The organism is Streptomyces sp. R33 (assembly GCF_041200175.1).
GTDB classification, from domain to species: Bacteria; Actinomycetota; Actinomycetes; order Streptomycetales; family Streptomycetaceae; genus Streptomyces; species Streptomyces katrae_B.
In genome coordinates this window covers 2,998,663-3,114,005 of record NZ_CP165727.1, presented here as the reverse complement: position 1 = coordinate 3,114,005, position 115,343 = coordinate 2,998,663, and the positions used below count along the sequence as shown (strand labels likewise).

Annotated in this window: 101 protein-coding genes and 2 riboswitches (1 of these 103 running past the window's edge); of the genes, 65 read left to right on the top strand and 36 right to left on the bottom strand. The window is 71.8% G+C overall.

All coding sequences use genetic code 11. The features are described from left to right. From AB5J51_RS13990 to AB5J51_RS13980, 3 genes are all read left to right on the top strand, one after another. A protein-coding gene (locus tag AB5J51_RS13990) for a LamG-like jellyroll fold domain-containing protein (RefSeq protein WP_369777809.1) crosses the window boundary here: on the top strand, positions 1-2,331 show its 3' portion. It extends 447 nt beyond the left edge of the window; 2,331 of the gene's 2,778 nt are visible here — the last part of the coding sequence; its start codon lies beyond the left edge, outside the window; it ends in the stop codon at positions 2,329-2,331. An 87-nt stretch (positions 2,332-2,418) separates the two neighbouring features. Beyond that, positions 2,419-3,096, top strand: coding sequence for a hypothetical protein (locus tag AB5J51_RS13985; protein WP_030295173.1), 678 nt, complete (start codon positions 2,419-2,421; stop codon positions 3,094-3,096). A 119-nt stretch (positions 3,097-3,215) separates the two neighbouring features. After that, positions 3,216-3,428, top strand: coding sequence for a DUF6458 family protein (locus tag AB5J51_RS13980; protein WP_053784747.1), 213 nt, complete (start codon positions 3,216-3,218; stop codon positions 3,426-3,428). A 12-nt stretch (positions 3,429-3,440) separates the two neighbouring features. Here AB5J51_RS13980 and AB5J51_RS13975 read toward each other — a convergent pair whose 3' ends face one another. Both AB5J51_RS13975 and AB5J51_RS13970 read right to left on the bottom strand, forming a co-directional pair. Next, entirely contained in the window at positions 3,441-4,556 is a 1,116-nt protein-coding gene (locus AB5J51_RS13975; RefSeq protein ID WP_369777808.1) for a glycosyltransferase, read from the bottom strand. Continuing rightward, positions 4,553-5,092 carry a WcaF family extracellular polysaccharide biosynthesis acetyltransferase gene (locus tag AB5J51_RS13970; RefSeq protein ID WP_030295168.1) on the bottom strand — a complete coding sequence of 180 codons (540 nt, stop codon included), beginning with the start codon at positions 5,090-5,092 and terminating at the stop codon, positions 4,553-4,555. Before AB5J51_RS13970 ends, AB5J51_RS13975 begins: the two co-directional genes overlap by 4 nt. 125 nt (positions 5,093-5,217) lie before the next feature. On the opposite strand from AB5J51_RS13970, the gene AB5J51_RS13965 reads away from it, so the two are divergent. Beyond that, on the top strand, positions 5,218-6,729 hold the full coding sequence (locus tag AB5J51_RS13965) for a hypothetical protein (RefSeq protein WP_234381845.1): 1,512 nt from the start codon (positions 5,218-5,220) through the stop codon (positions 6,727-6,729). A gap of 53 nt (positions 6,730-6,782) precedes the next feature. Here the strand turns inward: AB5J51_RS13965 and AB5J51_RS13960 are convergent, their stop codons facing one another. From AB5J51_RS13960 to AB5J51_RS13950, 3 genes are read right to left on the bottom strand one after another with little or no spacing between them, the layout of a single operon-like run. After that, complete coding sequence (locus tag AB5J51_RS13960; RefSeq protein ID WP_053784749.1) at positions 6,783-7,997, bottom strand: hypothetical protein; 1,215 nt, start codon at positions 7,995-7,997, stop codon at positions 6,783-6,785. Beyond that, positions 7,994-9,787: a lipopolysaccharide biosynthesis protein gene (locus AB5J51_RS13955; RefSeq protein ID WP_369777807.1), complete on the bottom strand. Its 1,794-nt coding sequence runs from the start codon at positions 9,785-9,787 to the stop codon at positions 7,994-7,996. Before AB5J51_RS13955 ends, AB5J51_RS13960 begins: the two co-directional genes overlap by 4 nt. Continuing rightward, on the bottom strand, positions 9,784-10,989 hold the full coding sequence (locus AB5J51_RS13950) for a glycosyltransferase family 4 protein (RefSeq protein ID WP_030295159.1): 1,206 nt from the start codon (positions 10,987-10,989) through the stop codon (positions 9,784-9,786). The genes AB5J51_RS13955 and AB5J51_RS13950 overlap by 4 nt, the downstream gene beginning before the upstream one ends. A gap of 171 nt (positions 10,990-11,160) precedes the next feature. On the opposite strand from AB5J51_RS13950, the gene AB5J51_RS13945 reads away from it, so the two are divergent. Beyond that, positions 11,161-11,631, top strand: a complete 471-nt coding sequence (locus AB5J51_RS13945; RefSeq protein WP_053784751.1) for an adenylyltransferase/cytidyltransferase family protein — start codon at positions 11,161-11,163, stop codon at positions 11,629-11,631. Between the two features lie 50 nt (positions 11,632-11,681). On the opposite strand, the gene AB5J51_RS13940 is transcribed toward AB5J51_RS13945, so the two are convergent. Both AB5J51_RS13940 and AB5J51_RS13935 read right to left on the bottom strand, forming a co-directional pair. Next, a complete protein-coding gene (locus AB5J51_RS13940; RefSeq protein ID WP_053784752.1) occupies positions 11,682-12,404 on the bottom strand; it encodes a CDP-alcohol phosphatidyltransferase family protein in 723 nt (240 codons plus the stop codon). Positions 12,405-12,465: 61 nt separating this feature from the next. Further along, positions 12,466-13,665 carry an MFS transporter gene (locus AB5J51_RS13935; protein ID WP_369777806.1) on the bottom strand — a complete coding sequence of 400 codons (1,200 nt, stop codon included), beginning with the start codon at positions 13,663-13,665 and terminating at the stop codon, positions 12,466-12,468. A 73-nt stretch (positions 13,666-13,738) separates the two neighbouring features. On the opposite strand from AB5J51_RS13935, the gene AB5J51_RS13930 reads away from it, so the two are divergent. After that, a complete protein-coding gene (locus AB5J51_RS13930) occupies positions 13,739-14,251 on the top strand; it encodes a MarR family winged helix-turn-helix transcriptional regulator (RefSeq protein WP_053784754.1) in 513 nt (170 codons plus the stop codon). A 40-nt stretch (positions 14,252-14,291) separates the two neighbouring features. On the opposite strand, the gene glgX is transcribed toward AB5J51_RS13930, so the two are convergent. Further along, a complete protein-coding gene (glgX, locus tag AB5J51_RS13925) occupies positions 14,292-16,589 on the bottom strand; it encodes a glycogen debranching protein GlgX (RefSeq protein ID WP_136226162.1) in 2,298 nt (765 codons plus the stop codon). A gap of 183 nt (positions 16,590-16,772) precedes the next feature. On the opposite strand from glgX, the gene AB5J51_RS13920 reads away from it, so the two are divergent. The 7 genes from AB5J51_RS13920 (at position 16,773) to AB5J51_RS13890 (ending at position 23,759) form a co-directional block, all read left to right on the top strand. Continuing rightward, a complete protein-coding gene (locus AB5J51_RS13920; RefSeq protein ID WP_369780256.1) occupies positions 16,773-17,993 on the top strand; it encodes an Ig-like domain-containing protein in 1,221 nt (406 codons plus the stop codon). Between the two features lie 141 nt (positions 17,994-18,134). Further along, positions 18,135-19,379, top strand: a complete 1,245-nt coding sequence (locus AB5J51_RS13915) for an Ig-like domain-containing protein (RefSeq protein WP_369777805.1) — start codon at positions 18,135-18,137, stop codon at positions 19,377-19,379. 86 nt (positions 19,380-19,465) lie between these two features. Beyond that, on the top strand, positions 19,466-20,233 hold the full coding sequence (locus AB5J51_RS13910; protein ID WP_030295145.1) for an enoyl-CoA hydratase/isomerase family protein: 768 nt from the start codon (positions 19,466-19,468) through the stop codon (positions 20,231-20,233). Between the two features lie 228 nt (positions 20,234-20,461). After that, positions 20,462-20,965 carry an anti-sigma regulatory factor gene (locus AB5J51_RS13905; RefSeq protein WP_053784756.1) on the top strand — a complete coding sequence of 168 codons (504 nt, stop codon included), beginning with the start codon at positions 20,462-20,464 and terminating at the stop codon, positions 20,963-20,965. Positions 20,966-21,347: 382 nt separating this feature from the next. Further along, positions 21,348-22,139 (top strand): polysaccharide deacetylase family protein, encoded by a 792-nt coding sequence (locus AB5J51_RS13900; RefSeq protein WP_369777804.1) that lies wholly within the window; start codon positions 21,348-21,350, stop codon positions 22,137-22,139. Continuing rightward, positions 22,136-23,326 carry a YncE family protein gene (locus tag AB5J51_RS13895; RefSeq protein WP_369777803.1) on the top strand — a complete coding sequence of 397 codons (1,191 nt, stop codon included), beginning with the start codon at positions 22,136-22,138 and terminating at the stop codon, positions 23,324-23,326. Before AB5J51_RS13900 ends, AB5J51_RS13895 begins: the two co-directional genes overlap by 4 nt. Before the next feature lie 220 nt (positions 23,327-23,546). Continuing rightward, positions 23,547-23,759 carry an EF-hand domain-containing protein gene (locus tag AB5J51_RS13890; RefSeq protein WP_053784759.1) on the top strand — a complete coding sequence of 71 codons (213 nt, stop codon included), beginning with the start codon at positions 23,547-23,549 and terminating at the stop codon, positions 23,757-23,759. A 73-nt stretch (positions 23,760-23,832) separates the two neighbouring features. Here AB5J51_RS13890 and AB5J51_RS13885 read toward each other — a convergent pair whose 3' ends face one another. Genes AB5J51_RS13885 through AB5J51_RS13865 form a run of 5 tightly spaced genes read right to left on the bottom strand, consistent with a single transcriptional unit; the run spans position 23,833 to position 27,062 of the window. Beyond that, positions 23,833-24,393 carry a PadR family transcriptional regulator gene (locus tag AB5J51_RS13885; protein ID WP_053784760.1) on the bottom strand — a complete coding sequence of 187 codons (561 nt, stop codon included), beginning with the start codon at positions 24,391-24,393 and terminating at the stop codon, positions 23,833-23,835. 31 nt (positions 24,394-24,424) lie between these two features. Beyond that, on the bottom strand, positions 24,425-25,246 hold the full coding sequence (locus tag AB5J51_RS13880) for an ATP-binding cassette domain-containing protein (RefSeq protein WP_369777802.1): 822 nt from the start codon (positions 25,244-25,246) through the stop codon (positions 24,425-24,427). Then, a complete protein-coding gene (cbiQ, locus tag AB5J51_RS13875) occupies positions 25,243-25,992 on the bottom strand; it encodes a cobalt ECF transporter T component CbiQ (protein WP_053784762.1) in 750 nt (249 codons plus the stop codon). The genes AB5J51_RS13880 and cbiQ overlap by 4 nt, the downstream gene beginning before the upstream one ends. A 3-nt stretch (positions 25,993-25,995) precedes the next feature. Further along, positions 25,996-26,364 carry an energy-coupling factor ABC transporter substrate-binding protein gene (locus AB5J51_RS13870; RefSeq protein WP_136226165.1) on the bottom strand — a complete coding sequence of 123 codons (369 nt, stop codon included), beginning with the start codon at positions 26,362-26,364 and terminating at the stop codon, positions 25,996-25,998. 5 nt (positions 26,365-26,369) lie between these two features. Then, on the bottom strand, positions 26,370-27,062 hold the full coding sequence (locus tag AB5J51_RS13865) for an energy-coupling factor ABC transporter permease (RefSeq protein ID WP_053784763.1): 693 nt from the start codon (positions 27,060-27,062) through the stop codon (positions 26,370-26,372). 28 nt (positions 27,063-27,090) lie between these two features. Then, positions 27,091-27,286: riboswitch (cobalamin riboswitch) on the bottom strand. 120 nt (positions 27,287-27,406) lie between these two features. On the opposite strand from AB5J51_RS13865, the gene AB5J51_RS13860 reads away from it, so the two are divergent. Next, a complete protein-coding gene (locus AB5J51_RS13860) occupies positions 27,407-28,120 on the top strand; it encodes a flavodoxin family protein (protein WP_030295126.1) in 714 nt (237 codons plus the stop codon). A 134-nt stretch (positions 28,121-28,254) separates the two neighbouring features. On the opposite strand, the gene AB5J51_RS13855 is transcribed toward AB5J51_RS13860, so the two are convergent. From AB5J51_RS13855 to gcvT, 7 genes are all read right to left on the bottom strand, one after another. Then, positions 28,255-28,755, bottom strand: a complete 501-nt coding sequence (locus AB5J51_RS13855) for a hypothetical protein (protein WP_369777801.1) — start codon at positions 28,753-28,755, stop codon at positions 28,255-28,257. Between the two features lie 116 nt (positions 28,756-28,871). Then, complete coding sequence (locus AB5J51_RS13850) at positions 28,872-29,462, bottom strand: SsgA family sporulation/cell division regulator (protein ID WP_369777800.1); 591 nt, start codon at positions 29,460-29,462, stop codon at positions 28,872-28,874. 7 nt (positions 29,463-29,469) lie between these two features. Beyond that, on the bottom strand, positions 29,470-29,595 hold the full coding sequence (locus tag AB5J51_RS13845; protein WP_369777799.1) for a hypothetical protein: 126 nt from the start codon (positions 29,593-29,595) through the stop codon (positions 29,470-29,472). 150 nt (positions 29,596-29,745) lie between these two features. After that, a complete protein-coding gene (locus tag AB5J51_RS13840; protein ID WP_053784766.1) occupies positions 29,746-31,128 on the bottom strand; it encodes an L-serine ammonia-lyase in 1,383 nt (460 codons plus the stop codon). 218 nt (positions 31,129-31,346) lie between these two features. Next, a complete protein-coding gene (glyA, locus tag AB5J51_RS13835) occupies positions 31,347-32,603 on the bottom strand; it encodes a serine hydroxymethyltransferase (protein WP_030295120.1) in 1,257 nt (418 codons plus the stop codon). A 15-nt stretch (positions 32,604-32,618) separates the two neighbouring features. After that, positions 32,619-32,999, bottom strand: a complete 381-nt coding sequence (gene gcvH, locus AB5J51_RS13830; protein ID WP_053784767.1) for a glycine cleavage system protein GcvH — start codon at positions 32,997-32,999, stop codon at positions 32,619-32,621. 123 nt (positions 33,000-33,122) lie between these two features. Beyond that, the gene (gcvT, locus tag AB5J51_RS13825; RefSeq protein WP_133896821.1) at positions 33,123-34,238 is read right to left on the bottom strand and encodes a glycine cleavage system aminomethyltransferase GcvT; all 1,116 of its coding nucleotides are present in this window, start codon (positions 34,236-34,238) and stop codon (positions 33,123-33,125) included. A 184-nt stretch (positions 34,239-34,422) separates the two neighbouring features. Next, a riboswitch (glycine riboswitch) is annotated at positions 34,423-34,526 on the bottom strand. A gap of 194 nt (positions 34,527-34,720) precedes the next feature. Here gcvT and AB5J51_RS13820 point away from each other — a divergent pair. The 11 genes from AB5J51_RS13820 to AB5J51_RS13770 all read left to right on the top strand — a co-directional run bounded on the left by AB5J51_RS13820 (position 34,721) and on the right by AB5J51_RS13770 (position 46,763). Then, positions 34,721-35,392, top strand: coding sequence for an AAA family ATPase (locus AB5J51_RS13820; RefSeq protein ID WP_053784769.1), 672 nt, complete (start codon positions 34,721-34,723; stop codon positions 35,390-35,392). A 73-nt stretch (positions 35,393-35,465) separates the two neighbouring features. Continuing rightward, positions 35,466-36,200: an enhanced serine sensitivity protein SseB gene (locus tag AB5J51_RS13815; RefSeq protein ID WP_053784770.1), complete on the top strand. Its 735-nt coding sequence runs from the start codon at positions 35,466-35,468 to the stop codon at positions 36,198-36,200. Positions 36,201-36,261: 61 nt separating this feature from the next. Continuing rightward, complete coding sequence (locus AB5J51_RS13810; RefSeq protein WP_369777798.1) at positions 36,262-37,002, top strand: enhanced serine sensitivity protein SseB C-terminal domain-containing protein; 741 nt, start codon at positions 36,262-36,264, stop codon at positions 37,000-37,002. 506 nt (positions 37,003-37,508) lie between these two features. Further along, a complete protein-coding gene (locus AB5J51_RS13805) occupies positions 37,509-38,501 on the top strand; it encodes an ABC transporter permease (RefSeq protein WP_053784772.1) in 993 nt (330 codons plus the stop codon). 41 nt (positions 38,502-38,542) lie between these two features. Beyond that, positions 38,543-40,309, top strand: a complete 1,767-nt coding sequence (locus tag AB5J51_RS13800; protein WP_030295107.1) for an ABC transporter substrate-binding protein — start codon at positions 38,543-38,545, stop codon at positions 40,307-40,309. Between the two features lie 141 nt (positions 40,310-40,450). After that, on the top strand, positions 40,451-41,452 hold the full coding sequence (locus tag AB5J51_RS13795; protein ID WP_206310772.1) for an ABC transporter permease: 1,002 nt from the start codon (positions 40,451-40,453) through the stop codon (positions 41,450-41,452). A 113-nt stretch (positions 41,453-41,565) separates the two neighbouring features. Continuing rightward, positions 41,566-42,567 (top strand): ABC transporter ATP-binding protein, encoded by a 1,002-nt coding sequence (locus AB5J51_RS13790; protein WP_234381856.1) that lies wholly within the window; start codon positions 41,566-41,568, stop codon positions 42,565-42,567. Positions 42,568-42,572: 5 nt separating this feature from the next. Further along, complete coding sequence (locus tag AB5J51_RS13785) at positions 42,573-43,643, top strand: ABC transporter ATP-binding protein (RefSeq protein WP_053784813.1); 1,071 nt, start codon at positions 42,573-42,575, stop codon at positions 43,641-43,643. Positions 43,644-43,813: 170 nt separating this feature from the next. Continuing rightward, entirely contained in the window at positions 43,814-44,470 is a 657-nt protein-coding gene (locus tag AB5J51_RS13780; protein ID WP_053784774.1) for a trimeric intracellular cation channel family protein, read from the top strand. A gap of 59 nt (positions 44,471-44,529) precedes the next feature. Next, the gene (locus AB5J51_RS13775; RefSeq protein ID WP_030295099.1) at positions 44,530-45,381 is read left to right on the top strand and encodes a thioesterase family protein; all 852 of its coding nucleotides are present in this window, start codon (positions 44,530-44,532) and stop codon (positions 45,379-45,381) included. 218 nt (positions 45,382-45,599) lie between these two features. After that, positions 45,600-46,763 (top strand): cysteine desulfurase family protein, encoded by a 1,164-nt coding sequence (locus tag AB5J51_RS13770; protein WP_136226170.1) that lies wholly within the window; start codon positions 45,600-45,602, stop codon positions 46,761-46,763. Positions 46,764-46,774: 11 nt separating this feature from the next. Here the strand turns inward: AB5J51_RS13770 and AB5J51_RS13765 are convergent, their stop codons facing one another. Next, on the bottom strand, positions 46,775-47,455 hold the full coding sequence (locus AB5J51_RS13765) for an N-acetylmuramoyl-L-alanine amidase (RefSeq protein WP_133896816.1): 681 nt from the start codon (positions 47,453-47,455) through the stop codon (positions 46,775-46,777). A 69-nt stretch (positions 47,456-47,524) separates the two neighbouring features. On the opposite strand from AB5J51_RS13765, the gene mnmA reads away from it, so the two are divergent. Next, positions 47,525-48,661, top strand: a complete 1,137-nt coding sequence (gene mnmA, locus AB5J51_RS13760; RefSeq protein ID WP_133896815.1) for a tRNA 2-thiouridine(34) synthase MnmA — start codon at positions 47,525-47,527, stop codon at positions 48,659-48,661. A 42-nt stretch (positions 48,662-48,703) separates the two neighbouring features. Here the strand turns inward: mnmA and AB5J51_RS13755 are convergent, their stop codons facing one another. Then, the gene (locus AB5J51_RS13755; protein WP_053789059.1) at positions 48,704-49,627 is read right to left on the bottom strand and encodes an NADP-dependent oxidoreductase; all 924 of its coding nucleotides are present in this window, start codon (positions 49,625-49,627) and stop codon (positions 48,704-48,706) included. Between the two features lie 132 nt (positions 49,628-49,759). Here AB5J51_RS13755 and AB5J51_RS13750 point away from each other — a divergent pair, with 132 nt between their 5' ends. The 10 genes from AB5J51_RS13750 (at position 49,760) to gatB (ending at position 61,580) form a co-directional block, all read left to right on the top strand. Then, positions 49,760-50,749 (top strand): GlxA family transcriptional regulator, encoded by a 990-nt coding sequence (locus tag AB5J51_RS13750; protein ID WP_053789058.1) that lies wholly within the window; start codon positions 49,760-49,762, stop codon positions 50,747-50,749. Positions 50,750-50,842: 93 nt separating this feature from the next. Beyond that, complete coding sequence (locus AB5J51_RS13745) at positions 50,843-51,187, top strand: DUF1330 domain-containing protein (protein ID WP_369777797.1); 345 nt, start codon at positions 50,843-50,845, stop codon at positions 51,185-51,187. A 191-nt stretch (positions 51,188-51,378) separates the two neighbouring features. Next, positions 51,379-52,068 carry an SDR family oxidoreductase gene (locus AB5J51_RS13740; RefSeq protein ID WP_053789056.1) on the top strand — a complete coding sequence of 230 codons (690 nt, stop codon included), beginning with the start codon at positions 51,379-51,381 and terminating at the stop codon, positions 52,066-52,068. Continuing rightward, positions 52,065-53,048: a methionine synthase gene (locus AB5J51_RS13735; RefSeq protein ID WP_136226171.1), complete on the top strand. Its 984-nt coding sequence runs from the start codon at positions 52,065-52,067 to the stop codon at positions 53,046-53,048. Before AB5J51_RS13740 ends, AB5J51_RS13735 begins: the two co-directional genes overlap by 4 nt. A 31-nt stretch (positions 53,049-53,079) precedes the next feature. After that, positions 53,080-55,293, top strand: coding sequence for an NAD-dependent DNA ligase LigA (gene ligA / locus AB5J51_RS13730; RefSeq protein WP_369777796.1), 2,214 nt, complete (start codon positions 53,080-53,082; stop codon positions 55,291-55,293). A 398-nt stretch (positions 55,294-55,691) separates the two neighbouring features. Next, positions 55,692-57,890 (top strand): putative bifunctional diguanylate cyclase/phosphodiesterase, encoded by a 2,199-nt coding sequence (locus AB5J51_RS13725; RefSeq protein ID WP_369777795.1) that lies wholly within the window; start codon positions 55,692-55,694, stop codon positions 57,888-57,890. Positions 57,891-58,015: 125 nt separating this feature from the next. Beyond that, complete coding sequence (gene gatC / locus AB5J51_RS13720) at positions 58,016-58,312, top strand: Asp-tRNA(Asn)/Glu-tRNA(Gln) amidotransferase subunit GatC (RefSeq protein ID WP_010984178.1); 297 nt, start codon at positions 58,016-58,018, stop codon at positions 58,310-58,312. 5 nt (positions 58,313-58,317) lie between these two features. Continuing rightward, positions 58,318-59,814: an Asp-tRNA(Asn)/Glu-tRNA(Gln) amidotransferase subunit GatA gene (gene gatA, locus AB5J51_RS13715; RefSeq protein WP_030295078.1), complete on the top strand. Its 1,497-nt coding sequence runs from the start codon at positions 58,318-58,320 to the stop codon at positions 59,812-59,814. After that, on the top strand, positions 59,811-60,056 hold the full coding sequence (locus AB5J51_RS13710) for a hypothetical protein (protein WP_053789052.1): 246 nt from the start codon (positions 59,811-59,813) through the stop codon (positions 60,054-60,056). The genes gatA and AB5J51_RS13710 overlap by 4 nt, the downstream gene beginning before the upstream one ends. Before the next feature lie 15 nt (positions 60,057-60,071). Next, complete coding sequence (gene gatB / locus AB5J51_RS13705; RefSeq protein ID WP_053789051.1) at positions 60,072-61,580, top strand: Asp-tRNA(Asn)/Glu-tRNA(Gln) amidotransferase subunit GatB; 1,509 nt, start codon at positions 60,072-60,074, stop codon at positions 61,578-61,580. Between the two features lie 74 nt (positions 61,581-61,654). On the opposite strand, the gene AB5J51_RS13700 is transcribed toward gatB, so the two are convergent. The 3 genes from AB5J51_RS13700 to AB5J51_RS13690 all read right to left on the bottom strand — a co-directional run bounded on the left by AB5J51_RS13700 (position 61,655) and on the right by AB5J51_RS13690 (position 66,172). Further along, positions 61,655-63,481, bottom strand: coding sequence for a protein kinase (locus AB5J51_RS13700; protein ID WP_369777794.1), 1,827 nt, complete (start codon positions 63,479-63,481; stop codon positions 61,655-61,657). Between the two features lie 73 nt (positions 63,482-63,554). Continuing rightward, on the bottom strand, positions 63,555-64,145 hold the full coding sequence (locus AB5J51_RS13695; RefSeq protein ID WP_053789049.1) for a GNAT family N-acetyltransferase: 591 nt from the start codon (positions 64,143-64,145) through the stop codon (positions 63,555-63,557). Continuing rightward, a complete protein-coding gene (locus tag AB5J51_RS13690) occupies positions 64,142-66,172 on the bottom strand; it encodes a penicillin acylase family protein (RefSeq protein ID WP_369780255.1) in 2,031 nt (676 codons plus the stop codon). The genes AB5J51_RS13695 and AB5J51_RS13690 overlap by 4 nt, the downstream gene beginning before the upstream one ends. Before the next feature lie 195 nt (positions 66,173-66,367). Between AB5J51_RS13690 and AB5J51_RS13685 the strand changes: the two genes are divergently transcribed. After that, the gene (locus AB5J51_RS13685) at positions 66,368-67,102 is read left to right on the top strand and encodes a siderophore-interacting protein (RefSeq protein ID WP_133896808.1); all 735 of its coding nucleotides are present in this window, start codon (positions 66,368-66,370) and stop codon (positions 67,100-67,102) included. 26 nt (positions 67,103-67,128) lie between these two features. On the opposite strand, the gene AB5J51_RS13680 is transcribed toward AB5J51_RS13685, so the two are convergent. After that, positions 67,129-67,629: a DinB family protein gene (locus AB5J51_RS13680; protein ID WP_053789047.1), complete on the bottom strand. Its 501-nt coding sequence runs from the start codon at positions 67,627-67,629 to the stop codon at positions 67,129-67,131. A gap of 104 nt (positions 67,630-67,733) precedes the next feature. Beyond that, positions 67,734-68,531 carry a GNAT family N-acetyltransferase gene (locus AB5J51_RS13675; RefSeq protein WP_369780254.1) on the bottom strand — a complete coding sequence of 266 codons (798 nt, stop codon included), beginning with the start codon at positions 68,529-68,531 and terminating at the stop codon, positions 67,734-67,736. Between the two features lie 61 nt (positions 68,532-68,592). On the opposite strand from AB5J51_RS13675, the gene AB5J51_RS13670 reads away from it, so the two are divergent. From AB5J51_RS13670 to AB5J51_RS13645, 6 genes are all read left to right on the top strand, one after another. Then, positions 68,593-68,982: a signal peptidase I gene (locus AB5J51_RS13670; protein WP_030295063.1), complete on the top strand. Its 390-nt coding sequence runs from the start codon at positions 68,593-68,595 to the stop codon at positions 68,980-68,982. A gap of 231 nt (positions 68,983-69,213) precedes the next feature. Beyond that, on the top strand, positions 69,214-71,463 hold the full coding sequence (locus AB5J51_RS13665) for an MMPL family transporter (protein ID WP_369777793.1): 2,250 nt from the start codon (positions 69,214-69,216) through the stop codon (positions 71,461-71,463). A gap of 39 nt (positions 71,464-71,502) precedes the next feature. Beyond that, positions 71,503-72,057 (top strand): GNAT family N-acetyltransferase, encoded by a 555-nt coding sequence (locus AB5J51_RS13660; protein ID WP_053789044.1) that lies wholly within the window; start codon positions 71,503-71,505, stop codon positions 72,055-72,057. Positions 72,058-72,160: 103 nt separating this feature from the next. Continuing rightward, a complete protein-coding gene (locus AB5J51_RS13655; protein WP_369777792.1) occupies positions 72,161-72,754 on the top strand; it encodes a hypothetical protein in 594 nt (197 codons plus the stop codon). A 190-nt stretch (positions 72,755-72,944) separates the two neighbouring features. Further along, the gene (locus AB5J51_RS13650) at positions 72,945-73,112 is read left to right on the top strand and encodes a hypothetical protein (RefSeq protein ID WP_168724336.1); all 168 of its coding nucleotides are present in this window, start codon (positions 72,945-72,947) and stop codon (positions 73,110-73,112) included. An 80-nt stretch (positions 73,113-73,192) separates the two neighbouring features. Next, the gene (locus AB5J51_RS13645) at positions 73,193-76,246 is read left to right on the top strand and encodes a helix-turn-helix transcriptional regulator (RefSeq protein WP_136226178.1); all 3,054 of its coding nucleotides are present in this window, start codon (positions 73,193-73,195) and stop codon (positions 76,244-76,246) included. Here the strand turns inward: AB5J51_RS13645 and AB5J51_RS13640 are convergent. The 3 genes from AB5J51_RS13640 to AB5J51_RS13630 form a co-directional block, all read right to left on the bottom strand. Continuing rightward, positions 76,212-76,397, bottom strand: a complete 186-nt coding sequence (locus AB5J51_RS13640) for a DUF6191 domain-containing protein (protein WP_053789041.1) — start codon at positions 76,395-76,397, stop codon at positions 76,212-76,214. The genes AB5J51_RS13645 and AB5J51_RS13640 overlap by 35 nt on opposite strands. Positions 76,398-76,428: 31 nt before the next feature. Further along, entirely contained in the window at positions 76,429-77,655 is a 1,227-nt protein-coding gene (locus AB5J51_RS13635) for a sorbosone dehydrogenase family protein (protein ID WP_369777791.1), read from the bottom strand. Between the two features lie 207 nt (positions 77,656-77,862). After that, entirely contained in the window at positions 77,863-78,870 is a 1,008-nt protein-coding gene (locus tag AB5J51_RS13630) for an aldo/keto reductase (RefSeq protein ID WP_133896802.1), read from the bottom strand. A 79-nt stretch (positions 78,871-78,949) separates the two neighbouring features. Between AB5J51_RS13630 and AB5J51_RS13625 the strand changes: the two genes are divergently transcribed. The 6 genes from AB5J51_RS13625 (at position 78,950) to serA (ending at position 88,729) form a co-directional block, all read left to right on the top strand. Next, entirely contained in the window at positions 78,950-79,897 is a 948-nt protein-coding gene (locus AB5J51_RS13625) for a 2-hydroxyacid dehydrogenase (RefSeq protein WP_369777790.1), read from the top strand. A 348-nt stretch (positions 79,898-80,245) separates the two neighbouring features. Continuing rightward, on the top strand, positions 80,246-83,104 hold the full coding sequence (locus AB5J51_RS13620; RefSeq protein WP_369780253.1) for a putative bifunctional diguanylate cyclase/phosphodiesterase: 2,859 nt from the start codon (positions 80,246-80,248) through the stop codon (positions 83,102-83,104). 204 nt (positions 83,105-83,308) lie between these two features. Then, positions 83,309-85,195 carry an acetolactate synthase large subunit gene (locus AB5J51_RS13615; protein ID WP_199828130.1) on the top strand — a complete coding sequence of 629 codons (1,887 nt, stop codon included), beginning with the start codon at positions 83,309-83,311 and terminating at the stop codon, positions 85,193-85,195. A gap of 32 nt (positions 85,196-85,227) precedes the next feature. Beyond that, positions 85,228-85,752 carry an acetolactate synthase small subunit gene (ilvN, locus tag AB5J51_RS13610; RefSeq protein ID WP_053789039.1) on the top strand — a complete coding sequence of 175 codons (525 nt, stop codon included), beginning with the start codon at positions 85,228-85,230 and terminating at the stop codon, positions 85,750-85,752. 108 nt (positions 85,753-85,860) lie between these two features. After that, complete coding sequence (gene ilvC / locus AB5J51_RS13605; protein WP_030295036.1) at positions 85,861-86,862, top strand: ketol-acid reductoisomerase; 1,002 nt, start codon at positions 85,861-85,863, stop codon at positions 86,860-86,862. Between the two features lie 277 nt (positions 86,863-87,139). Then, complete coding sequence (gene serA / locus AB5J51_RS13600) at positions 87,140-88,729, top strand: phosphoglycerate dehydrogenase (RefSeq protein ID WP_053789038.1); 1,590 nt, start codon at positions 87,140-87,142, stop codon at positions 88,727-88,729. Positions 88,730-88,846: 117 nt separating this feature from the next. On the opposite strand, the gene AB5J51_RS13595 is transcribed toward serA, so the two are convergent. Then, positions 88,847-90,391, bottom strand: coding sequence for an MFS transporter (locus tag AB5J51_RS13595; protein WP_136226181.1), 1,545 nt, complete (start codon positions 90,389-90,391; stop codon positions 88,847-88,849). Between the two features lie 89 nt (positions 90,392-90,480). On the opposite strand from AB5J51_RS13595, the gene AB5J51_RS13590 reads away from it, so the two are divergent. Beyond that, positions 90,481-91,074 (top strand): TetR/AcrR family transcriptional regulator, encoded by a 594-nt coding sequence (locus AB5J51_RS13590; protein ID WP_053789036.1) that lies wholly within the window; start codon positions 90,481-90,483, stop codon positions 91,072-91,074. Between the two features lie 68 nt (positions 91,075-91,142). Here AB5J51_RS13590 and AB5J51_RS13585 read toward each other — a convergent pair whose 3' ends face one another. Further along, the gene (locus AB5J51_RS13585; RefSeq protein ID WP_053789035.1) at positions 91,143-92,273 is read right to left on the bottom strand and encodes a helix-turn-helix domain-containing protein; all 1,131 of its coding nucleotides are present in this window, start codon (positions 92,271-92,273) and stop codon (positions 91,143-91,145) included. 199 nt (positions 92,274-92,472) lie between these two features. On the opposite strand from AB5J51_RS13585, the gene AB5J51_RS13580 reads away from it, so the two are divergent. The 3 genes from AB5J51_RS13580 to AB5J51_RS13570 all read left to right on the top strand — a co-directional run bounded on the left by AB5J51_RS13580 (position 92,473) and on the right by AB5J51_RS13570 (position 95,734). Further along, positions 92,473-93,399 (top strand): proline dehydrogenase family protein, encoded by a 927-nt coding sequence (locus tag AB5J51_RS13580; protein ID WP_030295023.1) that lies wholly within the window; start codon positions 92,473-92,475, stop codon positions 93,397-93,399. A gap of 31 nt (positions 93,400-93,430) precedes the next feature. Then, on the top strand, positions 93,431-95,062 hold the full coding sequence (pruA, locus tag AB5J51_RS13575; RefSeq protein WP_053789034.1) for an L-glutamate gamma-semialdehyde dehydrogenase: 1,632 nt from the start codon (positions 93,431-93,433) through the stop codon (positions 95,060-95,062). Between the two features lie 126 nt (positions 95,063-95,188). Next, a complete protein-coding gene (locus tag AB5J51_RS13570; protein WP_369777789.1) occupies positions 95,189-95,734 on the top strand; it encodes a GNAT family N-acetyltransferase in 546 nt (181 codons plus the stop codon). A gap of 36 nt (positions 95,735-95,770) precedes the next feature. Here the strand turns inward: AB5J51_RS13570 and AB5J51_RS13565 are convergent, their stop codons facing one another. After that, entirely contained in the window at positions 95,771-97,798 is a 2,028-nt protein-coding gene (locus AB5J51_RS13565) for a phosphocholine-specific phospholipase C (protein WP_369777788.1), read from the bottom strand. A gap of 119 nt (positions 97,799-97,917) precedes the next feature. Next, positions 97,918-98,934 carry an NADP-dependent oxidoreductase gene (locus AB5J51_RS13560; protein ID WP_369777787.1) on the bottom strand — a complete coding sequence of 339 codons (1,017 nt, stop codon included), beginning with the start codon at positions 98,932-98,934 and terminating at the stop codon, positions 97,918-97,920. A 101-nt stretch (positions 98,935-99,035) separates the two neighbouring features. On the opposite strand from AB5J51_RS13560, the gene AB5J51_RS13555 reads away from it, so the two are divergent. The 5 genes from AB5J51_RS13555 (at position 99,036) to AB5J51_RS13535 (ending at position 103,595) form a co-directional block, all read left to right on the top strand. Then, positions 99,036-99,920, top strand: coding sequence for a LysR family transcriptional regulator (locus AB5J51_RS13555; protein ID WP_369777786.1), 885 nt, complete (start codon positions 99,036-99,038; stop codon positions 99,918-99,920). Between the two features lie 260 nt (positions 99,921-100,180). After that, complete coding sequence (locus AB5J51_RS13550) at positions 100,181-100,309, top strand: hypothetical protein (RefSeq protein WP_266625109.1); 129 nt, start codon at positions 100,181-100,183, stop codon at positions 100,307-100,309. An 84-nt stretch (positions 100,310-100,393) separates the two neighbouring features. Continuing rightward, positions 100,394-101,434: a 3-isopropylmalate dehydrogenase gene (locus tag AB5J51_RS13545; RefSeq protein WP_133896794.1), complete on the top strand. Its 1,041-nt coding sequence runs from the start codon at positions 100,394-100,396 to the stop codon at positions 101,432-101,434. 232 nt (positions 101,435-101,666) lie between these two features. Next, entirely contained in the window at positions 101,667-102,767 is a 1,101-nt protein-coding gene (locus AB5J51_RS13540; RefSeq protein WP_136227422.1) for a branched-chain amino acid aminotransferase, read from the top strand. A gap of 393 nt (positions 102,768-103,160) precedes the next feature. Beyond that, complete coding sequence (locus AB5J51_RS13535; RefSeq protein WP_053790985.1) at positions 103,161-103,595, top strand: hypothetical protein; 435 nt, start codon at positions 103,161-103,163, stop codon at positions 103,593-103,595. A 79-nt stretch (positions 103,596-103,674) separates the two neighbouring features. Here the strand turns inward: AB5J51_RS13535 and AB5J51_RS13530 are convergent, their stop codons facing one another. Further along, complete coding sequence (locus tag AB5J51_RS13530; RefSeq protein WP_136227423.1) at positions 103,675-105,117, bottom strand: cytosine permease; 1,443 nt, start codon at positions 105,115-105,117, stop codon at positions 103,675-103,677. A 156-nt stretch (positions 105,118-105,273) separates the two neighbouring features. Here AB5J51_RS13530 and ureA point away from each other — a divergent pair, with 156 nt between their 5' ends. The 6 genes from ureA (at position 105,274) to AB5J51_RS13500 (ending at position 112,840) form a co-directional block, all read left to right on the top strand. Further along, entirely contained in the window at positions 105,274-105,999 is a 726-nt protein-coding gene (ureA, locus tag AB5J51_RS13525) for an urease subunit gamma (RefSeq protein WP_369777785.1), read from the top strand. After that, positions 105,996-107,729: an urease subunit alpha gene (locus AB5J51_RS13520; protein WP_369777784.1), complete on the top strand. Its 1,734-nt coding sequence runs from the start codon at positions 105,996-105,998 to the stop codon at positions 107,727-107,729. The genes ureA and AB5J51_RS13520 overlap by 4 nt, the downstream gene beginning before the upstream one ends. 54 nt (positions 107,730-107,783) lie before the next feature. Then, positions 107,784-108,830, top strand: coding sequence for an agmatine/peptidylarginine deiminase (locus AB5J51_RS13515; protein ID WP_053790988.1), 1,047 nt, complete (start codon positions 107,784-107,786; stop codon positions 108,828-108,830). A gap of 29 nt (positions 108,831-108,859) precedes the next feature. Continuing rightward, positions 108,860-109,468: a TetR/AcrR family transcriptional regulator gene (locus tag AB5J51_RS13510; protein WP_053790989.1), complete on the top strand. Its 609-nt coding sequence runs from the start codon at positions 108,860-108,862 to the stop codon at positions 109,466-109,468. 295 nt (positions 109,469-109,763) lie between these two features. Continuing rightward, a complete protein-coding gene (gene cimA / locus AB5J51_RS13505; protein ID WP_133896790.1) occupies positions 109,764-111,386 on the top strand; it encodes a citramalate synthase in 1,623 nt (540 codons plus the stop codon). Positions 111,387-111,493: 107 nt separating this feature from the next. Next, positions 111,494-112,840, top strand: a complete 1,347-nt coding sequence (locus AB5J51_RS13500; protein WP_369777783.1) for a hypothetical protein — start codon at positions 111,494-111,496, stop codon at positions 112,838-112,840. Between the two features lie 34 nt (positions 112,841-112,874). Here the strand turns inward: AB5J51_RS13500 and AB5J51_RS13495 are convergent, their stop codons facing one another. After that, complete coding sequence (locus AB5J51_RS13495) at positions 112,875-113,486, bottom strand: YceI family protein (protein ID WP_053790992.1); 612 nt, start codon at positions 113,484-113,486, stop codon at positions 112,875-112,877. Positions 113,487-113,744: 258 nt separating this feature from the next. On the opposite strand from AB5J51_RS13495, the gene AB5J51_RS13490 reads away from it, so the two are divergent. Continuing rightward, on the top strand, positions 113,745-115,328 hold the full coding sequence (locus AB5J51_RS13490) for an acyl-CoA carboxylase subunit beta (protein WP_053790993.1): 1,584 nt from the start codon (positions 113,745-113,747) through the stop codon (positions 115,326-115,328). Positions 115,329-115,343: the final 15 nt, after the last annotated feature.

The window sequence follows — 115,343 nt, the reverse complement described above, 5'->3', positions numbered from 1 at the left end:
AGCTGCACCCCCAAGGCCTCCTTCCACCCGGGCTTCCCCGCCACCGTGCGCGACCTCGCCGTCACGGACGACACCCTGTACGCGGCCGGCGACTTCGGCACCGTCGAGGGCCAGACCCGCGAGCGGTTCGCCGCGGTCGATGCCGGCTCCGGTGCGCTCAAGCCCTTCGTCGCCAACGCCGACGAGCCCGGCCGCGCGATCGAGATCACCCCGGACGGCAAGAACGCGCTCCTGGGCGGCGACTTCTTCTCGGTCAACGGCTCCAACACGCACGCCCTGGCCGTCGTGAACGCCACCACGGGCGCGGTCGCCAAGACGTACAGCAACATCCCGTCGAACTCCGTGGTCAAGGACATCGCCACCGACTCGACCGGCTTCTACACCGGCAACGAGGGTTCCGGCGGCGGCGTCTTCGACGGCCGCATCGGCCTCAGGCTGAGCGACTTCAGCGAGAAGTGGCGCGACCGCTGCCTCGGCGCGACCCAGGCCGTGCTCCCGTACGACGGAGTGCTCTACAGCTCCTCGCACGCGCACGACTGCTCGCTCGAGGGACAGTTCCCCGACGGCAAGCGCAACTTCTTCAACGCGCAGCTGACCAACTACGAAGGCGCGTCCCCGGCGCCCGTGGACGGTTTCGTGCGCAGCCCGCGCAAGCTCGGCTGGCACCCCACCGCCAACGACGGCCTCGGCGAGGGCATCGGCCCGCGCGCCATGACGATCGCCGAGAAGGGCGACGTCAAGTACATGTGGGCCGGCGGTGAGTTCACCGCCATCAACGGCAAGCCGCAGCAGGCGCTCACCCGTTTCGCCTCCACCGGCGACGTCGGCGCCCCGACGACCCCGGTCGCGAGCGCCGGCAGCGTCAAGCCCGGTGAGGTCCAGGTCCGCTGGCGCACCAGCTACGACGCGGACGACAGCAAGCTGACCTACCGCATCTATCGCAACGGCTCCGCCAGCCCGATCGCCACGGTCGCCGCCGAGTCCCTGGAGTGGGAGCGTCCCCAGGCCTCCTGGAACGACACCACGGTCAAGGCCGGCCAGTCGTACACCTACCGCGTGACGGCCACCGACGCGGCGGGCAACACCAGCGCCCTGTCGGCCACGGCCTCGGTCACGGTCCCGAGCTCGGTGCAGGCGTACCCGAACCAGGTCCGCGCCGACGGCGCCAACCTGTACTGGCGCTACGACGACACCATCAGCCCGTACGTCGCCGACTCCTCGGAGAGCGGCAACACCAGCGGCATCCAGCTCAACGCCCCGGCCCTGCGCCAGACGCCCGGCGCGATCAGCGGCGCCAGCACGGCGATGGGCTTCAACGGCACCAGCCAGCAGGTGTACAGCGACCACCGCCAGACCGTGGGCAGTGCCTTCTCGGTCGAGACCTGGTTCAAGACGAACACCACGCGCGGCGGCAAGCTGATCGGCTTCGGCAACAACACCGCGCGCAACAGCGGCACGTACGACAAGCAGATCTACATGACCAACACCGGTCGTCTGGTCTTCGGCGTCTACAACGGCTCGACGCGCACCGTCTCCACCGGTCTGTTCGACACGTACAACGACAACAAGTGGCACCACGTCGTCGGCACCCTGGGTGCGGGCGGCATGGAGCTGATCGTCGACGGCCAGAGCAAGGGCACGCTGAACGTCACCAGCGCCATCTCGTACGAGGGCTACTGGCACGTCGGCGGCGACAACCTCGGCAGCTGGCCGACCAAGCCGACGAGCAACTTCTTCGCCGGCCAGATCGACGAGACGGCCGTGTACCCGAAGGCGCTCACCGCGGCCCAGGCCAAGAACCACTACGACCTGGCCAAGGCGCCCTCCGACACGGTCTCCAAGGTCTCCGCGACCGAGGACACCTACATCAACCAGGGCGCCCCGAGCGCGGCCAACGGCGCGAGCACCTCGCTGGCCGTCCGCGGCACCTCGGCGTACGAGACGTACCTGCGCTTCAACCTGCCGGCCGCGCCGGCCGGGCAGGTCCTGAAGTCCGCCGCGCTCCAGATCAAGACGTCGACCCAGGCGAGCGCCGGTACGGCCGACAAGGTGTCCGTGGTCCCGGTCACCGGCGCCTGGAGCGGTGCGAGCACGACGTTCAACAACAAGCCGACCCTGGGCACCACCCCGCTCGGCGCGTTCGCGAGCGTGCCGGACGGCTCGGCGATCCAGAGCACCCCGCTGGACACCGCCGCGCTCTCCCCGGTGCTGGGCAGCAGCTACAGCCTGGCCCTGACGAGCACGGGCACCGACCCGCTGTGGATCTGGTCCATGGAGTCGACGGCAGCGGACGCCGCTCCGCAGCTCGTCCTCACCTTCGGCCCGAAGTAACCGTCTGACGGATGCGGGGCCCGGCGCGAAACTCGGCCGGGCCCCGCACCCCTATCCCAACCGGCACGTAATACAGGAGCCCTAGAGATGTACCGACGCTCCGCCGCGGCTGCTGTTCTGCTGGCCGCAGCTCTGACCCTGACCGCCTGCAGCTCGGGCGGCGACGGCAAGGCCGACGCCGCGGCGGCGAAGCCGAAGCCGCCGGCCTCGTCGGCGGCCCCGGACCCGGCGGACGCCACGGCTGCGCCGGCCTCGCCCGACGCGAAGCCGACGGGCCCGGTCCTGCCGGACGCGAAGCTCACCCCGAAGACGGGCAGCTTCAAGCCCAACGAGAAGCAGTACCTGAGCGGGCGGGTCCCGGAGAAGATGGACCCGGCGGCGGTGCTGCAGACCGGCCAGGAGTCCTGCCAGCGGGTGGAGCGCACCGCCAAGCGCGACAAGGACGCGGCGACCGGGTCCATCATCGCGGGTGAGATCCCGGGCGCGAAGGACGCGATCACGTACCTGTGCCCGGAGCAGAAGCCGATCCTGGACGCGGCGTCCAAGGGCTTCGCCGACGGCACCCGCGAGTCGCCCGCGGCGGGCACGTACCGGGCGCTGACCCAGAGCACGACGTGCACCTGGGAGGCCAAGGGCAAGGACGGCGCCGTCCTGGCCTCGGGCCCGGAAACCACCCCGAAGGCCGGCGACAAGATCACGGCCACGATCCCGTCGGGCACGGCGACGTTCACGTCGACGGGCTGCTACGCCTGGATCCCGGCGTAGCCTCCCGGCACGTACGAGAACGCCGCTCCCGCCCGGACTCCGGGCCGGGGGCGGCGTTTTCGTATGCGCTTCCCGGGTAACCGCGGGGTCTGACGACCACGACTGTGGAGGCGAATCACATGGGAGGCATCGGCGGCTGCATCGCGCTGATCGTGGTGGGGGCCATCCTCACCTTCGCGACGGACTGGAAGATGGAGAGCGTCAACCTGGACGTCGTCGGCCTGATCATGATGGCGGCCGGCGCCATCGGACTCGCCGTCTACGCGAGCGTCTTCAAACGCCGCCGCACGGCGGCCCTCCCGGTGGTGGACGAAACCCACCGCGAGGTGTAGCGCGCCGGCGCGTCAGCGCTGGGCCGCCTCGTAGACCGGGATCAGGGTGTCCAGGACCGCGTCCATCGAGAAGGACTCCGTGGCCAGTTCGCGGGCCGCGGCCGAGGCCTTGGCGTTCTCGGCGGGGTCCAGGAGGGCGAGGACCGCCTCCGCGACGCCGGCGGGGCCCGGGGTGACCGCGTGGCCGGCGCTCGCGGTCGCGATGTCGCGGGCCAGCCCGTTGGAGTGGGTGACCACCGTCGGCACGCCCACCGACAGCGCCTCCAGCACCGACATCGGGAACGGCTCGTCCACCGAGGGGAGGACATAGACGTGCGCCCGGCGCAGCTCCGTCAGGACCTCGGCAGTGGACAGGGCCCCCGGGACCGTGAAGCGGGACGTCAGGCCCAGCTCCCCTATGCGCGCCTTCACCGCCGGCAGTTCGCCCTCGTCCGGGCCGGCCACCACGAACTCCGCGTCCGGGTGCGCCGCCAGGATCGCCGGGGCCGCGTCCACGAAGTCCACCGGGCGCTTACGGGCCTGCAGGCGCGCCGAGTACAGGATGCGCGGGGGACCGGCGAGCGCCGGGCGCTCCTTCTGTGCCGTGGTGCCGTTCACGAGCCGGACCGCCCCCGGCAGCGGGGCGCCCACCACCGCGTCGAGGCCCTCCCGTTCGTGCGGGGTCAGGTACAGCACCGCGTCCGCGCCGCGCAGCAGCCGGCGCACGGCCACCGCGTCCAGCACCTTGGCCAGCAGCTTCTCGCTCGGGTCCACCATCCCGTGGGTCTGCAGCACCAGGGGCTTGCCGGCCCGCAGCGCCGCCAGGGCCACCGGCAGCGTGACCAGGTCCCGCGCCAGGTGGACGTGGACCACGTCCGCGTCCCGGACCAGCCGGCCCGCCGAGGCCAGCAGGGCCGGCGAGGTCATCCCGCTGAAGCCCAGGGGCAGGATGCGCCGGGCCGGGAACAGCTTCGCCGGCACCCCCTCCACGGAGGTGGGCCACGGATCCGGGAAGCCCTCGCCGAGCGCCAGCAGGCCGGCCTCGTGGCCGCGCGCACGCAGCCCCCCGGCCAGGTTCAGCGCGACCCGGACCGGCCCGCCGAAGGCGTGCGAGGGGGAGTGGAGCGTGACGGCGTGCAGGACTCTCACTTGGGCTCCTCGACCGGGCGGCGCTGCCCGTCCATCGTCTGCAGGGTCAGTGCAGGAAGGTTTCTGTGGACCACCGAACCGGCGCCCGCCACCGCGCAGCGGCCCATCGTGACCCCGGCCAGCACGGTCGCCCGTACGGCCACCCACGCACCGTCCTCGACCACGATCGGCGCGTTGCGGTAGCGGAAGTCGGCGGCCCGGTGGTCGTGCGAACCGGTGCACAGCATGGCTTCCTGCGAGATGCACACGTTCGCCCCGATGGTCACCGGCTCCAGGTTCAGCAGCCAGGCGCCCTCGCCGATCCACGTGTGGTCCCCGACGGTGAGCTTCCACGGCCACAGCACCCGCACCCGGTGCCGGATCAGCACGCCCTCGCCGATCTGCGCGCCGAACGCCCGCAGCAGCGCCACCCGCAGCCGGGCCGGACAGAACCACGCCATGAACAGCGTGTTCATCACCGCGAACCAGAGCGCCTGCGTCAGCAGCCCGCGCCCCTTGTCGTACCCGGCCAGCGTGAAGGCAGGAAGATCACGCAACTGTCGCCCCTCATCGTGCTCTCCCCCGGACTGCGTCCGGGGGTCCCCCCACAGGCGCGCCTCCCCGGGCGCCGCCCGCTCAGACTAGACTGCGCGCGGACCAGGCACATGGGGTGGGGGCAGCAGTGGCAACGGACATACGCAAGCCCCCCGTGACCCCGCCGGTTCCCGAGCTCGAGGACGAGCACAAGTGGGGCCGCGTCACCACCCCGCGCACCCTGCTCTCGCGCGCCCTGTCCGTCCCGCTCATCCTCGGCTTCACCGTCTTCCTGCCGCTCGTCGTGGCCGTCCAGCGCGGCGACGGCCAGCGCGACGCGGCCTTCTGGCTCCAGCTCCTGCTCACGATGTACGCGGGCGCCCGGCTCTCCGCGATGGTCCTGACCAGCCGCCGCAAGCTGCTCCAGGGTTCCTTCTGGCTGTTCGTCTACATGGCGATGGGCGTCGCCCCGCTCGCGCAGGCCGTCCTCGGCCGGGTCCCGACCCCCGTGGTCGGCCCCCGCTCCGACCTCACCATCGCCATCGGCCTGGTCCTGCTCGGCTGCACGGCGTTCGACGTCGGCGTCCTGCTCGCCCGGCACCGGCCGGCCGGCCGCGCCGGCGGCTCCCAGAAGGAGCCGCGCCCGGTCATGGCCCACCGGCGCCGCCTCCAACTGCTCACCGCCATCGCTTTCCTGTGCAGCGCGGCCTTCATCATGAAGCTCGGCGGCCCTGCGGTCTTCTTCTCCAGCCGGCAGGAAATCATCGCGGGCATCGAGGAGGCCGGCGTCTCCAACGGCGACGGCCAGGCCGGCCAGGCCCTGCTGCGCGGCTTCGGCACCGTCCCGGCGCTGCTCGCCCTGCTGCTGTACACGCGCTGGCTGATCACCTCGACGTACGCCCGCCGCAAGGTCTCGATCATCGTCACCTGGGGGGCGCTCGCCCTGCTGAACCTGGTGGTCAACAACCCCATCTCGAACCCGCGGTACTGGTTCCTCACGGTCATGTTCGCGCTGCTCTTCACCGTTTTCCCGGTGAGCGCCGCGATGTACCGGGTCGCGCTGTCGATGGCGGTCGTGATCGCCCTGCTCGTGTTCCCGTTCGCGGACCGCTTCCGGTACGACGAGAAGAACTACAAGCCGGTCGAGACGACGTCGTTCCTGGAGCCGATGGCGCTGAAGGACTACGACCAGATCGGCATGTTCGCGAACACCATCACCTTCTCGAACTCCGGGCCCGGGCACTCCTACGGGCGCCAGCTCGCGGGGTCGGTCTTCTTCGCGGTGCCGCGCTCGGTGTGGCCGGGCAAGCCCCGGGACACGGGCGTGATGGTCGGCCAGTGGATGGGGACGGTCAACACGAACCTGTCGTCGCCGATCTGGGCCGAGCTGTGGCTCGACTTCGGGTCGCTCGGGATGGGGGCCGGGCTGCTGGGTCTGGGCTACGCCTCGGCGCGCGTGGACCGCCGCTACGCGAAGCGCGCCACGCGCAGGTCCCCGCCGGGGAGCCTGATCTCGGTGGTGGTCCCGCTGGTGGCGGGCTACTCGTTCATCCTGCTGCGGGGGCCGCTGCTGCAGGCGTCCGGGCGCGTGGCGATAGCCGGCCTCTGCCTGGCGCTGGTCGCGACGTACCGCCAGGACCGGTCCACCACCCTCCGCTGACCCCCCCTGCCCGCGCAGCGGCGCGGCCGGGGGCCGGGGCGCGGCCCCCGGGGTCAGGCGGCGGTCGTGACCGGGACCGGGGCCGGGATGCGGGAGACGCGGAGCCAGGCCGCCGCGGCCTTGAGGGCCGAGCCCGCCGCCAGGCCCCACGCGGCGCCGGTCACGCCCCCCAGCGCGTATCCGCCCAGCAGCAGCGCCACCGAGAGGGCCGAGAAGACCACCTGCAGGGACAGCGTGGCCTTGGGGGCCAGCACCCGCAGGGTCAGCAGGGCGCACGTGCCCAGCCCCATCACCGCGTACTGGGCACCCGTCGCCGGGAGCAGAGCGGAAGCCGACCCCCACGTGTCGCCCAGCAGCTGTCGGCCCACCCCCGCCGGAAGCGCGTACAGGACCGCCCCCCACCCGGCACCGAGCACCGCCAGCACACCGCCCATCAGCAGCGTCAGCCGGACCACGCCCCGCTTGCCCGAAGCCCGCCCCACCACCGGCGGCCCGAACGCGTTCGCCGAGTTGAACAGCACGTTCAGCGGACCGAAAAGCGTGGTCGCACCCCGCAGCGCGCCCACCGCCAGCGGCGTGGCGAACAGCCCGAGGCCGAGCACCGCCAGCTGGCTCGAGCCGTTGCCCACCGCGAACTCGACGACGAACCGCTGCCCCAGGTGCCCGCGCCGCAGGTACGGCCGCAGGTCCGCGGCAGCGCCGCGCACGTACGGGCGCAGCAGCCACAGGCCCAGCGCCAGCGCCGGAAGCGCCGAGACGCCCCACACCAGCACCAGCCGTCCCGGCGAGGCCCCTTCGGGCTGCAGCAGCAGCGCGGCGACGACGCACGCGAGCCGCAGCGCGTCCGCGGCCAGCGCCCGCTCGGGTGTGCGCAGCGCGGAGAAGCAGTACCGCAGCCCGTCCTGGACGAGCACCAGCGGCAGTACGAGGCCCAGCGCGAGGAAGGCCCGGCCGCCGGCCCCGGGCAGGGCGAGGCCGACGACGACCAGCGCCGCGCCCACCGCCGCCGAGGCGGCCGCGGTGAACGCGAGGCCCGAGCGGCACACCGCGCCCAGCCGGTCCTCGTCCTTCTCCAGCACCACCGTCTGGCCGACGTACGCCATGTTCAGCCCGAGGAGCACGCTGAACGTCACGTACACCATCGAGAAGTCGGCGAAGCCGGACGCCGAAGACAGCCGGGCGGCCAGCACCAGTACCAGGATGTTGGTGGCGCTGGATGCGGCCTGGTCCAGGACCGAGGAGACGGCGGCGAGGCCGCGCCGGCTCATCTGCGGCCCATGCGCACCGTGCGCAGGGCCACCGTGTCCGTGCCGTCGCCCGGGATGTGCTGCTCCGGCTCGGCCTGCCGGTTCGCCTGGTGCGGCTGGTTCGGCTGCCGCGTGAGCGGCTGCGGCTGCGGCTGCGGCGCGGACGGCCGGGCCGCAGCGGCCGGGGCGCCCGCAGCCTTCGACTTGCCGCCGCGGCCCCCGCGGCTGCGCTTCTCGCCGGGCAGCGGGGCGTGCAGCACCGCGCCGAGCACCGTGCCGCCGGCGCCGCTGATCAGCTCGCGGATCCGGGACAGGTCGCTGCGGTGGACGGCGCGCGGGTCGCAGACGACCAGGACCCCGTCGACGCGGTCGACGAGCGCGAGGGCGTCGGCGTACGAGAGCACGGGCGGCGCGAGCACGACGACGGTGGAGTTGGGGGAGTCGGCCTCGGAGATCAGCCGGGTGGCGCGCGGGGAGGTCAGCGCACGGGCCACGTTGCGGACCGGCTCGCCCGGGATCAGGTCGAAGGCGCCGGACTCCCCGGCGTCGACGACGAGCTGGCGTCCGTCGGGCCAGTCGGAGTCGCCGTGCGCGGCGGCCTGCCCGCCGGCGGCCGGGCTGCCCGGCGTCTGGCTCCAGCGCGGCCGGCCGCCCGCACCGGTCGGCAGCTGGCTGGCCAGCACCGGGGTGCGCAGGTCGGCCTCGATGAGGAGGACGTCCTTGCCGGTCTCCGCGAAGGAGGCGGCCAGGTTCACGGCCGCCGCGGCGGCTGTCTCGCTGCTGCCGCGCGGGGCGACGACGAGCAGCCGGCGCCGGTCGGCGAAGCGGGAGTCGTAGGCGAGCCGGAAGGCCACCGAGCGGAACTCCTCGGCGAGCCGGGGGTCTTCCTCGCCGGCCGCGAGCAGCGGTCCGCCGATGGTCTTGGCCCGCGGCAGGTAGCCGAGCACGGGCGCGCGCAGGGCCCGCGCCACGTCGCCCTCGGAGCGCGGCGCCGGGTCGAAGACGAGCCGCACCCACGCGGCGAGCAGACCGAGCGCGAGGCCCACGGCCGCGCCGAGCGCGAGCGACATCGGGATGCCCGGGCCGTCGGTGTCGGACGGCGGGGTCGCGGCGCTGGTGACCCGGCCCGGGGTCATGTCCAGGGCCTGGAGCTTCGCGATGTTGCTGTTGAGCGTGTTGACCTTGCTCTGGAGGTCCGTCTTCGAGGAGTACGCGGCGTCGCGCCCCGGACCGGCCGGCATGGCGTTGATCTGCTTGACGAGCTCGTCGAGGTTCTTGGCGACCGGATCGCGCTGCTCCTGGTACCCCTTGACCATCTTGTCGCGGGTGACGTCGAGGGACTCCTGCCGCTTGAGCAGGTAGGCCTCGGTCATCGCGTTGGCGCGGGTCGCGGCCTGCTTGGGGGAGGACGCGGTGTACGTGAAGCGCAGCACCATCGTCTGCGGCGGGTTGGTCACCTGGAGGCCGCTGCGCAGGCCGGCGAAGTCCTTCGAGGACACGCCGAGCTTCTTGGCGGCCTCGTTGGCTATGGAGGAGCTGAGCGCGACCTGCCGCTCCGAGCCGATGTTGATCGCCTTGTCGGGCGCGAGGCTCGGGTTGAAGGGGTCGTCGGTGGGTGCGCGCAGCACGATGTCCGCGGTCGCGACGTAGGTGTCGGCCGTGGAGATGCCGAGGTAGACGCCGCCCAGCAGGCCGATGCCGACACCCGCCCCGAGGAGGCGGCGGTAGCGCAGGAGCTGCTTGAACTGGTCCCTGAGGAGATCCGGTTCGTCCTCCGCCGGGACCGCTGCAGGGCGGTTCGTCTCGATCACGGCTGCGGACCCCCAAGTGCTTCGTCTATCAGTGCGTCGATGCGGGCCAGGCCCGCGTCACGGCTCAGGTGGGCCGCCACGTGGCGCGGCCCGGCCGCCCCGAGTGCATCCGCGCCCTCGGGGTCCTCGGCGAGGGCCCGTACGGCCTTCAGCAGGGCGTGGGGGTCCTCCGGTGGTACGAGCACCCCTGCGCCCGAGCGTTCCACTTCCTGGGCGGTACCGCCTTCCGCCGCGACGGAGGCGACGACGGGCCGGCCGGCCTGGAAGTAGGAGGTCAGTTTGGACGGCACGCTCATGTCGAGCACGGCCGCGTGCTGCGTCACGGCGAGCACATCCGCCGCCGCGAGGATATCCGGGAACTCTCCGTCGGCGGCAGGGGGGATGATGTCCAGATTCGGTACGTCGGCCGCGAGGTCGGCGAGGGCCGAGCGCTGGCTGCCGTCGCCCATGAGGACGAAACGGACCCCCGGATCGAGGCGGGCGGCGCCGACGAGCACCTCGAGGCCCTGCTTGAGGCCCATGTTCCCGGAGTGCAGGACGACCGGCTGGCCGGGTGCCCAGCCCAGGTGGCGGCGGGTCTGGCCGCGCGGCCTGGTGGGCTGCGGGACGTGGGACCAGTTGGGGACGAGGCGGATCTTCTTCGGGTCCACGCCCATGCCGACGACCCGGTCCACGAAGGTCTCGTGGATGACGCCGACCAGGGTGGCCCGCTTCAGGGCGTACGCCTCCGCGCGCCCCGCGATCGCGGCCGCCTTGTCGCCGCCGCTGATCCCGCTCTGCGCGGCGGCCGCGCCCATCAGGTCCTGGACGACGGGGATGTACGGGACCTTCCAGCGCGCGGCGAGCCGGGCGGCGACGACGCCGCCGGCCAGGCTTGGCATCTGGGCCATGACCGCGTCCGGGCGCGGCATGCGGGGCGGGGCCACGGTGCCGTGCAGCAGAATCGATCCTTCGAACAGGGCCCGCTTGACGGCGGTCTGGCGGGGCGGCACGGTGTGTGCACGCCGGTGCACAGTGACCCCCGCGCGCCGTTCCGTGCGCCGGAGCGCCCCCTTGTACTCCGGCTCCAACGACCATGACGGATAGTGCGGCATGCCGGCGAGGACGTGGGTGTCATGGCCGAGATCCGCCCAGTGCTCCGCGATCTGGGTGGCGTACGGCCCAATCCCCGCGTGCTCGGGAGCGTAATTGGTGGAAACCAGCAGTAGGCGCCGGTGACCGGATCTCGACACTGAACGTCCCTTCTCCCCTGGATGATGCGCTCGTCACCCTATTCGTTCACCGACAGGCTGTGGAACGTGCACGCTATTGTCTGCTAATCCGCCACACCGGGGGGTGTGGCCGCTGGGGGGTAACACATGACGGAGCACGACATGTCCGAACTTGGCGCACCCGCGCACAGACCGTACCGAGTCGGGTATGCCCCGGGTGCTTACGATCTGTTCCACATCGGACATCTCAACATCCTTCGCCACGCCCGGAGTCAGTGCGACTACCTGGTGGCCGGGGTGGTCTCCGACGAGATGGCGGAACTGGCCAAGGGCAGGCGCCCGATGATCCCGCTCGTCGAGCGGCTCGAAATCGTCCGCAGCGTGAAGTACGTGGACGCGGCGTTCGTCGAAACGGTCCCGGACAAGGTGGAGACCTGGAGACAGGTCCGCTTCGACGTGATCTTCAAGGGCGACGACTGGAGGGGCACCCCCAAGGGCGACAAGCTGGAGAAGGACTTCGCCGCCGTCGGCGTCGACGTCGTCTACTTCCCCTACACGGTGCACACCTCCAGCACCCAGCTGCGCCGGGCGCTGGACGCACTGTCAGAACCGCTCAGCGCCGAGCGCCGCTGAGCGGGTACGGAGCCCGAAGGCCGGGGGAGCGGCTGCGGGTACGGAAACGCTCAGCGCGGAACGGCGCTGAGCTCCCGGAACCACTTCGCGAGGAACGCCAGCAGGAACAGCGCGGCGACCGCGCCGAGCCCCGCGTACGCCCAGCGGAACAGCCCCCCGCCCCCGAGCACCAGGAACACCAGGCAGAACACCCCGTAGTCCACGGGCAGCAGCGCCACCGCACGCACCGTCGACGGTGCGGCGGCCGGGCTCCCGGGCGCCGGCTTGGGCTTGAGCTTCTCGGTCAGCAGCCCGCCGAAGAAGGTGACGACCGAGGCGAACTGGAAGCCCAGCGGCACCAGCAGCCAGCCGTCCCCGCCCGTCCCGTACGCCTCGGGGAAGCGGTGGAACGCGATCAGCACGCAGGTGTGCAGGGCGGTCAGCTTGGCGCAGTCCACGACGTGGTCGAGCCATTCGCCCGCCGCGCTGCCGCCCCCGCGCAGCCGGGCCAGCTGCCCGTCGGCGGAGTCGAACGCGAAGCCGACGGCGAGCGCGGCCCATACGGCGACGCCCAGCCCCCAGGAGGGCGCGACGAGCGCGACGGCGGCCACGGCGGCGAAGCTGAAGGCGGCGCTGACCAGCGTCACCTGGTTCGGGGTCAGCCCGAGCGCGTACGACACGGCGGCCAGGTAGCGCCCCGCGGGCCGGTTGACGAACCGCGAATAGAGCGACACCCCCTTCGCCGACTTCTGCGCCCCGCGCAGCTCCCGCAGCGCGGTCCCCACCTTCGCCATGCGTACCCCTGATTTCCTGCGGCGGCACACGTGTACGGGTGCACGTGTGTACGAGGGCACATCATCGCAGGGCGAGTGAGGGTTCCCGCTCCGGTTCCCTGCGCACGTCCGGGAGCAGCAGTACGGACAGGTTCGCGGCGGCGCTCAGGGCGGCCGCCACCAGCAGCGGCGCCGCGGTCCCGGTGACCCCCGCCAGCGGCGCCGCGACCGCAAGTCCCAGCGGCCGGGCGGCGAAGGAGATCAGGGTGTCGAAGGAGCCGACCCGGCCCAGCGTCTCCAGCGGGATCCGGCGCTGCATCTCCGTCTCCCACAGGGGACTCAGCACGCCCAGGCCGAACATCGCCACGAAGAAGGCCGTGGCCGTCACCGCCACGGGCAGCCGCAGCGCGAGGGCCGTGAGCGGCAGGGCCTGCGCCGAGGCCCCGACGGCCACCCCGTACAGCGGCCGCCGCACGGGCAGCCGGCCGGCGGCCCAGACCCCGACGAGCATGCCGGCCGTGCCCACCTGGGCGATGACCACCCAGGTCGCCGCCCCGCCCAGGCTCTCCACGGCGATCAGCGGCCCCAGGGTGAGCAGCAGACCGGCCGCGAGGTGCCAGACCCCGTGGGCGAGCACGTTGGCCAGGAACCAGGGGTGGCGCCGGGTCTCGGACCACCCGGCCCGCAGTTCGGCGGTGAACCCGGCGCGGGTGCGCACGAGCGGCGCCGAAGCCGTCCGCAGCCCGCCGAGCGTGAGCGCGGAGGCGGCGAACAGTGCGCCGGTCAGCAGGGAGGACCAGCCGGCCCCGAGGGCCAGCATCATCGTGCCCGCGGCGGCGGGGCCCGCCATCTGCGCGAGCCCGGTCGCCACTCCGAGCCGGGAGTTGACCCGCAGCCGGCTCCCGGCGGGGACGGCTGAGGCGACGAGCGTGCGGGCCGAGGGGTTCCCGAAGGCGACGCCGGCGCCGGTGACCGCCGCCAGGGCCGCGAGCTCCGGGATCCGCACCGGACCGGCCAGCAGCAGCGCCCCGGTCGCGCCCTGCGCGGCGGCGCGCACCAGGTCGGCGGCCAGGACGACCCGCCGGGCGGGGAAGCGGTCGGCGGCCACCCCCGCGACGGGCAGCAGGAGCAGCATCGGGAGCAGTTCGCTCGCGAGCACGAGGCCGAGGTCTGCGGCCGAACCGGTGCGCACGACGGCCAGGGTGAGGGTGGTGGGGATGAGGGCGCTGGCGAAGGCCGCGAAGGTGCGCCCGGCGAGAAGCCGCCAGATCGACGAGGTCATGACAGCAGACAATATTTCGCCAGCGAATCATTCGTCAACGAACTATCGAGCCCGAGGTGCGATACTTCCGACCATGGACACGGAGTACGCCGAGGATTCGGTCGACCGGCACATCGCCCGCTGGAGCGGCAAGGTCCCCTTCGACGTGCCCACCGAGGCGGTCATCACGCGGATCCAGCTCCTGGCCAAGCACGTGAAGTACGGCAAGGAACGGGCCCTCGCCGAGACCGGACTGCAGGAGTTCGAGTTCGAGACCATGCACCGGCTCGCCTCCCGCGGCACGCCCTGGCGGGCCCCCTCCGCCGAACTCGCCGCCGAACTGCTGCTCTCCCCGGCCGGCATGACCGGCCGCCTCGACACACTCGAGAAGTCCGGGCTGGTCCGCCGGGTACGCGCCTTGGGGGACCGGCGCCGGGTCGACGTGGAGCTGACCGACGACGGCCACCGGCGCTGGACCGAGGCCATGCGCTGGCGCGGCATCGCCGAGGCCGAGATGGTCGACCCCCTCGACGACGGGGAGCGGGCCGCACTCTCCGCCCTCCTCAAGCGGATGCTGCGGCACGTCGAGGAGAAGCAGGAGAAATAGCGGCCGTTACGCCCGTCCCCTCGGCCCGCCCCGCGCCCCTTCAGTCCACCACCCGCAGCAGCAGTACCGACCGGGCCGGCACCGTCAGCGTCTCCCCGCCCCGGAACCGGGTGCCGGGAGGCGCCGCCTGGTCCTCCCGCGCGGTGTCCAGCACCAGTTCGTACCCCGCCGCCCAGGGCGCGCCCGGCAGCACCCACGCCACCGGCCGGTCCCCGGCGTGCAGCAGCGCCAGGAAGCTGTCGTCGGTCACCTGCCGCCCCTGCTCGTCGCGCCCCGGGATGTCCCGCCCCGACAGGTACATCCCGAGCGCGGCGGCCGGCGCGTACCAGTCCCGCTCGGTCATCTCCGCGCCCGCCGGCGTGAACCAGGCCAGGTCCCGCAGCCCGTCCGCGCCCTGCGGCCGCCCCGAGAAGAACGCCCGCCGGCGCAGCACCGGATGCTCCTGGCGCAGCGCCACCAGCCGCGCGGCCAGCGCGCACAGCTCCCGCCAGGCCGGGTCCTCCAGCAGCGACCAGTCCACCCATCCCGTCTCGTTGTCCTGGCAGTACGCGTTGTTGTTGCCGCCCTGCGTCCGCCCGAACTCGTCCCCGGCCACCAGCATCGGTACCCCGGTGGACAGCAGCAGCGTGGTCAGCAGGTTGCGCAGCTGCCGCCGCCGCAGCACCCCGATCCGGGCGTCGTCCGTCTCCCCTTCGGCCCCGCAGTTCCACGAGCGGTTGTCGTTGGTCCCGTCGCGGCCCGCCTCCCCGTTGGCCTCGTTGTGCTTGCGCTCGTACGACACCAGGTCGCGCAGGGTGAACCCGTCGTGGGCCGTCACGAAGTTCACCGAGGCGTACGGCCGCCGCCCGCCCCACGCGTACAGGTCGCTCGAGCCCGACAGCCGGTACCCGAGATCCCGTACGTCCGGCAGCGCACCCCGCCAGAAGTCCCGTACGGCATCCCGGTACCGGTCGTTCCACTCCGTCCACAGCGGCGGGAACGCCCCCACCTGGTAGCCGCCCGAGCCCACGTCCCACGGCTCGGCGATCAGCTTGACCCGCCGCAGCACCGGGTCCTGGGCGATGACCGCGAGGAACGGCGAGAGCATGTCCACGTCGTGCATCGAGCGGGCCAGCGCCGCCGCCAGGTCGAAGCGGAAGCCGTCCACCCCCATCTCCGTGACCCAGTAGCGCAAGGAGTCCGTGATGAGGCGCAGCACGTGCGGCCGCCCGGCGTGCAGGGTGTTCCCGCAGCCCGTGTAGTCGGCGTACCGACGCTGGTCGGACTGGAGCCGGTAGTAGCCCCGGTTGTCGATGCCGCGCAGCGAGAGCGTCGGGCCCAGCTCGCCCGCCTCCGCCGTGTGGTTGTAGACCACGTCGAGGATGACCTCGATCCCGGCCGCGTGCAGGGCCTTCACCATCCGCTTGAACTCGCCGACCTGCTGCCCGGCCGTACCGGACGAGGAGTAGCCGGCGTGCGGAGCGAAGTACCCGATCGAGTTGTAGCCCCAGTAGTTGCGCAGGCCCCGGCGCAGCAGGTGGTCCTCGTGCGCGAACTGGTGCACCGGCAGCAGTTCGACCGCCGTCACCCCGAGCCTGGTCAGGTGTTCGACCGCCGCCGGATGGGCGAGGCCCGCGTAGGTGCCGCGCAGCTCCTCGGGAACACCCGGATGGCCCATCGTGAACCCGCGCACGTGGAGCTCGTAGATCACGGAATCGGCCCAAGGGGTCTTCGGCCGGACGTCGTCCGCCCAGTCGTCGTCATCGTGGACCACGACCCCCTTGGGGACGTACGGCGCCGAGTCGCGGTCGTCGCGCACGGTGTCCGCGATGTACTGCTGCGGCCAGTCGCGGACGTGCCCGTACACCTCCGGCGGCAGCGTGAAGTCCCCGTCGACGGCCCGCGCGTACGGGTCCAGCAGCAGCTTCGCCGGATTGAACCGGGCCCCCGTCCACGGGTCCCAGCGGCCGTGCACCCGGAACCCGTAGCGCTGCCCGGGGCGCACGCCGGGCAGGAAGCCGTGCCAGATCTCGTGCGTCAGCTCGGTCAGCGCACAGCGGGTCTCGGCGCCCTCCGCGTCGAAGAGGCACAGCTCCACCGCCTCCGCGCCCTGGGCCCACAGCGCGAAGTTCGTGCCGGCCGTCCCGTCGGGGCCGGTGCGAAAACGAGCCCCGAGCGGGTGCGATGACCCCGGCCACACCGGGGGCCCCGGCCGTGTGACGGCCCGTAAGGCCGGCTCGCGGCCCAGGACCACCTGTCCGCTCTTGTGCCCGTTGACGTGCGGGGCGGGCGACTCCACTGAGGTCACTGACTCCATGACGGCGGCATCCACCGCCTCTTGCTCGGCTGCGCTCGACACTGCCCGCCTCCACGGCTCCTGGGTACCGGCGGGGGTAGGGGAGAGTGCGGCCCCGGCGTCCCGGCCTGGGCCCGCCCCCGTCTGGTCCTTCCCACTGTTCTGCCCGGAGAGATCTGCGCGGAACGTGGCCCGCGCTCACGTTTCCCCCGGAGGGGGCCGGTCGTTGGAGGGATCGTGACACTTCTGACGAGGCGGGCAGGGGCGGGCTTGGCCGCCGTGGCGGCATGGGCGGCCCTGCTGGGCGGTCTGGCCGGATGCACCGACAGCGGCGGTTCCCCGGTCGAGATCCAGCTCCCCGGCAAACCCCGGTCGCCCGACGAGGCCATCCGGATCACCCCCGAGGACAACGCCAAGGGGGTCCCGGCCGAAGGCCCGCTGACGGTCAGAGTGCCCGAGGGCCGCCTCGAGCGGGTCGTGGTCACCAAGGTCGAGGACGCCCAGGAGGAGCGCGTCCCCGGCTCCATCGCCCCCGACGGCCTCAGCTGGAGCCCCGACCCGGCGGGCGGCAAACTCGCCCTCGCCGCCAAGTACACCGTGGACGCGGTCGCCCTCGACGGGCACGACCGCCGCCAGGCCCGGCACACCACCTTCACCACCTACGTCCCCGAGGAACGGTTCATCGGCTACTTCAAGCCCGAGAACCGCTCCACCGTCGGCACCGGCATGATCGTCTCCTTCAACTTCAACCGGTCGATCGAGAACCGCGCCGACGTCGAACGGGCCATCAGCGTCACCTCCAAGCCCCCGGTGGAGGTCGTCGGCCACTGGTTCGGCCACGAGCGCCTCGACTTCCGGCCCAGGGAGTACTGGAAGCCCGGCACCGAGGTCACCGTCACGATGAACCTGCGGGACGTGCAGGGCGCGCCCGGCTCGTACGGCATCCAGGACAAGGCCATCACCTTCACCGTCGGCCGCTCCCAGGTCTCCACCGTGGACGCCGAGGCGCACACGATGGAGGTCCGCCGCGACGGGAAGCTGATCTCCACCCTCCCGATCAGCGCCGGAGCGCCCAAGAACACCACCTACAACGGGAAGATGGTGGTGCTGGAGATGTTCGACGTGACCCGGATGAACGGCCAGACCGTCGGCTTCGGCGGCGAGTACGACATCCCCGACGTCCCGCACGCCATGCGGCTCACCACCTCCGGGACCTTCCTGCACGGGAACTACTGGGCCAGCCCCGACACCTTCGGCTCCACCAACACCAGCCACGGCTGCGTGGGGCTGCGCGACGACAGGGGCGGGGGTTCGGACACCCCGGCCGGCTGGTTCTTCGACCGGACCCTGGTCGGGGACGTGGTGCAGGTCGTCAACTCGCAGGACAAGACGGTGGCCCCGAACAACGGGCTGGGCGGCTGGAACATGGACTGGGCGCACTGGGTCGCGGGCTCCGCCCTCGGCTGAGGCACCCGGAACCGGAGGCTCCGCGCGACACGCCGGTCCTTCCCCGTTCTTGGGACGGAACGGTGACAAGACCGTTTCTCTTCGTGATCCCCCCATGTGATTTCCTGTCGGCAAGCGCGCGACTGTCCGCGCGCGGGGGACATGGGGAGAACAAGAGTGAACGTGCAGCCGATACGCGGCCGCGCCCGCCGCACCGGCCTGCCGGCCCTCCTGCTCGGAGCGGCACTGCTGCTCACGAGCGCGTGCAGCGGAGGCGGCAACACCGGCGGCGGAGGCGGCGACAACGGTGGGGGCGGCGGGGGCGGCAAGACCGGTACCGAGGCGTCCAAGGCCGTCGTCAGCGTCAAGCCGGACGACGGTGCCAAGGAGGTCGCCACCAGCGGCATCCTGAAGATAACCAGCACCGGCGGCAAGCTGACCACTGTGACCGTCGCCGACAGCAAGGGCAACGCCGTCGACGGCAAGCTCGCCGCGGACGGCGCGAGCTGGGAGCCCGCCCGCAACCTGGCCGCCGCCACCGAGTACAAGGTGCACGCCGTGGCCAAGGACGAGGCCGGCCGGGAGTCCGCCAAGGACACCACGTTCACCACCCTGACCCCCACCAACACGTTCGTCGGCCACTACACGCCCGAGGACGGCGAGACCGTCGGCGTGGGCATGCCGGTGTCGTTCAACTTCACCCGCGGCATCACCAATCCCGAGGCCGTCGAGAAGGCCATCACGGTGACTGCCGAGCCGTCCGTGCCGGTCGAGGGCCACTGGTTCGGCAACGACCGCCTCGACTTCCGCCCCGAGAAGTACTGGGCCGCGGGCACCAAGGTCACCGTGAAGATCGCCCTGGACGGAGTCGAAGGCCGTCCCGGCGTCTACGGCAAGCAGACCCGTACGGTCACCTTCACCATCGGCCGCTCGCAGGTCTCCACGGTCGACGCGAGCGAGCACACGATGCAGGTCGTCCGCGACGGCCAGGTGCTCAAGAACGTCCCGATCACCGCGGGCGCCCCGTCGACGACCACCTACAACGGGCAGATGGTCATCAGCGAGAAGTACAAGGTGACCCGGATGAACGGCGCGACCGTCGGCTTCGGCGGCGAGTACGACATCTCGGACGTCCCGCACGCCATGCGCCTGTCGCAGTCGGGCACCTTCGTCCACGGCAACTACTGGGCCTCCTCGGGCACGTTCGGCTCCGAGAACGTCAGCCACGGCTGCGTGGGCCTCAAGGACGTCCGCGGTGCGGGAGACGGCAACCAGCCCGCCGCGTGGTTCTTCAACGAGTCGCTGATCGGTGACGTCGTCATCGTGAAGAACTCCAAGGACAAGCAGATCGCCCCGGACAACGGCCTCAACGGCTGGAACATGGACTGGGCGGAGTGGATCAAGTAGTCCCCTCCCGTAGGTAGTCGAGTGGCCCGGTGCTGTGACCCACAGCACCGGGCCACTTCCCGTTAACCGCCGCTAACCTTTCGCGTATGACCCTCTCTCTCGAAGTCTCCGAAGGCGTCGGCACCCTCCGCCTGGACCGGCCGCCCATGAACGCCCTGGACATCGCCACCCAGGACCGGCTGCGCGAGCTCGCCGTGGAGGCCACCGACCGGGCCGACGTCCGTGCGGTGATCATCTACGGCGGCGAGAAGGTGTTCGCGGCCGGCGCGGACATCAAGGAGATGCAGACGATGGACCACGCGGCGATGGTCGCCCGGTCCCGCGCGCTCCAGGACGCCTTCACGGCCGTGGCGCGCATCCCCAAGCCCGTCGTCGCCGCCGTCACCGGCTACGCCCTGGGCGGCGGCTGCGAGCTCGCACTGTGCGCCGACTACCGGATCGCCGCCGACAACGCGAAGCTCGGCCAGCCCGAGATCCTGCTCGGCCTGATCCCCGGTGCCGGCGGCACCCAGCGGCTGTCCCGGCTGATCGGCCCGTCCAGGGCCAAGGACCTGATCTTCACCGGCCGCATGGTCAAGGCCGACGAGGCGCTCACGCTCGGGCTCGTGGACCGGGTCGTACCCGCCGCGGAGGTGTACGAGCAGGCGCACGCCTGGGCCGCCAAGCTCGCCCAGGGTCCGGCGATCGCGCTGCGCGCCGCCAAGGAGTGCGTGGACGCGGGTCTGGAGGCGGACATCGACACCGGCCTGACCATCGAACGCAACTGGTTCGCGGGCCTGTTCGCCACCGAGGACCGGGAGCGCGGCATGCGCAGCTTCGTCGAGGAGGGCCCCGGCAAGGCGAAGTTCCTCTAGTCCTCCCTGGGAGTGGATTAGCCAGGCCTTAAAGAAACCTTAAGGAGCTGTGGAGATCCACTCGGGGTGATCGTCCGGGAGCGGTGTGTCACCGCAGATCAGGGTGGTTCCGCGGGCTTCCGGTTGCCCAACGCATATGACGGGACGCCCCCTTGGAAGCGACCATTCCGGGGGGTGTTTTCCTGCGGAACGGCCCGGACGGGCGTATCGGCCGTCCATGATGGGTTCATGGCGGGCCTGGAGGGTGTGGAACAGCCGCGGCAGCGCAGCAGCGCTTCCGCCGTACGGCTGACGGCGGCTCTTGAGGACGAACAGGGTCTCAAGGCACTGGAGTTGTACGGGAATCCGGCCGAGGCGGAAGTGACGCTCCCGTCCATGCCCGAGTCGGCGAGCACGGCCCGCCGGCTCACCCAGTACGTGGTGATCCGCTTCTGGGGCTTCTCCCCGCAGGTGTCCGAGCACACCGTCCTGCTGGTCTCGGAGCTCGTCGGCAACGCGGTCCGCCACACCGGCGCCCGCTCCTTCGGCTTACGGATGCTGCGGCGGCGCGGCTGGATCCGGGTCGAGGTGCGCGACCCCTCGCGCGGGCTGCCCTGTCTGATGCCGGTCCACGAGATGGACACGACGGGCCGGGGGCTCTTCCTCGTCGACAAGCTCTCCGACCGCTGGGGCGCCGACCTGCTGCCCCGCGGCAAGTTCACCTGGTTCGAGATGCGGGTGGCCGACCGCTGACTCCCCGGAACGCCTGAAGCCCCCGGTCGCCGTGATGGGGCGTCGTGGGGGCTTCATGGGTGCGCCGAGGATCGAAGGGGGTGTGATCCTCGGCGTGGTGACTTCGCTCGGGTCAATGGGGAAGCCGTGATTCCGACTATGGCAGACGGGCGACCAAACGCCAAAAGCCCCAACTTGGACATAAGTGTGCAAATACTAAGAGTTTCCAGCTAAATCCTAGGTGAGGTGGGCCACTCGCCTCGCAATCAATGAATAACTATCCGCCGCTGTGTGTGATTCGTTGATCGCATACCGGACACTCCCTCGTGCGGGTGCACTGCAGGGAAGGTCCCGAATTGGGTCAATCGTTATCTTCAGGGTCATTCCCCACTTAAATGGGCGGGTGCTCTGCTACCCGGACCGCCGATCCGCCCTCCGCGCCGGCGCGGCGGTCGCCGCCGGCGCCCTCACCGCCGCCTGCGGCCCCGGCGGCGCGGCCCCCTCCGCGCCCCCGGCCAAGGCCGCCCCGGCCACCGGGCCGGCCGCACGCCCCGGCCGGGCGGTCGCCTCCGCCCCGCGCCGGTTCCCCGGACAGCCGGACGAGATCGGGCACGGTCCGCGCGACCGCCCCCGGGTCGCCCTCACCTTCCACGGCAACGGGGACCCCGCCATCGCCCGGGCCGTCCTGGCCGAAGCCGAAAGAGCGGGCGCGCGGGTCACCGTACTGGCGATCGGCAGCTGGCTCGACGCCCACCCGGACATGGCCCGCCGGGTCCTGGACGGCGGCCATGAGCTCGGCAACCACACCCAGCGCCACCTCGCGATCAACGACCTGCCCGAGGCGGAGGCCCATGCCGAGATCACCGGCTGCGCCCAGCGGCTCAAGCGGCTCACCGGCTCCATCGGCACCTGGTTCCGGCCCTCCCAGACCCAGTACGCCACCCCCCTCGTCACGAAGCTGGCCCGGCGGGCGGGCTATCCGCACGTCCTGTCGTACGACGTGGACTCCCTCGACTTCACCTCGCCCGGCGCCGCGGCCGTCATCCGCACCGTCACCGGGACGATCCGCAGCGGATCGGTGGTGAGCCTGCACTTCGGCTACGCGGACACGGTCGACGCGATGCCGCCCCTGCTCGAAGAACTCGCGCGCCGCAAGCTGCGCGCGGTGACCACCACGGAGCTGCTGACCTCATGACGACCACCCGCCTTCCCCGGAGGGCCACCGTGCTGCTGGCCGGTCTGGTCCTCGCCGCCCTGGCCGGCTGCGGATCGGCCGACAAGGAGCCCGCCGAGGCGCTCGGCTCCGCAGCCCCGGCACGGCAGCCCGTCAAGGCCGTCCCGGCCGTCCCGCCGGGCCTGGCCGGGATGCCGCCGCTCCTCGACCCGCACGACGTGTACGCGGCCGACCGGCCGAACAATCTCGCCCCGGCGGTGAGGGACTTCCCGTCCCGCGTCTACGTGCCGAACACCACCTCCAACACGGTGTCCGTCATCGACCCGAAGACGTACAAGGTCGTCGACACCATCCCGGTCGGCGTCCAGCCCCAGCACGTGGTGCCGTCCTGGGACATGAAGACCCTGTGGGTCAACAACAACCGGGGCCACACGCTCACGCCGATCAACCCGGCCACGGGCAAGGCCGGCGAACCCGTCGAGGTGCACGACCCGTACAACCTGTACTTCACGCCGAACGGCAAGTACGCGGTCGTGATGGCCTCCATGGACCGCGAGCTGGTCTTCCGCGACCCGCACACGATGAACCGCGTCAAGACCGTCCCGGTGACCTGCTTCGGCGTCAATCACGCGGACTTCTCCGCCGACGGCCGCTACTTCATCGTGAGCTGCGAGTTCTCCGGCGAGCTGCTCAAGGTCGACACCGAGAAGATGGAGGTCATCGCCCAGCAGAAGCTCCCCTTCGAGGGCGCGATGCCGCAGGACGTGAAGGTCTCCCCGGACGGGAAGACCTTCTACGTCGCCGACATGATGGCGCACGGCATGTGGGTGCTCAGCGGCGACAAGTTCGAGATCCCCAAGCTGCTGCCCACCGGGAAGGGAACCCACGGCCTGTACGTCAGCCGCGACTCCAAGGAGATGTACATCTCCAACCGCGGCGAGGGCAGCATCTCCGTCTTCGACTTCAAGCAGAACAAGCTCACGAAGAAGTGGGAGCTCCCCGACGGCGGCAGCCCCGACATGGGCGGCGTCTCCGCCGACGGCAAGGTGCTGTGGCTTTCGGGCCGCTACAACTCCGAGGTTTACGCGATCGACACGGCGACCGGCGAGCAGCTCGCCAAGATCCGGGTCGGCGGCGGCCCGCACGGCCTGGCCGTCTACCCGCAGCCGGGCCGCTACTCGCTCGGCCACACGGGGATCTTCCGCTAGGGAGCGGGGAGCGGGGAGCGGGGAGCGGAGAGCGGGGAGCGCGGGACGCGGTGGCGCGGCGGCGCCCCGGGAGCCCGCACGGCTCCCGGGACACCCTCCTGCCCTTCGCCCGCGGACGGCGCAGGCGGCGTACGCCCGGTTCCGGGACCTGCGGGAGGGGCGGTGCCCGGCTGCCGCTACCCTTGGCCGGTCAACAAGCACCGAGAAGGGGTGGATCCCAGTGGCTGACATCGAGAGCGCGCGGGCGACGTTCGGCAAGTTCGACGCGGACGGTGACGGCTTCGTCACGGCCGACGAGTACAGCGCGGCCATGAAGGCGATGGGCGACGCGTACGTGACCGGCGCCGTCGCGGACGCCGTGGTCGCGGCCAAGGACAGCAACGGCGACGGCCTGCTGAGCTTCGACGAGTTCTGGGCCTCCCTGAACAAGTAAGCCCTGCGAGCCCCCGCCACGCCCTCCTGCCGGGCGGGCGGGGGCATTGCGCTGCCCGGCGGGCTTCCCGGGGTCAGGAGTGGGGTCCGCCGGGCGGCGGCGCCATGTCCTCGACCTCGCCCAGGGCCTCCTCCAGCCAGCGCAGCCAGAACGTCTCCAGGCCGATGCCGCCGTGCAGCACCAGCCGGCGCAGCCGGTCCTCGTCGGAGTCCCGCTCCGGCGGGAAGTCCTTCTCCTCGATCGCCTCGTAGACCGCCAACTGCCGCCGGTGCAGATCGAGATGGCGCCGCAGCTCCCCGGCCAGCCCGTGCGGCCCCACCACGGCGGCCGCCCGGATCCGCAGCAGCAGCGGATCCCGGATGGCCTTCGGGTCCTGGCTCTCGCCGACCCACCGCGCGAGCTCCGCGCTCCCGCCGGCCAACACCTCGTACTGCTTCTTCTGCCCCCGTACGGGCACCTCGCTGGGCAGCGCCCGGATCAGCCCGGCCTCCTCCAGCCGGCCGAGCTCGCGGTAGATCTGCTGGTGCGTCGCGGACCAGAAGTACCCGATCGACCTGTCGAACCGCCGGGTCAGCTCCAGCCCCGACGAGGGCTTCTCCAACAGGGCGGTCAGGATGGCGTGCGGCAGGGACATGCGGCCATCCTAGGGAGGGGAGGGACGGACGCTACTGCCAGGCGGCCAGGGCCTCCGGGGTCTTCGGGCCCGGGGTGTGCGGGGGCAGGAGGCCGTGGGCGCGGAGGAACGACGTCACCGCAGGGGACCAGGCCTGGCGCAGGCCCGCCGAGACCAGGAGCTCCGGGTCCGAGAGGAGGGCCTGCGCGGGGCCGACGCGGATGCCCGACGGGGTCAGCACCGCCGCGTCGTCGGCCCAGCGGACCGCCAGGTCGACGTCGTGCGTGGCCATGACCACCGTCGTACCGGCCGCCCGCAGCCCCGCCAGGACGTCCAGCAGCCGCTCCTGACCGTCCGGGTCCAGGCCCGCCGTCGGCTCGTCCAGGATCAGCACCCGCGGAGCCATCGCCACCGCGCCCGCGATCGCCGCGCGCTTGCGCTGCCCGTACGAGAGCAGGTGCGTCGGGCGGTCCCGCAGCGCCGTGATGTCCAGCGCGGCGAGTGCGGACTCCACCCGGGCCCGGACCTCGTCCACCGCCAGCCCCATGTTCATCGGGCCGAAGGACACGTCCTGCTCCACCGAAGCGGCGAACAGCTGGTCGTCCGGGTCCTGGACCACCAGCTGCACGGACGTACGCAGCCGGACCAGACCCGCCCGGTCGTACGACACCGCCGTTCCGTCCAGGCGCAGCGACCCCGAGCCTGGCCGCAGGCCCCCGCTCAGCAGCCGCATCAGCGTGGTCTTGCCGCTGCCGTTGCGGCCCAGCAGGACCAGCGCCCGGCCCTCCGCGATGGCGAAGTCCACGCCGGACAGCACCGCCGGGCCGTCCTCGTACGCGTAGCCCGCACCGGCCAGTTCCACCAACGGGTTCACAGGGACAATCCCTTCAGGGTGAGAGTCAGGGTGATCAAGGCCGCCAGCAGGGCCCCCGAGGCCGCCAGGAACCGCCACGACAGGGCCGCCTCCGGTACGAGGACCCGCAGCGCGCCGTTGTAGCCGCGCCCGGCCAGGCCCACCTGGAGCCGCGCCGCGCGGTCGAAGGCCCGTACGAACGAGGTCGCGGCGAGCCCGGCCAGCGAACGCCACACCGCGGCCCGGCCCGACTGCCCCAGGCGGGCCGCCTGGGCGCGCCGGACCTGGGCCATCGAGTCCAGCAGCAGGAAGCCGATGCGGTACATGACCAGGGCCACGTCCACCACCGGCGCCGGCACCCCCGCCCGGACCAGCCGGGGCAGGACGTCCGAGACGGGCGTCGTGAAGGCGAACAGCAGCACCCCGAGGGACGCCGCCGAGGTCCGCAGCAGCAGCTCCGCGGCATGCCGGGGGCCGTCCGGGGCGAGCGAGACGAGCCCGGCCGGCCCGCCGACGGCGACCAGCAGCGGCAGCGCGCCGGTGACGCAGAAGCCCAGTGGGATCCGGAAGGCCCGCCACAGCTGCCGCCCGGCCACACCGGCCGGGCCCAGCAGCACGGCCAGCGTCGCCGCGCCGACCAGCGGTCCGCCGGGCCAGGGCGGCAGGCACACGGCGGTGATCGTCAGCCCCAGCCCCAGCAGGGCCTTCTCGAGCGGATGGCGGGCGCGCCAGCGACTGCTGTGCGCGGCCACGTCGATCGGCAGCACCGCCTACGACTCCGTGGCGGGGGTGCCCGGCGCAGCCACAGCGGCGTCCGGCGCCGGCGCAGCGGCGGCCGCCGCAGCCGCGCCCTGCCGCCGGCCCTTGCGGACGCCGAAGTAGTACGCGAGCACGCCCGCGCCGAGCGCCGCCTGGAGGGCGAACAGCGCCGACTCCACCTCCCCGGAGGGGGGTTCGTACAGCGGCGAGAACCACGGCTCGTAGTCCGGCTTCAGCTCGCTGATCGCCGCCTCCGCCTGCGCGTCGGCGCCCGTGAACGGCTCCTCCTTGCCCTCGCCCAGCCCCAGCGCGAGCGGCAGTACGGCCAGCGCCGCCACCAGGAGCAGCAGCAGGCCGTTGATCTTCGCGTTCCGGCTCATGGTCATCACACCGCCGTCTTCTGCTCGCTGTGACCGGTCAGCTTCGCGACGCCCAGCCGGACCAGGTCCGACTTGCTCGACTGCATGAGCAGCCGCATCACGAGCACCGTCAGCAGGCCCTCGCTCACCGCGAGCGGGACCTGGGTGACGGCGAAGATGCCCCCGAACTTCGCCAGTGCGCCCAGGAACCCGCTGCCCGGGTCCGGGAAGGCCAGCGCCAGCTGCACGGAGGTCACGCAGTACGTGACCAGGTCGGCGAAGAAGGCGCCGAAGAAGACGGTCACCATCAGCGGGACGCCGAAGCGCTTCAGCAGCAGGTAGACCCCGTACCCCGCCCACGGCCCGGCGATCGCCATCGAGAAGACGTTCGCGCCGAGGGTGGTCAGGCCGCCGTGCGCCAGCAGCAGCGCCTGGAAGAGGAGGGTGATCGTGCCGAGCACCGCCATGATCGGCGGCCGGAACAGGATCGCGCCGAGCCCGGTCCCCGTGGGGTGCGAGCAACTGCCCGTCACCGACGGGATCTTCAATGCGGACAGGACGAACGTGAACGCTCCGGACGCCCCGAGCAGCAGTGTGCTCTCCGGGTTGGCCTTCACCTCGCGGGTGAGGGCGCGGACACCGTGGACGACGAAGGGAGCGGATGCGGCGCCCCAGGCGACCGCGTGCAAAGGGGGCAGGAACCCCTCGGCTATATGCATGGGTAGGGAGACCTCTCCAGCACCTCGTGGATGGACAACGCGCCCCGGCCGGTCTCCTGGCTCACGGGTGCTGATGCCCTGGCTCCGCCTTCCCGGGCGGTGCGGGTCCTCCCGCGCCGCCCAGTGGCTTCCCGAAGGAGTGGAGCCGGACTTCCCGTTCACAGTGGCGAGGGCCGCACCGGTTTCCCACCGGTTTCCCGTACACCAAGGCCAGCTGACCCTAGTCGGACGGACGGACCGGTACCAACCCGGCCCGAACGGCGCGGGCCGAACGGGCCCGGACCGGCGCCCCGAACGGCTGCGGCCCGGTGGCGGCGCCGCCGGCCGGCCCCCAGGCTGGCGGCGTGGCCGCCGACTACGACTACTCCGACCTGACCGCCGTCTACGTCAACTGCACCCTCAAACGGTCGCCCGAGACCAGCAACACCGAGGGCCTGATCGACCGGAGCCGCGCCGTCATGGCGGCGGCCGGCGCCCGGACCTCGCTGATCCGCGCCGTCGACCACGACATCGCCACCGGCGTCTGGCCCGACATGACCGACCACGGCTGGGAAACCGACCAGTGGCCCGTCCTGTACAGCCAGATCATGGACGCCGACATCCTCGTGCTGTGCGGCCCCATCTGGCTCGGCGACAACAGCTCCGTCATGAAGCAGGTCATCGAGCGGCTCTACGCCTGCTCCTCGATCCTGAACGCCCAGGGCCAGTACGCCTATTACGGCCGTGTCGGCGGCGCCCTGATCACCGGCAACGAGGACGGTGTGAAGCACTGCGCCATGAACGTCCTCTACAGCCTCCAGCACCTCGGCTACGCCATCCCGCCGCAGGCCGACGCGGGCTGGATCGGCGAGGCGGGGCCCGGGCCCTCGTACCTCGACCCCGGCTCGGGCGGCCCCGAGAACGACTTCACCAACCGGAACACGACCTTCATGTCGTGGAACCTCATGCACCTGGCGGCCCTGCTGAAGCGCTCCGGCGGGATCCCGGCGCACGGCAACCAGCGCTCGGAGTGGGACGCCGGCTGCCGCTTCGACTTCCCGAACCCCGAGCACCGGTAGGCGCTGCCTCTCACGCCGGTACGTCGGCCGGCGCCGACTCCGGCTGCGCCGGCAGCGGCCGGGCGTTCATCCGGTGACCTGACCCCGTACGCGGGGGTGGGCGGGCGCCCCGGGCACCCGCCCACCCCCCGGCTTCACCGGCACACGTTGCGGTGCGCGACGTCCAGCACGAACCGCTCGGGCCCGTGCAGCTTGAAGGAGGTGAAGGAGGGCTTGCTGTGGAAGGCGGCGCCGAAGGTGACGTACCCCTCGAAGTCGCCGGTCATCGCGAGCCCCTTGAGCTGGGGCAGGTAGATCTTGACGAGCTTCGGCCCGTGGTACGTGCTGTCGCCCGCGCGGTTGTGCGCGGCGGCGGGATGCAGGCGGATCTGCAGGAAGTGCTTCCCGGCCAGCGGGACGGACTTGCCGGACCCGTCCTGGACCAGCTTCGGCACGCGGGTGACGGTGACCCCGGGGACGTGTCCCCGCAGGTCGATGACGATCCGGTCGTACGTGCAGTGCCCGCCCCAGCGGGCATTGACGACGAGCGGCGTGGGCCGGACGACGGCCGAGGCCGGCGCGGCGAGGGTGATCCCGGCGGTGAGCAGCGCACCTGTGGCAAGGGCCACGAGCTGCCGGCGGCGGAGGTGGTTCATGACGTCCCCCTGATTCTTCGGAGGCGGGGACCGGTGTCACTGCTGAGGACACTCCCGGCGGGCTCATGGTTGCACCCAAACCACCCGAAACCAAAAGAAACGGGACGGGTCACTATTTACCGGGGCAGAAGCGTGCTCAGCTCGGCGTCGAGGTCGTAGTACCGCTGCTCCTCGCCCCGCGGCACCAGCGCGACCAGCCGTCGGCACAGCGCGCGCACGTCCTTCGCCCGGGCGGACACCACGCAGCTGCGCTCGCCGTTGGTGAAGGCGAGGAACACGCGCGGCTCCCTGCCCTGCCACCGCGGCCACACCTGGACGTCCCCCTCGCCCCTCGCGCAGGTCTCCCCGTCGAGCAGCAGGTCCCGGGAGAACACCCAGCGCGCCACGTGCATCCCGGCGCCCCGGAAGTCGAGGGCCAGCTCGGTAGGGCCGGTCGCAGCGGTAGGTGAAGGCCCCGAGCAGCGGCAGGGGCGCGGGCGAGGCCTCCAGCCGGAGCGGGAGGACGTGGTGCTCGATACCGTCCGCGCCGTGCATGCGCTCCACCTCTCTGTCGGCTTACGGGGGGAATCCGCCCTCCCGGGCAAGCTAGCCCACCTCCAGGCCGCCCCCGCGGGCCGAAGGTCCCGACCCGGAGGGCCGCTGGGCCCGTCTTCGCACAGGAACGTGCAGCGGCCCGCCCTCCAGGGAAGGGCGGGCCGCTGCGTCACCGGTCCGTTACGGGACGGGGTTGAAGACGAACGAGTCGTTGGACTGCCCGATGGCGGTGAAGCCGGCGCCGTTGGCCTGGGCGCCGTTGCTCTGGTTGGACGCCCCGGAACCGGTGGCGACCTGCTGGATCATCGAGAAACCAGCCTGCGGTCGAGGGTTCGCCCTCAAGCGTGATCAACTCCCCGCAAACCTCAAATGACCTGCGAGTCCTGCCCGTTGTGGGGGCGACGCGGAGGGGCCCGGCGCATGGCGCCGGGCCCCTCACTCGTCATGCCTGCCGGATCAGCACTCGATGACGTTGACCGCCAGACCGCCGCGGGAGGTCTCCTTGTACTTGATCTTCATGTCGGCGCCCGTCTCCTTCATGGTCTTGATGACCTTGTCGAGGGAGACCTTGTGGGTGCCGTCGCCGCGCATCGCCATCTTCGCCGCCGTGACCGCCTTGACCGCCGCCATGCCGTTGCGCTCGATGCACGGGATCTGGACCAGGCCGCCGACCGGGTCGCAGGTCAGGCCCAGGTTGTGCTCCATGCCGATCTCGGCCGCGTTCTCGACCTGCTCCGGGGTGCCGCCCAGGACCTCGGCGAGGGCGCCGGCCGCCATCGAGCAGGCCGAGCCGACCTCGCCCTGGCAGCCGACCTCGGCGCCGGAGATCGAGGCGTTCTCCTTGAAGAGCAGGCCTATCGCACCGGCCGCCAGCAGGAAGCGGACCACGCCCTCCTCGTCGGCGCCGGGCACGAAGTTCACGTAGTAGTGCAGGACCGCCGGGATGATGCCCGCGGCGCCGTTCGTCGGAGCGGTGACCACCCGGCCGCCCGCGGCGTTCTCCTCGTTCACGGCCATCGCGTAGAGGGTGATCCACTCCATCGACAGCGCCAGCGGGTCGCCCTCGGAGCGGAGCTTGCGGGCCGTGTTCGCCGCCCGGCGCCGGACCTTCAGGCCGCCCGGCAGGATGCCCTCGCGCGACATGCCGCGCGCGACGCAGGCCTGCATGACGCGCCAGATCTCGAGCAGACCCTCGCGGATCTCCTCCTCCGTGCGCCAGGCCTTCTCGTTCTCCAGCATCATCGCGGAGATCGACAGGCCGCTGTCCCGGGCCATGCGCAGCATCTCGTCACCGCTGCGGAACGGGTACTTCAGCTCGGTGTCGTCGAGCTTGATCCGGTCCTCGCCGACCGCGTCCTCGTCCACCACGAAGCCGCCGCCGACCGAGTAGTACGTCTTCTCCAGCAGCGGGGCGCCCGAGGCGTCGTACGCGAAGAGCGTCATGCCGTTCGCGTGGTACGGCAGGGACCGGCGGCGGTGCAGGATCAGCTGGTTCGGCTCGTCGAACGCGATCTCGTGCGCGCTCCCGATCTCGGTGCCGAGCAGGCGCAGGCGCCCGCTCCGGCGGATGCGCTCCACCTCGTCGTCGGCCGTCTCCACGTTCACCGAGCGGGGGGAGTGGCCCTCCAGGCCCAGGAGCACCGCCTTGGGCGTGCCATGGCCGTGGCCGGTCGCGCCGAGGGAGCCGAACAGCTCGGCACGCACCGAGGCGGTCTCGGCGAGCACGCCGTCCTTCTTCAGCCGCGTCACGAACATGCGGGCGGCCCGCATCGGGCCGACCGTGTGGGAGGAGGAGGGGCCGATGCCGATGGAGAAGAGGTCGAAGACGGAGATGGCCACGGTGGCGGACTCCCTTGTCTGCTCGTGGGTGGAGGGGCAGGCGGGGTGGAACGTACGAGGGGGGATTGTTCGGATTTTGTCCGACAGTCGAGCTTAACGTGGCGAGGTGAACGTTTCGTCTGCCCGAGATGGTGGCCGGACGGCGCTCGGGTATGGCTCGTGTCACACAGGAAGGGCCCGGCCCTGTGACACCAGGCCGGGCCCTCCCAAGCCGTCACCTAGAGCGACGGGTACAGCGGGAACTTCGCGGCGAGCGCGGAGACGCGGGCCTTGAGGGCCTCGCTGTCGTAGGCCGGCTTCAGCGCCTGCGCGATGATCTCGGCGACCTCGGTGAAGGCCTCGGCGTCGAAACCGCGGGTCGCGAGGGCCGGCGTACCGATCCGCAGACCCGAGGTGACCATCGGCGGCCGCGGGTCGTTCGGGATCGCGTTGCGGTTGACCGTGATGCCGACCTCGTGGAGGCGGTCCTCGGCCTGCTGCCCGTCGAGCTCGGAGTTGCGCAGGTCGACCAGGACCAGGTGCACGTCGGTGCCGCCGGTGAGGACGTCCACGCCCACGGCCTTGACGTCGTCCTGGACCAGGCGCTCGGCGAGGATCTTCGCGCCCTCGAGGGTGCGCTCCTGGCGCTCCTTGAACTCGGGCGAGGCCGCCACCTTGAAGGAGACCGCCTTGGCCGCGATCACGTGCTCCAGCGGGCCGCCCTGCTGACCCGGGAAGACCGCGGAGTTGATCTTCTTGGCCAGCTCCTGCGTCGACAGGATGACGCCGCCGCGCGGACCGCCGAGGGTCTTGTGCGTGGTGGTGGTGACGACGTGGGCGTGCGGCACCGGGTTCGGGTGCAGGCCCGCGGCCACCAGGCCGGCGAAGTGCGCCATGTCGACCATCAGGTACGCGCCGACCTCGTCCGCGATGCGGCGGAAGGCGGCGAAGTCCAGCTGGCGCGGGTAGGCGGACCAGCCGGCGACGATCAGCTGCGGCTTGGACTCCTTGGCGAGGCGCTCGACCTCGGCCATGTCGACCTCGCCGGTCTCGTCGACGTGGTACGGGACCACGTTGTAGAGCTTGCCGGAGAAGTTGATCTTCATGCCGTGGGTCAGGTGACCGCCGTGGGCCAGGTTCAGGCCCATGATCGTGTCGCCCGGCTTCAGCAGCGCGAACATCGCGGCCGCGTTCGCCTGCGCACCCGAGTGCGGCTGGACGTTCGCGGCCTCGGCGCCGAACAGCGCCTTGATGCGGTCGATCGCGATCTGCTCGACGACGTCGACGTGCTCGCAGCCGCCGTAGTAGCGGCGGCCCGGGTAGCCCTCGGCGTACTTGTTGGTCAGGACCGAGCCCTGGGCCTCCATGACGGCGACCGGAGCGAAGTTCTCCGACGCGATCATTTCCAGGGTGGACTGCTGGCGGGCGAGCTCGGCGTCGACGGCGGCGGCGACGTCGGGGTCGAGCTCGTGGAGGGGGGTGTTCAGTACGGACATCAGGATCCCCTGGGGTCAGTTACCGGCGGTGAGCTTGGCGTACTCGTCGGCGGAGAGCAGGTCGGCCGGCTCCTCCGCGACGCGCACCTTGAACAGCCAGCCGCCCTCGAACGGGGCGCTGTTCACGAGCGCCGGGTCGTCCACGACGTCCTGGTTGGCCTCGACGACCTCACCGGTGACGGGGGAGTACAGGTCGCTGACGGACTTGGTCGACTCCAGCTCGCCGCAGGTCTCGCCCGCGGTCACCGTGTCGCCGACCTCGGGGAGCTGGGCGTAGACGACGTCACCGAGCGCGTTGGCCGCGAACTCCGTGATGCCGACCGTCGCGACGCCGTCCTCGGCGGTCGACAGCCACTCGTGCTCCTTGCTGTAACGCAGCTGCTGGGGGTTGCTCATGACCTGATTCTCCTGGATGCGGGGGAGTGGATACGAACAGTGGTCTTGCGTGCTGAGACGGCCGGTACGGCGCCCGTACGACGCGCTCACGGCGTCGACGGGGAGCCGGTACGGGTACGGGCGCTACTTCTGCCGCTTGTAGAACGGCAGGGCCACGACCTCGTACGGCTCATGCGTACCGCGAATGTCCACGCCGACGCCGGAGGTGCCGGGCGCGGCGTGCGCCGCGTCCACGTACGCCATCGCGATCGGCTTGCCCAGCGTCGGGGACGGGGCACCCGACGTGACCTCGCCGATGACCTGCCCGCCGGCCACGACGGGGAAGCCGGCGCGCGGGACGCGGCGGCCCTCGGCGATCAGGCCGACCAGCTTGCGCGGCGGGTTCGTGGCGGCGCGCTCGGCGGCGGCCTCCAGGGCGGCGCGGCCCACGAACTCGCCCTCCTTCTCGAACTTCACGACCCGGCCCAGCCCCGCGTCGAACGGGGTGAGGGAGGTGGTCAGCTCGTGCCCGTACAGCGGCATGCCCGCCTCCAGGCGCAGGGTGTCCCGGCAGGACAGGCCCGCCGGGACCAGGCCGACGCCCTCGCCGGCCTTGGTCAGCGCCTGCCACAGCTCGACGGCGTGCTCGGGGGCGACGAACAGCTCGAAGCCGTCCTCGCCCGTGTAGCCCGTACGCGCGATCAGCGCGGGCACGCCCGCGACGGTGCCCGGCAGGCCGGCGTAGTACTTCAGGCCGTCCAGGTCGGCGTCCGTGAGGGAGGCGAGGATGCCGGGGGACTCCGGGCCCTGGACGGCGATCAGCGCGTACGCGTCGCGGTCGTCGCGGACCTCGGTGTCGAACCCGGCGGCGCGCTCGGTCAGGGCGTCCAGGACGACCTGGGCGTTGGAGGCGTTCGCGACGACCATGTACTCGGTCTCGCCCAGGCGGTAGACGATCAGGTCGTCGACGATCCCGCCGTCCTCCTGGCAGATGTGCGTGTAGCGGGCGCGGCCGACGCCGACGGTGGAGATGTTGCCGACCAGCGCGTAGTCCAGGGCCTTGACGGCCTCCGGGCCGGTCAGCGTGATCTCGCCCATGTGGGACAGGTCGAACAGACCGGCCTTGGTGCGGACGGCGTTGTGCTCGTCGCGCTCACTGGCGTACCGCAGGGGCATGTCCCAGCCCGCGAAATCGGTCATGGTCGCACCGAGCGAACGGTGCAGCGCATCGAGGGCGGTCAGGCGGGGGGCAGTGCTCATGGGTGTGGCTCCCGGGTCCCAGGGCATGACATGACGAGGACGATCCTCCCCATCTGTCATCGGAACCTGAGAGGTTCGCCGAGAGTTCCCGGTCGGACCCGGGGAACCTCGACTTGCACCTTGGGTGGAGCGCACGCGGATGCCGTCGTGAGGGACGGCGGCGCGGCTCGCTTTTCAGATCTGCCTCATCCACGCGGTACGGGGCCTGAGAGATTCAAGGGAGGAACTTGCTCCTTCGGCGCCCGGGCACGGCCTCACGGCCTGCCGGGACTCTCCCGCGCGGATTCAAGCGGCCGGTATGCAGTTGGTCCAGATGGCGCACATCATTGCACGCCGTCCGGGTGATCGGGCGGTCGGGCCCGAAAGAACGTACGGACCGGTCAGGTGCCCGGAAGCTCAGGCCGGAACCGGGCGGTGCCGGATTACCGTCTCTTTACACTCAGTGGGCATGAGGGGCCCTGCGGGCCCGATGGGGGAAGGCGATCACTGTGCGGAGATTCGGAGTGCTGGCGGCGACCGGGACGGGAGCCGTGGAGGGAGTGCCGGCGGCGCGGCGGGCGCGCTCCGCCGGCGGTCCCGTACGCGACCTGCGCGGCCGGGGGCCGCACGGACCGCAGTGGCTCGGCTTCGCCGAAGGGGACATCGTCGTGGTGTCCGGCCTGCCCGGCGGCGGCAAGAGCACGCTGATCAAGCGGGCGGTGCAGGGTGGCGGCATCGACTCCCAGGACGTGCGCGAGCGCTGGGAGCGGCGGATGCCGCGGGCGCTGCCGTACGCGGTCTACCGGCCGCTGGTCCGCTTCGCGCACTACTGGGGGCTGTGGCGGACGCTGCGTTCCGGGGCCTCCGCGGTGGTGCACGACTGCGGGACGCAGAGCTGGGTGCGGAGCCTGCTGGCCGCGGCCGCACGGCGGCGGGGCCGGGCGCTGCACCTGCTGCTGCTGGACACCACCCCCGAGGAGGCCCTGTCCGGGCAGGCGGCGCGGGGGCGGGGGGTGTCGGCGTACGCCTTCGCCCGCCATCGGGGCGCGGTGGCCCGGCTGCTGCGCGAAGCGGAATCGGGCCGCCTCCCCGCGGGCTGCACGTCGGCGGTCCTCCTGGACCGCGGCTCGGCCGCGTCCGTGACCCGCATAGCGTTCCGGCAGGACTCGGCATAGCCCCCGGAAGAGGGCGGGGCGCGAGCCGTTAACCTCGGGCCGACAGCGTGGGGCGAAATCAACGGAGGCGTACATGCAGGGCGGCGGCTGGCCGGACAACGAGCTGGAGCAGGTGCTCGGGGCGGCGCTCGGGCAGGCGGACGCCGGGGCCCGGATCGTCGAGGTGCTCGGCCGGAGCCTGCTCTGGGTGCCCCTGCCCGGCGGTGGCGGCCCGGACGCGGCCGGCCTCGTGCTCCCCACCATGGAGATCGCCGGGGCCGCGTACGTCCCCGTCTACAGCTCCGAGGCCCAGTTCCGCGCCTGCGCCGGACCCGCCATGGACTTCGCCGTCGCCCCGGCCGTCGAGTTCGCCCGGGGGCTGCCCCCGCAGCTCGGCATCGCCGTGAACCCCGAGGGCGCCGTCGGCGTCCCGCTGCCCCCGCCCGCCGTTGCGGAGCTCTGCCGCATCGGCCGGACCCCGCTCGACGGCCCCGCCACCGGCGGCCGCGTCCGGCTCTACGAGCCCGACTGGCAGGAAGACCCGGTGGACTTCCTGACCGCCGCCGCCGAGGAGTTCCGCGCGACCGGCGTGGTCGCCGCCGCCCACCGCTGCCTCGCCAGCGTCGAGGGCGGGGACCCGGAGCTCTACATCGGCGTCCGGCTGCTGGGATGGGAGCCCGAGATGCGGAACGCCCCGATGGACGCCCTCGGCCGGGCCCTGACCCGGGTACCGCCGCCCTGGCCCGTGCAGTTGATCCTCCTGGACGCCGCGCAGGACCCGGTGGTCGACTTCATCGTTACGCGCGTACGCCCCTTCTACCTGCCGTAGGGCCGCTTAAGCTGGGTGCGGATACGGGTGGGACGACGGGCAGACGAAGAAGGAGTACCGGGTGAGTGCGTCAGGCACGGCCGCGGCCGGGCAGCTCGAGCACATGTTGCGCCAGGTGACTCCCGGGCGCTACGAGAGCTACGAGTCGCTTCTGCACGCCCTCGCCGAGGGCCGCCTGTGGATGCTGCTCTGGCAGGGGCAGCCGGGCTCCCCGGACGCCCAGTACGGCGGCATGGAGGTCGAGGGCCTCGGGTACGCGCCGTGCGTGACCTCCCCCCAGGAACTGGCCGCCAGCGGCTGGAGCCGGGGCTACGAGGTGGTCACCGGCCGGGACATCGCCCGCGCCCTCTACCCGGACCGCTGGGGCCTGTGGCTCAACCCGCACGCCCAGGGCGGCGGCCTCGGCATCCCCTGGGCCGACCTGCGCCGGATCGCCACCGGTCTCGACCGGATGCCGGCCGGCCCGCTGCGGCTGTCCGAGCCCGCCCTGGAGCTCCCGCAGTTCTACGGGCTGCTGACCCAGCACGCGCACCGCACCCCCGCCGTCCGCTCGCTGCGCCGCGCCTGGGTGCAGCCCTCGCTGGGCTCGCCCTACCTCGCGGTCGGGCTCGACCTGTACGACGCCTCCGGGCCCGCGCTGGAATCCGTACGGGAGATGATGCGCCAGTCGGTCGGCGCGGTCCCCGAGGGCGTGCCGGTGTGCACGGTGGCGCTGGCGGACGAGCACGATCCCGTCGCGATGTGGCTGCGCGCCCAGAGCCGCCCTTTCTACGACCGCGAGGGCCAGGCCCCCGCGTACTGACCCGGGGCTGCCCGCCGGGGTCTGCCCGGCCACTGAGACAGCCGTGTCCGGAAGACCTGAGGCCGCAGGGAACCACCGTTCCCTGCGGCCTTCGGCTTGTCCGGATTTCATCGCTGTTGTGGAGCCAAAACGCATGCTCCTACCGCGAGTTGGGCGCCATGTCCGATTGCGTACCGAACGGACGGTCTTGATCCGCTCAGGCGAGAGCGAAGTCCGGATAACGGGAACTCGACCCTCACATCACGGTTGCGCATCCATTCATCTGCGGGTCTGGCGGCTGATCGCAGCGCCGATGAAGACTCCCCACCCAAGAGCCGGTCAGTCCTTCGAAGACCGGTTCCGTACATGAATTTTGCTTGTGGCTTTGCACAGCACTTCCTGCAGTTCTTGCACCTCAGCACGCGTCCTGCGTGTCACCACGCACTCCGAGCGCCACTCCGCACCAACGCCGCCACAGCGGCGGGCATGGGCCGGCAACCCGTCGGCCGAGAGGGGTCCCCACCACGATGACGGCACCACTGCATGACACGAGCGCGGAATCACCCGCACCCGTGTCCGTAGCCGACGTCCCTGCCAAGGCCATCGAAGGCCGCTCGCCCGGCCGCATCGCCTGGATGCGGCTCAAGCGCGACAAGGTCGCGCTGACCGGCGGCGTGGTCGTGATCTTCCTGATCCTGGTGGCGGTCTTCGCACCGCAGATCGTGAGCCTGCTGGGCCACCCGCCCAACGAGTTCCACGAGGACTTGATCGACCCGGACCTGGGCACACCGCTCGGATCCTTCGGCGGGATGAGCTCCGACTTCCTGCTCGGCGTCGAACCCACCAACGGCCGCGACGTGTTCAGCCGGATCGTCTACGGCGCCCGCATCTCCCTGGTCGTCGCCTTCCTGTCGGCCTTCGTGTCGGTCACCATAGGCAGCCTGCTCGGCGCCCTCGCCGGGTTCCTCGGCGGCTGGGTCGACGGCATCATCAGCCGTCTGATGGACCTGCTGCTGGCCTTCCCGCAGCTGCTGTTCACCATCGCCCTGGTCTCCGTCGTCCCCAACTCCCTCTGGGGGTTCGAGGGTTCGGGCGTACGGATGGGCGTACTGATCGTCGTCATCGGCTTCTTCGGCTGGCCGTACATCGGCCGTATCGTCCGGGGCCAGACGATCTCCCTGCGGGAGCGCGAGTACGTCGAGGCCGCCCGCAGCCTCGGGGCGGGCCGCGGCTACATCCTGATCAAGGAGCTGCTGCCCAATCTGGTCGCGCCGATCCTCGTCTACTCGACGCTGCTCATCCCGACCAACATCCTGACGGAGGCGGCCCTCAGCTTCCTCGGTGCCGGCGTCAAGCCGCCCACCGCCTCCTGGGGAAAGATGCTCTCCGACGCCATCCCCATCTACCAGGACGACCCCGCGTACATGGTGGTCCCGGGTATCACGATCTTCATCACCGTCCTGGCGTTCAACCTCTTCGGGGACGGGCTGCGTGACGCACTCGACCCCAAGGGCAGCTGAACCGCTTCATCGATTCACCCACCTATGGAGGTTGGACCAACGTGATCCGCAGAAAGCAGGCATTCGCGATCACCGCCGTGATCGCCGCCCTGTCCCTGACCGCCGCGTGCGGTGGCAGTGACGGCGACAAGAAGTCCGAGGGCAAGGGCGGCGGTGGCGCTGCCTTCAACGCCGCGACCACCGGCATGGTGAACCCCTCGGACGCCAAGGGCGGCGAGCTCAAGCTCTGGTCGCCGCAGGACGTCGACTACCTCGACCCGGCGCGTGCCTACTACGGCTTCGTGTGGGACATCCAGCGCCTCTACGTGCGCCAGCTGCTCGCGTACGACAGCAAGCCGGGCAAGGACGGCAGCAAGATCGTCCCGGACCTCGCCGAGGCCCTGCCGGTCCTGAGCAACGAGGGCAAGACGTACACCCTCAAGATCAAGGACGGCGTGAAGTTCGAGGACGGTACGCCGATCACCTCGAAGGACTTCAAGTACGGCATCGAGCGCGTCTTCGCGCAGGACGTGCTGTCCGGCGGTCCCACCTACCTGATCGACCTGCTCGACCAGGGCCAGAAGTACCCCGGTCCGTACAAGGACACCGACCCCAACAAGATGGGTCTGAAGTCCGTCGAGACGCCGGACGACAAGACGATCGTCTTCAACCTGGCGAGCGCCAACTCCGACTTCAGCTACCTGCTGGCCATGCCGTCCTCCTCGCCGGTCCCGGCGGCCAAGGACACGGGCGCCACGTACACCAACAAGCCGGTCTCCACCGGCCCGTACAAGGTCGAGAGCTTCACCGCGAGCAAGGGCGCGACCTTCGTCCGCAACGAGAACTGGGACCCGAAGACCGACACGATCCGCAAGGGTCTGCCGGACAAGGTCTCGTTCACGGTGACCACCAACCCGGACGACATGGACGCGCGTCTGCTGTCGGGCGACATCGACCTCGCCATCGACGGCACGGGCATGCAGCAGGCCGGCAAGAACAAGGTCCTCAAGGACGAGAACCTGAAGAAGAACGCGGACAACCCGTTCACGGGCTACATCCGCTACTTCGCCTTCCCGACCACGGTCGCGCCGTTCGACAACATCGAGTGCCGCAAGGCCGTCATCTACGCGGCCGACCCGAAGTCCCTGCAGACCGCCCGCGGCGGCCCGACCAGCGGTGACCTGGGCGCGAACATGCTGCCGCCCGGCATCCCCGGTTCGGACAAGAGCTACGACCCGTACAACCTGACCAAGGGCGAGCCGCAGGAGGCCAAGGCCAAGGAGGCCCTCAAGGCCTGTGGCAAGCCGGACGGGTTCGAGACCACCATCGCGGTGCGCAACAACCGCGCCCCCGAGGTGAAGACCGCCGAGTCCCTGCAGGCGTCGCTCGCCAAGGTCGGCATCAAGGTCACCATCGACCAGTACGACGGCAAGCTCTCCTCCTCCACGATCGGTTCGCCCGAGAACGTGAAGAAGAAGAACTACGGCATCATCGTGATGGGCTGGGGCGCCGACTACAACTCCGGCTCGGGCTTCCTGCAGCCGCTCGTCGACGGCAAGTTCATCCAGCCGAACGCCAACAACAACTACACGATGATCAACGACCCGGAGATCAACGAGCTCTTCAAGACGGCTGCGGCCGCCGCGACTCCGGAAGCCGCTGCTCCGTTCTACACGGACATCAACAAGAAGGTCATGGAGAAGGCCCTCTACCTTCCCATCAACTTCGACAAGGCCTTCGTCTACCACAACCCGCGTCTGACGAACGTCTACTTCAACGACTCCATGGGCAAGATCGACCTGGCCACCGTCGGCATCGCCGCCAAGTAGTCGAGTCGTCGAGTCGTCACGTAACAACAGGCAAGTGCCTTCACCGCACATGCGCTAGTCCGAAGGGCAGGTGAAGGCCGCAGGCGGCGGCTGCCGTCCCCACGAGGGACGGCAGCCGCCCGCCCCGGGCGGCCGACTGCAGTGCTCGTCTACCTCATACGGCGGCTGTTCAACGTCGTCGCCACGCTGCTGGTGGTCTCCGTGGTCACCTTCGGCATCTTCTTCGCGGTCCCCAAGCTCACAGGCAGCGATCCGGCCCTGATGTACGCCGGCCGCGAGACCAACGAGACCGCCCTGGCGGGCATCCGCGTGAAGATGGGCTTCGACAAGCCCATCTCCGAGCAGTACCTGACCTTCGTCAAGGGCATCTTCGTCGGCCGTGACTACGACGGCGGCACGGATGTCACCCACTGCGCCGCCCCGTGCTTCGGCTACTCCTTCAAGACCGAGGCTCCCGTCTGGGAGACCATGGTCGACCGCATGCCGGTCACCCTCTCGCTCGCCCTCGGCGCGGCGGTCATCTGGGTGATCGCCGGTGTGGCGACCGGTGTCATCTCGGCGCTCAAACGCCGGACGGCCATCGACCGCACCGTGATGGTCGGCGCGCTCGCCGGTGTCTCCCTGCCGATCTTCTTCACCGGCATGGTGGCTCCCGCGATCTTCGTCTACAGCCTCGGCTGGCTGGACGTGTCCAACTACAAACCGTTCACCGAAGACCCGGTGGCCTGGCTCAACTCCCTGATCCTGCCCTGGATCACCCTGGCCTTCCTCTTCGCCGCCACCTACGCCCGCATCACCCGCGCCACGATGCTCGAGGTCCTCGGCGAGGACTACATCCGCACCGCCCGCGCCAAGGGGCTCAAGGAGGGCGTGGTCATCCGCAAGCACGCCCTGCGCTCCACCCTCACCCCGATCGTCACGATGTTCGGCCTGGACCTCGGCGGACTCCTCGGCGGCGCGGTGCTCACCGAGACGACCTTCAACTTCCAGGGTCTGGGGACGGCGGCCGTGGCCGCCATCGGCCAGGGCGACCTGCCCGTGATCATGGGCGTCACCCTGCTCGCCGCGCTCTTCGTGGTGATGGCCAACCTGATCGTGGACCTGCTGTACGCCGTCATCGACCCGCGCGTGAGGCTGACGTGACCGAGAACCCCACCACCGCCTCCGGCGAGAGCACCTCCGGCGGGCCCGCGTTCGTCCCCGAGCAGGCCGGGCCCCCCAAGGAGGGCGCGTTCCTCTCCGTACGCGACCTCAAGGTGCACTTCCCGACCGACGACGGCCTGGTCAAGTCCGTCGACGGGCTCTCCTTCGACCTCGAGCGCGGCAAGACGCTCGGCATCGTCGGCGAGTCCGGCTCCGGCAAGTCGGTGACCTCGCTGGCCATCATGGGCCTGCACCGCACCGGCAACGCCCGCAGCCGCCCGGACATCTCGGGCCAGGTCGTGCTCGACGGCGAGGACCTCGTACGCGCCGACGCGGACCACGTGCGCAAGCTGCGCGGCCGCAAGATGGCGATGGTCTTCCAGGACCCGCTGTCCGCGATGCACCCGTACTACTCGGTCGGCAAGCAGATCATCGAGGCGTACCGGACCCACCAGGACGTCGACAAGAAGACCGCCCGCACCCGTGCGGTCGAGATGCTCGACCGGGTCGGCATCCCGGAGCCCCACCGGCGCGTGGACGCGTACCCGCACGAGTTCTCCGGTGGTATGCGCCAGCGCGCGATGATCGCGATGGCGCTGGTCAACAACCCCGAACTGCTCATCGCGGACGAGCCGACCACCGCCCTGGACGTCACCGTCCAGGCGCAGATCCTCGACCTGATCCGCGACCTGCAGAAGGAGTTCGGCTCCGCGGTCATCATGATCACGCACGACCTGGGCGTGGTCGCCGAGATGGCCGACGAGATCCTCGTGATGTACGGCGGCCGGTGCGTCGAGCGCGGTACCGCCGAGAAGGTCTTCTACGAACCCCGCCACCCGTACACCTGGGGCCTGCTCGGCTCCATGCCGCGCATCGACCGCGAGCAGACCGAGCGCCTGATCCCGGTCAAGGGCTCGCCGCCCAGCCTCATCAACATCCCGAGCGGCTGTGCCTTCAACCCGCGCTGCCCGTACGCCGACGTCCCCAAGGGCGGCATCACCCGCACCCAGCGGCCCGAGCTCACCGAGGACGACAGCCGGCACTGGTCCGCCTGCCACATGTCGCAGGAGGAGCGGACCCGGATCTGGACCGAAGAGATTGCGCCGAAGCTGTGACCGACATGAAGAAGACGGCGGACGCCTCCGAGGAACCGCTGCTGAAGGTGACCGGCCTGGTCAAGCACTTCCCCATCAACAAGGGGCTGCTGCGCCGGCAGGTCGGGGCCGTCAAGGCCGTGGACGGCATCGACTTCGACGTCCGGCGCGGTGAGACGCTCGGCGTCGTCGGCGAGTCCGGCTGCGGCAAGTCGACGATGGGCCGGCTGATCACGCGCCTGCTGGAGCCGACGGGCGGCACGGTCGAGTTCGAGGGGCGCGACATCACGCACCTCGGAGTCTCCGCGATGCGTCCGATGCGCCGCGACGTACAGATGATCTTCCAGGACCCGTACGGCTCGCTGAACCCGCGGCACACGGTCGGCACGATCGTCAGCGCGCCGTTCAAGCTGCAGGGCGTGCAGCCGGAGGGCGGCCTGAAGGCGGAGGTGCAGCGCCTGCTGTCCCTGGTGGGCCTCAACCCGGAGCACTACAACCGCTACCCGCACGAGTTCTCGGGCGGTCAGCGCCAGCGCATCGGCATCGCCCGCGCGCTGGCCCTGAAGCCGAAGCTGGTCGTCGCCGACGAGCCGGTCTCGGCGCTGGACGTGTCGATCCAGGCCCAGGTGGTCAACCTGCTGGACGACCTCCAGGAGGAGCTCGGCCTCACGTACGTGATCATCGCGCACGACCTGTCGGTCATCCGGCACGTGTCGGACCGCATCGCGGTGATGTACCTCGGCAAGATCGTGGAGCTGACCGACCGCAAGTCGCTGTACGAGAACCCGATGCACCCGTACACCAAGGCGCTGCTGTCGGCCGTGCCGGTGCCGGACCCGCGCCGGCGCGGTGCGAAGAGCGGGCGCATCCTGCTCAAGGGCGACGTGCCCTCGCCGATCTCGCCGCCCTCCGGCTGCCGCTTCCACACGCGGTGCTGGAAGGCCACGCAGATCTGCACGACGCAGGAACCGCCGATGCTGACGCTGGCCACGGGCCACCAGGTGGCCTGCCACCACCCGGAGAACGCCGCCGACCAGGCGCCGGGCGACCCGGTCCTGCCGGGTGCGGCGGAGGCGGTGGTGACGGTCTCGGAGTAACCGGGCCCACGTCGTCCGGTGTCCCGGGCTCCGCGTAGCGGTCGGAGCCCGGGACACCGGCTTGTCCGGCGCCGGTGCGGCGGGGCGGTACGGCGGGGGCGGCAGCCCCGGGCCGTGGTGGCGGACCCGCCCCGTCGATCCGCCGGCCGGGCGAGCTGCACAATGGGGCAGTGCTCCACGATCTCTTCCCGCCCGGGATCCAGCATGCCCTGGACCTCGCCGGCATCTTCGTCTTCGCCACCGCAGGCGCCCTGCTCGCCGTACGCAAGAACTTCGACGTCTTCGGCATCTGCGTCCTCGCGCTGGTCACCGCCCTCGGCGGCGGCCTCTTCCGCGACCTCGTCATCGGCGCCGTCCCGCCGGCCGCCTTCGGCGAGCTCAGCTTCTTCGTCACCCCGCTGATCGCCGCCGCGCTCGTCTTCTTCCTTCACCCCGAGGTCCAGCGGATCAACGCCGCCATCAACGTCTTCGACGCAGCCGGCCTCGGCCTGTTCTGCGTGACCGGCACCACCAAGGCCTACGAGTTCGGGCTCGGACTCACCGCGTCCGCGGCGCTCGGCCTGGCCACGGCCGTCGGCGGCGGCGTCCTGCGCGACGTCCTCGCGGGCGAGGTGCCCCGGCTGCTGCGCGACCGCGAGATGTACGCCGTGCCGGCCACCGTCGGCGCCACGATGGTGGCGGTCTTCATCGCCTTCGACGTCCTGAACGCCGTGACGACCGCCCTCGCGATCGTCACCACCTTCGTGCTCCGGCTCCTCGCCATGCGCTACCACTGGCGGGCCCCGCTGGCCTGGAACCGACGCTCCTCGGTGGCCGAAGAGCCGTAACCAGCATGTAGCAAATGGAAAGCTACCGCTTAGTAGCTTGGCGTTGTAGGGTCGTATTCATGGCATACGCAGCGGCCCAGGCAACCATCGGCGACAGCGAGTTCGACCGCGACACCACCGTCACCGCCCGCGCGGGCGAGCCCGGTGTGTACGACGCGGAGCTCTCCGCCGGATGGACGATCATCACCGCCGTCAACGGCGGCTATCTGCTGGCCCTGGTCGGCCGGGCGCTGTCGGCGGCCCTGCCGCACCCGGACCCCTTCACCGTCTCCGCCCACTACCTGACCTCGTCGGTTCCCGGCCCCGCGGTGATCCGCACCGAGGTCGTGCGGGTGGGGCGCACCCTCTCCACCGGCCAGGCCTCCCTCTTCCAGTACGACGAGAACGGCGCCGAGATCGAGCGGATCCGGGTCGTCGCCTCGTACGGCGACCTCGCCTCCCTCCCGGACGACGTCCGCACCACGGCCGTGCCGCCGGTGATCCCGCCCTACGCGGACTGCCTCGGCCCCGAGGCCGGCCCGGCCCCGATCCCCGGCAGCAACGCGATCGTGGACCGGCTCCGGCTGCGGCTGGACCCGGCGACGGCGGGCTGGGCGCTCGGCGCGCCGTCGGGGAAGGGCGAGATGCGGGCCTGGTTCGAGCTGGCCGACGGCCGCGACGCGGACCCGCTCTCGATGCTGCTCGCGGTGGACGCGCTGCCGCCGACCTGCTTCGACCTGGGCCTGATGGGCTGGAGCCCGACCATCGAGCTCACCACCCACATCCGCCACCGCCCGGCCCCGGGCCCGCTGCGGATCTCCATCACGACCCGGAACCTGGCCGGGGGCTTCCTGGAGGAGGACGCCGAGGTCTGGGACTCCGAGGACCGCCTCGTCGCGCAGTCGCGCCAGCTGGCCCGCGCCCCCCGCTGACCCTTCGGGGCGCGGGCAGTTCCGGCCGGGACGGGCCGGGTTCGGCCGCGGCGGGTTTGAGGGGTGGCCGTTCGGGGGCAGAGGCCCGAGCGGGGTCCGGGCCGAGCGCCGCGTGAGCCCGCCCGGGCCGGCCGGCGGCTGCCGGGTGGGGCCTGGCGGCAGGGCGGGGGCCCCGCGGGGTCCGGCCCCGTGGAGCGGACTCGTAGAATCGGGGGATCATGGCCTACCTCGACCACGCCGCCACCACTCCGATGCTCCCGGAGGCCGCTGCGGCGATGACCGCGCAGTTCGCCGCCACGGGTAACGCGTCCTCCCTCCACGCCGCCGGCCGCCGCGCCCGCCGTACCGTCGAGGAGGCCCGCGAGGCCCTCGCCGAGGCACTCGGCGCCCGCCCGAGCGAGGTGGTCTTCACCGCGGGCGGCACGGAGGCCGACAACCTCGCCGTCAAGGGCCTCTACTGGGCCCGGCGCGACCAGGACCCCGCCCGGACACGGGTGCTCGCCAGCCCCGTCGAGCACCACGCCGTCCTCGACGCCGTCCACTGGCTCGGCGAGCACGAGGGCGCCCAGGTCGAGTACCTCCCCGTCGACCGCTACGGCCGCGTGCACCCCGAGGCCCTCCGGGAAGCCATCGCGCGCAACCCCGACGACGTGGCCCTGGCCACCGTCATGTGGGCCAACAACGAGATCGGCACCGTCATGCCGGTCCGCGAACTGGCCGCCGTCGCCCGCGAGTTCGCGATCCCCCTGCACTCCGACGCCGTCCAGGCCTTCGGTCAGCTCGACGTCCGCTTCGGCGACAGCGGCCTCGCCGCGATGACCGTCAGCGGACACAAGGTCGGCGGTCCGTACGGCATCGGCGCGCTGCTGCTCGGCCGCGACCAGAGCCCCGTACCCGTCCTGCACGGCGGCGGCCAGGAGCGGCACGTGCGCTCCGGGACCCTCGACGTGCCCGCCGTCGCCGCCTTCGCGGTGGCCGCCGTGATCGCCGCCGAGCGGCGGGAGCGGTTCGCCGCCGAGATCGGCGCACTGCGCGACGAACTGGTCGCCGCCGTGCTCCGGGAGGTGCCCGACGCCGTCCTCGGCGGGGACCCGGACGACCGGCTCCCGGCCAACGCGCACTTCAGCTTCCCCGGCTGTGAGGGCGACTCCCTGCTGCTCCTGCTGGACGCCCAGGGCATCGAGTGCTCCACCGGCTCCGCCTGCACCGCAGGCGTGGCCCAGCCCAGCCACGTCCTGCTGGCCACCGGCACGGATCCGCAGCTGGCCCGCGGGACCTTGCGCTTCTCCCTCGGCCACACCTCCACCAAGGAGGACGTCGCGGCCGTCGCCGCCGCCATCGGCCCGGCGGTCGAGCGCGCCCGTACGGCAGGCCTCAGCTAGACCGCAGCCCGTCAGCCCGAGGCCTGGGCGGGGGCCGCCGCCAGCTCCGAGCGGACCAGGCCCAGGTACCGGTCCCAGTCCCAGTGGCGGCCCGGGTCCGTGTGGTCGGTGCCCTGGACCTCGGAGTGGGCCACCATGTGCGTACGGTCCACCGGTATGCGGTATCTGCGGCATATGTCGGCGGCCAGCCGGGCCGAGGCCGCGTACATCGCCTCCGTGAAGTCCTGCGGCCGGTCCACGAAGCCCTCGTGCTCGATGCCCACGCTGCGCTCGTTCATCGCGCGGTTGCCCGAGTGGAAGGCGACGTCCATCTCGCGCACCATCTGCTCGATGCGGCCGTCCTGGCCGACTATGTAGTGCGCCGACGCCTGGTGGAACGGGTTCTTGAAGGCGTCCACCGAGGACGCGAAGCTGCCCTGCGTGACATGCACGACGATCCGGTCCACCCGGTAGTCCTCGGGCCGGTCCGCCATCCGCCAGTTCGCCGGGGAGGCCGACGTCCAGCCCACGCCCGCGTGGTCCACCTCGCCCTCCTTGCGGGGCTTGCCCACCCCCGGCAGCAGCCACCAGGCGCGCCGCAGCTCGTCCTGCCCGGCGATCGCCGCCACCGTGAAGACCCCGAGCCCCCCGAACAGCACCGCCCGGCGGGTCCTGCGCGGCGCCTTCGGTGCGGCTTCGACCTTGCTCCCCATGTGATCCACCCCCTGCACCTGATAACGCGCTGTGACCCCGGGCGGTTCCCCCGTACTCTGGACGGTGCTATGACTGAGAACCTGCCGCGCACCGCCCGCCCCCTCCGCGTCCTGGCCGCCATGTCCGGCGGCGTGGACTCCGCCGTCGCCGCCGCCCGCGCGGTCGAAGCCGGGCACGACGTGACCGGCGTCCACCTCGCGCTCTCCGCGAACCCGCAGTCCTTCCGGACCGGAGCCCGCGGCTGCTGCACCATCGAGGACTCCCGCGACGCCCGCCGCGCCGCCGACGTCATCGGCATCCCGTTCTACGTCTGGGACCTGGCCGAGCGTTTCCGCGAGGACGTGGTCGAGGACTTCATCTCCGAGTACGAGGCCGGGCGCACCCCGAACCCCTGCCTGCGCTGCAACGAGAAGATCAAGTTCGCGGCGCTGCTCGACAAGGCCCTCGCCCTCGGCTTCGACGCCGTCTGCACCGGCCACTACGCCACCGTCGTGGTGCACGAGGACGGCTCCCGCGAGCTGCACCGCGCCTCCGACATGGCCAAGGACCAGTCGTACGTCCTCGGCGTCCTCGACGAGAAGCAGCTCGCCCACGCGCTCTTCCCGCTCGGCGACACCGTCACGACGAAGGACGAGATCCGGGCGGAGGCGGAGGAGCGCGGCCTGGCCGTCGCGAAGAAGCCCGACAGCCACGACATCTGCTTCATCGCCGACGGCGACACCCAGGGCTTCCTCGCGAACCGCCTCGGCAAGGCCGAGGGCGACATCGTCGACGAGGCGACGGGCGAGAAGGTCGGCACCCACGACGGCGCCTTCGGCTTCACCATCGGCCAGCGCAAGGGCCTGCGGATCGGCCATCCCGCCCCCGACGGCAAGCCGCGCTACGTCCTCGACATCTCGCCGGTGAACAACACCGTCACCGTCGGCCCCGCCGAGGCCCTCGACGTCAGCGCCCTGACCGCGATCCGCCCCCGCTGGTGCGGCTCCACGGCCGCGGCCCCGGGGACGTACACCGCGCAGCTGCGCGCCCACGGCGGCGAGACCGAGGTCTTCGCGGAGATGGTGGACGGCGAGCTGCAGGTCCGCTTCACGGAGCCGGTCCGCGGCGTGGCCCCCGGCCAGGCGATCGTGCTCTACGACGGCACCCGCGTGGTCGGTTCCGCCACCATCGCGACGACCACCCGGGCCACGGCCGCGTCCGTGTGAGGCCCCGCCCCGTGGGCGGGGCCACCGGACTCGCAATGCCGTCTAGCCGACCGTGAGGACGATCTTCCCGGTGGTCCGGCCCAGCTCGCCGATCTCGTGGGCCTTCGCGGCCTGCTCCAGCGGCAGGACCGTGTCGACCAGCGGCTTCAGCAGGCCCTGGTCGGCGAGGGCCGCGATCTCCTGCAGGCCCTTGAGGTCCGGCTCGACGAGGACCCAGGCGGCGTGCACGCCCTGCGGGTCGGCCGGGAGCCCGTCCGGGCCGGGCAGGGTCACCAGGTGGCCGCCGGGCTTCAGGACCTTCAGCGAGCGCCGGCCGTAGTCGCCGCCCACCGCGTCGATCACGACGTCCACGTCCGAGACGGCGTCCTCGAAGTCCGTGGTGCGGTAGTCGAGCACCTCGTCGGCGCCCAGCTCGCGCAGCAGGTCGTGCTTGGCCGCGCTGGCCGTGCCGATCACGTACGCGCCGCGCGCCTTGGCGATCTGCACCGCCAGGTGGCCGACTCCGCCGGCCGCCGCGTGGACCAGCACCCGCTGCCCGGCCGTGACACCGGCCGTGTCCACCAGGGCCTGCCAGGCGGTCAGCGCCGCCAGCGGCAGGGCCGCCGCCTGCACGTGGTCCAGGGAGGCCGGCTTGCGGGCGAAGTGCCGCGCCGGGGCGACCACGTACTCGGCGTAGCCGCCCGCCTGGCGCGGGAAGTTCGGCATGCCGTACACCTCGTCGCCCGCGCGGTACAGCGTCACGCCCGGACCGACCGCCTCGACGGTGCCCGAGACGTCCCAGCCGACCATCGGGACCTCGCCCCAGGCGATGAGGCCGCCGCTGGCCCGGGTCTTCCAGTCCACCGGGTTCACGCCGGCCGCGTGGACCCGTACGAGGATCTCGTTCAGGCCCGGCTCGGGCCGGTCCATCTCGACCTCGGTGAGAACCTCGGGTCCGCCCCACTGGCTGACGACGACGGCACGCATGACTGTCTCCTCGGTAGATCTTGGTGTTGCTCGGGGTGCTCCGTGCCGGTTTTCCCGGCCGTGACATCAGCTTGGCCGCACCCGGCCCCGTGTGGTGTTGGCCGTACGGCCACCATGTGACAGGATCTGGCCATGACCGGTTTGCATCGAATCGCCGTACTCGCCCTCGAAGGCGTCGCCCCTTTCGAGCTCGGAATGCCGTCGCGGGTGTTCGGCAACGCCCACGCGGAGGACGGCGGCGCGCTGTACGAGGTCACCGTCTGCACCGCCGACGGCCTGCCCGTGACCAGCGACGCGGGCTTCACCATCGGCGTCACCGCCGGCCCCGAGGCGCTCGCCGCGGCCGACACCGTGATCGTCCCGCCCACCCACGCCATGCCCGGCCTCCTGCGCGCCGAGCCCCTGCCGCCGGCCCTGGTCGACGCTCTCGCCGGCATCCGGCCCGGCACCCGCATCGTGTCCATCTGCACCGGCTCCGAGGTGCTCGCCGCCGCCGGGCTGCTCGACGGCCGGCGCGCCACCACGCACTGGGCTCACGCGCCGGAGTTCCAGCGGGCCTTCCCGCGCGTCCTGCTCGACGAGGACGTGCTCTTCGTCGACGACGGCGACATCCTGACCTCGGCCGGAGTGGCCGCCGGCATCGACCTCTGCCTCTACCTGATCCGCGCCGACCACGGCACCGCCGCCGCCAACCGCGCCGCGCGGCTGTGCGTCGTACCGCCGTGGCGCGACGGCGGGCAGGCCCAGTACATCGACCGGCCCGTCCCCGAACCCACCGTGGCCACCACCACCGCCACCCGCGCCTGGGCCCTCGAGCGGCTCGCCGAGCCGGTCACGCTGGCCGAGCTGGCCGCCCACGCCCGGATGAGCCTGCGGACGTTCACCCGGCGGTTCCGCGACGAGGTCGGCATGACCCCGGTGCAGTGGCTCACCGTCCAACGCCTCGAAGTCGCCCGCCAGTTGCTGGAGTCCAGCGACCTGCCGGTCGACCTGGTCGCGCACCGGGCGGGCTTCGGCTCCGCCAACTCGCTGCGCCAGCACATGCGGACGGCCCTCGGCATCTCGCCGATCGCCTACCGCCGGACGTACCGGCCCGGCAGCCCGGCGGCCGCGGCGGCATGACCCCGGAGGTCATGGCCTTCGGCTCCGCGGCTTGACAGGATCGGATCAACAATCCGATCCGGTAAGCCACTTGAGAGTGCGGAGGCCACGACCATGACCGCTTACGCCATCGCCCACATCCGGCCCGGGACGATGAACGAGGAGATCCTCCACTACATCGAGGAGATCCAGTCGACGATGGACCCCTTCGAGGGCCGCTTCCTCGTCCACGGCAGGGAGGTCGAGGTCCTGGAGGGCCCCTTCCCCGGCACGGTCGTCGTGGTCGCCTTCCCCGACATGGAGCGCGCCCGCGCCTGGTATGCCTCCGCCGCCTACCAGGCCATCCTCCCCCTCCGCACGGACCACATCCCGGGCGAGGTCATCCTGGTCGACGGCGTCCCGCCCGGCTACGACGCCACGAAGACGGCGGCCCGCCTGCGCTCCGAAGCCGGTCTCTGAGGGGCAACCGGCGGTGTGCGTGCTCTGGGGCTCCCGGGGAGCGTCGGACCGGGCCGCGGGCCGACGCACGGGCCCGGCCCGTCGCGGCGCACCCGCACGTGATCGTCGGCCCGGGCCTCGCCCCGCCGTCACCCGCGGCGGCCTGCGACCGGGGCCCGGATCAGCGCGCCGGGGGTGCGAGCATGGGGCGTATGGCTACTCACCTGATCACCGGTGCCGGTGCGGGCATCGGCGCCGCCGTCGCCGCCCGGCTGCACGCACGCGGCGACGACCTCGTCCTGCTCGCCCGCGACGCCGCACGCGGCAAGCAGCTCGTCGAGCGCTACCCCGGCTCCCGCGCCCTCGTCGGGGACCTCGCCGACCCCGACCGGCTGTCGTGGGCCTTCTCCAAGCAGGCGATCCCGGAGCGGATCGATTCCCTCCTGCACATCGCCGGGATCGTCGACCTCGGTCCCGTCGGCGAGCTGCGCCCCAAGACCTGGCACCAGCAGCTCAACGTGAACCTGATCGCCCCCGCCGAGGTCACCCGGCTGCTGCTGCCCACCCTGCGGGCCTCCCGCGCCACCGTGGTCTTCGTGAACTCCGGCGCCGGACTGACCGCCCACGCCGACTGGAGCGCGTACGCCGCCTCCAAGCACGGGCTGAAGGCGCTCGCCGACTCGCTGCGCGCCGAGGAGAAGCCGAACGGCATCCGGGTCACCTCCGTCTACCCCGGCCGCACCGCGACCGCGATGCAGGCCAAGGTGCACTCCCAGGAGGGCAAGGAGTACGACCCCGCCGACTGGATCGACCCCGAGTCCGTGGCCACCACGATCCTGATGGCCGTCGACCTGCCCCGCGACGCCGAGGTCAACGACCTGAGCGTCAGGCCCGGCCGATGACCGCCGGCGCCACCGGCGTCGGTTCCCTCCCCGGCGGCGACGCCCGCGAGGCCGCCAGGACCGCCACCGGATCCTTCGAGGACTTCCCGTACCTCCCCGAGCTGCCCGCCCGCGGGCCCGGCGCGGACATGATCGGCCGCTCCCTCGGGCTCCTCGTCGACATGTACGCCCACGTCGAGCCCAGCGGCTGGCGGATCAGCGACCGCCCGGGACGGGACTCGAAGCGGGCCCGCTCCTGGCTGGGGGAGGACCTGGACGCGCTCGAGGAGTTCACCCAGGGGTACACGGGCAAGCTCAAGGTCCAGGCCGTCGGGCCGTGGACCCTCGCCACCGCCCTGGAACTGCACGGCGGCGAGGCCGTGCTCCAGGACGCCGGCGCCTGCCGCGACCTGGCCGGATCCCTCACCGAAGGCCTGCGCGACCACCTGGCGGACGTACGCAAGCGCATCCCCGGCGCCGAGATCGTGCTCCAGCTCGACGAGCCGTCCCTGACCGCGGTGCTGCTGGGACGCGTGCGGTCCGCCAGCAAGTACCGCACGTACCGGGCCGTGGACCGCCAGGTCGTCGAGGGCACCCTGCGCGAGCTGTTCGCCGTCCACGACGGAGAGGTCGTCGTCCACTCCTGCGCACCCGAGGTGCCCTTCGGGCTGCTCCGGCGGGCCGGCGCCACGGGCGTGTCGTTCGATTTCTCCTTGCTCACCGAGCGCGAGGACGACGCCATCGGCGAGGCCGTCGAAGCCGGCACGAAACTCTTCGCCGGAGTGGTGCCGGGCACCGACGCCCCGTTGTCGGACCCTGCCGGTAGCGTCATGGGTGTCAGGAAGCTTTGGCGCAGGCTGGGGCTGGCCCCGGGGACTCTGGCGGAGTCCGTCGTGGTCACCCCGTCGTGCGGTCTGGCGGGCGCCTCGCCCGCCTACGCCCGCGCGGTGCAGGCGCACTGCGTCAGGGCGGCGAGGTCGCTCGCCGACAACCCTGAGTGACGTAAAGAGACGGGCCACGGGAGGACACGGCATGGCAGCCGAACAGAAGCAGGCCGGCGACGGCACGGCCGCACCTGCGGCGGTGCGCGAGCAGCACGCGCTGCTGGCCGAGCAGGTCGAGGAGCACCGCTTCCGGTACTACGTGAACGACCAGCCGGTCGTCAGCGACGCCGAGTTCGACAAGCTGCTGCGCTCGCTGGAGGCGCTGGAGGAGCAGTACCCGGAGCTGCGCACCCCCGATTCGCCCACCCAGAAGGTGGCCGGGGCGTACCAGACGGACTTCGCGTCCGTCGAGCACCGCGAGCGCATGCTCTCCCTCGACAACGCCTTCGACGACGAGGAGTTGGCGGCCTGGGCCGAGCGGGTGGCCCGGGACGTCAACACCCCCGATTTCCACTACCTGTGCGAGCTCAAGGTGGACGGCCTCGCCGTCAACCTCACCTACGAGAAGGGCCGCCTCACCCGGGCCGCCACCCGCGGCGACGGCCGCACCGGCGAGGACGTCACGCCCAACGTCCGCACCATCGCCGACATCCCGGACCGCCTCAAGGGCGACCGGATCCCGGAGCTCGTCGAGATCCGCGGCGAGGTCTTCTTCCCGATGGAGAAGTTCGAGGAGCTCAACGCCCGGCTCGTCGAGGCCGGCGACAAGCCCTTCGCCAACCCGCGCAACGCGGCGGCCGGTTCGCTGCGCCAGAAGGACCCGAAGGTCACCGCCACCCGGCCGCTGCACATGGTGGTGCACGGCATCGGCGCGCGCGCCGGCTTCGAGATCGACAAGCTCAGCCACGCGTACGAGCTGCTCAGCGAGTGGGGCCTGCCCACGGCCCGGCACAACAAGGCGGTGACCTCGCTCGCGGAGGTCCGCGATTTCATCGCGTACTTCGGCGAGAACCGGCACTCGGTGGAGCACGAGATCGACGGCGTCGTCGTCAAGCTCGACGAGATCCCGCTCCAGGGCCGCCTCGGCTCCACGGCCCGCGCCCCGCGCTGGGCGATCGCCTGGAAGTACGCCCCCGAAGAGGTCAACACCAAGCTGATCGACATCAAGGTCGGCGTCGGCCGCACCGGCCGGGTGACCCCGTACGCGCAGGTGGAGCCGGTGACGGTGGCCGGCTCGGAGGTCGAGTTCGCGACGCTGCACAACCAGGAGGTCGTCAAGGCCAAGGGCGTGCTCATCGGGGACACGGTGGTGCTGCGCAAGGCCGGCGACGTCATCCCCGAGATCCTCGGCCCCGTGGTGGACCTGCGTGACGGCACCGAGCGGGAGTTCGTCATGCCGGCCGAGTGCCCCGAGTGCGGTACGGCGCTGCGGCCGATGAAGGAGGGCGACATCGACCTCCGTTGCCCCAACGGGCAGACGTGCCCCGCCCAGTTGCGCGAGCGGCTGTTCTACCTGGCGGGCCGCCAGTGCCTGGACATCGAGAACTTCGGCGCGGTGGCCGCGGCCGCGCTCACCAACCCGCTGGAGCCGGCCGAGCCGCCGCTGCTCGACGAGGGCGATCTGTTCGGCCTCACCATCGAGCAGCTGCTCCCCATCAAGGCGTACGTCCTGGACGCCGACAGCGGGCTGCCCAAGCGTGACCCGAAGACCGGTGAAGAGAAGATCGTCACGGTCTTCGCCAACCAGAAGGGCGAGCCGAAGAAGAACGCCCTGGCCATGCTGGAGAACATCGCGGCCGCCAAGGACCGCCCACTGGCCCGCTTCATCAACGGCCTCTCCATCCGGCACGTGGGCCCCGTCGCGGCGGAGACCCTCGCCCGCGAGTTCCGGTCCGTCGAGCGGATCGAGCAGGCCACCGAGGAGGAGCTCGCCGCCACCGAGGGCGTCGGGCCGATCATCGCGGCGGCGGTCAAGGAGTGGTTCGCCGTCGACTGGCACCAGGAGATCCTGCGCAAGTGGCGGGAGGCCGGGGTCCGGATGGAGGAGGAAGGTTCCGGCGAGGAGGAGGGCCCGCGGCCGCTGGAGGGCCTGACCGTCGTCGTCACCGGCACCTTGCAGAGCCACACGCGGGACGGGGCGAAGGAGGCCCTGCAGCGCCGCGGCGCCAAGGTGACCGGCTCCGTCTCGAAGAAGACCTCCTTCGTCGTGGTCGGTGAGAACCCGGGCTCCAAGTACGACAAGGCGATGCAGCTGAAGCTGGCCGTCCTCGACGACGCGGGCTTCGCGGTGCTCCTCGAACAGGGCCCCGACGCGGCACGCGAGGCGGCGCTCCCGGTGGAGGACGCCGCCGGAGCGGAGTAACACCCCCTGAACGACACGGCGGGACGCGTACCCGGGAACGGGTGCCGGCGAACGGATGCGTGGTGTGCGGCCGTACGGGCGGGCGCACGCCGGGCGCAACGCCCGGCGGGAAAAGGCTGGTACAGGGCTGTTCGCGGGGCGGTGACCTGTCGGATCATCGGATGGGTGACCCGAGGGTCCTGGTCCAAACTCACCCGTTCGGCGGATACCGTACTGATGAGGATGGCTGGGTCGCATTCGGGCAACCGCCGCCGACCGCTGCCCCTGGGAGCCTCTCGCGTCCTACTGTTGAGGGGTGCGCCTGTCGTGCACGGCTGCGGGATGCGATTCCAGCCGTGATGGCATGACATGGGGGCCATCGCGTGGCATCGGCATTGCCGGCTGTGAGAGGGACGGGCATGAAACCCACCGAAAGCGCCGACCCGTCACCTGATGTCGGCGGGGAGATCCCGTCCATGCGGACGGGCCGGCTCGGTGTCCTGGGTTCCAGGACGCCGGACACCCACCCGCTCGACACCGGCGCGGGACCGGGCGGAGCGGGGCAGCGCACCGTGCTGCCCTTCGTCATCGTGGGCCTGTCCGCCGTGGTCCTGGCGGTCGGCATCGTCTCCGCGCTGAGTGACCGTCATGCCCTGTTCCCCGGCGGCCCGGTCGGCTGGGCGCTCGCCCTGCTGACCGGCATCATCGTGGGCCACCTGGTCGCGCTGGGCCGCGACCGCTGGTGGGGCGGCACCGGGTCGGGCGCGGCCCTCACCCTCGGCGTGCTCCTCCTGTACGGGTGGGTGCCCGCGGGACTCGTCTCGCTCGCGGTGGTCTCCCTGGTCGGGGCCGCCCGCCGGCACCGCTGGCGCCAGGGGCTGCTGCACGGCGCCACCGACATCCTCGGCATCGGCGCGGGGGCCCTCTTACTCGCCGCGTTCGGCGAGGCGCCGACCGTCGAGACGCCGTGGCGGCCCACCGCCTGGGGGCTGGAGGCGGCACCCGAAGTCATCCTGGTGGCCCTGGCCTACCTGCTGGTCACCAAGGTGCTGCTGTGGCTCGCGCTGACCCCGCGCGGCAGCGCCCTGCCCACCGTCGCCCGCACGGCCCTGCTCCGGCAGGCCTTGGTGGCCGTCGCCCTGCTCGGCATCGCCCCGCTGATCTGCGTGGTCGCCGTGACGCAGCCGGTGCTGCTGCCGCTGTTCGCCGTACCGCTGATCGCCCTCGACTCCACCCTGTGGATCGCCCGGGCGCGCGCCGAGGAACAGCTGCGCGATCCGCTGACCGGGCTGCCGAACCGCCAGTGGCTCCTGGAGCGGGCGTGGTCCGCTCTGGACGAGGCTGAACGTTTGGGCACCCGGTCAGCTCTTGTGTTGATCGACCTGGACCGGTTCCGCGCGGTCAACGACACGCTGGGCCACCTCGCCGGCGACCGGCTGCTCCTCCAGATCGCCGACCGGCTCCGCCAGGCCCTGCCCGAGGACGCCGAGGCCGCCCGCCTCGGCGGCGACGAGTTCGCCGTGCTCCTGCCCCTCGCCGACTCCACCACCAGCGCCCAGCGGGTCGCCCGCCACCTCGTCGCCGAGCTCAGCTCGCCCCTCGATCTGGACGGCCTGACCCTCGTCCTGGAGGCCAGCGCCGGCCTCGCCGTCTTCCCCGACCACGCGCTGGACGCGGAGGGGCTGCTGCGCCGCGCCGACGTCGCGATGTACCAGGCGAAGCGGGACCGTACGGGCGTGGAGGTGTACGAGTCCAAGCGGGACAGCAACACTCCCGACCGCCTCGGCCTCCTCGGCGATCTGCGGCGGGCCCTCGACGCCGGTGAAGTGGAACTCCACTACCAGCCCAAGGTCCGCTTCGACGGCCAGGTGGCCGGGCTCGAAGCCCTGGTGCGCTGGGTGCATCCGGAGCGGGGCCGGGTCTCGCCCGACGAGTTCATCGCGATCGCCGAGACCTCGGGGCTCATGCCCCACCTCACCGAGTACGTCCTCGAGACGGCCCTCGCCCAGGTGGCGCGGTGGCGGGCGCAGGGACTGAAGGTCCCGGTCGCCGTCAACGTCTCGCCGCGCGACGTCCACACCCCCGGCTTCGCCGGCGCGGTCGCGGCCCGGCTGGCCCGGCACGGGGTCCCGGCCAGCGGGCTCCAGCTGGAGATAACGGAACACGTCCTGCTGGAGGACCCGCAGCGGGCGGCCGACACCATGGCGGGCCTGACCGGCCACGGCGTCAAGATGTCGCTCGACGACTTCGGCACGGGCTACTCCTCCCTGGTGCACCTGCGGCGGCTGCCGGTCAGCGAGCTGAAGATCGACCGCTCGTTCGTGGCGCGGCTCGCGGTGGACGCGCAGGACGCGGAGATCGTGCGCTGCACGGTGGACCTGGCGCACTCGCTGGGGCTGCTCGTCGTCGCCGAGGGCGTCGAGGACGACGAGACCTGGGAGCGCCTGCGCGACCTGGGCTGCGACGCCGTCCAGGGCTGGCTGGTCGCGGCCGCCATGCCCCCGCAGGAGGCCACGGCCTGGCTCCTGGCCCGCGGCGAACGCGGCTGGCGCCGTCCGGCGGACATCACGGCGGAACTCTCGGCCTCCCCGACCCGCGCGGAAACCCCGGCCCAGTAGCCGGCGCGGCAGCCGGGGCCGGGCCCGCAGGGACCTCTGGTGGGAAACGGTTTCGTGGGTCCGGCGCCCGGCCCCATAGGATTGGGCACGAAACTACACACTCACCACCCCCAGAGGATCGCTGCATGCCTGGCATCACGCGCGAGGAGGTTGCCCACCTCGCTCGGCTGGCACGTCTGGAGCTCAAGGCCGAAGAGCTGGACCACTTCGCCGGACAGCTCGACGACATCATCGGCGCGGTCGCCCGCGTTTCCGAGGTCGCCGACCAAGACGTCCCGCCGACCTCCCACCCGCTGCCGCTGACGAACGTCATGCGCGCGGACGAGGTCCGACCGTCGCTCACCCCCGAGCAGGCGCTTTCCGGCGCTCCCGCCCAGGAGCAGCAGCGTTTCAAGGTGCCGCAGATCCTGGGGGAGGACTAACAACCATGACTGACCAGATCATCAAGCTCACGGCCGCCGAGACCGCCGAGAAGATCGCCTCCGGCGAGCTCACGGCCGTCGAGGTCACCGAGGCCCACCTGGCCCGCATCGACGCGACCGACGAGAAGGTCCACGCCTTCCTGCACGTCGACCGCGAGGGCGCCCTCGCCCAGGCGCGCGCCGTCGACGCCAAGCGCGAGCGCGGCGAGAAGCTCGGCCCGCTGGCCGGCGTCCCGCTCGCCCTCAAGGACATCTTCACCACCGTCGGGGTCCCGACCACCGTCGGTTCGAAGATCCTCGAAGGCTGGATCCCGCCGTACGACGCCACCCTGACGCGCAAGCTCAAGGAAGCCGACGTCGTCATCCTCGGCAAGACCAACATGGACGAGTTCGCCATGGGGTCCTCCACCGAGAACAGCGCCTACGGCCCCACCGGCAACCCCTGGGACCTCACCCGCATCCCCGGCGGCTCCGGCGGCGGCTCCGCGGCCGCGCTGGCCGCCTTCCAGGCCCCCCTCGCGATCGGCACGGACACCGGCGGCTCCATCCGCCAGCCCGCGTCCGTCACGGGCACGGTCGGCGTGAAGCCCACCTACGGCGGCGTCTCCCGCTACGGCATGGTCGCCTTCTCCTCCTCCCTCGACCAGGGCGGGCCCTGCGCCCGTACGGTCCTGGACGCGGCGCTCCTCCACGAGGTCATCGCCGGCCACGACCCGATGGACTCCACCTCCATCGACGCCCCGGTCCCGCCGGTCGTCGAGGCGGCCCGCAACGGCTCGGTCGCCGGCATGCGCATCGGTGTCGTCAAGCAGTTCGCCGGCGAGGGCTACCAGGCCGGCGTCGTCCAGCGCTTCAACGAGTCCGTCGAGCTCCTCAAGGAGCTGGGCGCCGAGATCGTCGAGCTGGACTGCCCCTCCTTCGACCTCGCGATGGCCGCGTACTACCTGATCGCGCCGTCCGAGTGCTCCTCGAACCTGGCCCGCTTCGACGCGATGCGCTACGGCCTGCGCGTCGGCGACGACGGCACCAAGTCCGCCGAGGACGTCACCGCGCTCACCCGCGAAGCCGGCTTCGGCGACGAGGTCAAGCGCCGCATCATCCTCGGTACGTACGCGCTGAGCTCCGGCTACTACGACGCGTACTACGGCTCCGCCCAGAAGGTCCGCACGCTCATCACCAAGGACTTCGAGAAGTCCTTCGAGCAGGTCGACGTGATCGTCTCCCCGACGACCCCGACCACCGCCTTCGCGATCGGTGAGCGCACCGACGACCCGCTGGCGATGTACCTCGCGGACCTGTGCACCATCCCGACCAACCTGGCCGGCAACGCCGCCATGTCGCTCCCGTGCGGCCTGGCGCCGGAGGACGGCCTGCCGGTCGGGCTGCAGATCATCGCCCCGGCGATGAAGGACGACCGGCTGTACAAGGTCGGCGCCGCCGTGGAGGCAGCCTTCGTCGAGCGCTGGGGTCACCCGCTGCTTGAGGAGGCTCCGTCGCTGTGAGTTCGAGTGCGCTGTCCAAGGCCAAGGGCTTCAAGAAGTCCAAGTCCGGTACGTACCTGTCGATCGGCACCACCGCGTTCGGTGCCATCAGCGTGATCAAGCAGGCCCGCAAGGCCCGCACCGAGAACGACATGCTGAAGCTGGTCGACGCCGTTGTGTCCGCCGCCGCCATCGTCACCGGCCTCGCGATCCTGTACCGCGAGCTGAAGCGCCTCGGCGACGACGACGTTCTGCTGGGCTGAGAGGGAAGTTTCACTGTGACCGTCACCGAACTGCTGTCGTACGAGGACGCCCTCGCGTCGTACGACCCCGTCATGGGCCTCGAGGTCCATGTCGAGCTCGGCACCAAGACCAAGATGTTCTGCGGCTGCTCGACCGAGCTGGGTGCCGAGCCCAACTCGCAGACCTGCCCCACCTGCCTCGGTCTGCCCGGCTCGCTGCCCGTCGTCAACGCGATCGGCGTCGAGTCGGCCATCAAGATCGGCCTCGCGCTGAACTGCGAGATCGCCGAATGGTGCCGCTTCGCCCGGAAGAACTACTTCTATCCGGACATGCCGAAGAACTTCCAGACCTCCCAGTACGACGAGCCGATCGCCTTCAACGGCTACCTCGACGTGCAGCTGGAGGACGGCGAGATCTTCCGCGTGGAGATCGAGCGCGCCCACATGGAGGAGGACACCGGCAAGTCGCTGCACGTCGGCGGTGCCACCGGCCGTATCCACGGCGCGTCCCACTCCCTGCTGGACTACAACCGCGCCGGCATCCCGCTCATCGAGATCGTCACCAAGCCGATCGAGGGCGCGGGCGAGCGGGCCCCCGAGGTCGCCAAGGCGTACGTGGCCGAGCTGCGCGAGGTCATCAAGGCGCTCGGCGTCTCCGAGGCCCGGATGGACAAGGGCCAGATGCGCTGCGACGTGAACCTGTCGCTGCGCCCGACCCCCGAGTCCGAGTTCGGCACCCGCAGCGAGACGAAGAACGTCAACTCGCTGCGCTCCGTCGAGCGCGCGGCCCGCTTCGAGATCCAGCGCCACGCGGCGGTGCTCTCGTCCGGCGGCACGATCGTGCAGGAGACCCGGCACTTCCACGAGGAGGACGGCTCCACCACGGCCGGCCGCATCAAGGACAACGCCGAGGACTACCGGTACTTCCCGGAGCCCGACCTGGTCCCCGTCGCCCCGGCCCGCGACTGGGTCGAGGAGCTGCGCGCCGGTCTGCCCGAGATGCCGCGCGTGCGCCGCAACCGGCTCCGCGAGGAGTGGGGCGTGAACGAGCACGACATGCAGTCGATCCTCAACGCGGGCGCGGTGGACTCCATCGTCGCCACCATCGAGGCCGGCGCCGACTCGACGGCGGCCCGCAAGTGGTGGATGGGCGAGCTGGCCCGCAACGCCAACGAGCAGGGCGTCGTCGTCGACGAGCTGCCGATCACCCCGGCCCAGGTCGCGCGCGTCGCGGCCCTGGTCGCGGCCGGCGAGCTGAACGACAAGCTGGCCCGCCAGGTCCTCGAGGGCGTCCTCGCCGGCGAGGGCACCCCGGACGAGGTCGTCGAGAAGCGCGGCCTGAAGGTCGTCTCGGACGAGGGCGCGCTCGGCGCGGCCGTGGACGAGGCCATCGCGGGCAACGCGGCCATCGCCGACAAGATCCGCGGCGGCAAGATCGCCGCCGTCGGCGCGCTGGTCGGCGCGGTCATGAAGACGACCCGCGGCCAGGCCGACGCGGCCCGCGTCAAGGAGCTCATCCTGGAGCGCCTGGGCGTCTCCGAGTAGCAGCACCCTGCGTACGGCGGCGGCCCCGCACCGGTCTCCGGTGCGGGGCCGCCGTGCGTCCCGAGCCGTTCGGCTCAGCGGGTGAGCTGCGGGGCGGCGATGACGACGGTGCCGTTGTCGCAGCCCATGTCCACCTTGACGCGCAGCCGCAGGGCATCGGTCACGTCCACCGACTTCGTCGCCGGCTTGCCGAGTTCGACGAGCTCGGAGAAGGCCGCGGGCTTCCCGTCGAGGGAGATGCTGACGCGTCCCTTCGCGTGCGTGGAGCCGTCGTCGATCCCGGCGGTGAACTCCAGGTGCTTCCACTCGCGGTTGAGGTCGAACTCGGTGATCGCCTCGTCGTTGCAGTCGGGGTTCGCGATGAAGGCCGCCCCGTACTGCTTGGTGTTGATCTTCGCGGCTCCGACGGTGAAGTTGCCCAGTCCCGCGATGGGCGTCAGCTGCGTCAGGTCGGCGGCCTTGATGTCCGCCGCGACGCCGCCCGGCTGGGTACCACTGGCGGTGGGGTCGGGTGTCGCCGCCGTGTCCGGACTGCCGCTCTCGCTCTCGCTCGGTGAGGGAGTGGGTGTCGGGGATTCCTCCTCCGGTACGGCCGCTTCGGAGGCGGAGCTGCCGCCCTTGCCGTCCGAGGCCTGGGCACCGCCCTTGTCCTTGTCCAGCAGCCGTACGCCGAGCACGCAGAGCGCCGCGATGACCAGGACGGCGGCCACCGAGCCCAGGACGAGCCCGGCCCGCCGCCGCTTCGGCGCGGCGGACCCCGGAGGCGGGGACTCGTGCAGCGGGTACGTCGGTCCGTACCCGGCGGGCACGTGCTCCGGCCGGGGCTGCAACGGGGGTTGTGGCTGCGGCTGCGGCCGGGCGTCCTGGGCCGGCGGGGGCGGTGAAGGGACGGGAGCGGCGACCGGCGTCTGGACCGGCGGCGGGCCCACCGGCTGCGGAGGCACCACCGGCTTCGACGGAACCGGCGCCGGGACCGCGTCCTGCACCGCCCGCTGCGAGGTCGAGGAGGTCGTGGACACGACCGCGTGCCGTACGTCCTTCATCCAGCCGGCCAGACTGGCGGGCCGCTGCACCGGATCGCCCGCGTAGACGGCGGTGATCCGGGCGCGCCGCTCGGCGTCCAGCGCCGCGATCTGCGGCAGCGCCGCCATCGCCCGGGCCAGCTGCTCCGGGGAGTTGGGCGGGGACTCGCCGCTCAGCAGGAAGTACGCGATCGCCCCGAAGGCGTAGCGGTCCGCCGCCGGGGTGCGCTTGCCGTCGAAGACCTCGGGAGCCGCGTACCCCGGCGTGAACCACACCTCCGCCGTCTGGTGGTCCGCGGTCAGCTTGCTGAGCCCGAAGTCCACCAGGGTGGCCTGTCCATGACCGTCCACCATCACATTGCCCGGTGACAGGTCACCGTGGATCACCTGGCGCCCGGACGGGGTGGCCTTCCCGGAGTGCAGCCAGTCCAGGACGTCGGCCAGCTGCTCCAGCGTCCGCATCACCTCGCGCCGCTCGGCGGAGGTGGCGAGGTTCCGTTCGGCGCGCCAGTCGCGCAGGTCGAGCCCGTCGACGTGGTTCATCACGAGGACGAGGGCCCGGCCGGTCAGCGTCCCGGACTCCCCCGACCGGTGGATCGGCGGCCCCTCGAAGTGCTCCCGGACGCCGACGACGCCCGGGCGGTGCACGAAGCGCAGGAGCTCGGCCTGCTCGTTCCACTTGCGGCTGATCCGGTCGAACTCGTCGGGAGTGATGGTCGTCTTGGAGTCGAGCACCTTGACGACCACCGGTTCGCTGCCGCCCGCGAGCTCGATCTCCGCGAGATAGAGGACGGCCTCCCCGCCGCGCCCGATCGACCGGAGCAGCCGGTACCGGTCTGCTGCCGCATCCGGCCCGATGTGCAAATCCTGGCTGGTCAATTTCCCCCCAGCGCCGATGCTTTGAGTGGGCATCAGTCTGGCGTGGCCGGAATCACACGGTCAATCGGAACGGTCAGTTTGCCTCGGGGCGGAGGAAGGCGAGGCGGGCCCGCTTGGCCGGCAGGTGGACCTCGGGCAGATCGATCTCCGGGAGCTCGACCTCCGGGCCGATCACGAAGCCGGTGCGCTCGAGGCGGGCGATGGCCTTCTCGTTGCGGGCGTCCGGCTCGGCGACCACGCGGCGGGTGCGGCCGTCGGACCAGACGAACCCCATGAAGGCCGTCATCAGGGCCGAGCTGAAGCCCTGCTGGGCCGTCCCCCGGGCGGGACCGATCAGCAGGTGCACGCCGGTGTCGCCCGGCTGGACCTCGTAGCACTCGCTGACGCGGTCCTCGGCGCAGTCGTACGTCTGGAAGAGCCCGACCGGCTCGCCGTCGCGGCTGACGATGAACGCGTGGTGCGTGGTCCGTCTGTCGACGTCCTCGTAGATCTCCTGGACCAGCTCGCGGCTGGCCTCGCGCATGCCCCAGAAAGCGGCGCGCTCTTCGGTGACCCAGCCGTGGATCAGGGCCGAGTCCCCGGCGGGGTCGACGGGGGTGATGGTGACGGTGCCGAAGCCCTCGACGAGCTGGGTGTGCACCGGCCGGCGGGTGGAGGTGGTCATCTGGAGGTTTCCTTCGTGAGGCGGGTCCAGTCGGTGACGACGGGGACGAGTTCGCACTGCGCCCAGAGCGGCAGCTGGTCGCGGTGGTGGGGTGAGCCGGTGACGCCGTCCGCGCCGAGCGGGACCACCCAGAGGCTGTCCTCGCGGCGGGCCAGGTCCCAGACGTAACGGGCCGAGGATGCACGGGCGGTGAGATCGGTGAACCCGGGAACGGTGGAGGTGGCGTTGACGCAGTCGTGGTCGCCGCCGAGGCCGGGCCACTCGGCCTCCGGGTCGGGCAGCGCCGACCAGGGGGCCAGCCGGTGGACCTGCGACCAGGGGGCGTCGGGGCGGGCGGCGGCGGCCGTCTCCTCCAGGGCGGCGCGGACGTGGGCCGCGCGGTCGAGGCCGGGGAGGAGGGTGGTGGTCAGCAGGCCTTCGAGGGCGTAGCCGATCTTCGGGAGCAGGTACAGCCAGGGGTGGAACACCTCTGGGCCGCAGGGGGCGTCGGCCAGTGCGGCGAAGACGGGGTCGGCGGCGAAGCTGCGTACGGTCGCGGTCCGGAAGGCCGAGAAGACGGTCGCGTCGGTGCTCCCGGCCGCCATGTGGCGGTCCCAGGCGAGCAGCCGGGTGCGCAGCGCGGCGGCCTCGGGGGAGAGGCCGTCGAGGCCGGGCAGCAGGGCCAGCAGCGGCTCGGCGGAGGCCAGGCGGGTGTCCCGGTGTACGTCGGCCATCGCCCCCGGGGTCCAGTCCGTGGAGCCGGAGAGCAGCTCGCGGATCCGGTTGGCGCGGTGCGGGGGCGCGAACTCCACGCCGAGCGGCGAGGCGATCCCGCGCGCGTTGGCCATGACCGCGAAGCCCTGCACGGGCTCGGCGGGGGTCTCGGCCCAGCCCTGCCAGGCGTACTGCGGGTCCCAGGCGGGCACCGGGCGCAGCCGGTTGGCCCGGTGGCGCAGCGGGACCGCGCCGGCGACGCGGTGCAGCAGGCCGCCCTCGGTGTCGGCGGCGTGGACGACGTTGACGGGCTCGGCCCAGCCGTCGAAGGCGCGGTCGATGTCGGCGACGGTACGGGCGCGCAGCAGGGCGGGGAGGACGGCGAAGCCGAGGTCGCGGCGGACGCGGGGCGGGTAGCGCAGGGCGAGGGTCTGGCCGCCGCCGTCCGTCTCGTCCCGGATGATGACGGGGCCGCGGGCGGTCTCCAGGACCTCGACCTCCACCGGGTCGGCGCCGGCGACGGTGATGGTCTCGATGTGCCGGGCGACGGGCTCCCATGCGCCGTCGGGGCCGAGGGCCTCGATCGCGTCGGGGTCGCCGGGGGCGGTGCGGAGCTGCTCGGCGTACAGGTCCTGGTAGTCGGACATGGCGTTGGTGATCGCCCAGGCGGCGCTGCCGGTGTGCCCGAAGTGGCCGAGGCCGGGGATGCCGGGGACGGCCAGGCCGAGGACGTCGTACTCGGGGCAGGAGAGCCGTATCTGCTGGTACACGCCCGGGTCCTCGATGAACCGGTGCGGGTCGCCCGCGATGATCGCCGAGCCGGTGGCGGTCCGGTCTCCGGGGACCAGCCAGCCGTTGCTGCCGGCGGTGCCGGGGCCGTCGGTGGCGAAGAGGGTGACGGCCTCGTCGCCGAGGACGCGGGCCACGCGCTCGCGCCACAGCTTGGTGGCGAAGCCGGCGAACAGGATGTGGGTGGCGATCCAGATGGCGAGGGGGACCCAGGGCTCCCAGGGGGTGGGGGTGTGGCCGGTGCGGGCGAACCGCTCGTCGCGGGCGGCGCCTTCGGCGAGGCCGTCGTTGACGCCGTCCACGTACGCCCGGACCCAGGCGGCGGTGTCGGGGTCGAGCGCCTCGTGGCAGCGGCGGGCGGTGTCGGCGAGCCGGGACCGGCGGGCGAAGCCGTCCCAGGCGACGGACTCCGGGCCGAGGAAGGCGGCGCTGGAGCCCTGGGCGCGGTGGCGCTCGACCTCCAGCTGCCAGGCGCGGTCGAGAGCGGTGGTGCGGCCCTGGGCATAGGCGAGGCGGTGGGCGTCGGCGGCGCGGAGATGGGGGATGCCCCAGTCGTCGCGGTAGAGCTCGAAGGCGTCGGCTCCGGAGGCTTGGGCTACGGAGGCGTCCGCTCCGGTGGTTTCCGAGCCGGTGGCGTTGGCGTCGGCGTCGTCCGCGTTGGTCACAAGGCTCACACTCATCCCCCATTGCGTTAGGTTAGGCTGCCCTAACTATAGGGCTCAAGGGAGGGGTGGTCGCACATGGCAGGCGTCGGCAAGGGCTGGGAGGGCGTGGTCCTTCGGCTGCTGCGGGGCAAGGACTTCACGTTCACGGTCACGGGCGCGGAGGACGTCACGGAGCACTACCGTCGTGTGCACGTGACGGACGGCGGACTGCTCGCGGCGGCCGGCGAGTCGCTCCACCCGACGATGTGGGTGCGGCTGTGGTTCGAGAGCGCGGGCAAGCCGCACACGCGGGCGTTCACCCTGGTCGACCCGGACCAGGCGGCGGGAACGTTCAGCCTGGAGTTCGCGCTCCACGAAGGCGCCGCGAGTGCGTGGGCGCGGGACGCGAAGCCGGGCGACACCATCGAGGCCACCGTCCAGGGGACCGGTTTCACCGCCCCGGCGCCCGAACCCGAGCGCCTGCTGGTGATCGGCGACCCTGCCTCGGTCCCGGCGATCAACTCCCTGCTGGACGCCTACCCGCAGACCCCCGCGACGATCTGGCTGGAGACGCAGCACGCCTCCGACGCCGACCTGCCGGTACGGCTGGACCCGGCCCGCCACGAGATCAGGCGGGTCGGGCGTGCGGGCTCGGCGCTGGTGGACCTGGTGAAGGCGCAGCTCCCGGAGCTCGTCGCGGACCCGGCGTCGGCGTACGTCTGGCTCGCCTGCGACACGGAGACGACCCGGACGCTGACGGCGTACCTGCGCAAGGAACTGGCCCTGCCGAAGCAGCGCGTGAACGGTCTGGGCTACTGGCGGGCCGCCTGACGGACGTGGCGGTCCCGCCGGGTGCCTCAGGCTCCGGTGGCGCCGTCGATGGCCTCGCGCAGGAAGTCGGCGTGGCCGTTGTGGCGGGCGTACTCGTGGATCAGGTGGAGCATGACGAGGCGCAGCGAGGCCTCCTCCTTCCAGCTGGGCACGTACGCCGTCACGTCGAGGGACTCGGCGGCCGCCTCGATGCGGCGGGCGTGCGCGACCTCCGTCTCCCAGGCGGCGAAGGCCTCCTCGCGGGTGGCGCCGGAGGCGTCGTAGGCGGCCTGGAAGTCGTGGGTGTCGGACCAGAGGTGGGGAAGCTCCTCGCCGTTCAGGGTGCGGCGGAACCAGTGCCGCTCGACCTCGCCCATGTGCCGGACCAGGCCCAGCAGGGAGAGGGTCGACGGCGGTGACGAGGGGCGCCGCAGCTCCTCGTCGGTGAGGCCCTCGCACTTCCAGGCGAGGGTGGCCCGGTGGTAGTCGAGGTACGCGCGCAGCGTCTCGCGCTCGTCGCCGGTCAGAGGTGGTCCCATGCGTTCCATGGGGTGATCTTGCCGGGAAGGCGCCGGGGCCGGAAGGCCGGGGGCAGGTGGGCGTGCTCGCCGGGACTGGACTGGACTGGACGGGACGAGGCGCGGCGGGGCGGTTACGCGGTTCCGGTCCAGACGTACGGGACCGTCGTGCCCAGGCGAGTGAAGCCGAGGCGTTCCAGGATCGGGCGGCTGTCGTCCGACGCGTCCACCTGGAGGTGGCGGATGCCGCGCTCCGCTGCGATGCGGGCCCGGTGGGCGACCAGGAGGCGGTAGATGCCCCGGCCGCGCCACTCGGGGAGGGTGCCGCCGCCCCAGAGGCCCGCGAAGGAGGAGCCCGGGCGCATCTCCATGCGGGCCGCGCTGACCGGGGTGTCCCCGGCCATCGCCACCACCGCCGCGATGGTCTCCGGCTCTTCCTCCAGCAGGGTGAGCAGCAGGTGCCGGATCCTGGGGCGCTCCGTTCCGAAGGCCTTCGCGTGGACGTCCATCATCAGGTCGACGCCCGCCTCGTCCGTCACCACCCGCAGGGTGATCCCCTCCGGCGGATCCACCGGCAGTGCGGCGAGCTCGTCCACCCGCCCCACCAGCAGGGTCTCGGCCGGCTCCGGGACGAAGCCCGCCGCGCGCAGCCGGTCCCCGAGATCCGCCGGCCGGTCGTGGTCGTACAGCTTCCACTCGAAGTCGCCGGCCCCGCGCCCCGCGAAGTACGCCACCTGCGCCGCGATCTCCGCGTCCGCAGTCTCCTCGTCGAGGTCCGACCAGAGCACGCCGTTCCACCCCTGCCCGGGCGCGGTCTGCCGTACCACCGCCCCCACGCGGTCCACCCTGGCCTCGGCGGCGTCCGGCAGCGCGTCGCGGCGCATCTCCCGGTCGTACCGGTCCCGTACCTTCAGCAGTTCGTCAGGTTCCATCGTCATCGGCCCAGATCACCAGCTGTCCGCCCGCCCGCACAACTGCATTAGCCTCACCCCCGTGAACGACGACTCCATCTACACCGGCAAGGCCACCCCGGACGCCGCCACCGACCGCGGCTGGCTCCTCGGGCACTTCAAGGACCCCGCCGATCCGCGCCACAGCAAGGACGTGGAGATCAAGTGGGGAGTCCACCCGAAGGGCGACGAGCGGGCCCAGTGGGTGCGGGGCGAGGAGCGCACCGCGCTGCAGGTGCTGATCAGCGGGCGTTTCCGGCTGGAGTTCCCGGGCCGCACCGTCGTCCTCGCCGAGCAGGGGGACTACGTCGTCTGGGGCCGCGGGGTCGACCACTCCTGGTACGCGGAGGAGGACGCGGTGGTACTCACCGTCAGGTGGCCCTCCGTCCCGGGCTACCGGGCCGACGAGCCGGACGGCCCGTCGAGCGGATGACCTTGGTCCCGCACCCCGTCGAGCGGATGACCTTGGTCCCGCACCGCTCCACGCCCCTGTGACGATGCACACGAAAGGGGCCAACGATCACGAAACGCTGGGATCGTGGCGGTGTATACCTTCTTGGCCGAATCCCGGGGCGATCCCCCGGGCCGCCGGCCTTCACGAGTTCCAGTGTCTTTGCGTCGGGCAGCTCCCGGTGAAGATCCGAACCACCAGGGAGCACGTCCGTTGGCAGCGATCGCACGGTGGTGCCTGCGGCACCGGCTGGTAGCCGTTCTCCTGTGGCTGCTCGCGCTCGGCGCCGCCGCCGCCTCGGCAGGGACCGCCGGATCGGCGTTCTCCAACGACTACGAGGTCCCCGGCACCGAGTCCAGCCGCGCCCATGCCCTCCTCCGGGCGGGCTTCCACGGCCACGGCGGTGACACCGACACCATCGTGTGGCGGGCCCCGGAGCATCAGAGCGTCCGTACTCCCGACGTCGAGCAGCGCATGACCAAGGCGCTCGACGCCATCGCCGCGCTCCCCGGCGTCGGTTCGGTCGCCGGCCCCTACGGAGCCGGGCCCGAGAGCGCCGCGCAGATCAGCCCCGACGGGCGCACCGCCTTCGCCGTGGTGACGTTCGACCGGCAGGCCGACTCCGTGCCCAAGGCGCAGGCAGAGGCCGTCGTCGACGCCGCGAAGAACCCCACCACCGAGGCGGACGGCCTGCAAGTCGAGCTCGGCGGCCGGGCGATCGCCCTGACCGAGGCGCCCACCGCGCACGTCGCCGAGGTCATCGGCGTGGCCGTCGCGGCCCTCGTCCTCTTCCTGGCCTTCGGCTCGCTCGCCGCGAGCCTCCTGCCCATCGCGACCGCCCTGGTCAGCGTCGGCACCGCCTACTTCGGCATCACGCTGCTCGGGCACGCCATGCCCGTCGCCGACTTCGCGCCGATGCTCGGCACCCTCGTCGGGCTCGGCGTGGGCATCGACTACGCGCTGTTCATCGTGACCCGGCACCGCAAGGGCCTCATGCGCGGCCTGCCCGTCGAGGAGGCGGCCGAGCGGGCCGTCGCCACCACCGGCCGGGCCGTCGTCTTCGCCGGGGCCACCGTCTGCATAGCGCTGCTCGGCATGCTGGTGCTGCGGCTGAACTTCCTGAACGGCGTCGCGATAGCCGCCTCCCTATCGGTGGTGCTGACGGTCGCCGCCTCGGTCACGCTGCTGCCCGCCCTCCTCTCGTACATCGGCATGCGCGCCCTCTCGCGACGCGAGCGCCGCAGGCTCGCGGCCGAGGGCCCGCGACCCGAGACGCCCACCGGGTTCGCCGCCCGCTGGTCCGCCTTCGTGGAGCGGCACCCCAAACTGCTCGGCGCCGTCGCGGCACTGGTCATGGCGGTGCTGGCGCTGCCCACCTTCTCCCTCCACCTGGGCACCTCCGACCAGGGCAACAACCCCGCCGGTTCCACCACCCGGCAGGCCTACGACCTGCTCGCCGACGGTTTCGGGCCCGGCATGAACGGCCCGCTCACCGTCGTCTCCCGCCTCGACGGCGCGGGGGACCGGCTCGCCGTCGACCACCTGGCCGAGGCGCTCCGGACGACCGAGGGCGTCGCCGCCGCCGGCCCGGCCGTCTTCAACCGGAGCGGGGACACGGCCGTCGTGACGGTCGTACCGGACTCCGCCCCGCAGTCCCGGGCCACGAGCGAGCTCGTCACGAAGCTGCGCGAGGAGATCATCCCGGGCGCCGGGCGCGGCAACACCATGGACGTCCACGTCGGCGGTGTGACCGCGGGCTACGACGACTTCGCCGACGTCATCGTCGGGAAACTGCCGCTGTTCGTCGGGGTGGTGATCACCCTCGGCTGCGTCCTCCTGCTGCTGGCTTTCCGCTCCCTGGGCATTCCCCTCAAGGCGGCCGCCATGAACGTCGCGGCCGTCGCCTCCTCCTTCGGCGTCGTCGTCGCGATCTTCCAGTGGGGCTGGGGCAGCGAGCTGCTGGGCCTGGGCAGCGCCGGCCCGATCGAGCCCTTCCTTCCGGTGATCATGGTGTCCGTCCTCTTCGGACTGTCCATGGACTACCAGGTGTTCCTGGTCAGCCGGATGTACGAGGAGTGGCTGGAGACGGGCGACAACCGGCGGGCCGTGCGCGTGGGCCTCGCCGAGACCAGCCGGGTGATCAACTCCGCGGCGGTCATCATGATCTCCGTCTTCCTGGCCTTCGTGCTCAGCGGCGACCGGATCATCGCGATGTTCGGCATCGCGCTCGCCGCGGCCGTCGCCCTCGACGCCTTCGTGCTGCGCACCCTCCTCGTCCCGGCGCTGATGCACATGCTCGGCGGCGCCAACTGGTGGCTGCCCGCCTGGCTGGACCGACGGCTGCCCAAGATCAGCATCGAGCCCCCCGAGCGCCGTCCGCATGCGACACTTCCCGCGCAGCGACCCGGTGCCGGCTCCGCCACGAGCGAGGACGGAGCCGAGCCCGCCACAGCATCCCGGTGACCCGGCAAACCGCCGTATGAGACCCAAGGAAGAAGCCGCATGTTCTCGATAGACCTCGCCGACGACGCCCAGCTGTTTCCGCTGGAGGTGTGGCACGCCGAGGAGTTCCTGGCGCACATGGACCGCGGCCGGGAGTACATCGGCGAGCACATCGTCCTGGCCGACTACGTCACGGACCTCGACTCGGCGCGCGGCTTCCTCTCCACGTACGGGCAGAAGACGGCCGCCGACGGCGGGCGGATCTACGGCATCCGGGTCGGCGGCACCCTCGTCGGCGGGGTCCTCTTCCGGACCTTCGACGCCGAGTCGGGCAACTGCGAGGTCGGCTGCTGGCTGGAGCCGACGGCGGCCGGCCGGGGCCTGGTGACCAAGGCCTGCCGCATCCTGATCGACTGGGCCTTCCACGAGCGCGGCATGCACCGCGCCGAGTGGCACGCCTCCTCCGCCAACAAGAAGAGCCTCGCCGTCGCGGAGCGCCTCGGGATGACCCGCGAAGGCGTCCTGCGCGAGGCCTACCCGTACCGGGGAGTCCGCCAGAACACCGAGATCTGGGCCGTCCTCGCCCACGAGTGGCCGCCGGCCCCCACCGCCTGACACCACCCGCCGCGGCCCCGGTCCTGGGGCCGCGGCCGGCCCGGCCCGACCGCGGCGGCGCATTCTCAGAAACCTCTCAGACAAGCCGCCTACGGTGCCCCGCATGGACACCACGAAGACCGCCGACCCGACCGCTCCCGAAGCGGACACCGCCGAGCCCCAGGCCGCCAAGGCCACCGAAGCCGCCGAGGCCAAGGCCGAGCTCAAGGACGCCCCCGCCGCGGACGCCGCCGGGGCCGCCCTCTCCGACGAGGAGCTCGAGGACGGGTTCCAGGACGAGCTCGACGCCACCGAGAAGGCGTCCGACGGCGTCGGCGCCGGGGCCTCGGCCGTCGTCGCGGCCGGGCTCGGCCTCGTCGCCCTCAGCGGCAGCTGGGTCTCGCGCGTCATAGCCGAGCGCCAGACCCTCGTGGGCCAGATCGAGTCGGTCAACGCCGCCACCACCGAGGCGAAGATCCAGGCCCTGTACGGCGACGCCTGGCACATGACCGCCCTCGTCAACGGCGTCCTGTCCACGCTCGCCCTCCTCCTCGCCGTCTTCGTGCTGGCCCGCCCCGCCTTCGGCGCCCCCGGCCGCACCCTCCCGACCTGGGTCCGCGCCGTCTCCTGGGCCGCCGTCGCGCTCGGCGCCCTGGGCGTCCTGCTCTTCGGCCTCATGTACTTCGACATCCTGGCTCCCCTCCCGAAGGCCGCATAGGACCTCCGTTCCGCCGGCCTAGGACCCCCTCCTAGGCACTCCCGGTCCGACCCGGGGTCCTTCGGCCGCGGCCTAAGGACCCCCGCCCCGCACAGATGCGGCATGCGCCCGATGTGCCGGCACCCCCTGGGACGCGAATCTTGGATCACACCGAACGAGGTGCCGAGAAACGCAGACCAGGGAGTACGAGATGTTCGAGTACGAGATCGCCACCGCCCGCCGCGCCGACCTCATCCGCGAGGCCGACGCGTACCGCCGGGTCCAGGAGGCCAAGAAGGCGCGCCGCGCCTCCTCCCGCAGCCAGGAACCCGAAGGGCCGGTGAGCGGGCAGCGAAGCCGCTTCACCCGCGCCGCGTAGCCCGCGCCGCGAAACGCGTGGACCGGCACGTGATGAGGAGCGCACCGATAACGAGTGCCGTCGGCCCGGGATCCTGTGCGATGCTCGGCGACGTGGAGACCAGATCTGTCAGCCCGGTGTTCGTCGGCCGAGCCGACGAACTGGCCGTACTCACCGACGCATTGGCTCGCGCCGCCGGCCAGGAGCCGCAGGCGATGCTCATCGGGGGCGAGGCCGGGGTCGGAAAGACCCGCCTCACCGAGGAGTTCCTCTGCGAGGCAGCCCGCCGCGGTGCGGTCGTGGCCGTCGGAGGCTGTGTGGAGATCGGGGCGGAGGGACTTCCCTTCGCCCCGTTTTCGACGGCCCTGCGCACCCTGCACCGCCGGCTCCCGGGGGAGTTGGCGGCCGCGGCCGCAGGCCAGGAGGACGAACTCGCCCGGATCCTTCCCGAACTGGGTGACACTCCCCGCGGGCCGCACGACGAGGAGAGCACCGCGCGGCTCTTCGAACTGACGGCCCGGATGCTGGAGCGGCTCGCCGCCGACCGCACCGTCGTCCTCGTCCTGGAAGACCTGCACTGGGCGGACACCTCCACCCGGCACCTGCTCTCCTACCTCTTCCGCACCCTCGCCAGTGGCCGGCTCGTCGTCGTCGCCACCTACCGGGCCGACGACGTCCACCGCCGCCACCCGCTGCGCCCGCTGCTCGCCGAACTGGACCGGCTCCGCACCGTCCAGCGCATCGAACTGCCCCGCTTCAACCGGGCCGAGGTGCGCCGCCAGCTCGCCGGCATCCTCGCCGCACAGCCCGACGAGGCCTTCGTGGACTCCGTCTTCGACCGCTCCGACGGCAACGCCTTCTTCGTCGAGGAACTCGCCGCCTGCCGGGAGAGCGGCTGCCGCACCGGACTCACCGAGTCCCTGCGCGACCTGCTGCTCGTCCGCGTCGAGGTGCTGCCGGACGCCGCCCAGCGCGTGGTGCGCATCGTCGCCGAGGGCGGCTCCACCGTGGAGTACCCGCTGCTGCGCGCCGTCGCCGGACTGACGGAGGACGAGCTGATCGAGGCCCTGCGGGCCGCCGTCGGCGCCAACATCCTCCTCGCCACCTCCGACGGGGACGGCTACCGCTTCCGCCACTCGCTGGTCCGCGAGGCCGTCAGCGACGACCTGCTGCCCGGCGAGCGCGCCCGCGTCAACCGCCGCTACGCCGAGGCCATGGAGGCCGACGGCTCGCTGATCCGCGCCGAGGAGCGGGTCATCCGGCTGGCGAGCTACTGGTACCACGCCAACGACGCAGCCAAGGCGCTGCCCGCCGTCCTCGCCGCCTCGGTCACCGCCCGTCGCCGGCACGCCTACTCCGAACAGCTGCGGCTGCTGGAGCGGGCGTTGGACCTGTGGGAGAGCGCGCCGGAGGAGGTGCGCGAGACGCTGCGCCCGGTGGACTACACCGATGTGTACCCTCCGTGCGGCTGCGACCCGGCCACGACCCCGCTGCAGCGGCTCGACCTGCTGGCCGAGGCGACCGTCGCCGCCCGCTTCGGCGGCGAGCGCGAACACGCCCTGAAGATCACCAAGACGGCGCTGCGGCTGCTGGAGGAGGACCAGGACCCGCTGCGCGCCGCGTGGTTCTGGACCGAGCGTTCCCGGCTCGTCGCCAGCCTGGCCCGCGGCGACGGCTGGGAGGAGCTCGCCAAGGCCCAGCAGCTCGTCAAGGGGCTGCCCCCGTCCCAGGTGCACGCCGAGGTTCTGGTCAGGGCCGCGGGCTGGGGCATGCTCCACAACCCCGGGCCGGGCAACATCGAGGCCGCGGAACGAGCCGTCGACTACGCCCGCATGCTCGGGGCCGAGGAGATCGAGCTCAACGCCCGTATCACCGTGGGCTGCCTGCTGACCGACTCCGGCGAAGCCGACCACGGCCTCGCCGAGATGCAGGCGGTCCGGGAGCGGGCCACGGAACTGGGGCTCGTCATGCTGGCGGGACGTGCACATATCAACCTCACCTCTCAGCTGGAAAGCATGGGCCGGTCCCACGAAGCCGTGGAACTGGCCGAACAAGGGGTCGAACTCGTCAAGAAGTCCCGGCTGCTGGACACCGAGGCGTGGCTCAGCGGGAACATGGCGGAGAGCCTGTACAACCTCGGCCGCTGGGACGAGGCCGCCGAAGCCGCCCGGCGCGCCCTGAGCGTCGGCCAGAGCGCGGCCCCGCGCGGCTCCGCCTCCGCACGGCTGTCCTACCTGGCCCTGGCGCGCGGCGAGATGACCGAGGCGACCGCCCGGCTCGCCGCCGCCCACGCCCACTTCGGCACCCACGACAGCCAGCCCCAGCACCGCATACCGCTCTACCGCCTCGCGGTCGGCGTGGCCGCGGGGGAGGGCCGGATAGCCGACGTCCGCGCGGAGATCGCCGAGGCGGTCGCCCACGGCTTCCCGCTCGGCCACCACCGCTACGCCTGGCCGCTGCTGCTCGCCGCCGCCTCCGCCGAGGCGGACGTCCGGGGACTCCCGGTCGCCGACGCCGGCCGCGAAGCCGCCCTGGACGTGCTCCGCGCCGCCGCCCGCGCCCTGGCCACCCCGGTGCCGGTGTGGACCGCCCACGCCGAGTTCTTCCGCGCCGAGCTGCTGCGCGCCGAAGACCGGGACACCGCCGACGACTGGGCCGCCGTCGAGCAGGCCGTCCGCCCGCTGGAGCGCCCGTACCTGCTGGCCCGCGCCCGCCACCGGCTCGCCGAGGCCCTGCTGGCCTCCGGCGGCTGCCGCGAGACCGCCGCCGCCTTGCTCCGCGGGGCCTACGCCACCGCGGACCGGCTCGGCTCCCGCAGGCTCCGCGAGGACCTGGCCCTGCTCGCCCAGCGCGCCCGGCTCCCGCTCACCGAGGCCGACACACCCGCGGCCCTGCCCGCACCGGACACCGACCCCGTCGAGGCCCTCGGCCTGACCAGCCGCGAGCGCGACGTACTGCGCCTGGTCGCGGCCGGCAACAGCAACCGCCAGATCGCCGAGGAGCTCTTCATCTCCCCGAAGACAGCCAGCGTGCACGTCTCGAACATCCTGGCCAAGCTGGGCGTCGCCGGCCGCGGCGAAGCGGCGGCCCTCGCGCACCGGCTCCGGCTGTTCGCGCCCCTCAGTCCTGCGGGGGCCGCTCGGCCGGGCGTATGAGCACCTTGCCGGAGTCCAGGTCTATCGGACCGCGTCCCGGATCGCCGTCGCTGACATCGGTCCGGGACAGCTCCAGCCGCTTCTTCTCGTCGTCCGTGTGCTTGCGCCCCGGGTTGAACAGCTCCTCGATCATGTTGAACACCGTGCCCACCGTGCCTTCCCCCCCCACCGGGGACCCGTGGTTACCGCACCGTCAGTGTCAGGATCCTGTCGTCGCCCGCCTCCGGCGAGCCGCGCCCGTCCGTCTCGCTCGTGACCAGCAGCAATCTGTCCCCGCCGAGGGCGATCACCGTACGCAGCCGGCCGTACTTCCCCGTCAGGAACGCCTCCGGGCCGGCCACCGGAGCGGCCCCGGCCAGCGGGATCCGCCACAGCCGCTCGCCCTTGAGCCCGGCCATCCACACCGATCCCTGCGCCCAGGCGATCCCGCTCGGCGAGGCCTCGTCGGTCTTCCACACGGCCACCGGATCACGCAGCCCGGGCTTGCCCGCCTTCCCCTCGGCCTCCGGCCAGCCATAGTTGGCGCCGGGCTCGATCAGATTCAGCTCGTCCCAGGTGTTCTGGCCGAACTCGGCCGCCCACAGCCGTTTGTCCTTGTCCCAGGCCAGGCCCTGCACATTGCGGTGCCCGTAGGAATAGACGACGGAGTCGGCCTCCGGATTCCCGTGCACCGGCTGCCCGTCCGGCGTCATCCGCAGGATCTTGCCGCCCAGCGACTTCTTGTCCTGCGCGAGCCCGGTGTCGCCGGTCTCGCCCGTACCCGCGTAGAGCATCTTGTCCGGGCCGAAGGCGATCCGGCCGCCGTTGTGGACCAGGCCCTTGGGGATGCCCCGGAACACCGTGTCCGGCGCGCCCAGTTGCTGACCGGGGTCCCTCTGCTCGTCGTAGCGCATCCGGGCGATGCGGTTGTCGGACTCCGTCGTGAAGTACGCGTACACCATCCGGTCCGAGGCGAACGCGGGCGACAGGGCGAGCCCCAGCAGCCCGCCCTCCCCGCCCGGAGCGACCCCCGGCACCTTGCCGATCGGCGTCACCCGGCCCGTGGCCGCCGCGACCCTGCTGATCGTCCCCTTGTCCCGCGAGGCGACCAGCAGGTCCCCGTCGGGCAGCGGGGCCACCCCCCACGGCGACTCCAGGTCCTTGGCGATCTCGCCCGCCACCGTCACGGAGCCCTTCGCCGGCGGCGGGGCCGCCTCCGAGGAGCCGGACGGGGAGCCTGCCGGGTCGGCCGCCGACGGTGTGGGTGCCGCGCGGGGTGGTGAGGCGCCCGCCTTGCCGCCGGGGGCGCCCGCCGGTGCGCAGCCCGCCGCCAGCAGAGCCCCGCATCCGGCCAGGGCGAATGCCGCCAGCACTCCACGGGTCCGGGGCCGGGGGCCTTCGTACAGCTTGTGCGCCTGTCCGTATCGCATCGTCCTGCTCCCCTCCGGTGCTGCGATCGTGCCCTTCATCTGCCTCAACAGCTGCGGCAGTTCCCGAAGTTCCACCACTCGTACACCCGATCGAGTGGTTGTCGCGGTGTCGGCCCCCCCGGAACCGGCCACGACCCCGGAACCGGCCAAGACCCCGGAACCGGCTACGGCCGGGCACCCGGCCACGGCCCGATCCCGTTCCCCGGCTCAGTCCCAGGCTCCCACCGCCGCCGGCAGCGCCGCGATCTCGGCCAGGTCCCCGGCCGTCAGCCGGACCTGCGCCGCCGCCGCGTTCTCCGCCGCCCAGTGCGCCCGGTCGGCCCCCGGCACCGGCACGACCTGCGGCCCCTGCGCCAGCACCCACGCCAGCGCCACCTGTGCCGCCGTCACCTGCGGCCCGTGCCGCCGCGCCACCCGCCGCAGCCCCGCCACCAGCACCTGGTTCGCCGCCATCGACTCCGCCGTGAACCGCGGATGCCGCGCCCGTACGTCCTCCCACTCGAAGCCCTCGCCCGGCCTGAGCGTCCCCGTCAGGAACCCGCTGCCCAGCGGCATCGCCGCCAGGAACCCCACCCCGCGCGCCGCACACCACGGCAGCAGCTGCCGCGCCGCCTCCGGGGACCACACCGACAGCTCCGCCTGCACCGCGCTCACCGGGAACACCTGCTGGACGCGCTCCAGGTGCCCCAAGGTCACCCGGTACGCCCGGTCCCCGCGCCGCCCCGCCCCCGGCCCGGCACCCGCGCCCAGCGCGCAGAACCCGAGCGCCCGCACCTTCCCGGCCCCCACCAGCTCCGCCATGGCGCCCCAGGTCTCCTCCACCGGGACGTCCGGATCCACCCGGTGCAGCTGGTAGAGGTCTATGACGTCCGTCCGCAGCCGCCGCAGCGAGGCGTCGCAGGCCCGCCGCATGTAACCGGGCCGCCCGTCCGCCACCACGTGCTGCTCGCCCGCCCGCAGCCCCACCTTGGCGGACACGAACGCCTCCGACCGCCGCTCCCGCAGCACCCGCCCCAGCAGCAGCTCATTGGTGAACGGCCCGTACAGGTCGGCGGTGTCCAGCAGGTTCGCCCCCAGGTCCAGCGCGGTGTGCACCGTGGCCAGCGACTCCTCGCCGCTGCGCCGCGAGGGCGCGTACGCCCAGCTCATCGGCATGCACCCGAGCCCGACGGCGCCCACCGTCAGCGCTCCCGCCCCGATCGACCTGCGCTCCACCCGTGCGTCCCCCTCCCGGTCCGGCAAACAAACTAACGGCTTGATCAGGATCCTTCGGCCTTGGCATAGCCTCGTGATCATGACTGCAAAGACAGCGGACGTCTGGCTCCCGTTCCCCGCCGAGGAGATCGAGGGCCTCCCCGACACCTTCCGCTACCGCCACTGGGACGGTGAGGACACCTTCCCGGCCGATCCGGCCGCCTGCGTCTTCTACGTCACCCCGTACATGAAGTCCTCCGAGGTCACCCTGCGCCCGCTGGCCGGCATGCCGGACCTCAAGGTCGTGCAGACGCTGACCGCGGGCATCGACCACGTCCTGGGCGGCCTCGACCTCCTGCACCCCGGCGTACGGCTGTGCAACGCGCGCGGCGTCCACGAGGCGAGCACCGCCGAGCTGGCGCTCACCCTCGCCCTCGCCTCGCTGCGCGGCATCCCCGGCATGGTGCGCGGCCAGGACCGCGAGGAGTGGCGCGGCGGCTTCTACGACGCCCTCGCCGACAAGTCCGTACTGATCGTCGGGTACGGGTCCATCGGCGCGGCCATCGAGGGTCGGCTCGCGCCCTTCGAGTGCGCGCGGGTCACACGGGTCGCACGCTCGGCGCGCACCACCGTGCGCGGGCCGGTGCACGCGCACGCCGAACTGCCCCGGCTCCTCCCGGAGGCCGACGTGGTCATCCTCTCCACGCCGCTGACCGACGCGACGCGAGGGCTGGCGGACGCCGCTTTCCTCGCCCGGATGAAGGACGGCGCCCTGCTGGTGAACGTGGCGCGCGGCCCCGTCGCCGACACCGCCGCGCTGCTGGCGGAGCTGGAGTCGGGCCGGCTGCGCGCGGCACTCGACGTCACCGACCCGGAACCGCTGCCTGCCGGCCATCCGCTCTGGCATGCTCCGAATGTCCTGATCACGCCTCACGTCGGCGGCAGCAGCACGGCGTTCGCGCCGCGGGCCAAGCGCCTGGTGGCCCGCCAGCTGCACCGGTTCGCCGCCGGGGAGCCCGTCGAGAACACGGTCCTGATCACCGGGTGACGCGCTGTGCGCACGCTCCGCATCCGCCCGGACGCGCACAGTGGCCACAACTCCCCGCGTGGTAACGGAGAGTAGACCATCTATGTCCCTGAGTGACGAAAGTGGTGTATCGTCCGGAACAAGGGGCTGCAGCGCGTTCGTCTGGCGCTGGGGAGTGATCGGACACTTTGGGGGGCGACGGGCGATGCACGGCCAATGGACGAAAGATCCGATGCGGCACAGCCGCCGGAGGCGGCGCTGCCGGGACTGGGCTGCGCCGGAACCAGCCGGCGAGGGGGACCGGTGACTGCCTCGGGGGCGGCGCTGCTGACCAGGCAGCCCGTCCCGGGCGGCGGCAGGAGCCTGACGATGCAGCTGCTCCTCGCCGTGATCAGCGGCGGGTACGCCGTCGGTGCCGCCCTCGGCTGGGGCTCCGAGGAACTCGCCGAGATCATGGGCGACTTCGGTCTCAGCGCCGCCGCGCTACTCGCCGCCGTCTCCTGCTACACCTATGCACGGGTGATCGACAGCCGCGAGCGCCCGGCCTGGCTGCTCTTCGCGTTCTCCTCGCTCATGGGGGCCTGCGGCAATGCCGTCTGGGGCTGGTACGAGGTGGTCCTCGGCGAGGCCGTGCCGAAGCCCTCGGTCGCCGACTTCGCCTTCCTCTGCTTCGCGCCGCCCGCCATCGTCGGCCTGCTCGTCCTCGCCAAACGCCCGGTCACCCGGGCCGGCTGGGTCTGCCTCGGGCTCGACTCCTGGCTCATCGGCGGCTCCCTGCTCACCCTGTCCTGGAGCCTGGCCCTCGCGCACGCGGCGCGCACCGCCCAGTCCGGGGCCCCCGGCAGCGTCCCGCGGGCCGCGCTCTCCCTCGCCTACCCGCTGCTGGACATCGCGCTCGTCTCCATGGTGCTGGTCCTGCACTTCCGGCGCTCCGAGGTCAACCGCTCGGCCGTCAACACCGCCATCGCGGCCCTGGCCCTGACCGTGCTCAGCGACGCCCTGTTCACCTCGCCGCTGCTGAGCGCCGAGTACCAGTCCGGGCAGCTGCTCGACGCCGGCTGGTTCGCCGGCTCGCTGCTGCTCGCGTACGCACCCTGGGGCGCCCGGCGCATGCATCCGGACCCGGGGACGCCGGGGCTTGCGCGCATCGCCGACCGCCCGGTCAGCCGCCCCATCACCGGCTCGCTGCCCGCGCTCACGCCGTACCTCGCGGCGGCCGTCTGCACCCTGGGCATCCTGTACAACGTGGTGGACGGCCGGAAGGTCGACCGGGTCGTCGTCTTCACCGGCTGCACGGTCGTGCTCGCCCTCGTCATCCGGCAGGGCATCATGCTGATCGACAACATCGCGCTGACGCAGGAGCTGGCCCAGAAGGAGAACCACTTCCGCTCCCTGGTCCAGGGCTCCAGCGACGTCATCATGATCGCCGCGCCCACCGGGACCCTGCGCTACGTCAGCCCCGCGGCGGCCGGGGTCTACGGGCGCGAGGCCGAGGAGCTCGTCGGCACCGAGCTCGCCACCCTGATCCACCCGCACGACCTGGGCCGGGTGGTCCACGAGGTGCGCCGCTTCCTCGCCGCACCGCCCGCCGAGGAGCCGACCACCCGCATCGAGTGCCGCTTCAGGTCGGGCAGCGGTGAATGGCTCAACGTGGAGTCGACCGTCAACCGCCACCAGGGCGGCCTCATCCTCAACAGCCGGGACGTCACCGAGCGGGTCCGCCTCCAGGCGCAGCTCCAGCACAGCGCCGAGCACGATCCGCTGACGGACCTGCCCAACCGGGCGCTGTTCACCCGCCGGGTCCGCCAGGCCCTGACCGGGCGGCGCGCGGGGGACCACAGCACCGCCGTGCTCTTCATCGACCTCGACGGGTTCAAGGCGGTCAACGACACCATCGGCCACCAGGCCGGCGACGAGCTGCTCATCGAGGCCGCGCGCCGGCTCCAGGACTCGGTGCGCGCCGGGGACACCGCGGCCCGCCTCGGCGGGGACGAGTTCGCGGCGCTCATCCTGGGCGACGGCAGCCGCGACCGCAGTGCCCGCGAGTACCAGGTGCACGAGATCGCGGACCGGCTGCGCACCACCCTGTCCCAGCCGTACCGGATCGCCGGCAGCGACGTCCGGGTCGCCGCCAGCATCGGCGTGGCCTTCGCCGACCCCGGCATCACCCCTTCGGACCTGATGCGCAACGCGGATCTCGCGATGTACCGAGCCAAGGCGGGCGGCAAGGACCGGGTCGAGCTGTACGCCCCCCAGATGCAGGCCGAGGTCGTGCGGAAGGCGGAGCTCGCCGGGCGGCTGCGCACCGCGCTGCACGACGGGGAGTTCGCCCTGCTGCACCAGCCCGTGGTCTCGCTGGCGACCGGCGAGGTCACGGCCGTGGCGGCGCAGGCCCGCTGGCGCTCGGCCCAGGGGATCCTGTTCACCCCGGCGGAATTCCTCCGGGTGGCCGAGTACAGCGAGGGCGCGGCGGCAGGGCCGGACGGTCGCGGCGGGCTCCCCGGGGGCACGCCCACCCGGGCCGCCGAGCTGGGACGCTGGCTGCTGGAGGAGGCCGTGGGGCAGGCGGCCGAGCGGCACCGGATCGGGCACGACGTACCGGTGGCCGTCCGGATGAGCGCGCAGCGGCTGCTGGAAATGGGGCCCGGGGCAGCCGGGGGAGCCGGGCAGCCCGGCTCCGTGGACACCCTGCTGAACCGGCACGGGCTGCCCTCCGGGGCCCTCGTGATCGAACTGGCCGACAGCGACCCCAGGGTCCCCTTCGACGAGCTGGAGCGGCGCCTGGCGGCCCTGCGCAGGCTCGGGGTCCGGATCGCCCTGGACGGGTTCGGCAGCGGCTACGCGGCCATCAGCGCCCTGCGCCGGCTCCCCGTGGACATCTTGAAGCTGGACAGAGGCCTGGTCGAGGGTGTGGTCGAGTCCGCCCGACTCCACAAGATCACCGCTGGTTTGTTGCGCATTGCAAATGATTTGGGCATGCAGTCGGTGGCCGACGGGGTCGACCTCCCCGAGCAGGTCATGGCGCTGCGCGCGATGGGCTGCACGCATGGCCAGGGAGCGGCCTTTTCCGGCCCGCTCGACGAGTACAGGCTGCGCCGCGCGCTCGTGCGCGGTACGTTCCCAGTACCGGGTGGGGCGGCCCAGCCCGCCCTGGCCGGTGGTCCGTCCGGGGGGTCGATGGCCATCCGCAGAGGCTCACATAATGAGACGCCCGTCCCACCCACTTGACATCCCCCTCCCGCCGGAGGGAGGGTCAGTGCCATGCGCACCCGAATTCTCGTACTTGGAAAGCGCGTCGGCTGAAGCTGGGACCTGCATGTCCCCGCTCCACACACCCGACGCGCTCCCCTCGCTTGCCTCCTGGCACGAGGGGTTTTTTGTTGCACTGGCACACCTTCGAATCCTCGTAAAACCCTCAGCCTCGAGAAGAGAATGCCGATGACCGAGCAGGCCACCGGGGCCCACCATCCGCAGCCGCGGCCCCGTTCCGGCGGACACCAGCCCGCCGCAGTTGAGCACGTCACGGGTGCGCAGTCCCTCATCCGCTCTCTCGAAGAGGTGGGGTGCGACACCGTCTTCGGTATCCCGGGCGGGGCCATCCTCCCGGCGTACGACCCGATGATGGACAGCACCAAGGTGCGCCACATCCTGGTCCGCCACGAGCAGGGCGCCGGCCACGCTGCGACCGGCTATGCCCAGGCCACCGGCAAGGTGGGTGTCTGCATGGCCACCTCCGGCCCGGGCGCCACCAACCTGGTCACCCCGATCGCCGACGCGCACATGGACTCCGTGCCGCTCGTCGCGATCACCGGTCAGGTCTCCTCCAAGGCCATCGGCACCGACGCCTTCCAGGAGGCGGACATCGTCGGCATCACGATGCCGATCACCAAGCACAACTTCCTGGTCACCAAGGCCGAGGACATCCCGAGGACGATCGCCGAGGCCTTCCACATCGCCTCCACCGGCCGTCCCGGCCCGGTCCTGGTCGACATCGCCAAGGACGCCCTGCAGGCGAAGACCACCTTCACGTGGCCGCCCTCGCATGACCTCCCGGGCTACCGGCCGGTCACCAAGCCGCACGCCAAGCAGATCCGCGAGGCCGCCAAGCTCATCTGCCAGGCCAAGCGCCCGGTCCTGTACGTCGGCGGCGGCGTCATGAAGTCCGGCGCGACCGCCGAACTGAAGGTCCTGGCCGAGCTGACCGGTGTGCCGGTCACCACCACGCTGATGGCGCTGGGCTCCTTCCCCGACAGCCACCCGCTGCACGTGGGCATGCCGGGCATGCACGGTGCGGTCACCGCCGTCACCGCCCTGCAGAAGTCGGACCTGCTGATCGCGCTCGGCACCCGCTTCGACGACCGCGTCACCGGCAAGCTGGACAGCTTCGCCCCGTTCGCCAAGGTCATCCACGCGGACATCGACCCGGCCGAGATCGGCAAGAACCGCGAGGTCGACGTCCCGATCGTGGGTGACGCCCGCGAGGTCATCGCCGACCTGATCCAGGCGGTCCAGGCCGAGCACACCGAGGGCAACGCCGGGGACTACTCCGCCTGGTGGAGGGACCTCACCCGCTGGCGCGAAACCTACCCGCTGGGCTACGAGACCCCCGCGGACGGCATGCTCTCGCCGCAGCAGGTCATCCAGCGCATCGGTGAACTCGCGCCCGAGCACACCATCTACGCGGCCGGCGTCGGCCAGCACCAGATGTGGGCCTCGCACTTCGTCAACTACGAGGAGCCCCGCACCTGGCTGAACTCGGGCGGCGCCGGAACCATGGGCTACGCGGTCCCGGCCGCGATGGGCGCCAAGGTCGGCATGCCGGACCGCACGGTCTGGGCGATCGACGGTGACGGCTGCTTCCAGATGACCAATCAGGAACTGGTCACCTGTGCGCTGAACAACATCCCGATCAAGGTCGCGATCATCAACAACGGTGCGCTGGGCATGGTCCGCCAGTGGCAGACCCTGTTCTACAACCAGCGGTACTCCAACACCGTTCTGCACGCGGACGAGACCGGCCACGACACCGTCGGCTCCCAGCTCGGCGAGTCCACCGCCCCCCGCAAGGGCACCCGCGTCCCGGACTTCGTCAAGCTGTCCGAGGCCATGGGCTGCGTGGCGCTGCGCTGCGAGGACCCGGCCGACCTGGACAAGGTCATCGCCGAGGCCAACGCGATCAACGACCGTACCGTCGTGATCGACTTCATCGTCCACGAGGACGCCATGGTGTGGCCGATGGTCGCCGCCGGCACCTCCAACGACGAGGTCATGGCAGCCCGGGGCGTCCGTCCCGACTTCGGCGACAACGAAGACGACTGAGCCGAGAGAGCCTGAGAGAGAGAACGACTCACATGTCCAAGCACACGCTCTCCGTCCTGGTCGAGAACACGCCCGGCATCCTCGCCCGGATCGCCGCGCTGTTCTCCCGCCGCGGGTTCAACATCGACTCCCTCGCGGTCGGCGTCACCGAGCACCCCGACATCTCGCGCATCACCATCGTCGTGAACGTCGAGGACCTCCCGCTGGAGCAGGTGACCAAACAGCTGAACAAGCTGGTCAACGTGCTCAAGATCGTCGAGCTGGAGCCGCACAACGCCATCGAACGCGAACTCGTTCTGGTGAAGGTCCGGGCCGACAACGAGACCCGGTCCCAGATCATCGAGATCGTCCAGCTGTTCCGCGCCAAGACGGTCGACGTCTCCCCGGAGGCCGTCACCATCGAGGCCACCGGCGGTACCGACAAGCTCGGCGCCATGCTCAAGATGCTGGAGCCGTTCGGCATCAAGGAGCTCGTGCAGTCCGGCACGATCGCCATAGGGCGCGGCGGCCGGTCCATCACGGACCGCAGCCTGCGCGCGCTCGACCGCAGCGCCTGAGCAACACCCTGACGTCGCGTTGCCTCTCGCATCGCGAGACCAGGAAACTTCCTCCCCGTTCCCCGCCGTACGGTGGGAGCAACACCAGCGCACCAAGGAGATATCCCAGTGGCCGAGCTGTTCTACGAGAACGACGCCGACCTGTCCATCATCCAGGGCCGCAAGGTCGCGGTCATCGGCTACGGCAGCCAGGGCCACGCCCACGCGCTGTCGCTGCGTGACTCCGGCGTCGACGTCGTCGTCGGCCTGAAGGAGGGCTCGAAGTCCAAGGCCAAGGCCGAGGAGCAGGGTCTGAAGGTCGTCTCCGTGTCGGAGGCCGCCGCGTGGGCCAACGTCATCATGATCCTGACCCCGGACCCGCTGCAGGCCGAGATCTACGAGGAGTCCATCAAGGAGCACCTCGAGGAGGGCGACGCGCTCTTCTTCGGCCACGGCTTCAACGTCCGCTACGGCTTCATCAAGCCCCCGGCCAACGTGGACGTCGCCCTGGTCGCCCCGAAGGGCCCGGGCCACCTGGTCCGCCGCCAGTACGAGGAAGGCCGCGGCGTGCCCTGCATCGCCGCCGTCGAGCAGGACTTCTCCGGCAGTGCCTTCGCCCTCGCGCTCTCCTACGCGGCCGGCATCGGCGGCACCCGCGCCGGCGTCATCAAGACCACCTTCACCGAGGAGACCGAGACCGACCTGTTCGGTGAGCAGGCCGTCCTCTGCGGTGGCGCCTCCGCCCTGGTCAAGGCCGGTTTCGAGACCCTGACCGAGGCCGGCTACCAGCCGGAGATCGCGTACTTCGAGTGCCTGCACGAGCTGAAGCTCATCGTGGACCTCATGTACGAGGGCGGCCTGGAGAAGATGCGCTGGTCGGTCTCCGAGACCGCCGAGTGGGGCGACTACATCACCGGCCCCCGCATCATCACCGACGCCACCAAGGCCGAGATGAAGAAGGTCCTCGCCGAGATCCAGAGCGGCGAGTTCGCCAACACCTGGATGGCCGAGTACAAGGCCGGCCTGCCCAAGTACAACGAGTACAAGAAGGCCGACGAGGCCCACCTGCTCGAGACCACCGGCAAGAAGCTGCGCAAGCTGATGAGCTGGGTCGACAGCGACGAGAGCTGATGTCGCAGCCGCGGGGGCCGGGGCGCGCACCGCCCCGGCCCCGCGGCGCACCACCGGTTCGGCGGAATGCGGACCTTCTCCGGCGCAGGGTTGTCCACCCCGGCCAACCCCGGACGGGTGATCCTTCCGTACAGGCGGAATTCCGGCCACCATCCGCCACTACACTGCTCAACACAACGCGTCAGGCCCACAGTGTCGTGCGTCTTCCACGCGGCTACCCCCTCCACCGCCTGCGGCCGTCGGGACGGCCGTCCGCACTGGACTTGTGAGGACCCACGTGAGCTCGAAACCTGTCGTACTCATCGCCGAAGAGCTGTCGCCCGCCACGGTGGACGCGCTCGGCCCGGACTTCGAGATCCGGCACGTCAACGGAGCCGACCGCGCGGAGCTGCTCCCCGCGATCGTGGACGTCGACGCCATCCTCGTGCGCTCCGCGACCAAGGTCGACGCGGAGGCCATCGCCGCCGCCAGGAAGCTGAAGGTCGTCGCCCGCGCCGGTGTCGGCCTCGACAACGTCGACGTCTCCTCGGCCACCAAGGCCGGCGTGATGGTCGTGAACGCCCCGACCTCCAACATCGTGACCGCCGCCGAGCTCGCCTGCGGCCTGCTCGTCGCCACGGCCCGCAACATCCCGCAGGCCAACACCGCCCTGAAGAACGGCGAGTGGAAGCGGAACAAGTACACGGGCGTCGAGCTCAGCGAGAAGACCCTCGGTGTCGTCGGCCTCGGCCGCATCGGCGTCCTGGTCGCCCAGCGCATGTCGGCCTTCGGCATGAAGATCGTCGCGTACGACCCCTACGTACAGCCCGCGCGCGCCGCCCAGATGGGCGTCAAGATGCTGACGCTGGACGAGCTCCTCGAGGTCGCCGACTTCATCACCGTGCACCTGCCCAAGACCCCCGAGACCCTCGGTCTCATCGGGGACGAGGCCCTGCACAAGGTCAAGCCCTCCGTCCGCATCGTCAACGCCGCGCGCGGCGGGATCGTCGACGAGGCCGCGCTGTACTCGGCCCTCAAGGAGGGCCGCGTCGCCGGCGCCGGCCTCGACGTGTACGCGAAGGAGCCCTGCACGGACTCCCCGCTCTTCGAGCTCGACCAGGTCGTCTGCACCCCGCACCTCGGCGCGTCCACGGACGAGGCCCAGGAGAAGGCCGGTATCGCGGTCGCCAAGTCGGTGCGCCTCGCGCTGGCCGGTGAGCTCGTACCGGACGCGGTCAACGTCCAGGGCGGCGTCATCGCCGAGGACGTCCGTCCGGGACTGCCGCTCGCCGAGAAGCTCGGCCGCATCTTCACCGCCCTCGCGGGCGAGGTCGCGGTCCGCCTCGACGTCGAGGTGTGCGGCGAGATCACCCAGCACGACGTCAAGGTGCTGGAACTCTCCGCCCTCAAGGGTGTCTTCGAGGACGTCGTCGACGAGACGGTCTCCTACGTCAACGCCCCGCTGTTCGCCCAGGAGCGCGGCGTCGAGGTCCGCCTGACGACCAGCTCGGAGTCCCCGGACCACCGCAACGTGGTGACCGTGCGCGGCACCCTGTCGGACGGCCAGGAGGTCTCGGTCTCCGGCACCCTCGCCGGCCCGAAGCACCTGCAGAAGATCGTCGGCATCGGCGAGTACGACGTGGACCTGGCGCTCGCCGACCAGATGCTCGTGCTGCGCTACACCGACCGCCCGGGCGTGGTCGGCACCGTCGGCCGCATCCTCGGCGAGGCCGGCCTGAACATCGCGGGCATGCAGGTCGCCCGCGCCGAGGAGGGCGGCGAGGCGCTCGGCGTCCTCACGGTCGACGCGGAGGTCCCGGTGAACGTCCTCGCGGAGATCGCCGCCGAGATCGGCGCCGTCTCGGCGCGTACGGTCAGCCTCGACTGAACCCCGTAGCGGGCGGCTGCCGCCGGTAGCCGCGCAAGCAACGGACGAAGGGCCCGGGGAGTTCCCCGGGCCCTTCGCCGTGCTCCGCCGCTGCTCCGTCATCCGGCCGTACGGGGCTCAGCCGGCGAGGGGCGCGGGCTGCTCGGCGGGCCCCTCGGCGGGCTGCCCGGCCGGGGCCGGGGCGCCGAGCCCCCGCGTCAGGGCCACCGCGAGGACGCCGCCCGCGAGCAGCAGGGCCGCACCGCCCCAGGCCGCGTACTGCATGCCGTGGACGAAGGCCTCGCGGGCCAGGGTCAGCACCTGCTCGCCGGCAGCCCCGCCGAGCCGGTGGGCGGTGGCCACGGCGCCGCCCAGGGTCTCCCGTACGGCAGGCTCCGCACCCGGCAGATCGGAGCGGTAGACGGCGGTGCCGAGGCTGCCGAGGACCGCCATGCCCAGCGCCCCGCCGAACTCCGACCCGGTCTCCAGCAGGGAGGCGGCGGACCCGGCCTTCTCGGCGGGAGCCGAGGCGAGGGCCATGTCGGAGACCAGGGACATCACGGTGACGAGGCCGGAGGCCAGCACGCCGGCGCCGGTCAGCAGCAGCCACAGCGAGTCGCTGCCGACCAGGCTGATCAGGCCGAACCCGCCGGCGGCGAGGACGAAGCCGCCGGCGATGACGTACGCCCGGTCGGTCTTCTGGGCCAGGGCGGCGCTGACGGGGGCGGCGGCGCCGATGACGAGCGAAGGCGCGAGGCTCCACAGGGCGGCTTCCAGCGTGCCCATGCCGAGCACCGACTGCAGGTACTGGGTGGTGAAGTAGGCCGAGCCCATCATCGCGAAGGCGGCGATGGTGTTGAGGGCGATCCCCGCACCGAACCCGCGGCCCCGGAAGAGGGCCCGGGCGACCATGGCGTCGTCACGGCTGCGCTGGCGGCGGACGAAGACGAACCCGAAGGCCAGGCCCACGGCGACGGAGAGCGCGTAGAGCGGTTCGAGGCCCTCGGCGGCGATCTCCTTGAGGCCGTACACGACCGGGAGCACGGCGGCCGTCGACAGCGGGACGCTCAGCAGGTCGAAGCGGCCGGGGGCCGGGTCCTTGAACTCGGGGACCAGCACCGGGACGAGGACCAGCAGGAGCAGCATCGCGGGCACGTTGATCAGGAAGACCGAACCCCACCAGAAGTGGTTCAGCATCACGCCGCTCAGCACCGAGCCGAGGGCGATCCCGCCGGTCATGGCCCCGGACCAGATGGCGATGGCCTGGCCGCGCTGCCTGGCGTCCTGGAACAGGTTGCGTACGAGCGCCAGCGTGGAGGGCATCAGGGTCGCGCCGCCGATGCCGAGCAGGACGCGGGCCGCGATCAGCATCTCGGCACTGGTGGCGTAGGCGGCGCCGACGGAGGCGAGCCCGAAGGCGGTCGCCCCCATCAGAAGCAGCTTGCGGCGGCCGATCCGGTCCCCGAGCGAACCCATGGTGATGAGCAGCCCCGCGAGGGCGAAGGCGTAGCTGTCGAAGATCCAGAGCTGCTGGGTGGCGCTCGGGTCGAGCTCCCGGGTGATGGCCGGGATGGCGAAGTAGAGGACGGAGACGTCCATCGAGACCAGGAGCAGGGGCAGCAGGAGGACGGTGAAGGCGGTCCATTCCCGGCGGCCGGCGAGACGTGCTGCGGAGTTCGTCATGAGCAGCAATGTACAAGCGTCATAAACGCTTGTCTAGTACGAGCGTATAGAACTGTTGTCTGTGACGGTTGTCTTGATACGGTGAGGGCATGGGACACCGTGAAGATCTGCTCGAAGGCGCCAAGAAGTGCCTGGTCGAGAAGGGTTTCGTGCGGACGACCGCACGCGACATCGTCAACGCCTCCGGGGCGAACCTGGCGTCGATCGGCTACCACTACGGCTCGAAGGACGCCCTGCTGACGCAGGCTTACGTCGAACTCGCGCAGGAGTGGGGCGACTCCTTCTCGCCGGAGGTGACCGGCGAAGGAGGCTCGCTGGAACGCTTCCGCTCCGTGTGGGACGGCGTGATCGGCCGTCAGGAGGAGTCGGCTCCGATGTGGGCGGCCAGTATGGAGGTCGCGCTCAGCCGTGACCGGCTGCCGGAGCTGCGGGCGATGCTGGCGGCCTCGCAGGGCGAGGGCCGCCGGGGGCTGATCGCGATGATCACCGGCATCCCCGAGGAGGACCTCGACGAGCGGGACGAGCGGACGCTCGGCGGGCTGTACGAGGCCCTGCTGACCGGAGTGATGGCGCAGTGGCTGTTCAACCCGGAAGGCGCGGTCACCGCCGAGGAGTTGACGGAGGGCATGCGGCGCACCGCGGAGATGATGGGGAAGGGCAAGGGCGAGAACGGCCCGGCCTGAGCCGCGGTCGGGCCCTCGGCCCGGAGGGCGTGCCAAAGGCCCCCGGCGGTGACCTCGCGGAGCTGCGATCAGCCGTGCAGGCGGGCCGCCTTGAGGGCCATGTGGAGCAGCAGGCGGTCCTCGCCCTCGGCCAGGTCCAGGCCGGTCAGCTGCTCCACCCTGGCCAGCCGGTAGTACAGGGTCTGGCGGTGGATGCCCAGGGCCGCCGCCGCGCGGCCCGCCTGGCCCGCGCAGTCGAGGAACAGCTCGGCGGTCCGGGCGAGTTCCCGGTGCGCGGGGCCGAGCAGGACCCGGGTCGCCGGGTCGCCCTCCCGGTCGGCGGCCGCGAGCGCCGCCAGCATCCGGTACGGGCCGATCGCCGACCACTGGGCCACCGGGCCGAACCGGGGCTGGGCCGCGGCCGCCTGCGCCGCCGCCGAGGCCTCCGCCCAGGCGTCGGGCAGCGCGGTCAGCTCCCGGCGGGGTTCCGCGATCCCGGCGGTCGCCGCGCCGCCCGCCAGCAGCCGCGTCGCGACGCCGAAGGCGGGGACGAGCACTTCCGCCGAGCGGAGCCTGACCAGTACGGCGAGCGCCTGCCGCCCGGGCAGGGCGACCGTGCACACCGCCGCCGTGCCCGGTACCGCCGCCGGGGCCTCACCGGCCCACGGCGTCACGCACACCACCGCGTGCAGCCCGTCCGCCCCCGGACCGAGCGCCACCCGGAGCGCGGCCACCGCCATGTCCTGCTGCCACCCCCGGCCGGCCGTGAGCACCGCCCGGAACTCCCGGGACAGGTCGGCCCCCGCCTTCGCCTCCTCGGCGAGCAGGATCCCGATCCGCTCGGCCACCTCCATGGCCTCCGCCAGGACGTCCGGCCCGGGGCCCGGCTCCTGATCGAGGAGCCATACGTAGCCCTGCACGATCCCGCGGTACCGCACCGGCAGGCAGATCCGCCCCCGGAAGACCCCTGCGTCGGGCGCCGCCGGGATCCGTACCGGTCCGGTGGCCCGCGCGATGCCGAAGCCCTCGAACCAGGCCCGTACGGCCGCCGTCGACTGGCGGGTCAGGATCGAGCGGGTGCGGACCGGGTCCATCGCGAGATCGTCGTCGCTGTCGTGCGCGCCGAAGGCGATGAGGCGGAAGTCCCGGTTCTCCAGGGTCGCCGGGGCGCCGAGAAGCGCCGAGATCTCATCCACCAGGTCCTGGTAATCGCCCTTCACCCGGACATTCTCCCACCCGGAAACCCGGTCTTCAGACAGATGTATGAGATCGGGGACACGGATGCGTGACAGCTGTCGATGGCAGAGGATCAAAGCGATCCTTAGGTTTCACGGTGGTTTTACTTGCGTTTTCCTTACGGCCCCCGCCCACCCCCGCGCGGACCGTATGCCTGTCTCTGCCACCTGTTGGAGGTGCCCCGTGCTGGGTCCCGCGATCCTCGCCGCTTCGCGCAGCGACAAGATGCGCCGAATCGTCTCTGCCGCCCCGGTGACCAAGCCCGTGGTGAACCGGTTCATCCCCGGCGAGACGGTCGACCAGGTCATCCCGATCGTCGTGGACCTCACGGAGAAGGGCCTGGAGCTCACGCTCGACGTGGTGGGCGAGGACATCACCACCGTGGAGCAGTCCTACGCCGCGCGTGACGCCTACCTCGAGCTCATCGAGCACCTGGCAGGCCTGGGCCTCGGCGAGAAGGCCGAGATGTCGGTCAAGCTGTCGATGTTCGGCCAGGCGCTGGAGGGCGGCCACGAGCTCGCGCTCGCCAACGTCCGCCCGGTCGTCGAGGCCGCCGCCGCCATCGGCACCACCGTCACGCTGGACGCCGAGGACCACACCACCCTCGACTCGATGTTCGCCATCCACGAGGAGCTGCGCCGGGACTTCCCGCAGACCGGCTGCGTGATCCAGGCGTACCTCTTCCGCACCGAGGCCGACGCCCGCCGCCTGGCAGCCGCGGGCAGCCGCGTCCGGATCGTCAAGGGCGCGTACAAGGAGCCCGCCGAGGTCGCGTACCAGGACAAGGCCGAGATCGACAAGGCGTACGTCCGCATCCTGAAGACGCTGATGGAGGGCGAGGGCTACCCGATGATCGGGTCGCACGATCCGCGCCTCATCGCCATCGCGCAGGAGCTCGCCCGCAAGGCCGGGCGCAAGCTGGACGAGTACGAGTTCCAGATGCTGTACGGCATCCGCAGCGAGGAGCACCTGCGGCTCGCCGCCGAGGGCCACCGCATGCGCGTCTACACCGCGTACGGGACGGACTGGTACGGCTACTTCATGCGGCGCCTCGCCGAGAAGCCGGCCAACCTCCTGTTCTTCCTCCGCTCGATGATCACCAAGAACTAGCCAAGAACCAGGTCAAGGAGTTACCAGTCCCATGGATGCTGTGACCCAGGTCCCCGCGCCGGTCAACGAGCCGGTCCACTCGTACGCCCCCGGCACCCCGGAGCGCGCGCGTCTCGAAACGCAGCTCAAGCTGCTGTCCGAGAACCCGATCGACCTGCCGATGACGATCAACGGCGTCAAGCGCATGGGCGGGGGCGAGCGCTTCGACGTGGTCCAGCCGCACGACCACAAGTCCGTGCTCGGCACCTACGCCAACGCCACCGAGGCCGACGCCCAGGAGGCCGTCGACGCCGCCCTGGCCGCCGCCCCGGCCTGGCGCTCGATGTCCTTCGACGACCGCGCCGCGATCATCCTGCGCGCCGCCGAGCTGCTGTCCGGCCCGTGGCGCGAGAAGCTGGCCGCCTCCACCATGCTGGGCCAGTCGAAGACCGCGCAGCAGGCCGAGATCGACACCCCGTGCGAGCTCGTCGACTTCTGGCGCTTCAACGTCCACTTCGCCCGCCAGATCCTGGCCGAGCAGCCGGTCGCGAACTCCGCCGGCGTGTGGAACCGCAGCGACCACCGCCCGCTCGAGGGCTTCGTCTACGCGATCACGCCGTTCAACTTCACGGCCATCGCCGGCAACCTGCCGACCGCCCCCGCCCTGATGGGCAACGTGGTCGTCTGGAAGCCGTCCCCGACGCAGACCCACTCCGCGGTCCTCCTCATGGAGCTCCTGGAGGAGGCCGGCCTGCCGAAGGGCGTCATCAACCTGGTGACGGGCGACGGCATCGCCGTGTCCGAGGTGGCCCTGAACCACCCCGAGCTGGCCGGCATCCACTTCACGGGTTCGACCAAGACCTTCCAGTACCTGTGGAAGACGGTCGGCAACAACATCGAGAAGTACAAGTCCTACCCGCGCCTCGTCGGTGAGACCGGCGGCAAGGACTTCGTCGTCGCGCACCCGTCCGCGGACCGCGCCGTCCTGAAGACCGCCCTGACCCGCGGTTCCTTCGAGTTCCAGGGCCAGAAGTGCTCGGCGTCCTCGCGCGCCTACGTCCCGGCCTCGATCTGGAACGACGGCTTCAAGGAGGCCTTCGCGGCCGAGGTCGACGGCATCACCATGGGTGACGTCCGCGACCTGACCAACTTCATCGGCGCTGTCATCGACGAGCGTTCGTTCGCGAAGAACAAGGCGGCGATCGACCGGGCCAAGGCCGACCCGACCTGCGAGATCATCGCCGGTGGCACGTACGACGACTCGGAGGGCTACTTCGTCCGCCCGACCGTCATCGCGTGCACCGACCCGGAGAACGAGGTCTTCACGACCGAGTACTTCGGCCCGATCCTGGCGGTCCACGTCTACGAGGACGCCGACTTCGACGCGATGCTGGCCCAGATGGAGTCCGTCTCGGCGTACGCGCTGACCGGCTCGATCATCGCCGCCGACCGCTACGCGGCCGCGGACGCGATGGAGAAGCTCCGCTTCGCGGCGGGCAACTTCTACATCAACGACAAGTCGACCGGCGCCGTCGTCGGCCAGCAGCCCTTCGGCGGCGGCCGCGCCTCGGGTACGAACGACAAGGCGGGCGCCGCGTCGAACCTGATGCGCTGGACCTCGACGCGCTCCATCAAGGAGACCCTGGTCGCGCCGACGGACTACGCGTACCCGCACATGGGCTGATCCTGCCCCGCTGAACCCCGCCCCCGTTCCGGTACCCCCAAGTCCGGAACGGGGGCGGTTCCAGTTGTGCCGTTGTCCGGTCGGGGGCACCCCGCGGGCGCGTGGCCGCGCGGCAGACTGGGGGGCATGAGCGACACCCGCACCCACCTCGCCCACACCTCCCAGCTCGGGGCGGACGTCCTCGGCGAGGTGCGCGCCCTGCTCGGCAGTGCCTTCGACGGGGACTTCGGCGACGAGGACTTCGAGCACGCGCTCGGCGGCATGCACGTGCTCGTGCGCGAGGGCGGGGAGCTCGTCGCGCACGGGAGCGTGGTGCAGCGGCGCGTACTGCACCGGGGACGGGCCCTGCGGACCGGATACGTCGAGGCCGTGGCCGTACGGGCGGACCGGCGCCGGCGCGGTCTCGGCGGGCAGGTGATGGCCGGGCTCGAGGGCGTCATCGAGCGGGCCTACGTACTCGGGGCCCTGTCGGCCTCCGACGACGGGGCCCGGCTGTACGCGGGACGGGGGTGGGCCGTGTGGGGCGGGCAGATCGGGGCGCTGTCACCCGCCGGGCCGGTGCGGCTCGCCGAGGAGGAGGGGTCCACGTACGTATGGCTGCCGCCCGGCGGGGTGTGGGGGGATCCCGCCGGGCGGCTCGACTTCGACTGGCGTGACGGGGACGTGCTGTAGGCCGTCAGCCGGGGACGCTGTCAGCCCGGGATGCCGTCAGCCCGAGATGCTCGGCGCCCCCGTCTCGATGTGGCCCGTGTAGCGGCGCGACCAGGTGCCGTCGTTGTCCGCAAGGATCGTGAAGTCGTACCAGCCGTCGTTGTAGGCGACCGCGTTGAAGTAGTCCTCGCGCGAGGAGTTCGCCGGGACGGCGTACGTCCACGGGCCGTCCGAGCGGTAGGCGTTCGAGCGGATCGTGAAGGTGACCGGCGCGGCCGACGTGTTCGTCATCTTGAAGTAGACCGCCGTCTTGCCCGTGCCCGGCTCCACCGCGAAGCGGCACGCCACCTCGATCGCCTTGCCCGCCTTCGACGCGTCGCCGATGAACCGGCGCAGGAACCGGTTCGGACCGTACATCGAGATGTCGTACTTGCCGGAGCCGCTGCCGAGCCCGATGTTGAAGTAGTCCGTCGACGTCGCGCCCGGGTCGACCGTGTACTGCCAGGCCGCGGTGTCCCGGTACTGGTGCGGGTGGATCGAGAAGTGCGCCGGCCGCTTCGCCTGCGCGCCCTGGTTGGTCATCGAGAACCAGGCCAGGATCTTGCCGGCCGCCCCGAACTCGAAGCGGTCCAGATTGCCGTTCACCTGGTACGGAAGGGCCCGCGCGGGGCGCGTGCCGGCCTCCTGCGCCGGGAGCGCGTTGTCCTGCGGCGCCGGGTTGGGAAGCGGGCCGCAGGTCGACTGGCCGATGACCTTCGCCGTCGAGGGCAGCCCGGACGGCACCCCGTACACCGGGTGCGCGAAGTCGAAGACGCCCGTCAGGTCGCCCACCACCTTGCGGCGCCAGGCGCTGATGTTCGGGCAGGTCGCCGGGGTGCCGAGGGCGGCCGTCCAGGTCTCCATGAAGCGGAGCACCGAGGTGTGGTCGAAGACCTCCGAGCTCACCCAGCCGCCGCGCGTCCACGGGGACATGACCAGCATCGGCACGCGGAAGCCGAGGCCGATCGGGGTGCCGTCGATGTACTCGCCCGGGGTGCCGGGCGGGGCGACCGGCGGCGGGACGTGGTCGAAGAAGCCGTCGTTCTCGTCGTAGTTCAGGAAGAGGACGGTGGAGTCGAAGACCTCGGGGTTGGCGGCCAGCGCCCGGTAGACCAGGTCCACGAAGTGCGCGCCGTCGCCGGGCGGGGCGTACGGGTGCTCCGAGAAGGCCTCGTTCGCGACGACCCAGGAGACCTGCGGCAGGGTGCCGGCGACGACGTCCGCGCGTATGGCGGCCGCGATGTCGTCGGGGGTGGAGCCGGTGACCTTCGGGACGGAGCCCATGCCGCGGTCCCACAGCGGGTTGCCGGGCGCCGCGTCCGTGAACTTCTTGAAGTAGGCGAGGCCGTTGTCCCCGTAGTTGTCCTGGGCGTTCTGGTAGACCTTCCAGCTCATGCCGGCGCGCTGCAGGGCCTCCGCGTACGTCTCCCAGGTCAGCCCGGACTCGTCGCCGCCGTCCTTGCTGCCCGCGTCGACCTTGCCGCTCCACAGGAAGGTGCGGTTCGGGCCGGTCGCGCTCAGCGTGGAGCAGAAGTACGCGTCGCAGATCGTGTAGTTGTCGGCGAGCCCGTAGTGGAACGGTATGTCGCCGCGGTCCAGGTAGCCGAGCGTGCGGGTGTTGCCGACGCCCGTGACCCAGTTGTCCATGCGGCCCTTGTTCCAGGCGGCGTGCTGCGAGGTCCAGCTGTGCGGGAGGTCGCCGTTGCACTGGGCCAGGGTCTCGCCGTCCACCCCGCCCGCCGGCGGGGTGGCGCTGAGCTTCCACGGGTACTGGCGGCCGCCCCAGTTGGGCTGGTTGAACATGCCCCAGCCGCCCGGGATGTTGCCGGCGGCGCGGTCACCGAAGCCGCGGACGCCCTTCAGCCTGCCGAAGTAGTGGTCGAAGCTGCGGTTCTCCTGCATCAGGATCACCACGTGCTTCACGTCGCTGATCGTGCCGCTCGCGGCGGCCGCGGCCGCCGACGTCGGCGCGATCGCCGGCAGCGCGGCACCGGCCATCAGCCCGGCGCCGATTCCCACGAAACCTCTGCGGCTGATCGGTGTCACTGGCTACTCGCCTCCAACTCAAGTGCCCCGCTGGCACGTTGACGGCAAGAGTGGCGGGCGCCGCGCCAAAGGTCTACATCCGTGCGGTAAGAAGTCGGTGAACATCCGGTTGGCTGGATTCAGCCCTCGAGACGGACGAGCATCTTGCCCAGATTGTCCCCGCGGAGCATGCCCAGGAAGGCGTCCACCGTGTGATCGATTCCCTGTACAACGGTGGTGTCGGTGCCGATGCGGCCGCTCTGCAGGTGCGGGACCAGGAAGTCCTCCAGCTCGTCCTGCAGATTGGTGTGGTTTCGAACCAATACGCCTTCCAGGCGCAGCGACTTGTGGACGACCTCGAAGAGGTTGCGCGGCGCGGCCGGCGAGCGGTCCCCGTTGTACATCGAGATCCCGCCGACCCAGGCGATCCGCCCGTACTCGCGCAGCACGTCGATCGCGCCCGCCAGATGGTCGCCGCCCACGTTGTCCACGTACACGTCGATGCCCCCGGGGGCGGCCTTCGCGAGCTGCTCCCCGACCGGCCCGTCGTGGTAGTCGAAGGCCGCGTCGAAGCCGAGCACTTCGGTGAGGTGGCGGACCTTCGCCGCCGAGCCCGCGCTGCCGATGATCCGGCGGGCGCCCAGCAGCCGCGCGATGCGGCCGGTCGCGGTGCCGACCCCGCCCGCGGCGGCGGAGACGAAGAGGTCCTCGCCCTCGCGCAGGGCCGCGGTCCGGGTGAGCGCGGCGTACGCGGTCAGCCCGGTGCCGCCGAGGATGCTCAGGTACGCCTCCAGCGGGACGCCCCGGTGGCCGCGCAGCTTGCGGGTACCGTCCACGCCGAGCGTGACGAGGGCGTGCGTACGCCAGCCCTCGCGGTGGAAGACCAGGTCGCCCTCGCGCAGCCCCGGGTCGCGGGAGGCGAGCACCCGGCCCACCGCGCGGCCCTCCAGCGGCGTGTTCAGCTCGAAGCCGCCCTCGCCGCCGTCCATCAGCCCGCGGTGGTACGGGTCCACCGAGAGCAGGAGGTTCTGCACCAGGGTGGTGCCCGGGGCGGGGGAGGGCACCGGGGTCTCGACGTACGCGAAGTCGGCCGGGGAGGGGATGCCGGTGGGGCGGGCGATCAGGTGGACGGCGTGAGCGGTGTGGTTCGTGGTCATGGCGAGGACGTTAGGAAGGAATCACCGGCCCGGGCAGAGGGTTGCGCTCATGGAAGCCGCACATCCATGAACACCGCTCATAGAACGAGGTGAGAGCCGCCGTGGCCGAGCTCGCTCCGCATGAACTCCGGGTCCTGGTCGCCGTCGCCGAGACCGGCGGCTTCTCCGCCGCGGCCGCCCGGCTCGGCCTCACCCAGTCGGCCGTCTCGCACTCCGTACGCGGCAGCGAGGCCAAGGTCGGCGCGGTGCTCTTCGAGCGGGGACGCACCGGAGCCTCCCCCACCCCGGCGGGGGAGCGGGCCGTCGGACTCGCCCGCCGGATCCTGCGGATGTACGAGGTCCTCGGCGCGGAGGCGCGCGGCGCCGGCCGGGACGCGGTGGAGGGGGTGCTGCGCATCGCGGCGTTCCGCAGCGCGGCCCTGCACCTGCTGCCCCCGGCCCTGGAGCGGCTCACGGCCCGCCACCCCGGCATCCGCCCCGAGGTCCGGGTGGTGCGCGAGCTCGGCGCCGGCACGGCCGGGGAGGTGGCCGCCGGACGTGCCGACCTCGGCATCGCCACGCTGAACGGGACCGGACCCGTACCGGCGGAGGGCGGCGCGGCCGGCCTGCTGACCGGGGTGCTCCGGGAGGAGGCGTACGCCCTGGTCCATCCGGCCGGACACCCCGACCCGAAGACGCTGCCCCTGCTGGACTGGGACGAGAACTGCGGCTCGTACACCCGCGACTGGTGGCGGGCCCAGGACTGGATCCCGCGGGCGACCGTCAAGGCGGAGGACGACGGGATGGTGCTGACCATGGTCGGGCGCGGGCTCGGCATGGCGATCCTGCCCGAGCTCTCGCTCCGCGAGGCCACGGACGCCGTGGACATCACCGGACTGGGCCCTTCGGGGCCGGTGAGACGCGTGGGATACGTCACCACGCCGGAATCCGCCGCCACTCTCGGCGTCAGGGCTCTGATCAGGGAACTTCGCTCCGAGACGCGCTGAACCGGATGCCCGGGAGGGGCCCTTCCGGGCAGTTGCCCGTCTCAGATAGTAGGAAGTCCGAGTAATTGCGGAGACATACAGCGGGACCTGCCCTAGCTTTGTAGAAGCCGAACGTCTCGCCGATCCGGCGAATGGCGGTCGAGAGCGCGCGCCCCTGGCAGGCAACCCCTGCGGCGCACAGCTCCCCGCCTCTTCCGGCGCCTTGAAGGAACCCCTCATCCGTGGCTTCGCCACGCCGTGATCTCAAGGAGTCGATCACCATGACCGCATCCACCGCAGCCCGCCGCGTCCGCCACTCCTCCACGGCCGACGCCGACCGCAAGAACGCGGCCGCCGCCCTGCAGCGCGCCCTCGACCGCCGTGACAACGGCGGCTCGACCGGCCACTGAGCGAGGCCCGGCGCCTCAGACATCTTGCGTCCACATGGTGGACGCAAGATGTCTGAGGGCTGGGACAGGGAGTACGGTTCCGACATGTCGACCAGCATCAATCTCGCAGTGATCCCCGGTGATGGCATCGGCCAGGAAGTCGTGGCTCAGGGCCTGAAGGTCCTTACCGCGGTCCTGCCCCAGGATGTGAAGCTGGAGACCAAGCAGTACGACCTCGGCGCCACGCGCTGGCACCGCACCGGTGAGACCCTCCCGGACGAGGAGCTCGAGGCGCTCAAGCACCACGATGCGATCCTGCTGGGCGCCATCGGCGACCCGTCGGTCCCGTCGGGCGTCCTGGAGCGCGGCCTGCTGCTCAAACTCCGCTTCGCGTTCGACCACTTCATCAACCTGCGCCCGTCGAAGCTCTTCCCGAACACGGCCACCCCGCTCGCCGGCCGTCCGGAGATCGACTTCGTCGTGGTCCGCGAGGGCACCGAAGGCCCGTACACCGGCAACGGCGGCAGCCTGCGCACCGGCACCCCCGCCGAGGTGGCCACCGAGGTCAGCGTCAACACCGCGTACGGCGTCGAGCGCGTCGTGCGCGACGCGTACGAGCGGGCCAGCTCCCGCCCGCGCAAGAAGCTGACGCTGGTCCACAAGAACAACGTCCTCGTCTACGCGGGCCACCTGTGGAAGAACATCTTCGACAAGGTCGGCCAGGAGTACCCCGAGGTCACCACCGACTACCTGCACGTCGACGCCGCGACGATCTTCTTCGTCACGCAGCCCGAGCGCTTCGACGTCATCGTCACCGACAACCTCTTCGGTGACATCCTCACCGACCTGGCCGCCGCCGTGACCGGCGGGATCGGCCTCGCCGCCTCCGGGAACATCAACCCGACCGGCGCCTTCCCGTCCATGTTCGAGCCCGTCCACGGCTCGGCCCCCGACATCGCGGGCACCGGCAAGGCCGACCCGACCGCAACGGTCCTGTCCGTCGCCCTCCTGCTGCGCCACCTCGGCCACGAGGCCCAGGCCGTCCGCATCGAGGACGCCGTCACCGCCGACCTCGCGGAACGCGACGGAACCTTCCGCACCACCGACCAGATCGGCGACGCGCTCGCCGCCCGAGTAGCCGGCTGACCCGGCAGCTCCACCTCAGGAAGCCGCCGGGTCGCGCGCACGACGCACCCGGCGGCTTTTCCTGTGCGGCCCCGGGTGCCACCATCTCCCCTGGGCCGCATTCACCCCGCTTCTCCGAAGGCACCTCGCGCGCGATAATCGAACGCGAGACCGCGGAATGCGGAGAAGCTCGGACGTCCTAGTACGCCGTGAGCGCGGTCCGCCATACACAACCGGTGAAGGACAAGCACTCATGACGACGCCCACGATCGAGCTCAAGCCCTCCTCGAACCCGCTGTCCGATGCGGAGCGCGAGGCGATCCTGGCCAGCCCCGGCTTCGGCCGCCACTTCACCGACCACATGGTGACGATCAAGTGGACCGAGGGCCGCGGCTGGCACGACGCCGAACTGGTCCCGTACGCGCCGCTGTCGATGGACCCGGCGAACATGACCCTGCACTACGCGCAGACGATCTTCGAGGGGCTCAAGGCCTACCGCCAGCCCGACGGCACCGTCGCCACGTTCCGCCCGCGGGCGAACGCCGAGCGCTTCCAGGCCTCCGCCCGCCGCATGGCGATGCCGGAGCTGCCGGCCGACCTCTTCATCGAGGCCTGCGACGCGCTCATCAAGCAGGACGCCGCCTGGGTGCCCTCCTCCGGCGAGGCCTCGCTGTACCTGCGGCCGTTCATGTTCGCGTCCGAGGTCGGCCTGGGCGTCCGCCCGGCCAACGAGTTCCTCTTCATGGTCATCGCCTCGCCCGCCGGTGCGTACTTCCCCGGTGGCGTCCAGCCCGTCTCCGTCTGGCTCTCCGAGGAGTACGTCCGTGCCGTCAAGGGCGGTACGGGCGCGGCCAAGACCGGCGGCAACTACGCGGCCTCCCTCGTGGCGCAGGCCCAGGCCGCCGAGCACGGCTGCGACCAGGTCGTGTGGCTCGACGCCGTCGAGCACCGCTGGATCGAGGAGATGGGCGGCATGAACCTGTACTTCGTGTACGGCCAGGAGGACGGAACGCAGCGCATCGTCACCCCGGAGCTGACCGGTTCGCTCCTGCCGGGCATCACCCGCGACTCCCTCCTCACCATCGCCCGCGACCTCGGCTACACCGCCGAGGAGGGACGTATCTCCACCGAGGACTGGAAGCGCGACAACGAGAACGGCACCCTGACCGAGGTGTTCGCCTGCGGCACCGCCGCCGTCATCACCCCGGTCGGCTCGGTCAAGTCCGAGCGCGCCAACTGGACCCAGGGCGACGGGCAGCCCGGCGAGGTCACCATGAAGCTCCGCAAGGCGCTGCTGGACCTCCAGACCGGCCGCACCGCCGACACCCACGGCTGGATGCACCCGCTCGGCTAGGTCCGCAGCGCATCCATCACGACGAGGTCCCGGCCGGGGAGGCCGGGGCCTCGTCGTGCGTCCGGGAACAGATCCGCCGGGTGGTGCGGGCAGGCCCCCGCCCCCGTCCGTGTCACCCGTACGGGGGTACGCCACCGCTGTTGCGTACCCTCCGCCTGCCGAGGGCGCGGGGGCCGCCGGGGCCCTTGCCCTCGGGTGTCGTGGCCCTGCCCGCCGCTCCGTGGGGCCGCACGGGTCCGGTCCCTTCGGAGATGCGGTGGACGTACCGGCGTGCGACGTTGATCGCGCCTGCCCATACGGCGCCGGACACCGGCTCCGGGCGGCACGGTACGCCCCCAGCGGCGTGAATCTCTCGTGCGTCGGCCGCCCTGGCCGGCGGGAAGGCGGATCCCCATGAAGCGGTTCGTTGCCTCCGGCCTGCTGTGCACGGCCGTGGTACTCGGCGCCTCGGCATGCTCCAGCGACGACGACACGACGCCGCAGGAGGCGGCCTCCTCGGCCAGCGCCGCGCTGTGCACCAACCTGGTCCAGTTGAAGTCGGACAACGCCGCGCTCAAGGCGTTGAATCCGGCCACGGCCACCAAGGACCAGTTGAAGTCGGCGTACGACGCCGTCCAGACCGACTGGAAGAACGTCAAGGAGAACACGTCGGCACTGAAGTCCGCCGAGAAGGACGCCGTCACGACGGCAGCGGAGAACCTCAAGAAGGCCTACGAGGACCTGCCGGGCGACACCACGGGCAAGGACGCGATCACCCAGCTCCAGCCGCAGATCCAGGCGCTGGACACCGCGGCCACCCAGGCGACGACCGCGAACAACTGCCGTTAGCGCGCGACGGCGACGGCCGCGCGGGCCCCGGGGGACCTCCCCCGGGGCCCGCGCGGCGCACCGGTCCCTGCGTCCGCCGTCAGTCGGCGGCCACCGCGAGCCTGTCGGCCGGTGCGGCCGGGTCCGCGGTCTCGGCCGCGGCGGGGGAGCGGCGGGCGGTCAGGGCCGTGTACACCAGGCCGCCGGCCAGGGCGGAGAGGACGAAGGAGCAGTCGACGCCGCCGGTGAGGGCGAGCAGCGGGCCCTCGTAGAAGGGGGTGGTCACGGCGAGCAGGCCGACTCCGGCGCCGACGGCCCAGGAGACCGTGGCGGCGACGTTCCAGCCGGCCCGGTACCAGTAGATCCCGCCCACCGAGCGGCGGTTGAAGACCTGGAGGGCATCGGCGTCGTACTGCCCGCGGCAGCGGACGTAGCCGATCAGGGTGATCACGGCCCACGGGGTGCCGATCGCGGTCAGCAGCAGGACGAACGAGGTCATCGCGGACTGCACGTTCCACTCGAAGGAACCGATGAAGACGAACCCGGTGGCGACGCCCGCCGCGACCAGCGTGGCCTTGGCCCGGGTCGCCCTCGGCACGATGGCGTCGAGGTCGAGGCCCATGGAGTAGAGCATCAGCCCGGCGTTGCCCACCGAGCCGGCCGCCGCGGCGGCCAGCAGCGGGAGCAGGTACCAGAAGGGCGCGGCCTCGACGAGGGGCCCGGCGTAGTCGGCGCCGGCCTTCGCGGCGAGCGCGGTGTAGGTGCCGAACAGCTGCGGGACCAGCAGGCCGACCAGCAGGCCGAGACAGGTGGCCCAGAACACCTTGCGGGAGCCGTGCTTGCGGGGGGAGATGTAGCGGGTGTAGTCGCCGAGCAGGGTGATGAAGGCGACGGGTCCGCTGAGTCCGGCGGCGACGGCGGCGAGCAGCCAGGTCGGCCAGAAGGAGCCGAGCAGGTACGCGGTCTCCGGCGGCGCGGCGGTGGTGAAGTCGGGGGCGTAGGCGTAGAGGCCGACGGCGAGCAGGACCACCATGCCGATGGAGAGGACCTTGCTCATGCGCAGCAGGAGCCGGTAGCCGAAGACGGCCCCGACGACGGTACAGGCGGCCAGTACGCCGTACATCGCGGCCCGCGTGGCACCCGTGTCGGGCAGGCCGACGAGCCGGGACAGGGTGCCGGCCATCACGTCACCGCCGATCCACAGGGTGAGGGCCGTGTAGCCCAGGGCGAGCAGCAGGCCGACCACCGAGCCGACGAGCCGGCCGCGGACGCCGAACTGGGCGCCGCTCGAGGTGGAGAGGTTGGTCGCCGTGCGCAGGGACACCAGCGCCAGCGGCGCGGTGAAGGCGATGCCGACGAGCGTGCCGGTCACGATGGCGGTGACCGAGGGCCACAGGCCCAGTCCGAAGGACGGGGGCAGCCAGCCGAACACGATCACGCCGAGGCAGAGGTTGGAGCCGAGCAGGATCGAGATCAGGTCACGGGGACCGCTCGTCCGCTCCTCCTCGGGGATGGTGTCGACTCCGCGCTGTTCGATGGGCATGGGGGGACTCCCTTGGCAGGGCGGGGGGTGGTTCGCATTTGTTTGAGCGACACTTAATGTGACCTAAGCCCAGGTCTGAGGTCAATGCTTCATTGCCGAGAAATGAAGAGTTAGAGTGATGCTCTAACCCATCGACTCAAAAGGTGGTGGATCGGCGTGCGGCTGACCCCTACGGAGCGCGACCGGCTGCTGCTGCGCAGCGCGGCGGAACTGGCCAGGGCCCGGCGGGCCCGCGGACTCAGGCTCAACGTCCCGGAGGCCACCGCGCTGATCGCGGACACGGTCTGCGAGGCCGCGCGCGACGGCAAGCGGCTGGCGGAGGCCATCGAGGAGGCCCGCAGCGTGCTGGGCCCGGACGACGTGCTGCCCGGCGTGGCCGACGTGGTCACCGAGGTGCACGTGGAGGCCGTGTTCGACGACGGGTCCCGCCTCGCGGTGGTCCCGGGCCCGGTCCGGGGCGCGGTGCCGCTCGGCGAGGACGCCCCCGGAGCGGTCGTACCCGGTCCCGGCGCCCCCCAGCCGGAGCCGGCGCTGCACGTGCACGTGCGCAACACGGCCTCCGTGCCGGTGAGCGTCACCTCCCACTTCCACTTCTTCGAGGCCAACCCCCGCCTCGACTTCGACCGCGCCGCGGCCTACGGCATGCGGCTGTGCGTGCCCGCGGGCTCGTCCGTACGGTTCGACCCGCACGGCGAGGCCGAGGTCGGACTCGTCCCCATCGGCGGCGCCCGCATCGCGATCGGCTTCGCCGGCCTGGTCGACGGCCCCCTGGACGCCCCCGGCGCCAAGGACGAGGCCCTGCGCCGCGCCGCGGCCTGCGGCTACCTCGGTACGGGGCTCGGTGACCCGGCGGACGACTCGGCGGACGGAGAGCAGGCGTGAGCAAGCAGACCAGGCACAGCGACCACTGTGCGCCGGGCAGCCGGCACATCGACCCCCACGAGTACGCCTCCGTCTTCGGCCCCCGCGCCGGCGACCGCGTCCGGCTCGGCGATTCCGGGCTCACCGTCCGGGTCGAGTACGACGCCCAGAAGCCGGGCGACGAGTTCCTGGCCGGGTTCGGCAAGACCGCCCGCGACGGACTGCACCTGAAGGCCGCGGCCGTCCGCGAGACCTGCGACGTCGTGATCAGCAACGTCCTGGTCATCGACGCCGTCCTCGGCATCCGCAAGGTCTCCGTGGGCATCCGCGAGGGCCGGATCCACGCGATCGGCCGGGCCGGCAACCCCGACACCCTCGACGGCGTGGACGTGGTCGTCGGCACGGGCACGAGCATCGTCTCCGGCGAGGGCCTGATCGCCACCGCCGGCGCCGTCGACACCCACGTCCACCTGCTGTCCCCGCGCGTCATGGAGGCCTCGCTCGCCGCGGGCGTCACCACGATCATCGGCCAGGAGTTCGGCCCGGTCTGGGGCGTCGGCGTCAACTCGCCGTGGGCGCTGAAGCACGCGTTCAACGCCTTCGACGCCTGGCCCGTCAACATCGGCTTCCTCGCCCGCGGTTCGTCCTCGGGCGCCGCCCCGCTGGTCGAGGCGCTGGCCGAGGGCGGTGCGTCCGGGTTCAAGGTCCACGAGGACATGGGCGCGCACACCCGCGCCCTGGACACCGCGCTGCGGGTGGCCGAGGAGCACGACGTCCAGGTCGCGCTGCACAGCGACGGCCTCAACGAGTGCCTGTCCGTCGAGGACACCCTGCGCGTGCTGGACGGCCGGACCATCCACGCCTTCCACATCGAGGGCTGCGGCGGCGGACACGTCCCCAACGTGCTCAAGATGGCCGGCGTGCCCAACGTCATCGGCTCCTCCACCAACCCCACCCTGCCCTTCGGCCGGGACGCCGTCGCCGAGCACTACGGCATGATCGTCTCCGTCCACGACCTCAAGCCCGATCTCCCGGGCGACGCCGCCATGGCCCGCGACCGGATCCGCGCGGGCACGATGGGCGCCGAGGACGTACTGCACGACCTGGGCGCGATCGGCATCACCTCCTCCGACGCCCAGGGCATGGGCCGCGCCGGCGAGACCATCCGCCGCACCTTCGCCATGGCCGCCAAAATGAAGGGCGAGCTCGGCCCGCTCGAAGGCGACGGCGAGGGCGACGACAACGCCCGCGTCCTGCGCTACATGGCCAAGCTGACCATCAACCCCGCCATCGCCCACGGCCTCGCCCACGAGATCGGCTCCATCGAGGTCGGCAAGCTCGCCGACATCGTGCTGTGGCGCCCCCAGTTCTTCGGCGCCAAGCCGCAGCTGGTTCTCAAGTCCGGCTTCCCCGCGTACGGGGTCACCGGCGACCCCAACGCGGCCACCGACACCTGCGAACCGCTGGTCCTCGGGCCGCAGTTCGGCTCGTACGGAGCCACCGCCGCCGACATCTCCGTCGCCTTCGTCTCGGCGGCCGCAGCGGCCCTCGGCAGCGACGAGATGCCGACCCGGCGCCGCCGGGTCGCCGTCCGCGGCACCCGCGGCATCGGCCCGGGGAACCTCCTCCTCAACTCCCGGGTGGGCGCGGTCGACGTGGACGCGCGCAGCGGGCTCGTCACGCTCGACGGCGACCCGCTGCGCTCCGAAGCGGCCGACTCGGTCTCCCTCAACCGCCTGTACTTCCTGTAACCGGCGCAGCTCGTAAACCGGCACAGCTTGTAAAGCCCGTAAGGACCCCCTGCCATGACTGCACAGCCCGCCAAGCCCGCCGCCCACGGATTCCGGATGCCCGCCGAGTGGATGCCCCACGAGCGCACCTGGATGGCCTGGCCCAGCCCCAACCCGACCTTCACCAACGAGCAGGAGCTCGCCGAGGCCCGCGAGGCCTGGGGCGCCGTCGCCCGCGCGGTCCGCTCGTACGAGCCCGTGACCCTGGTCGTCTCGCCCGGTGACGCGGAGAGCGCCCGCGCTGTCGTCGGCGACGACGTACAGCTGGTGGAGCGCGAGCTCGACGACGCCTGGATGCGCGACATCGGCCCGACCTTCGTCACCAACGGGGCGGGCGAGCTGGCCGCCGTGGACTGGACCTTCAACGGCTGGGGCGCCCAGGAGTGGGCCCGCTGGGAGCACGACTCCAAGGTCGCCCGGCACGTCTCCGACCTCGCCGGCACCCGTACCTACAGCACTCCCCTGGTCAACGAGGGCGGCGCCATCCACGTCGACGGCGAGGGCACCGTGCTCCTCACCGACACCGTGCAGCTCGGCGCCGGGCGCAACCCCGACTGGACCCGCCAGCAGGTGGAGGAAGAGATCCACGCCCACCTCGGCACCACCAAGGCGATCTGGCTCCCGTACGGCCTGGCCGGCGACTACGGCACCTACGGCACGCAGGGCCACGTCGACATCGTGGCCGCCTTCGCCCGCCCCGGCGTGGTGATGGTCCACACCCAGCCCGACCCGGCCCACCCGGACCACGAGCGCTGCAAGACCATCGCAGCCATCCTGCGCGCGTCCACCGACGCACAGGGCCGGCAGCTGGAGGTCGTGGAGATCCCGGCGCCGACGGTGCTGGAGGAGGACGGCGAGTGGGTGGACTACTCCTACATCAACCACTACCTGTGCAACGGCGGCGTCGTGCTGTGCTCCTTCGACGACCCGCGCGACGAGGAGGCCGCCGAGATCTTCCGCGGCCTGTTCCCCGAGCGGACCGTGACGCTGGTTGACGCACGTACGATTTTCGCCGGGGGTGGCGGTATCCACTGCATCACCCAGCAGCAGCCGAAGGTCTGACCCGAGGCGGATCGACGAAGGAGTGGCCCATGGCGGCGGGTGGAGTGCGCGCGGTGCGGAAGAACGCGCCGCCGCGCGAGGACGTACTCGTCGCCGCCATGGCCACGATCGCCGAGCGCGGCCTGGAGGGCCTGACCATGGCCGGGCTGGGCCGCCAGGTCGGCATGAGCAGCGGCCACCTCCTCTACTACTTCGGCAGCAAGGACGAGCTCCTGCTGCAGACGCTGGAGTGGAGCGAGGCGGCCCTGGGCGCGAAGCGGCGGGCCCTGCTGTCCCGCCGCGGCCCGGCGCGCGAGCGCCTGCAGGCGTACGTGGACCTGTACGTGCCCGAGGAGGCCCGGGACCCGCACTGGACCCTGTGGCTGGAGGTCTGGAACCGCTCGCAGAACGCCGGCCCGCAGGAACGCGAACGCCAGGCCGCCATCGAGGGCGCCTGGCACCGCGACCTGGTCGCCCTGCTCGCCGAGGGCATCTCCCGCGGGGAGTTCCGCCCCGTGGACCCCGACCGCTTCGGCGCCCGGCTGCGGGCCCTGCTCGACGGGTTCAGCATCCAGGTCGCCGTCGGCCTGCCCGGGATAGGGCGGGCGGACATCCTGGCCCACGTCTCGGAATTCCTCGACGAGGCTCTCGTATCGTGAGACGCGCCGCTCTTGCGGTGAGACGGTATGACACACTGCGGATGTGCCTGCTCAGCTCATGATTATGGACAGCAGCGCGCCGGTCCGCAGTGGCCGCTGAACCGTGGAAAACCTTCGCGGAAGCGGCCACCGTGCCTCAGACCCGCGCGCAGACCTCTCGCACCCGCGAGAGGTCTTTTCGTTTCCCGGCTCCATTCCTGCCGGGAACGCACTGCGCGGGATGATGGGGGCAGTGGCGGCGGCCTGCCCTGGGGCGGGTATCCGGAACCACTCATCCGACAGGAGTCAGATCAGCATGACGACGACAGAGGCGACAGCGCCGGCTCAGGGTCCCGACGATGGCTTCCACGTCTTCGACACCACCCTGCGCGACGGCGCCCAGCGTGAGGGCATCAACCTCACCGTCGCCGACAAGCTGACGATCGCGCGGCACCTGGACGACTTCGGAGTGGGCTTCATCGAGGGCGGCTGGCCGGGCGCCAATCCCCGCGACACCGAGTTCTTCGCCCGCGCCCGGGCCGAGATCGACTTCAAGCACGCCCAGCTGGTCGCCTTCGGCGCGACCCGGCGGGCGGGCGGCTCGGCCGCCGAGGACCCGCAGGTGCGGGCCCTGCTCGAGTCGGGGGCCCCGGTGATCACCCTGGTCGCCAAGTCCCACGACCGGCACGTCGAGCTCGCCCTGCGCACCACGCTGGACGAGAACCTGGAGATGGTCCGGGACACGGTCTCCCACCTGGTCGCCCAGGGCCGCCGCGTCTTCGTCGACTGCGAGCACTTCTTCGACGGCTACCGGGCCAACGCGGAGTACGCGAAGTCCGTCGTGCGCACCGCCCACGAGGCCGGTGCCGACGTCGTCATCCTCTGCGACACCAACGGCGGCATGCTGCCGGCCCAGGTCACGGCGACCGTCGCGACCGTACTCGCCGACACCGGGGCGCGCCTGGGCATCCACGCCCAGGACGACACCGGCTGCGCCGTCGCCAACACCCTGGCCGCCGTCGACGCCGGCGCCACGCACGTGCAGTGCACGGCGAACGGCTACGGCGAGCGGGTCGGCAACGCCAACCTCTTCCCCGTCGTGGCCGCGCTGGAGATCAAGTACGGGCGCCAGGTGCTGCCGGTCGGTGCGCTCGCCGAGATGACCCGCATCTCGCACGCCATCGCCGAGGTCGTGAACCTGACCCCTTCCACGCACCAGCCGTACGTCGGCGTCTCGGCCTTCGCGCACAAGGCGGGCCTGCACGCCTCGGCCATCAAGGTCGACCCGGACCTGTACCAGCACATCGACCCGGAGCGGGTCGGCAACACCATGCGGATGCTGGTCTCCGACATGGCCGGGCGCGCCTCCATCGAGCTCAAGGGCAAGGAGCTCGGCGTCGACCTCGGCGGGGACCGCGCGCTGGTCTCCCGGGTCGTCGAGCGGGTCAAGGAGCGGGAGCTCTCGGGCTACACGTACGAGGCCGCCGACGCCTCCTTCGAACTGCTGCTGCGTGCGGAGGTCGAGGGCCGCGCCCGCAAGTACTTCCGTACGGAGTCCTGGCGGGCCATCGTCGAGGACCGCCCGGACGGCACCCACGCCAACGAGGCCACGGTCAAGCTGTGGGCCAAGGGCGAGCGGATCGTCGCCACGGCGGAGGGCAACGGCCCGGTCAACGCCCTGGACCGGGCGCTGCGGGTCGCACTGGAGCGCTTCTACCCCCAGCTGGCCAAGTTCGAGCTGATCGACTACAAGGTCCGCATCCTGGAGGGCAAGCACGGCACGGAATCCACGACCCGCGTCCTGATCGCCACGACGGACGGCAGCCGCGAGTGGTCGACGGTGGGAGTGGCCCCCAACGTGATCGCCGCGTCCTGGCAGGCCCTGGAGGACGCCATCACCTACGGGCTCCTCCACGCCGGCGTGGAACCCGCCGAGTAGCCGAGCCGGACTCACCCCACCCCCCCTGCCCCAGGACGGGGGGCAGGGGGGGTGGGGTTTATGTCCAGCTCACACAGGAAAGTGGCGGTTCCGGTAGCGTCGGGGACATGAGGACCAGGCTGATACCCGTACGTTCCGGCCGGCTGCTGGCCGGTCTGCTGCTGGCCCTGTCCGCGACCGCCCTCGTGGCCGCCCCGCAGGCATCGGCGGCCACCGGACCCGCTGCCGTGGCGGAGGCCCTCAAGCAGGGCCCGGTCTACGTGGACCCCCGCGCCGAGGCGCAGCTGCCGAAGGCCCAGGCGGACGCACTGGCGAAGAAGATCAAGGACGCCGGGAAGCCGGTGTTCGTCGCCGTGCTGCCGGCCACCGCGGAGTTCCCCGCCGACAGCGTTCTGCGTACGGTCCGGGCCGAGACGGGCATCACCGGGCTCTACGCGATCCGGCTCGGCGACGGCTTCAACGCGGGCGCCGACCGGGCGGTCATGCCCACCAACGCCGTCCGCAACCTGACCGATGCCGTGAAGGCCGGCGGGCCCGTGGACGCGGGCACGCAGCTCAACAACTTCGTGGACCAGGCCCTGGCCCAGGCCAAGGGCGGAGCCCCGGCCTCCTGGGGCGACTCCGGCAGCGGCGGCGGGGTCCCGGTCGGCGGGCTGATCACGCTCGGCGCGGTGGCCGCGATCGGCGGCGGCGGTGCGTACGCGCTGGTGCGCCGCAACCGCAAGAAGAAGGAAGAGGCGGAGCGCGAGGCCATCGAGAAGCTGCGCGTGGTCGTCGACGAGGACATCACCGCGTTCGGCGAGGAACTCGACCGGCTGGACTTCCACCCCGGTGAGCCCGGCGCGGACGACGCCATGCGGGCGGACTACGAAAAGGGCCTCGACTCGTACGAGAAGGCCAAGGACGTCATGGCCTCGGTCCGGCACCCCGACGAGGTCAGGGGAGTCACCCAGGCCCTGGAGGACGGCCGGTTCGCGCTGGCGAGCCTCGACGCCCGCCGTGAGGGCAGGCCGTTGCCCGAGCGCCGTTCGCCCTGCTTCTTCGACCCGCGGCACGGGCCGAGTGCGCAGGACGCCGACTGGGCGCCGGCCGGCGGGGCGGCGCGTACCGTCCCCGTGTGTGCTGCGGACGCCGTCCGCCTGCGCGAGGGCAAGGACCCGATGGTCCGCACGGTCGACACCGAGTACGGGCCGCGCCCGTACTACGACGCGGGCCCGGCGTACGGCCCCTGGGCGGGCGGATACTTCGGCGGCGGCATCCTGCCCGGCCTGCTCGTGGGCACGCTGCTCGGCTCGATGATGTCGAGCCCCGCCTACGCCTCCGACATGGGCGGCTACGACGGCGGGGACTACTCCGGCGCCGACTTCAACTCCTCCGACTTCGGGGGAGGGGACTTCGGCGGCGGCGGTGGGTTCGACGGAGGCGGCGGCTTCGACGGTGGGGGCGGCTTCTAGGACCGCCCCCGGTCCCGGCGGTGAGTCAGGCGGGTCAGGCCTGCTTGATGGCCGAGATGTCGAAGGTCAGCTTCACCTTGTCGCTGACCATGACGCCGCCGGCCTCCAGCGCGGCGTTCCAGGTCAGGCCCCAGTCGGAGCGCAGGATCTCGGCGGAGCCCTCGAAGCCGACGCGCTCGTTGCCGTAGACGTCGGTGGCCGAGCCGTTGAACTCCAGGTCGATGGAGAGCGGGCGCGTCACGTCCTTGATCGTCAGCTCGCCGGTGATGCGGTACTTGTCGCCGCCGAGCTGGGCCGCCTCGGTGGAGCGGAAGGTCATCAGCGGGAAGGACTCCGTGTCGAAGAAGTCCCCGCTGCGCAGGTGGCCGTCGCGGTCGGCGATGCCGGTGTCCACGGAGGCGACCTTCACCTCGAGGGAGGCGGCGGAGCGGGCCGGGTCGCTGCCGTCCAGCTGCAGGGTGCCGGCGTAGTCGGCGAAGCTGCCGCGGACGTTGGTCACCATGGCGTGGCGGACGGTGAAGCCGATGCTGCTGTGGGCGGCGTCGATGACGTAGTCGCCGGTGAGGGCGGCCAGGGCCGGGTCCACCTCGAGGGTGGCGACGGCGGCGTTGGTGGTGTCCTGGCTGCGGCGGGTGAAGAGACCCATGATCTGCTCCTTGGGGGGATGCCCTGCTCGGTGTTGGTTGAACTTTCAACGAGAACGACGCTAGACCTATTCCGTTCAAATTTCAACATTCTGGGGTCGTGTCGCGCCGATTTGTGGACACTCCACAAAGGAGGGCGGTCCCGCCTGGTGGTGTCCGCGCATCACGTGGCGGTTCTGTCCGGGCCGGACAGCGGAACACACCCGAGACTGTGTGGAACCAACGGAGGTTTTTCTTCGACCGCTTCGTAAGGTCGATACATGACCGTTGTGGACCAGACTCCGAGCGAGCCGACGGACGCCCGCGGGCGCGTGGCCGAGCTGCACTCCCTGCGTGAGCAGGCGCGGCGTGGACCCAGTGACCGGGCGACCGAGGCGCAGCACGCCAAGGGCAAGCTGACCGCGCGCGAGCGCATCGCGCTGCTGCTCGACGAGGGTTCCTTCAAGGAGGTCGAGCAGCTGCGCCGCCACCGGGCGACCGGTTTCGGCCTCGAGAGCAAGAAGCCCTACACCGACGGTGTCATCACCGGCTGGGGCACGGTCGAGGGCCGCACGGTCTTCGTCTACGCGCACGACTTCCGCATCTTCGGCGGCGCCCTGGGCGAGGCCCACGCCACGAAGATCCACAAGATCATGGACATGGCCATCGCGGCCGGTGCTCCGCTGGTCTCCCTGAACGACGGCGCCGGCGCCCGCATCCAGGAGGGCGTCTCCGCGCTCGCCGGCTACGGCGGCATCTTCCAGCGCAACACCAGGGCCTCGGGTGTCATCCCGCAGATCTCGGTCATGCTGGGCCCGTGCGCCGGCGGCGCCGCGTACTCGCCGGCCCTGACGGACTTCGTGTTCATGGTCCGCGAGACCTCGCAGATGTTCATCACCGGCCCCGACGTCGTCCGTGCCGTCACCGGTGAGGAGATCTCCCAGAACGGCCTCGGCGGCGCCGATGTGCACGCAGAGACCTCCGGCGTCGCGCACTTCGCGTACGACGACGAGGAGACCTGCATCTCCGAGGTGCGCTACCTCATCTCGATGCTGCCCTCCAACAACCGGGAGAACCCGCCGGTCCACGAGACCTCCGACCCCGCCGACCGGCGCTCGGACGTCCTGCTGGACCTGGTACCCGCGGACGGCAACCGCCCGTACGACATGCTCAAGGTGATCGAGGAGCTCGTCGACGAAGGCGACGTCCTCGAGATCCACGAGCGCTGGGCCCGCAACATCATCTGCGCCCTGGCCCGGCTCGACGGCCAGGTCGTCGGCATCGTCGCCAACCAGCCCGGCCACCTCGCCGGCGTCCTGGACATCGAGGCCTCCGAGAAGGCCGCGCGCTTCGTCCAGATGTGCGACGCCTTCAACATCCCGATCATCACGCTGCTGGACGTCCCCGGCTTCCTGCCGGGCGTCGACCAGGAGCACGGCGGCATCATCCGCCACGGCGCCAAGCTCCTGTACGCGTACTGCAACGCCACGGTCCCGCGGATCTCGCTGATCCTGCGCAAGGCCTACGGCGGCGCGTACATCGTCATGGACTCCCAGTCCATCGGCGCGGACATCACGTACGCCTGGCCGACCAACGAGATTGCGGTCATGGGCGCCGAGGGCGCTGCGAACGTCATCTTCCGCAAGCAGATCGCGGAGGCCGAGGACCCCGAGGCGATGCGCGCGCGCATGGTCAAGGAGTACAAGGCCGAGCTGATGCACCCGTACTACGCCGCCGAACGCGGTCTCGTCGACGACGTCATCGACCCGGCGGAGACCCGCGAAACCCTGATCAGCGCACTGGCGATGCTCCGCAGCAAGCACGCCGACCTGCCGTCCCGCAAGCACGGCAACCCGCCGCAGTAACCAGCGAAGGAGACC

Bases quoted from the DNA above. Each gene is read 5' to 3' on its own strand.
- AB5J51_RS13985 (WP_030295173.1), top strand. From the start codon at position 2,419: ATGTACCGACGCTCCGCCGCGGCTGCTGTTCTGCTGGCCGCAGCTCTG.
- AB5J51_RS13980 (WP_053784747.1), top strand. From the start codon at position 3,216: ATGGGAGGCATCGGCGGCTGCATCGCGCTGATCGTGGTGGGGGCCATC.
- AB5J51_RS13960 (WP_053784749.1), bottom strand. From the start codon at position 7,997: ATGAGCCGGCGCGGCCTCGCCGCCGTCTCCTCGGTCCTGGACCAGGCC.
- AB5J51_RS13945 (WP_053784751.1), top strand. From the start codon at position 11,161: ATGTCCGAACTTGGCGCACCCGCGCACAGACCGTACCGAGTCGGGTAT.
- AB5J51_RS13940 (WP_053784752.1), bottom strand. From the start codon at position 12,404: ATGGCGAAGGTGGGGACCGCGCTGCGGGAGCTGCGCGGGGCGCAGAAG.
- AB5J51_RS13935 (WP_369777806.1), bottom strand. From the start codon at position 13,665: ATGACCTCGTCGATCTGGCGGCTTCTCGCCGGGCGCACCTTCGCGGCC.
- AB5J51_RS13930 (WP_053784754.1), top strand. From the start codon at position 13,739: ATGGACACGGAGTACGCCGAGGATTCGGTCGACCGGCACATCGCCCGC.
- AB5J51_RS13915 (WP_369777805.1), top strand. From the start codon at position 18,135: ATGGGGAGAACAAGAGTGAACGTGCAGCCGATACGCGGCCGCGCCCGC.
- AB5J51_RS13910 (WP_030295145.1), top strand. From the start codon at position 19,466: ATGACCCTCTCTCTCGAAGTCTCCGAAGGCGTCGGCACCCTCCGCCTG.
- AB5J51_RS13905 (WP_053784756.1), top strand. From the start codon at position 20,462: ATGGCGGGCCTGGAGGGTGTGGAACAGCCGCGGCAGCGCAGCAGCGCT.
- AB5J51_RS13895 (WP_369777803.1), top strand. From the start codon at position 22,136: ATGACGACCACCCGCCTTCCCCGGAGGGCCACCGTGCTGCTGGCCGGT.
- AB5J51_RS13885 (WP_053784760.1), bottom strand. From the start codon at position 24,393: ATGTCCCTGCCGCACGCCATCCTGACCGCCCTGTTGGAGAAGCCCTCG.
- AB5J51_RS13870 (WP_136226165.1), bottom strand. From the start codon at position 26,364: ATGAGCCGGAACGCGAAGATCAACGGCCTGCTGCTGCTCCTGGTGGCG.
- AB5J51_RS13865 (WP_053784763.1), bottom strand. From the start codon at position 27,062: ATGCATATAGCCGAGGGGTTCCTGCCCCCTTTGCACGCGGTCGCCTGG.
- AB5J51_RS13855 (WP_369777801.1), bottom strand. From the start codon at position 28,755: ATGAACCACCTCCGCCGCCGGCAGCTCGTGGCCCTTGCCACAGGTGCG.
- AB5J51_RS13845 (WP_369777799.1), bottom strand. From the start codon at position 29,595: ATGATCCAGCAGGTCGCCACCGGTTCCGGGGCGTCCAACCAGAGCAAC.
- glyA (WP_030295120.1), bottom strand. From the start codon at position 32,603: ATGTCCGTACTGAACACCCCCCTCCACGAGCTCGACCCCGACGTCGCC.
- gcvH (WP_053784767.1), bottom strand. From the start codon at position 32,999: ATGAGCAACCCCCAGCAGCTGCGTTACAGCAAGGAGCACGAGTGGCTG.
- gcvT (WP_133896821.1), bottom strand. From the start codon at position 34,238: ATGAGCACTGCCCCCCGCCTGACCGCCCTCGATGCGCTGCACCGTTCG.
- AB5J51_RS13815 (WP_053784770.1), top strand. From the start codon at position 35,466: ATGCAGGGCGGCGGCTGGCCGGACAACGAGCTGGAGCAGGTGCTCGGG.
- AB5J51_RS13805 (WP_053784772.1), top strand. From the start codon at position 37,509: ATGACGGCACCACTGCATGACACGAGCGCGGAATCACCCGCACCCGTG.
- AB5J51_RS13785 (WP_053784813.1), top strand. From the start codon at position 42,573: ATGAAGAAGACGGCGGACGCCTCCGAGGAACCGCTGCTGAAGGTGACC.
- AB5J51_RS13775 (WP_030295099.1), top strand. From the start codon at position 44,530: ATGGCATACGCAGCGGCCCAGGCAACCATCGGCGACAGCGAGTTCGAC.
- AB5J51_RS13770 (WP_136226170.1), top strand. From the start codon at position 45,600: ATGGCCTACCTCGACCACGCCGCCACCACTCCGATGCTCCCGGAGGCC.
- AB5J51_RS13765 (WP_133896816.1), bottom strand. From the start codon at position 47,455: ATGGGGAGCAAGGTCGAAGCCGCACCGAAGGCGCCGCGCAGGACCCGC.
- mnmA (WP_133896815.1), top strand. From the start codon at position 47,525: ATGACTGAGAACCTGCCGCGCACCGCCCGCCCCCTCCGCGTCCTGGCC.
- AB5J51_RS13755 (WP_053789059.1), bottom strand. From the start codon at position 49,627: ATGCGTGCCGTCGTCGTCAGCCAGTGGGGCGGACCCGAGGTTCTCACC.
- AB5J51_RS13750 (WP_053789058.1), top strand. From the start codon at position 49,760: ATGACCGGTTTGCATCGAATCGCCGTACTCGCCCTCGAAGGCGTCGCC.
- AB5J51_RS13745 (WP_369777797.1), top strand. From the start codon at position 50,843: ATGACCGCTTACGCCATCGCCCACATCCGGCCCGGGACGATGAACGAG.
- AB5J51_RS13740 (WP_053789056.1), top strand. From the start codon at position 51,379: ATGGCTACTCACCTGATCACCGGTGCCGGTGCGGGCATCGGCGCCGCC.
- AB5J51_RS13735 (WP_136226171.1), top strand. From the start codon at position 52,065: ATGACCGCCGGCGCCACCGGCGTCGGTTCCCTCCCCGGCGGCGACGCC.
- ligA (WP_369777796.1), top strand. From the start codon at position 53,080: ATGGCAGCCGAACAGAAGCAGGCCGGCGACGGCACGGCCGCACCTGCG.
- AB5J51_RS13725 (WP_369777795.1), top strand. From the start codon at position 55,692: ATGAAACCCACCGAAAGCGCCGACCCGTCACCTGATGTCGGCGGGGAG.
- gatC (WP_010984178.1), top strand. From the start codon at position 58,016: ATGCCTGGCATCACGCGCGAGGAGGTTGCCCACCTCGCTCGGCTGGCA.
- gatA (WP_030295078.1), top strand. From the start codon at position 58,318: ATGACTGACCAGATCATCAAGCTCACGGCCGCCGAGACCGCCGAGAAG.
- AB5J51_RS13695 (WP_053789049.1), bottom strand. From the start codon at position 64,145: ATGACCACCTCCACCCGCCGGCCGGTGCACACCCAGCTCGTCGAGGGC.
- AB5J51_RS13685 (WP_133896808.1), top strand. From the start codon at position 66,368: ATGGCAGGCGTCGGCAAGGGCTGGGAGGGCGTGGTCCTTCGGCTGCTG.
- AB5J51_RS13680 (WP_053789047.1), bottom strand. From the start codon at position 67,629: ATGGAACGCATGGGACCACCTCTGACCGGCGACGAGCGCGAGACGCTG.
- AB5J51_RS13675 (WP_369780254.1), bottom strand. From the start codon at position 68,531: ATGGAACCTGACGAACTGCTGAAGGTACGGGACCGGTACGACCGGGAG.
- AB5J51_RS13660 (WP_053789044.1), top strand. From the start codon at position 71,503: ATGTTCTCGATAGACCTCGCCGACGACGCCCAGCTGTTTCCGCTGGAG.
- AB5J51_RS13655 (WP_369777792.1), top strand. From the start codon at position 72,161: ATGGACACCACGAAGACCGCCGACCCGACCGCTCCCGAAGCGGACACC.
- AB5J51_RS13650 (WP_168724336.1), top strand. From the start codon at position 72,945: ATGTTCGAGTACGAGATCGCCACCGCCCGCCGCGCCGACCTCATCCGC.
- AB5J51_RS13645 (WP_136226178.1), top strand. From the start codon at position 73,193: ATGCTCGGCGACGTGGAGACCAGATCTGTCAGCCCGGTGTTCGTCGGC.
- AB5J51_RS13635 (WP_369777791.1), bottom strand. From the start codon at position 77,655: ATGCGATACGGACAGGCGCACAAGCTGTACGAAGGCCCCCGGCCCCGG.
- AB5J51_RS13625 (WP_369777790.1), top strand. From the start codon at position 78,950: ATGACTGCAAAGACAGCGGACGTCTGGCTCCCGTTCCCCGCCGAGGAG.
- AB5J51_RS13620 (WP_369780253.1), top strand. From the start codon at position 80,246: ATGCAGCTGCTCCTCGCCGTGATCAGCGGCGGGTACGCCGTCGGTGCC.
- AB5J51_RS13615 (WP_199828130.1), top strand. From the start codon at position 83,309: ATGCCGATGACCGAGCAGGCCACCGGGGCCCACCATCCGCAGCCGCGG.
- ilvN (WP_053789039.1), top strand. From the start codon at position 85,228: ATGTCCAAGCACACGCTCTCCGTCCTGGTCGAGAACACGCCCGGCATC.
- AB5J51_RS13595 (WP_136226181.1), bottom strand. From the start codon at position 90,391: ATGACGAACTCCGCAGCACGTCTCGCCGGCCGCCGGGAATGGACCGCC.
- AB5J51_RS13590 (WP_053789036.1), top strand. From the start codon at position 90,481: ATGGGACACCGTGAAGATCTGCTCGAAGGCGCCAAGAAGTGCCTGGTC.
- pruA (WP_053789034.1), top strand. From the start codon at position 93,431: ATGGATGCTGTGACCCAGGTCCCCGCGCCGGTCAACGAGCCGGTCCAC.
- AB5J51_RS13570 (WP_369777789.1), top strand. From the start codon at position 95,189: ATGAGCGACACCCGCACCCACCTCGCCCACACCTCCCAGCTCGGGGCG.
- AB5J51_RS13560 (WP_369777787.1), bottom strand. From the start codon at position 98,934: ATGACCACGAACCACACCGCTCACGCCGTCCACCTGATCGCCCGCCCC.
- AB5J51_RS13550 (WP_266625109.1), top strand. From the start codon at position 100,181: ATGACCGCATCCACCGCAGCCCGCCGCGTCCGCCACTCCTCCACGGCC.
- AB5J51_RS13545 (WP_133896794.1), top strand. From the start codon at position 100,394: ATGTCGACCAGCATCAATCTCGCAGTGATCCCCGGTGATGGCATCGGC.
- AB5J51_RS13540 (WP_136227422.1), top strand. From the start codon at position 101,667: ATGACGACGCCCACGATCGAGCTCAAGCCCTCCTCGAACCCGCTGTCC.
- AB5J51_RS13535 (WP_053790985.1), top strand. From the start codon at position 103,161: ATGAAGCGGTTCGTTGCCTCCGGCCTGCTGTGCACGGCCGTGGTACTC.
- AB5J51_RS13530 (WP_136227423.1), bottom strand. From the start codon at position 105,117: ATGCCCATCGAACAGCGCGGAGTCGACACCATCCCCGAGGAGGAGCGG.
- AB5J51_RS13515 (WP_053790988.1), top strand. From the start codon at position 107,784: ATGACTGCACAGCCCGCCAAGCCCGCCGCCCACGGATTCCGGATGCCC.
- AB5J51_RS13510 (WP_053790989.1), top strand. From the start codon at position 108,860: ATGGCGGCGGGTGGAGTGCGCGCGGTGCGGAAGAACGCGCCGCCGCGC.
- cimA (WP_133896790.1), top strand. From the start codon at position 109,764: ATGACGACGACAGAGGCGACAGCGCCGGCTCAGGGTCCCGACGATGGC.
- AB5J51_RS13500 (WP_369777783.1), top strand. From the start codon at position 111,494: ATGAGGACCAGGCTGATACCCGTACGTTCCGGCCGGCTGCTGGCCGGT.
- AB5J51_RS13495 (WP_053790992.1), bottom strand. From the start codon at position 113,486: ATGGGTCTCTTCACCCGCCGCAGCCAGGACACCACCAACGCCGCCGTC.
- AB5J51_RS13490 (WP_053790993.1), top strand. From the start codon at position 113,745: ATGACCGTTGTGGACCAGACTCCGAGCGAGCCGACGGACGCCCGCGGG.